The organism is Pseudomonas sp. QS1027 (assembly GCF_002814235.1).
GTDB lineage: Bacteria > Pseudomonadota > Gammaproteobacteria > Pseudomonadales > Pseudomonadaceae > Aquipseudomonas.
The window spans coordinates 1-83,653 of sequence record NZ_PHSU01000002.1; the positions used below are offsets into that span (position 1 = coordinate 1).

Annotated in this window: 73 protein-coding genes, 1 tRNA gene and 1 pseudogene; 37 read left to right on the plus strand and 38 right to left on the minus strand. The window is 61.2% G+C overall.

The window, feature by feature from the left end; genetic code table 11:
• Positions 1-114: 114 nt before the first annotated feature.
• Together folK and folB are read right to left on the minus strand one after the other, a co-directional pair.
• Positions 115-633 (minus strand): 2-amino-4-hydroxy-6-hydroxymethyldihydropteridine diphosphokinase, encoded by a 519-nt coding sequence (gene folK / locus CWE01_RS00185; RefSeq protein ID WP_100938507.1) that lies wholly within the window; start codon positions 631-633, stop codon positions 115-117.
• Positions 624-977 (minus strand): dihydroneopterin aldolase, encoded by a 354-nt coding sequence (gene folB, locus CWE01_RS00190; RefSeq protein WP_100938508.1) that lies wholly within the window; start codon positions 975-977, stop codon positions 624-626. The genes folK and folB overlap by 10 nt, the downstream gene beginning before the upstream one ends.
• Before the next feature lie 74 nt (positions 978-1,051).
• On the opposite strand from folB, the gene plsY reads away from it, so the two are divergent.
• Positions 1,052-1,621, plus strand: coding sequence for a glycerol-3-phosphate 1-O-acyltransferase PlsY (gene plsY / locus CWE01_RS00195; RefSeq protein WP_100938509.1), 570 nt, complete (start codon positions 1,052-1,054; stop codon positions 1,619-1,621).
• 46 nt (positions 1,622-1,667) lie between these two features.
• On the opposite strand, the gene tsaD is transcribed toward plsY, so the two are convergent.
• Entirely contained in the window at positions 1,668-2,693 is a 1,026-nt protein-coding gene (gene tsaD / locus CWE01_RS00200) for a tRNA (adenosine(37)-N6)-threonylcarbamoyltransferase complex transferase subunit TsaD (RefSeq protein WP_100938510.1), read from the minus strand.
• A 198-nt stretch (positions 2,694-2,891) separates the two neighbouring features.
• Between tsaD and rpsU the strand changes: the two genes are divergently transcribed.
• The 5 genes from rpsU to CWE01_RS00225 all read left to right on the plus strand — a co-directional run bounded on the left by rpsU (position 2,892) and on the right by CWE01_RS00225 (position 11,184).
• On the plus strand, positions 2,892-3,107 hold the full coding sequence (rpsU, locus tag CWE01_RS00205) for a 30S ribosomal protein S21 (protein ID WP_002551877.1): 216 nt from the start codon (positions 2,892-2,894) through the stop codon (positions 3,105-3,107).
• Between the two features lie 241 nt (positions 3,108-3,348).
• Positions 3,349-5,313, plus strand: coding sequence for a DNA primase (gene dnaG / locus CWE01_RS00210; RefSeq protein ID WP_100938511.1), 1,965 nt, complete (start codon positions 3,349-3,351; stop codon positions 5,311-5,313).
• 67 nt (positions 5,314-5,380) lie between these two features.
• On the plus strand, positions 5,381-7,231 hold the full coding sequence (gene rpoD / locus CWE01_RS00215) for an RNA polymerase sigma factor RpoD (protein ID WP_100938512.1): 1,851 nt from the start codon (positions 5,381-5,383) through the stop codon (positions 7,229-7,231).
• A gap of 120 nt (positions 7,232-7,351) precedes the next feature.
• Positions 7,352-11,092 (plus strand): EAL domain-containing protein, encoded by a 3,741-nt coding sequence (locus CWE01_RS00220; protein WP_100938513.1) that lies wholly within the window; start codon positions 7,352-7,354, stop codon positions 11,090-11,092.
• A 15-nt stretch (positions 11,093-11,107) separates the two neighbouring features.
• A tRNA-Ile gene (locus CWE01_RS00225) sits at positions 11,108-11,184 on the plus strand.
• 467 nt (positions 11,185-11,651) lie between these two features.
• Here CWE01_RS00225 and CWE01_RS00230 read toward each other — a convergent pair.
• A pseudogene (locus CWE01_RS00230) lies at positions 11,652-12,871 on the minus strand (IS3 family transposase).
• A gap of 213 nt (positions 12,872-13,084) precedes the next feature.
• Between CWE01_RS00230 and CWE01_RS00235 the strand changes: the two are divergent.
• From CWE01_RS00235 to CWE01_RS34100, 4 genes are all read left to right on the plus strand, one after another.
• A complete protein-coding gene (locus CWE01_RS00235; protein WP_100938514.1) occupies positions 13,085-14,371 on the plus strand; it encodes an AAA family ATPase in 1,287 nt (428 codons plus the stop codon).
• Positions 14,364-15,212 (plus strand): DUF4435 domain-containing protein, encoded by an 849-nt coding sequence (locus CWE01_RS00240; RefSeq protein WP_100938515.1) that lies wholly within the window; start codon positions 14,364-14,366, stop codon positions 15,210-15,212. The genes CWE01_RS00235 and CWE01_RS00240 overlap by 8 nt, the downstream gene beginning before the upstream one ends.
• A 233-nt stretch (positions 15,213-15,445) precedes the next feature.
• Entirely contained in the window at positions 15,446-15,733 is a 288-nt protein-coding gene (locus CWE01_RS34095; protein WP_371917125.1) for a HAMP domain-containing protein, read from the plus strand.
• 47 nt (positions 15,734-15,780) lie between these two features.
• Entirely contained in the window at positions 15,781-16,482 is a 702-nt protein-coding gene (locus CWE01_RS34100; RefSeq protein ID WP_371917126.1) for a methyl-accepting chemotaxis protein, read from the plus strand.
• 74 nt (positions 16,483-16,556) lie between these two features.
• Here CWE01_RS34100 and CWE01_RS00250 read toward each other — a convergent pair whose 3' ends face one another.
• The 4 genes from CWE01_RS00250 to CWE01_RS33235 form a co-directional block, all read right to left on the minus strand.
• Positions 16,557-16,844: a type II toxin-antitoxin system RelE/ParE family toxin gene (locus tag CWE01_RS00250; RefSeq protein ID WP_100938516.1), complete on the minus strand. Its 288-nt coding sequence runs from the start codon at positions 16,842-16,844 to the stop codon at positions 16,557-16,559.
• On the minus strand, positions 16,834-17,073 hold the full coding sequence (locus CWE01_RS00255; protein WP_100938517.1) for a type II toxin-antitoxin system RelB/DinJ family antitoxin: 240 nt from the start codon (positions 17,071-17,073) through the stop codon (positions 16,834-16,836). Before CWE01_RS00255 ends, CWE01_RS00250 begins: the two co-directional genes overlap by 11 nt.
• A 119-nt stretch (positions 17,074-17,192) precedes the next feature.
• Positions 17,193-17,636 carry a hypothetical protein gene (locus tag CWE01_RS00260; RefSeq protein WP_256579293.1) on the minus strand — a complete coding sequence of 148 codons (444 nt, stop codon included), beginning with the start codon at positions 17,634-17,636 and terminating at the stop codon, positions 17,193-17,195.
• Between the two features lie 355 nt (positions 17,637-17,991).
• The gene (locus CWE01_RS33235) at positions 17,992-18,168 is read right to left on the minus strand and encodes a hypothetical protein (RefSeq protein WP_157815171.1); all 177 of its coding nucleotides are present in this window, start codon (positions 18,166-18,168) and stop codon (positions 17,992-17,994) included.
• A 249-nt stretch (positions 18,169-18,417) separates the two neighbouring features.
• On the opposite strand from CWE01_RS33235, the gene CWE01_RS00265 reads away from it, so the two are divergent.
• From CWE01_RS00265 to CWE01_RS00285, 5 genes are all read left to right on the plus strand, one after another.
• Positions 18,418-19,569 carry a Fic family protein gene (locus CWE01_RS00265; RefSeq protein ID WP_100938518.1) on the plus strand — a complete coding sequence of 384 codons (1,152 nt, stop codon included), beginning with the start codon at positions 18,418-18,420 and terminating at the stop codon, positions 19,567-19,569.
• A gap of 39 nt (positions 19,570-19,608) precedes the next feature.
• On the plus strand, positions 19,609-20,070 hold the full coding sequence (locus CWE01_RS00270; RefSeq protein WP_100938519.1) for an Lrp/AsnC family transcriptional regulator: 462 nt from the start codon (positions 19,609-19,611) through the stop codon (positions 20,068-20,070).
• Between the two features lie 288 nt (positions 20,071-20,358).
• A complete protein-coding gene (locus CWE01_RS00275; protein WP_100938520.1) occupies positions 20,359-22,041 on the plus strand; it encodes an NAD(P)/FAD-dependent oxidoreductase in 1,683 nt (560 codons plus the stop codon).
• 13 nt (positions 22,042-22,054) lie between these two features.
• Entirely contained in the window at positions 22,055-22,849 is a 795-nt protein-coding gene (locus CWE01_RS00280) for a carbon-nitrogen hydrolase family protein (RefSeq protein WP_100938521.1), read from the plus strand.
• Between the two features lie 48 nt (positions 22,850-22,897).
• The gene (locus CWE01_RS00285) at positions 22,898-23,092 is read left to right on the plus strand and encodes a hypothetical protein (RefSeq protein ID WP_100938522.1); all 195 of its coding nucleotides are present in this window, start codon (positions 22,898-22,900) and stop codon (positions 23,090-23,092) included.
• Here CWE01_RS00285 and CWE01_RS00290 read toward each other — a convergent pair.
• The 3 genes from CWE01_RS00290 to CWE01_RS00300 form a co-directional block, all read right to left on the minus strand.
• The gene (locus CWE01_RS00290; protein WP_100938523.1) at positions 23,089-23,409 is read right to left on the minus strand and encodes a DNA-binding transcriptional regulator; all 321 of its coding nucleotides are present in this window, start codon (positions 23,407-23,409) and stop codon (positions 23,089-23,091) included. The two genes, CWE01_RS00285 and CWE01_RS00290, sit on opposite strands and share 4 nt — an antisense overlap.
• A gap of 280 nt (positions 23,410-23,689) precedes the next feature.
• On the minus strand, positions 23,690-24,967 hold the full coding sequence (locus CWE01_RS00295; RefSeq protein ID WP_100938524.1) for an aspartate aminotransferase family protein: 1,278 nt from the start codon (positions 24,965-24,967) through the stop codon (positions 23,690-23,692).
• The gene (locus CWE01_RS00300) at positions 24,964-25,662 is read right to left on the minus strand and encodes an MOSC domain-containing protein (protein WP_100938525.1); all 699 of its coding nucleotides are present in this window, start codon (positions 25,660-25,662) and stop codon (positions 24,964-24,966) included. The genes CWE01_RS00295 and CWE01_RS00300 overlap by 4 nt, the downstream gene beginning before the upstream one ends.
• Before the next feature lie 101 nt (positions 25,663-25,763).
• Here CWE01_RS00300 and CWE01_RS00305 point away from each other — a divergent pair, with 101 nt between their 5' ends.
• A complete protein-coding gene (locus CWE01_RS00305) occupies positions 25,764-26,693 on the plus strand; it encodes a LysR family transcriptional regulator (RefSeq protein ID WP_100938526.1) in 930 nt (309 codons plus the stop codon).
• 232 nt (positions 26,694-26,925) lie between these two features.
• On the opposite strand, the gene CWE01_RS00310 is transcribed toward CWE01_RS00305, so the two are convergent.
• The 10 genes from CWE01_RS00310 to bioB all read right to left on the minus strand — a co-directional run bounded on the left by CWE01_RS00310 (position 26,926) and on the right by bioB (position 39,547).
• Entirely contained in the window at positions 26,926-28,704 is a 1,779-nt protein-coding gene (locus CWE01_RS00310) for an acyl-CoA dehydrogenase C-terminal domain-containing protein (protein ID WP_100938527.1), read from the minus strand.
• Positions 28,705-28,887: 183 nt separating this feature from the next.
• Positions 28,888-30,684, minus strand: a complete 1,797-nt coding sequence (locus CWE01_RS00315; protein WP_100938528.1) for an acyl-CoA dehydrogenase C-terminal domain-containing protein — start codon at positions 30,682-30,684, stop codon at positions 28,888-28,890.
• Positions 30,685-30,773: 89 nt separating this feature from the next.
• On the minus strand, positions 30,774-32,066 hold the full coding sequence (locus CWE01_RS00320; protein WP_100938529.1) for a GGDEF domain-containing protein: 1,293 nt from the start codon (positions 32,064-32,066) through the stop codon (positions 30,774-30,776).
• 228 nt (positions 32,067-32,294) lie between these two features.
• The gene (locus CWE01_RS00325) at positions 32,295-34,100 is read right to left on the minus strand and encodes a phenylacyl-CoA dehydrogenase (protein ID WP_100938530.1); all 1,806 of its coding nucleotides are present in this window, start codon (positions 34,098-34,100) and stop codon (positions 32,295-32,297) included.
• 390 nt (positions 34,101-34,490) lie between these two features.
• Positions 34,491-34,784 (minus strand): pyrroloquinoline quinone biosynthesis protein PqqE, encoded by a 294-nt coding sequence (locus CWE01_RS00330; protein WP_100938531.1) that lies wholly within the window; start codon positions 34,782-34,784, stop codon positions 34,491-34,493.
• Positions 34,785-34,935: 151 nt separating this feature from the next.
• Positions 34,936-35,616: a dethiobiotin synthase gene (gene bioD, locus CWE01_RS00335; protein WP_100938532.1), complete on the minus strand. Its 681-nt coding sequence runs from the start codon at positions 35,614-35,616 to the stop codon at positions 34,936-34,938.
• A complete protein-coding gene (gene bioC / locus CWE01_RS00340) occupies positions 35,613-36,425 on the minus strand; it encodes a malonyl-ACP O-methyltransferase BioC (protein ID WP_100938533.1) in 813 nt (270 codons plus the stop codon). Before bioC ends, bioD begins: the two co-directional genes overlap by 4 nt.
• Entirely contained in the window at positions 36,418-37,149 is a 732-nt protein-coding gene (locus CWE01_RS00345; protein WP_100938534.1) for an alpha/beta fold hydrolase, read from the minus strand. The genes bioC and CWE01_RS00345 overlap by 8 nt, the downstream gene beginning before the upstream one ends.
• Entirely contained in the window at positions 37,142-38,332 is a 1,191-nt protein-coding gene (gene bioF, locus CWE01_RS00350) for an 8-amino-7-oxononanoate synthase (RefSeq protein WP_100938535.1), read from the minus strand. Before bioF ends, CWE01_RS00345 begins: the two co-directional genes overlap by 8 nt.
• 159 nt (positions 38,333-38,491) lie before the next feature.
• Positions 38,492-39,547 (minus strand): biotin synthase BioB, encoded by a 1,056-nt coding sequence (gene bioB / locus CWE01_RS00355; protein WP_100938536.1) that lies wholly within the window; start codon positions 39,545-39,547, stop codon positions 38,492-38,494.
• Positions 39,548-39,641: 94 nt separating this feature from the next.
• On the opposite strand from bioB, the gene CWE01_RS00360 reads away from it, so the two are divergent.
• The 5 genes from CWE01_RS00360 (at position 39,642) to rarD (ending at position 45,603) form a co-directional block, all read left to right on the plus strand.
• Complete coding sequence (locus CWE01_RS00360; RefSeq protein WP_100938537.1) at positions 39,642-40,379, plus strand: ComF family protein; 738 nt, start codon at positions 39,642-39,644, stop codon at positions 40,377-40,379.
• A gap of 208 nt (positions 40,380-40,587) precedes the next feature.
• Positions 40,588-41,352: a TOBE domain-containing protein gene (locus tag CWE01_RS00365; protein ID WP_100938538.1), complete on the plus strand. Its 765-nt coding sequence runs from the start codon at positions 40,588-40,590 to the stop codon at positions 41,350-41,352.
• A 158-nt stretch (positions 41,353-41,510) separates the two neighbouring features.
• On the plus strand, positions 41,511-43,412 hold the full coding sequence (locus tag CWE01_RS00370; RefSeq protein WP_100938539.1) for a PhoX family phosphatase: 1,902 nt from the start codon (positions 41,511-41,513) through the stop codon (positions 43,410-43,412).
• A 225-nt stretch (positions 43,413-43,637) separates the two neighbouring features.
• Positions 43,638-44,612 carry a serine/threonine protein kinase gene (locus CWE01_RS00375; RefSeq protein WP_100938540.1) on the plus strand — a complete coding sequence of 325 codons (975 nt, stop codon included), beginning with the start codon at positions 43,638-43,640 and terminating at the stop codon, positions 44,610-44,612.
• Positions 44,613-44,715: 103 nt separating this feature from the next.
• A complete protein-coding gene (rarD, locus tag CWE01_RS00380; protein WP_100938541.1) occupies positions 44,716-45,603 on the plus strand; it encodes an EamA family transporter RarD in 888 nt (295 codons plus the stop codon).
• A gap of 216 nt (positions 45,604-45,819) precedes the next feature.
• Here the strand turns inward: rarD and CWE01_RS00385 are convergent, their stop codons facing one another.
• Entirely contained in the window at positions 45,820-46,341 is a 522-nt protein-coding gene (locus CWE01_RS00385) for a glycine cleavage system protein R (protein ID WP_100938542.1), read from the minus strand.
• A 160-nt stretch (positions 46,342-46,501) separates the two neighbouring features.
• A complete protein-coding gene (locus CWE01_RS00390; RefSeq protein WP_100938543.1) occupies positions 46,502-47,341 on the minus strand; it encodes an RICIN domain-containing protein in 840 nt (279 codons plus the stop codon).
• Between the two features lie 1,322 nt (positions 47,342-48,663).
• Between CWE01_RS00390 and CWE01_RS00395 the strand changes: the two genes are divergently transcribed.
• The gene (locus CWE01_RS00395) at positions 48,664-50,841 is read left to right on the plus strand and encodes a malate synthase G (protein ID WP_100938544.1); all 2,178 of its coding nucleotides are present in this window, start codon (positions 48,664-48,666) and stop codon (positions 50,839-50,841) included.
• Between the two features lie 179 nt (positions 50,842-51,020).
• Here CWE01_RS00395 and CWE01_RS00400 read toward each other — a convergent pair whose 3' ends face one another.
• Positions 51,021-51,464: a response regulator gene (locus CWE01_RS00400; RefSeq protein ID WP_100938545.1), complete on the minus strand. Its 444-nt coding sequence runs from the start codon at positions 51,462-51,464 to the stop codon at positions 51,021-51,023.
• 250 nt (positions 51,465-51,714) lie between these two features.
• Here CWE01_RS00400 and CWE01_RS00405 point away from each other — a divergent pair, with 250 nt between their 5' ends.
• From CWE01_RS00405 to CWE01_RS00435, 7 genes are all read left to right on the plus strand, one after another.
• A complete protein-coding gene (locus tag CWE01_RS00405) occupies positions 51,715-53,649 on the plus strand; it encodes a putative nucleotidyltransferase substrate binding domain-containing protein (RefSeq protein WP_305884361.1) in 1,935 nt (644 codons plus the stop codon).
• Complete coding sequence (locus CWE01_RS00410; RefSeq protein ID WP_100938547.1) at positions 53,646-54,353, plus strand: PolC-type DNA polymerase III; 708 nt, start codon at positions 53,646-53,648, stop codon at positions 54,351-54,353. The genes CWE01_RS00405 and CWE01_RS00410 overlap by 4 nt, the downstream gene beginning before the upstream one ends.
• A 374-nt stretch (positions 54,354-54,727) precedes the next feature.
• A complete protein-coding gene (locus CWE01_RS00415) occupies positions 54,728-55,246 on the plus strand; it encodes an RNA polymerase sigma factor (RefSeq protein WP_100938548.1) in 519 nt (172 codons plus the stop codon).
• A complete protein-coding gene (locus CWE01_RS00420) occupies positions 55,243-56,223 on the plus strand; it encodes a FecR family protein (RefSeq protein ID WP_100938549.1) in 981 nt (326 codons plus the stop codon). Before CWE01_RS00415 ends, CWE01_RS00420 begins: the two co-directional genes overlap by 4 nt.
• 339 nt (positions 56,224-56,562) lie before the next feature.
• Positions 56,563-58,977, plus strand: a complete 2,415-nt coding sequence (locus CWE01_RS00425) for a TonB-dependent siderophore receptor (protein ID WP_100938550.1) — start codon at positions 56,563-56,565, stop codon at positions 58,975-58,977.
• Between the two features lie 219 nt (positions 58,978-59,196).
• Positions 59,197-60,315: a PepSY domain-containing protein gene (locus CWE01_RS00430; protein ID WP_100938551.1), complete on the plus strand. Its 1,119-nt coding sequence runs from the start codon at positions 59,197-59,199 to the stop codon at positions 60,313-60,315.
• Entirely contained in the window at positions 60,312-60,497 is a 186-nt protein-coding gene (locus CWE01_RS00435) for a hypothetical protein (RefSeq protein WP_100938552.1), read from the plus strand. The genes CWE01_RS00430 and CWE01_RS00435 overlap by 4 nt, the downstream gene beginning before the upstream one ends.
• A 196-nt stretch (positions 60,498-60,693) precedes the next feature.
• Here CWE01_RS00435 and creD read toward each other — a convergent pair whose 3' ends face one another.
• The 4 genes from creD to CWE01_RS00460 form a co-directional block, all read right to left on the minus strand.
• A complete protein-coding gene (creD, locus tag CWE01_RS00445; protein WP_100938554.1) occupies positions 60,694-62,067 on the minus strand; it encodes a cell envelope integrity protein CreD in 1,374 nt (457 codons plus the stop codon).
• 92 nt (positions 62,068-62,159) lie between these two features.
• The gene (gene creC, locus CWE01_RS00450) at positions 62,160-63,581 is read right to left on the minus strand and encodes a two-component system sensor histidine kinase CreC (RefSeq protein ID WP_100938555.1); all 1,422 of its coding nucleotides are present in this window, start codon (positions 63,579-63,581) and stop codon (positions 62,160-62,162) included.
• A complete protein-coding gene (creB, locus tag CWE01_RS00455) occupies positions 63,581-64,261 on the minus strand; it encodes a two-component system response regulator CreB (RefSeq protein WP_100938575.1) in 681 nt (226 codons plus the stop codon). Before creB ends, creC begins: the two co-directional genes overlap by 1 nt.
• Positions 64,262-64,319: 58 nt before the next feature.
• The gene (locus tag CWE01_RS00460; protein ID WP_100938576.1) at positions 64,320-64,820 is read right to left on the minus strand and encodes an ATP-dependent zinc protease; all 501 of its coding nucleotides are present in this window, start codon (positions 64,818-64,820) and stop codon (positions 64,320-64,322) included.
• Between the two features lie 196 nt (positions 64,821-65,016).
• On the opposite strand from CWE01_RS00460, the gene CWE01_RS00465 reads away from it, so the two are divergent.
• Entirely contained in the window at positions 65,017-65,922 is a 906-nt protein-coding gene (locus CWE01_RS00465) for an acyltransferase (protein WP_100938556.1), read from the plus strand.
• Between the two features lie 71 nt (positions 65,923-65,993).
• Here CWE01_RS00465 and CWE01_RS00470 read toward each other — a convergent pair whose 3' ends face one another.
• Positions 65,994-66,536 (minus strand): DUF2780 domain-containing protein, encoded by a 543-nt coding sequence (locus CWE01_RS00470; RefSeq protein WP_100938557.1) that lies wholly within the window; start codon positions 66,534-66,536, stop codon positions 65,994-65,996.
• Between the two features lie 220 nt (positions 66,537-66,756).
• Between CWE01_RS00470 and CWE01_RS00475 the strand changes: the two genes are divergently transcribed.
• The 5 genes from CWE01_RS00475 to CWE01_RS00495 all read left to right on the plus strand — a co-directional run bounded on the left by CWE01_RS00475 (position 66,757) and on the right by CWE01_RS00495 (position 70,155).
• Positions 66,757-67,344 (plus strand): fasciclin domain-containing protein, encoded by a 588-nt coding sequence (locus CWE01_RS00475; RefSeq protein WP_100938558.1) that lies wholly within the window; start codon positions 66,757-66,759, stop codon positions 67,342-67,344.
• A 27-nt stretch (positions 67,345-67,371) separates the two neighbouring features.
• Positions 67,372-68,016, plus strand: coding sequence for a sigma-70 family RNA polymerase sigma factor (locus CWE01_RS00480; RefSeq protein ID WP_100938559.1), 645 nt, complete (start codon positions 67,372-67,374; stop codon positions 68,014-68,016).
• Positions 68,013-68,687, plus strand: a complete 675-nt coding sequence (locus CWE01_RS00485; RefSeq protein WP_100938560.1) for an anti-sigma factor domain-containing protein — start codon at positions 68,013-68,015, stop codon at positions 68,685-68,687. The genes CWE01_RS00480 and CWE01_RS00485 overlap by 4 nt, the downstream gene beginning before the upstream one ends.
• 325 nt (positions 68,688-69,012) lie before the next feature.
• On the plus strand, positions 69,013-69,273 hold the full coding sequence (locus tag CWE01_RS00490; RefSeq protein ID WP_100938561.1) for a short-chain dehydrogenase: 261 nt from the start codon (positions 69,013-69,015) through the stop codon (positions 69,271-69,273).
• 453 nt (positions 69,274-69,726) lie between these two features.
• Positions 69,727-70,155: a DUF3757 domain-containing protein gene (locus CWE01_RS00495; RefSeq protein WP_100938562.1), complete on the plus strand. Its 429-nt coding sequence runs from the start codon at positions 69,727-69,729 to the stop codon at positions 70,153-70,155.
• Between the two features lie 57 nt (positions 70,156-70,212).
• On the opposite strand, the gene fdhA is transcribed toward CWE01_RS00495, so the two are convergent.
• The 7 genes from fdhA to glyA all read right to left on the minus strand — a co-directional run bounded on the left by fdhA (position 70,213) and on the right by glyA (position 79,506).
• Positions 70,213-71,412 carry a formaldehyde dehydrogenase, glutathione-independent gene (gene fdhA, locus CWE01_RS00500; RefSeq protein ID WP_100938563.1) on the minus strand — a complete coding sequence of 400 codons (1,200 nt, stop codon included), beginning with the start codon at positions 71,410-71,412 and terminating at the stop codon, positions 70,213-70,215.
• 337 nt (positions 71,413-71,749) lie between these two features.
• Positions 71,750-72,607, minus strand: a complete 858-nt coding sequence (purU, locus tag CWE01_RS00505) for a formyltetrahydrofolate deformylase (RefSeq protein WP_100938564.1) — start codon at positions 72,605-72,607, stop codon at positions 71,750-71,752.
• Between the two features lie 218 nt (positions 72,608-72,825).
• Positions 72,826-73,458 carry a sarcosine oxidase subunit gamma gene (locus CWE01_RS00510; RefSeq protein WP_100938565.1) on the minus strand — a complete coding sequence of 211 codons (633 nt, stop codon included), beginning with the start codon at positions 73,456-73,458 and terminating at the stop codon, positions 72,826-72,828.
• Positions 73,459-73,620: 162 nt separating this feature from the next.
• Complete coding sequence (locus CWE01_RS00515) at positions 73,621-76,638, minus strand: sarcosine oxidase subunit alpha (RefSeq protein WP_100938566.1); 3,018 nt, start codon at positions 76,636-76,638, stop codon at positions 73,621-73,623.
• Positions 76,635-76,964 (minus strand): sarcosine oxidase subunit delta, encoded by a 330-nt coding sequence (locus CWE01_RS00520; RefSeq protein WP_100938567.1) that lies wholly within the window; start codon positions 76,962-76,964, stop codon positions 76,635-76,637. The genes CWE01_RS00515 and CWE01_RS00520 overlap by 4 nt, the downstream gene beginning before the upstream one ends.
• Positions 76,965-76,978: 14 nt before the next feature.
• Entirely contained in the window at positions 76,979-78,229 is a 1,251-nt protein-coding gene (locus CWE01_RS00525) for a sarcosine oxidase subunit beta (protein WP_100938568.1), read from the minus strand.
• Between the two features lie 23 nt (positions 78,230-78,252).
• The gene (gene glyA, locus CWE01_RS00530; RefSeq protein WP_100938569.1) at positions 78,253-79,506 is read right to left on the minus strand and encodes a serine hydroxymethyltransferase; all 1,254 of its coding nucleotides are present in this window, start codon (positions 79,504-79,506) and stop codon (positions 78,253-78,255) included.
• A 423-nt stretch (positions 79,507-79,929) separates the two neighbouring features.
• On the opposite strand from glyA, the gene CWE01_RS00535 reads away from it, so the two are divergent.
• Positions 79,930-80,970 carry a low specificity L-threonine aldolase gene (locus CWE01_RS00535; RefSeq protein ID WP_100938570.1) on the plus strand — a complete coding sequence of 347 codons (1,041 nt, stop codon included), beginning with the start codon at positions 79,930-79,932 and terminating at the stop codon, positions 80,968-80,970.
• Between the two features lie 205 nt (positions 80,971-81,175).
• Here CWE01_RS00535 and CWE01_RS00540 read toward each other — a convergent pair whose 3' ends face one another.
• Positions 81,176-81,478, minus strand: a complete 303-nt coding sequence (locus tag CWE01_RS00540) for a cell division protein ZapA (protein WP_100938571.1) — start codon at positions 81,476-81,478, stop codon at positions 81,176-81,178.
• Entirely contained in the window at positions 81,475-81,705 is a 231-nt protein-coding gene (locus CWE01_RS00545; RefSeq protein WP_100938572.1) for a hypothetical protein, read from the minus strand. The genes CWE01_RS00540 and CWE01_RS00545 overlap by 4 nt, the downstream gene beginning before the upstream one ends.
• 281 nt (positions 81,706-81,986) lie before the next feature.
• On the opposite strand from CWE01_RS00545, the gene CWE01_RS00550 reads away from it, so the two are divergent.
• Complete coding sequence (locus tag CWE01_RS00550) at positions 81,987-83,612, plus strand: methyl-accepting chemotaxis protein (RefSeq protein WP_100938573.1); 1,626 nt, start codon at positions 81,987-81,989, stop codon at positions 83,610-83,612.
• Positions 83,613-83,653 lie beyond the last annotated feature (41 nt).

Genomic DNA, 83,653 nt, shown 5'->3' on the forward strand with positions numbered 1-83,653 from the left:
AGCCGGCTTGCTGGCGATGAGGCCAGTGAGCCTTGCATCGCCTGATCGGCCGCCATCGCCAGCCAGCCGGCTCCTACAATGACCACGTTGGCCGTGGTTGCGAGGCACGAGACTCTACAACAGATCCGGAGGCGTCAACTGTGCGCCTCGCCACTCAAACGCCACGGGGGCCAGCACCTGGTCAATCCGCGCTTCTTCCCACAACGTCGCGAAAGACTTCCCCGCCTCGGGATGCAAACGGTCCGGCGCGATCAGCGCCAACGGCCACAACACAAAGGCATTCTTGAGAATTTCCGCCCGAGGCAGGATCAGCCCGTCGAAATTCCCGACCAGCTCACCATACAACAGCACATCGATGTCCAGCGGCAGCCCCTTGCGGTCCGGCGCATAGCGGCCATTGTCAGCCTCGATGAACTTCAAGCGCCGATCCAGCTCCTGCAACGGCAGGTCGGTAAACGCCGACACCACCAGGTTGAAGAACGGCCCACTCTTGATCCCCACCGGCTGGCTTTCGAACACCGCCGAACAGCGGATATCCACCAGGAACGCGGCCAGCGCATCCAATCCGGCACACAAGTGGGTTTCGCGCTCGATATTACTGCCGAGCCCGAGATAAACCTGAGTTAGCGACATCCGCGCTCGATCTCCACGCCCACGCCCCTGGCCGCCGCAACGGCCCCCGGTTTGGTCAGCTTGAGGTGCAACCAGGGAATCTGGAACTCGCTCATCAGCACCTGGGCCAGACGCTCGGCGAAAGTCTCCACCAGTTGGAACTGCGACTGCTCGGCAAACAGCTGGATGCGTGCAGAAACGCTCGCATAATCGAGGGCCAGGCTCAGATCGTCGCCGGCCGCCGCCGGGCGGTTGTCCCAGGCAAAACTGAGATCAAGGCGCAGGCACTGACGGATGCCGCGCTCCCAGTCATAGGCACCGATCACGGTGTCGACTTCCAGGCCCTCGATAAACACTCTGTCCAAGCACTTCTCTCCGCAGCACGACAAGGGCGCAATGCGCCGTTAGAATCAGGGCGTCCCCGCCCGGAATAGTTAGCATGTTTTGGTTACTGGCGATCCTCGCCTACCTGCTCGGCTCTCTGTCCTTCGCCATTTTGCTCAGCCGCCTCACGGGAAATCCCGATCCGCGAATGAGTGGCTCAGGCAATGCCGGCGCGACCAACATGCTGCGCCTGGCCGGCAAGAAGCTGGCCATCCTGACCTTGCTCGGCGACCTCTGCAAAGGCCTGCTGCCGGTGCTGATCGCCGGCTACGCCGGGCTTTCGCTCCAACAGCAAGCCTGGGTCGGGCTCTGCGCCGTCCTCGGCCACCTGTTTCCGTTGTACTTCCGCTTTCGCGGCGGCAAAGGCGTCGCCACGGCCGCCGGCATGCTGCTGGGGCTGTATCCCCCCGCTGCCCTGCTGGCCCTGCTGACCTGGCTGCTGACCTTCTACCTCACCCGCACCAGCTCGCTGGCCGCCCTGATCGCCACGCCACTGACCCTGCCGCTGCTGGCCTGGCAGGAACCGGCCGCATTGCTGCCGATGAGCGTGGTGACCGGGCTGATCGTCTGGCGCCATCGCGGCAATCTACGCGACCTTTTCGCAGGGCGCGAACGACATTTCTGATCCTGATCGTGAAGGTGACTCACGCGCCACCTTGCACCGATCCCGCTCAAATCGCCGACAACTGCTCCATCGGCCAGCGTGCCTGTACGCTGATCGCCAGGCTTTCCTTCTGTCCGGCCTGCAAGCGCTGGCACCCGGCAAACGCAATCATCGCGCCATTATCGGTGCAGAACTCGGGACGGGCATAGAACACGTCGCCCTTCATCTCACCGAGCATCTTTTCCAGGGAAACACGCAGGGCCTTGTTGGCACTGACCCCCCCGGCGATCACCAGACGCTTCATACCCGCCTGCTTCAACGCACGCTTGCACTTGATGGTCAAAGTCTCCACCACCGCCTGCTGGAAGGCCAGAGAGATGTCGCAACGGGTTTGCTCGCCGTCGTCTCCAGTGCTCGCGCACTGCTGCCAGGTATTCAGGGCGAAGGTTTTCAAACCACTGAAACTGAAATCCAGCCCCGGGCGATCGCACATCGGCCGCGGGAAGGCGAAGCGCCCCGCCACACCCTGCTCGGCCAGCCGGGCGATTTCCGGACCGCCCGGATAATTGAGCCCCATCATCTTCGCGGTCTTGTCGAAAGCTTCGCCGGCCGCGTCATCCAGACTTTCCCCCAGCAACGCGTATTGGCCGATGCCATCGACCCGAACCAGCTGCGTGTGCCCGCCGGAGACCAACAAAGCGACGAACGGAAACTCCGGTGGTCGCTCTTCCAGCATCGGCGCCAGTAAATGGCCTTCCATGTGATGCACGCCAAGCGCCGGTATATTCCAGGCAAAGGCCAGGGCCTGGGCACACGAAGCCCCGACCAGCAAGGCCCCGACCAGCCCCGGGCCGGCCGTGTAGGCAATCGCGTCGATCTCGGTCGGCCCACAGTCGGCCTCGGCCAGGACCTGGCGGATCAACGGCAGCATGCGCTTGACGTGATCGCGGGAGGCCAGCTCCGGCACCACGCCACCATAGGCACGATGCAGGTCGATCTGACTGAACAACGCATCGGCGAGAAGCCCGCGTTCACTGTCGTACAGCGCGACGCCGGTTTCGTCGCAGGAGGTTTCTAATCCCAGTACTAGCATGGGTTTGCGCCTTGTAGAGGCTAGATTCGAAGGCGCGCATAATAGTCGTCACTCCAGGCCCCTACCAGCGGTTTTCGATCAGAGGCTTTGCATTCCGCGTCATGAGGGGTTAACATCCGCAACCCTTAAAAACCGACGATCTCCAGTGCGCTTTTGCCTGAGGACGTCGACCCCGGTAATGAATGAAGGTAGCTCTGGATGCCAGCCGTCAAAGTTAAAGAGAACGAACCCTTCGACGTAGCTCTGCGTCGTTTCAAGCGCTCCTGCGAAAAAGCCGGTGTTCTGGCTGAAGTTCGTAGCCGCGAATTTTACGAGAAGCCGACTTCGGAGCGTAAGCGCAAGGCAGCAGCTGCTGTCAAACGTCACGCCAAGAAAGTTCAGCGCGAACAGCGCCGCGCCGTTCGTCTGTACTAATACACAGACGTTCGTTGCAAGCTTCTGCCAAGCCCGGCCCTCAGCCGGGCTAATGGCATTTGCGGATATCGCTTGATGCTTCACCGTCGAAGCCGCCGATGCGACCCAGACGAACCTGCTTGACCCCGTCAGACCTGGCACTTGCCAGCGGTGCGCGTCTTTCTGACGAGCCTTCCAAGGCTACCGACGAGCACACCCTTTCCGTTCCAGCTATCGAGCACTCTGCGATGATGAGAACGCCATGGCCGGGCTAATTCCCCAAAGCTTTATTGACGACCTTCTCAACCGCACCGACATCGTCGACGTGGTGAGTTCGCGTGTGCAACTGAAAAAGGCTGGCAAGAACTACACCGCCTGCTGCCCGTTCCACAAGGAAAAGACACCGTCCTTCAGCGTCAGCCCGGACAAGCAGTTCTACTACTGCTTTGGCTGCGGCGCTGGCGGCAACGCCCTCGGCTTCCTCATGGACCACGACAACCTGGATTTCCCCCAGGCAATCGAGGACCTGGCCAAAGCCGCCGGCATGGAAGTACCCCGCGAGGAAAGCGGACACGCGCGCAAACCGCGCCAGCCGACCGATTCGCCGCTCTACCCACTCCTGACCGCGGCCGCCGACTTCTATCGCCAGGCCCTGAAAAGCCATCCGGCGCGCAAGGCGGCAGTGGATTACCTCAAGGGCCGCGGCCTGACCGGTGAGATCGCCCGGGATTTCGGCCTGGGCTTTGCCCCGCCGGGCTGGGACAACCTGTTCAAGCACCTGTCCAGCGACACCCTGCAGCAGAAAGCCATGATCGATGCCGGCCTGCTGATCGAGAACGCCGAAACCGGCAAGCGCTATGACCGTTTCCGCGACCGCGTGATGTTTCCCATCCGCGACAGCCGCGGCCGGATCATCGCCTTCGGCGGCCGGGTGCTGGGCGACGACAAGCCGAAATACCTGAACTCCCCGGAAACCCCGGTGTTTCACAAGGGCCAGGAACTCTACGGCCTGTTCGAGGCGCGCAAGAACAACCGCAACCTCGAGGAAATCATCGTCGTCGAAGGCTACATGGACGTCATCGCCCTGGCCCAGCAAGGCCTGCGCAACGCCGTCGCGACCCTGGGCACCGCCACCAGCGAAGAACACCTCAAGCGCCTGTTCCGCGTGGTACCCAACGTATTGTTCTGCTTCGACGGCGACCAGGCCGGCCGCAACGCCGCCTGGCGCGCACTGGAAGCGACCCTGAGCAGCCTGCAGGACGGCCGCCGCGCGCGCTTCCTGTTCCTGCCCGAAGGCGAAGACCCGGACACCCTGATTCGCGCCGAAGGTACCGACGCCTTCCGCGCCCGGATCAACCAGCACGCGCAGCCCCTGGCGGATTACTTCTTCCAGCAACTGACCGAGGAGGCCGACCCGCGCTCGCTGGAGGGCAAGGCGCACATGGCCACCCTCGCCGCACCGTTGATCGACAAAGTGCCAGGCGCCAACCTGCGCACCCTGATGCGCCAGCGCCTCACCCAGATCACCGGCCTGACCCACGAAACCGTCAGCCAACTGGTGCACAGTGCACCGAGCGAAGCGCCACCGGCCTACGACCCCGGCATCGACTATGACGCGATGCCCGACTATTCGGACTATCATGCCCCCCAGCAGGAGGCCTACGCGCCCCAGCAGGAGTGGACGCCGAAAAAGCCTGGTGCGGGCGGCAAGAAGTGGGACAAGAAGCCCTGGGACAAGAACGGCAAGCGCGGCGGCGACCGCGACGAGCCTCGCGGCCCGCGCATCCCGGCCGCCGTCGAGCCGCCGACGCTCACCGCCCTGCGCACCCTGGTCCATCACCCGCAACTGGCCGGCAAGGTCGAGACCGCCGGTCACCTCGCGGACGAAGAAAACACCCATGCACAGCTGCTCGTGGCCTTGCTCGAAGCCGTGCAAAAGAATCCTGGGCTAAGCTCATTTCAACTGATTTCGCGCTGGCACGGCACCGACCAGGGTCGATTACTCACCCGTCTGGCGGAAAAGGAGTGGCTGATTGAAGGAGAGAACCTTGAACAACAGTTTTTCGACACCATAACCAGCTTATCGGCCCGTCAAACCGAGCGAAAGCTGGAACAACTCATCAGGAAGTCGCGACAAGGCGATTTGAGCGCTGAAGACAAAATTCAGCTGCTTGAGCTGCTAAAACGCAATCTTCCTGCATCAAACCCGACCTCAACTGGCGCGTGAGGTCATAGCTCGGGTATAATCCTCGGCTTGTTTTTTGCCCGCCAAGACCTTCAGTGGATAGGGTGTTATGTCCGGAAAAGCGCAACAGCAGTCTCGCCTCAAAGAGTTGATCAGCCGTGGTCGTGAGCAGGGTTACCTGACTTACGCCGAGGTCAACGACCACCTGCCGGAGGATATTTCAGATCCGGAACAGGTGGAAGACATCATCCGCATGATCAACGACATGGGGATCAACGTATTCGAGAGTGCTCCGGATGCGGATGCCCTTTTGTTGGCCGAAGCCGATACCGACGAAGCCGCTGCCGAAGAAGCAGCGGCTGCGTTGGCGGCCGTGGAAACCGACATCGGTCGCACTACTGACCCGGTGCGCATGTACATGCGCGAAATGGGTACGGTAGAGCTGCTCACACGTGAAGGCGAAATCGAAATCGCCAAACGTATCGAGGAAGGCATCCGTGAAGTGATGGGCGCAATTGCGCACTTCCCCGGCACGGTTGATCACATCCTCAGCGAATACGATCGTGTTACCAGCGAAGGCGGTCGGCTGTCCGACGTCCTGAGCGGCTACATCGACCCGGACGACGGCATTGCGCCGCCGGCCGCCGAAGTACCGCCGCCTGTCGACGCCAAGGCCGTGAAAGCCGACGACGACACGGACGACGAAGAAGCCGAAGCCAGCACCGACGACGAAGAAGAAGCCGAAAGCGGTCCGGACCCGGTCATTGCCGCACAGCGCTTCGGCGCCGTGGCCGACCAGATGGAGATCACCCGCAAGGCCCTGAAAAAGCACGGTCGCAACAACAAGGCGGCAATTGCCGAACTGTTGGCGCTGGCCGAGCTGTTCATGCCGATCAAACTGGTACCGAAGCAATTCGAAGGCCTGGTCGAGCGTGTTCGTGGTGCCCTGGATCGCCTGCGTCAGCAGGAACGCGCCATCATGCAGCTGTGCGTGCGTGATGCCCGCATGCCGCGTGCCGACTTCCTGCGCCAGTTCCCCGGCAACGAAGTTGACGAAAGCTGGACCGATGCACTGGCCAAAGGCAAAAGCAAATACGCTGAAGCCATTGGTCGCGTACAGGCCGATATCGTTCGTTGCCAGCAGAAGCTGACCGCGCTCGAGACCGAAACCGGCCTGACCATCGCCGAGATCAAGGACATCAACCGTCGCATGTCGATCGGTGAGGCCAAGGCCCGCCGCGCGAAGAAAGAGATGGTTGAAGCGAACTTGCGTCTGGTGATCTCCATCGCCAAGAAGTACACCAACCGCGGTTTGCAGTTCCTCGACCTGATCCAGGAAGGCAACATCGGCCTGATGAAGGCCGTGGACAAGTTCGAATACCGTCGCGGCTACAAATTCTCGACTTATGCCACCTGGTGGATCCGTCAGGCGATCACTCGCTCGATCGCCGACCAGGCCCGCACCATCCGTATTCCGGTGCACATGATCGAGACGATCAACAAGCTCAACCGTATTTCCCGGCAGATGTTGCAGGAAATGGGTCGCGAACCGACCCCGGAAGAGCTGGGCGAACGCATGGAAATGCCTGAGGACAAGATCCGCAAGGTATTGAAGATCGCTAAAGAGCCGATCTCCATGGAAACCCCGATCGGTGATGACGAAGACTCCCACCTGGGTGACTTCATCGAAGACTCGACCATGCAGTCGCCAATCGATGTTGCTACCGTTGAGAGCCTTAAAGAAGCGACACGCGAAGTACTCTCCGGCCTCACTGCCCGTGAAGCCAAGGTTCTGCGCATGCGTTTCGGCATCGACATGAATACCGACCACACCCTTGAGGAAGTCGGTAAGCAGTTCGACGTTACCCGTGAACGGATTCGCCAGATCGAAGCCAAGGCGTTGCGCAAGTTGCGCCACCCGACGCGAAGCGAGCATTTGCGCTCCTTCCTCGACGAGTAACATCAAAACCCCCGGCTAGCCGGGGGTTTTGCTTTCTGCACATTCCCTCCCCTGATGTCCGCCGTCCGCGCGCTGCCCGTCTACACTCGAATCATTCCTCCGAGCCATAACGAGACCGTTATGCCCAGACTGTCGGCCCTGCTTCTGTTTTCGCTGCTTACCTGGACCGCTACGGCTGGTGCGTTGAATCTTACCGATGATGAACGTGACTGGCTGAAAGCCCACCCGCAACTGCGTCTGGGCGTGGATGCCTCGTGGCCGCCTTTCGAGTTCAGGGGCGAAAATGGTGCTTACCAGGGACTGACGACCGATTACGTCAACCTGATCGAAGACCGCCTGGACATCACGCTCAACCCCATCGAGCCGGTGAGCTGGACCGAAGTGCTACAACAGGCGAAAGCCGGCCAGATCGACCTGCTGCCCGGCATCATGTCGACCCCGGAACGGCAAGCCTATCTGTCCTTCACCCGCCCCTACCTGGATTTTCCGATTGTCATCCTGGCCCGTGAAGGTGGCGCCAACCCCCACAACCTGAAAGAACTCTATGGCCTGAAAATCGCCGTGGTGGAGAACTACGCCCCCCACGAGCTGTTGCGCAGCCATCACCCGGACCTCAACCTCGTGCCCATGCCCAGCGTCAGCTCGGCCCTGCAGGCCCTGGCCACCGACGAGGTCGATGCCGTCGTCGGCGATCTCGCTTCCAGTGTCTGGAGCCTGAACCAGCTCAAGCTCCAGGGACTCTACGTCAGCGGCGAAACACCCTATCGCTACCAACTGGCGATGGCCGTGCCCCGGGAGCAGAAAATCCTCGTGGGCATTATCGACAAGGTCATGGCCGAGATGACCGTCACCGAGAAAGAGACGATCCAGAATCGCTGGGTAGGCGACGTCCTGGTCAGTCGCTCCATCTGGGCCGACCTGCTGCTCTACGGCCTGCCTTGCGTCCTGCTGCTGATCGCCATACTGGCCGTGGTCATTCGCATCAACCGCCGCCTGAGTTCGGAAATATCCCAACGCGTGGCCCTCGAGCAGGAACTGCGCAGCAGCGAATACCATTACCGCGGTCTGGTGGAGAGCCTGTCGGCCATCGCCTGGGAAGCGCGCATGGATTTTACCTACACCTATGTCTCGCCCCACGCCGAAGCCTTGCTCGGTTATCCGCTGGCCCATTGGCTGATCCCCGGCTTCTGGCGCAGCATCACCCACCCTGCCGACCTGACCCGTGCCCAGGCCTTCTGCGACAAGGAGATCACCGAAGGTCGCGACCACACGCTCGACTATCGGGTGATCAGCGCCGATGGTCGCACGCTCTGGGTCCGCGACCTGGTCAGCCTGATCGAACACGACAGTGAGCCGATCATCCGCGGCTTGATGATCGACATCAGCGAAACCAAGCGCACCGAAGAAGCGTTGCGCCTGTCGGAACAGAAATTCGCCTCGGTCTTCCAGCAATGCCCGGACATCCTGGTCATCGCTCGCCTGTCCGACGGCTACCTGCTGGAAGTCAACACCGCCTTCGAGGAACAGATCGGCCTGAAAGCCAGGGACGCGATCGGGCATACCGCCACCGATCTCCACATCTGGGGCATCGACGGCGTCGGCTCGGGACTGCTGGAGCGGTTAAGAGGCGGCAGTATCCGTAACCTGGAGATGCCTTTCAGGCGCAGCAATGGCCAAATGTTCACCGGACTGATCTCCGCCGAACCCTTCGAACTCGACACCACGCCAGCCCTGGTGGTGGTCGTCAGGGACATCAGCCAGCTCAAGCAGACCCAACAACAACTGCAGACGTCCGAAGAAAAGTTCGCCAAGGCCTTCCACGCCTCCCCCGACGGCTTGCTGCTGAGCCGGCAAAGCGACGGCCTGCTGATGGAGGTCAACGAAGGCTTCAGCCACCTCACCGGCTACAACAGTGCCACCTCACTGGATCGCTCGACCCTGGAACTGGGCATCTGGGTCAACCTGAACGAACGCAAGCACATGCTCGAAATGATGCGGCGCGATGGTTTCGTCCGCGATTTCAGCTGTCATATCCGCCGCAACGATGGGCAGATCCGCTTGTGCGAAGTCTCCAGCCGGCCGTTGCCGATCGGTGGCGAGGACTGCATGCTGACCATCGCCCGGGACATCACCGAACGCCATGTCATGCAGGAAAAGCTGCAACAGGCCGCCACCGTCTTCGAAAGCACCGCCGAGGGCGTACTGATCACCGATATCCAGCAACACATCAGCGCGGTCAATCGGGCCTTCAGCGAAATCACCGGCTACAGCGAAACCGAGGCCCTGGGCCACACCCCGCGCCTGCTCGCCTCCGGCCAGCATGACAGTGCCTTCTACGCGGCCATGTGGCATCAACTGACCGCCGAAGGTCATTGGCAAGGCGAGATCTGCAACCGGCGCAAGAACGGCGAGCTCTATCCCAGTTGGCTGACCATCAGTGCCGTGCGCAACCGCGAAAACATCATCACCCACTTCGTTGCCGTGTTCGCCGACATCTCCAGCCTCAAGCACGCCCAGGCGCGCCTGGACTACCAGGCCCACCACGACCCGTTGACCGGCCTGCCCAATCGCACCCTGTTCGAAAACCGCCTGCAGGCCGCCCTGAACAACCAGGCCGAAAACGGTGGGCAGGGCGCCGTGCTGTTTCTCGACCTCGACCGTTTCAAACACATCAACGACAGTCTCGGCCATCCGGTGGGCGACCTGTTGCTCAAGGGCATTGCCGCCAGGCTCAAGGAGCAGCTGCGCGACATCGACACCGTGGCCAGATTGGGCGGCGACGAGTTCATCATCCTGCTCCCGGGCCTGCAGCAGGCCAGCGACGCCACGCACCTGGCCAACAAGCTGCTGGGTTGCTTCGGCGCACCGTTCCAGGCGGGTGAGCACGAGTTCTTTATCAGTGCCAGCATCGGCACCAGTCTCTACCCCAAGGACGGCAACGACGTCGCCACCCTGGTCAAGAACGCCGACGCGGCGATGTACCGTTCCAAGGCCAAGGGCCGCAACCGGGTCGAAAGCTATACCCGCGACCTCACCGCCCAGGCCAGCGAACGCGTGGCCCTGGAGCACGAACTGCGCCGGGCCATCGAGCGCCAGGAACTGCACCTGCTCTACCAACCCAAGATCAGTCTCCACGGAGGTCAACTGGTGGGGGCCGAGGCCTTGATTCGCTGGCAGCACCCGACCCTGGGCGAGGTGCCGCCGGAGCATTTCATTCCGTTGGCCGAAGAGAACGGCATGATCCTGCAGATTGGCGACTGGGTGCTGGAGCGCGCCTGCCGGCAGATGCATCGCTGGAACAGGACCCATGGCGACTTCGGCCCGCTCTCGGTCAACCTCGCCGGCGCGCAGTTGCGCCAGCCGAACCTGCTGGCACGGATCGAACAGTTGCTCAGGGATTACCGGCTTGAGCCCGGCTGCCTGCAGTTGGAGATCACCGAAAACTTCATCATGAGCCAGGCCGAGGAGGCCCTGGAGGTCCTGCATCAACTCAAGCACCTGGGGGTGCAATTGGCCATTGATGACTTCGGCACCGGCTATTCGTCACTGAGCTACCTCAAGCGCCTGCCGCTGGATGTGTTGAAAATTGACCAGTCGTTTGTACGTGGTTTACCGGACGATCCCCATGATGCCGCTATTGTGCGCGCCATCATCGCCTTGGGCCGCAGCATGCAGTTCACGGTGATTGCCGAGGGTGTGGAGAACCAGGCACAGCAGGATTTCCTGGCCGTCGAAGGGTGCGAACAGATCCAGGGTTACATCGTCAGCCTGCCGCTACAGGCCGAAGAATTCGCCGCGACCTTCCTTCATATGAGGCTTTCGGAGTTTTCGGATAGCCCCCGCGAGAAACCATCGCTATAATTCGCGGCCTACTGAGGGCCTATAGCTCAGTTGGTTAGAGCAGAGGACTCATAATCCTTTGGTCCACGGTTCAAGTCCGTGTGGGCCCACCACCTTTGAAAGCCGCGCAGTGCGCGGCTTTTGCGTTTCTGGGTGGTTCGCCACAGTGAAGACCAAGACTGTTATCGTTTTAGAGGCGCATCCCGACAGATTTGATGACAGTAAGAGATATCGCTTCCTGGAGCCCATTCTAGGATCAGGCATCAACTGATGCCGCCGCTCGTGACGCGACGACCGCCCTTAGCTCTGACGGCTAGTGCAGCGACTCGTAGTCGCTCAGTCCCTAGTACGAGCCCGTAGGACTCGACGTTTTAAACCAGAGTCTCAGCCTGGCTTGCCATGCTGCCCCCTTCTCACCTCCCCACTCTTCCTACAAAGCGTTCGAGCACGCGCAGCTGCTTGTCGCCCTTACGCTACGTGCTACGTTGAGACGGGACATCCTATAACTATTGCCTCCTCGATGCTTGAGAAGGGGAGTGCGATTGGACTTGCCCCTACCAGACCGGACACCAATTCCCCGTTAAATTGATGCCGCTGCCAAGCGCCTAAATTCTCTCGGCGACCTATATTTCAGCGCGCTGTGCGGATGCTGCTCGTTGTAATGCTCGAAGGCAATCGTCAGATTGCGCAGTGCTGTTTCTCGATCTGGCTTGGGCATGTGCGTCACGTAATCTCGCTTGATCGTCTTCACAAAACTCTCCGCCATACCGTTGCTTTGCGGACTGCGTACCGGTGTGGTCACCGGCTGCAAGCCGATCTGGCGGGCAAACAGGCGGGTCTGCTCGGCGATATAGGCCGAGCCGTTATCGCTCAGCCACTGCACGGGCGTGTTCGGCAGTTGGTCGCCAAAACGCTTCTCCACGCTTTCCAACATCAAGTCTCGGATGTCATCGCCGCTGTAGCCGGTCGGGCTCGCAACCCAGCCGATAGCCTCTCGATCACAACAGTCCAGGGCAAAGGTCACGCTCAGTTTTGCACCATCGTCGCAACGGAACTCAAAGCCGTCCGAACACCAGCGTGTATCACTGGTTTTCACGGCAATACGGCCTTCATGCCGGCGCGGTACGCCAGGCTGTTTAATACGCCGCGCCAACAGCAGGTCGTGATCACGCATGACACGATAAACCCGTTTCACGTTGATCGGTGGCAACGACTGGGTTTCACGCTCGCGGCGTAACAAGCCCCAGACGCGACGGTAGCCATAGCTGGGCAGTTCGCTGACGTGTTGCTTAATCTCGGCGACCAATTCCGTATCGTTCACGAGCCGGCGTCGCCGTGCGACGGGCGATATCGATTGCTTGCTTCGAACCGTTAATTGCGAGCGCGACACACCGAGACATTCGCTGACCAGTTTCACTGGTCGTCCCCCGGCAACAAGGGTGAGTGCGCAATCCATTTTCGCGACCGGGCGATCTCCACGGCCTCTTTGAGGACTTCCGCTTCCATCGTCTTCTTGCCCAACATCCGTTGCAATTCGCGGATCTGTTTGAGTGCATCACTCAGCTCAGACGCCGGCACCACGGCCTCGCCAGCACTAACCGCCGACAGGCTTCCGTCCTGGTACAGCTTGCGCCACAGGAACAGCTGGTTGGCGTTGATGCCGTTGCGCCGGGCAACCACGGACACGCTTTACCCAGGCTCAAGGCTCTCGCGAACCATGGCCAGCTTCTGGTCGGTACTCCAGCGGCGTCGGCGTTCCTGGCCGAGCAGCTCGCCACCCTTATCGTTGCTGTTAGTCATAAACATACCCGTTTGCCTATCCCTTATCTTAAGGGGGGAACGGTGTCCTGTCTTTCATGGGGCTCGTTCAGCGATCAGATCACCTGACACCAACCGACCAATCCTCCAGTCGACCAGGGTGAAAATGGCAATTTGCCAGCTAACTTTAAGCTGGTTATACTCGATGCCATATTTTTTCAAGCCAGAAATATTATCAAGAGACATGGAGAGCCAATGTATAAAATAACTAAAGTGGTTATTGATGGCTTTTGGCAAGAGTACAAAGCCGACTGTTCATTCCTCGAGAGCGTTAACATAATTATCGGCATGAACGGGACTGGCAAGACCACGTTTATGAATATTCTTAACGCAGCGCTTTCAGCAGATCCAATTGGGCTTTACGAAAACGAATTCGAACAAATTACAGTAACATTAGCCTTCGGAAAAAGCACTAGGACAATTAAAGTCGTAAAAAAATCCGGCTTCCCATTTCCCGCGATCACATATCAGATAGCACGTAAATCCTTCAACTTTTCCTTACTTCCGCCTACAGACGAAAGTCGAGGCATGGCCTACTCCCGGCGTCGTATAAGCCAGGATGAAATTGGAAAAATAAGGGCTGAACTTTCCAGCCTTGTATCTCTTGCAGCGCTCTCTGTTTATAGGTTCCGCAACTTAGAAAATGACGTACCTGAGCGCGCACCCTCAAGGCGACAAGGACCTGTGGACGCTCGACTAGACGAGCTAATGCAGGAACTCACAAAATACCAATTAGAACTGTCCATGCAGGCACGAGAGATATCTATATCCCTCCAGAAAGAAGTTTTAATGTCTTTGCTTTACCAGCCTGCAACCGAGCCAAACCAAGTAGGCTACGCAGTTGACTTCAATGCGGAACAAGAGAAACAGAACCTTACCTCAGCTTACCGTCAACTAGGTGTAGCAGGCAGCATCGCAACCAAGAGAATTCAAGAGCATATCAATGCTGTTGACGCCAGCGTCAAGAACATAAAAGAGTACCTTCAAGTAGAAGATACGTCAGAAGACAAGAAAGCTGCTGCTAAAAAACTTGATTTTACCCCCCTCGAGGCAAACCGTCGAGCACACAAAGTTTTTGATATGTCCTTGGACGCAGAGGAAAAGATAAAAACCGTATTCAGTCAGATTAACGTTTTCACTGAAATGCTATCCGAGTTTATCACCAATAAAAAATTCAGCTTCGATTCCGGTAAGTTAGTTGTACAGCATGGATTAAATACGATTGCAGTATCGCGTTTATCATCCGGGGAAAAACAGCTGCTCATTTTATTCATCGAGGCACTGTTGCAGCGGAAAAAACCCTATGTTTTTCTCGCGGATGAGCCAGAGCTGTCTTTGCATATTGAATGGCAGCGTAAAATTTTGCCTGCAATAAAACGGCTCAACCCGAATGCACAAGTGATTGTGGCTACTCATTCGCCTGAAATTGCCGCCGCATTCCCCGAATGCATCATGGACATGGAGGAAATTCTCTATGCCTAAGCTGGATTATTCCCCTGCTGCATATAATGTGCTAGCTCGATTTTATCGCGCCAAATCTATCCTCTATGTTGAAGGAGACGATGACGTACCATTCTGGAATAAAATATTCAAAGAGCTCACGGATATAAAAGTTCAAATAATACCCGTAGGCGGAGCCGATCAGATAGACGAAAAAATAGACATGATTTTCTCAGAGCCAGTGAATTTTTTGGCCGCTAGAGACTCTGACTTTATCAGACTAAGCAAAAACTCTAAAAACCATCCTAGAATCCTTTACACATATGGCTATTCAATTGAAAATACACTTTTAACTAGGAGTGCCATTGCAGAATTAACCGGCATGGCCTGCCGCAGTGATGAGCCCGACACTAGCAAGGTAGATTCGTGGATTGATAAAATTTCCGCAAGCTTGTCTGACCTAATTCGTCACGACATAGCCAATTATATATCAAAGAAGGGCGTAGCAGTTCTATTCGATAATTGCACTCGACTCATGCAAAGTGAGAAATCTTGCTTACCTTGCACAGCTCGAATAAATGCCCATCAGTCGAAAATCGCCACACACTTCAAACCCGACCTGCTAAATATAGTGGACACTCATTTAGCGGAGCACGGAATACCGATCGAATTCCATCTAAGAGGCCATTTCCTTCTAAGCGCGGTGTATAAATATATTGATGGCCACGTCAAATCATCCCGAAAGGGAGAAGTGAGCTACGAGTCAATATATGTAGGCGCCATTCAGTACCTAGGAATTTTTCTAAAAATGGAAAACGAACACGCCTTACATTACCGGGGGCAGGTGCAAAATGCGATAGCATCTCTAACACCAAGTCGCTAATACCGTTGAATTGGATAACTATTTTAACCTCTCAAAAAAAACATTACTTCTAATCCTAGAAAAAGCGACCGTCACCTGCTGACGGTTTACGGATGGTTACCCCAATGTCGATTGAGAAATGTTCGCCTTGCGTATTTTCCAGCTACCTCGATTAAAGCTACCCTAGCCAGAAGCTCATAGACAACCAGAGCAAGACGTGGGATAGCGAGGCAGAAAGTGCCCGCCAATTGCTGATGATCAGCACACTGCTGGCATTAGCCTTGGGCATCCTCGCAGCCTGGCTTATCACCGACCAGATAGTCCATCCGCTGCTGGAAACCCTGAAAGCCGCGAAGCGTATCGCTGGCGGGGATCTCAGCCACGACATCAAGACCGAGCGACGTGACGAGTTGAGCCAATTGCAGCGCAGCATGCAGTACATGACGATGAGCCTGCGGAAGGCATCAGCCTGGGCGTCACCCAGATTGCCAGCGCGGCGGAAGAGTTGTCCGCTGTTACCGAGCAGACCAGCGCGAATGTGAACAGCCAAAGAGTCGAGACGGATTAAGTCGCGACCGCCATGAACGAAATGGCCGCCACCGTACAAGAAGTGGCACGCAATACCGAAGAAGCTTCAAACGCCGCCGCAGCCGCGGATACAGAAGCGCGCGCCGGTGGAAAAGTGGTCGGTGAAGCTATCGATCAAATCGAATTACTGGCCATCGAAGTCGGCAACTCCACCGAAGCGATGAACCTTCTGGAGCTGGAAAGCAAAAAAATCAGCGGCGTGCTCGACGTGATCAAAGCCGTGGCTAAACAAACCAACCTGCTGGCACTCAATGCGGCCATTGAAGCCGCGCGAGCCGGTGAAGCCGGACGCGGTTTCGCGGTAGTGGCCGACGAAGTCCGAAGCCTGGCCCAGCGCACTCAAAAATCCACCGAAGAAATCGAAGGGCTGATCGCCGGCCTGCAGAGCGGTACCCAGAAAGTCTCGGCGGTCATGGAAAGCAGTCGTGTTCTAACGGATAACAGCGTCGAATTGACCCGTCACGCCGTGACATCACTGGAAAGCATCACCCGCACGGTGCCGACAATCCAATCGATGAACCAGCAGATTTCCGCCTCCGCCGAGGAGCAGAGTGCCGTGGCCGAGGAGATCCATCGTAGCTTGCTCAACGCGCGCGACATCTCCGAGCAAACCGCCGCCAGCGAGGAGACGGCTGCCTCCAGTGTCGAACTGACCAGGGTGGGCCACGAGTTGCAGGAAATGGTCAGCCAATTCCGCACTTGAGAACGCGTGAACCAAGCTCTCGTAACCACAGCTCGCCACTCGGCGGGCTCCCACTTACATACGTGACGTACTCGCTAGCTCAGCCGCTCAGCTGCCTTGCGATAAACTTGCTCGCGCTCGCGCTTATCGACGGCCACCACAAACACCATGATCTCTTGGTCGAGCACTTGGTAAACTAGCCGATAGCCGCTGCTACGCAGCTTGATCTTGTAGCAGTCGGGCAAAGCATGCAGGCGATTGGCTTCAATGCGCGGATTGAGCAGGATCGTAGCCAGCTTCTTCTTGAGTTGCTGGCGCACGGTATCCCCCAGTTTGTGCCACTCTTTTAACGCTCGTGCATCGAACTCAAGGCTATAGGTCATCCAGTGAAACCTTCACTCGCTGGGGAGCGGCCAATCGCTCGCGCACCGTGGCGAGCAAGGCTTCATCGTCCTCAGTCATCAGAATCGGCTTAAACGGTAGCTGGCCGCGCTCCGCCACGTACTGCAAGGCTTGGCGCATCAGCTCGGAAGGCGTGACACCCAGTTTTTCCAGCTCATGGTAAGCCCGTGCTTTGAGGTCGTCGTCAATGCGGACGTTAATGGATGCCATGGGATGCACCTCACTGTAATGACATTGGTCATTACAGTGAGGCAAAAAGGCCTTTTTTACAAGCCCGTAATATGTCCGTTTACCCTGCTGATCAGAAACCCAACGCAGCATGCGCCACGTCAATCAAATGGTTGGTTGTCTAATGCGAGTGATGCGCGATGAGCTGAAGACGATCCCTCAAGCAGGGCATCCACGACAGCCCGTGCCATTTCTACCGAGTGAAGCATGCCCCAGAACAGAGATCGCTCCACCGGATTCGTGTGCAAGCTGATTTCATCACCATTCAGTTCGGCGGCTTCAAGCAATTTCGACACGTAGATCAACGCGTCCTGAGCATTGACGCCTGGTTGGATGGCAAAAATCGAGGGTTTGAGAGGATCAGAGTGGTTGATGGTTTTGGATACGGTTAAAGAGAGAGTACCAAGCAAGCGGGCCGTATCAGACCGGATCGACTTTACAGAGCCGTTGGCGCCATCAACAACGCCACGAACGAGAGCACTACCCTCATCTGACTTGAAGTCTTTGGAAACGGGAGGTGGGTCGGGAGTGATTTTCTTGGTCACAGGTAAAACTCCTACGTAAGAAATACCTCAAGGAGTTCGTACATTTTCGTGTCCAGCGAAAAGGTGACGAACTGTACGCAGGTGGACAACCGGGTAACGTAGGACCCGGCACACCCCTCAAGGATGTCCCGCGCACAGTCCGCCATAAAGCGAACACAAGAATACCGCAAGCGCGGAATTGTGCGACTACGTTTGAAAGCCACGGGTGTCCAGCCCGATCGCTGATTTTGCAGCGACAGTCAAAAGGTAGTTGTCGTACTTGGCTGGTGCAACTTGAAAAGCGTGTGCAAATGTATGCATCTCAAGGAGTACACACCCGATGCTGAAATCACCTGCTGATGGCGACTCTTCCAGGTCACTCCTTTTTCGACAGGATGTGCAACGTCTTGGCCAAGGCATCCTGATTTAGGGGGTGCTCCTGGCTAAGCTCATGCAGGGGCGTTTCAGCCCGTAATTGTTGATATATGGCATAGACGCGCCCGCGTGATTCAGGCGAGCGCCGTGCCACCAAATCGGCGAATTTTTTAGTCATTGTCATCACCCTCTTTTCTCAAGGTATCCAGGGAAATTTTCCATGCTTTAAGAGCAACGACAATAGAAGCAAACAATGAGAAACAATAAGACCAGAGTAAATCCCTATCTTGACGTCCCCGCCCCGCTGCTTTCGACGCAGGGTATGCCAGAGGTCCAGCTAGACGATGAGCCGAATAAATCGCACAATCGGCTCACAAAATGAGCCGAATAAGCCTTTTATTCAGCTCACGCTCATGCGGAGTCCTCTATGAACGATCTGCCTCACTGGATCTGGCAACAGCCCGACTGGCCTCATTTCACCTGGCAGGAAAAGGCCCTGACGCCGCTGCTGCTGGAATGCGGACACGCCCAGGGACGCTTGCTCGGCATGGCCGCAGCCATCGGCGAGGACAGCATCGCGCAGAACGAACTGGATGCCTTGCTGCAAAACATCATCACATCATCGGCCATCGAAGGAGAGCCGTTGAATGTCGGCTCTGTCAGGTCCTCACTGGCAAGACGCCTGGGGCTGAGCGCCGACCAATCCGCCAGCCCACGTAGCGAGGGCCTGGCGGAACTGCTGTTGGACGCAACGCAACACCACCAATCGCCGTTGAGCCTTGAGCGCCTACTGTATTGGCAAACACTGCTTTTCCAGCCCGACGAAAGCCCTCTGGCACCGAAAATCCGTATCGGCATGCTGCGCGGTAACGAGCCGATGCAGGTGGTCTCCGGACGTCTGGATCGACCTGTCGTGCATTTCGAGGCACCACCGCAAGCCAGGCTCGACGAAGAACTGGCGGCATTTATCCACTGGTTCAACGCCAGTCAGGCAGATACGGCACTCGACCCACTATTGCGTGCCGGAGTCGCGCATTTCTGGTTCGTGACCTTGCATCCATTCGATGATGGCAATGGTCGCCTGACCCGTACCCTCACTGATCTGGCACTGGCCCAGGGCGAACAACAGGCGATTCGGTTCTATGCGATGTCCGCGAGCATTCTCGAAGACCGGAAGGGCTATTACGAAATACTCGAGTCCTGCCAGAAAGACTCGCTGGATATCACCCCCTGGCTGCAATGGTTCCTGAAAACCCTTTTGCGCAGCCTGGAACAGGCTCAGGCCAATATCGACCGGGTGCTGGTCAAGGCACGGTATTGGCAGCAGCACCGCCATCTTCAACTCTCGCCGGAACAACTCAAAGTTATCAACAGGCTGCTCGATGGCAGTGAGGGAGGTTTCGAGGATGGTATCAATGCTGCGCAATACCAGGCAGTCACCAAAGTCAGTAAGGCGACCGCGACCCGCCATCTGGCGGATCTCCTGAAAAAAGGCTGCCTCTATCGCCTTCCCGGAGGCGGACGCAGTACCCGCTATCAGATTCCCGGCCTAAGGCCGGCGGATCCTTCAAGCCTGTAACATGGCACCACTCTCAACACCCGCCACCGGAGCCCGACCTTGTCCGACACCCGCCCTCCCGCGCTCGATGAAATCGACCGTCAGTTGATTTCCGCCCTGCAGATCAATGCCCGTGAAAGCGTGGCGATGCTGGCGCGGCAGTTGGGGATCGCGCGCACCACGGTCACTTCGCGGCTGGCACGTCTGGAAAAAGCCAAGGTCATTACCGGTTATGGCGTGCGACTGGGTCAGCGGGTGGTCGATGGCGGTTTGCAGGCCTATGTCGGGATCACGGTCCAACCGCGTTCGGGCAAGGATGTGGTGCGGCGCCTCAGTGCCATGGCGCAGATCCAGCAGCTCTGCGCTGTAAGCGGCGAGTTTGACTATGTGGCCTGGCTGCGCAGCGATTCACCGGAACAACTGGACCAGTTGCTCGACCAGATCGGCAGCGTTGAAGGGGTGGAGAAAACCACTACCTCGATCATTCTCAGTAGCAAGGTGGATCGGGGGCAGCCGGTTTAACCCCGCAAGTTTGCTGGCTGGACGCGTACCTGTAGGAGCGGCCGGTCGACGCTCGATTGCCCGCGGAGCTTTTAGCGCCCTCAAGGTCCTCTTCGCGGGCAAGCCCTGCTCCTACAGGTACGCGTCGTTTCGAACAGACAGTTCGTCACAAAGCATCATGCAAGATCAAAACGACGACACTTTGCGTCTTATTAACGCACTCCCCGCTCCCTACAATGGCCTCAGTCTTTTCCTATCTATACTCCAGCCGGACACACCGCCCGGCCCGAGTCGCCAGCAAGGTCAGCCATGAACAAGAACAATCGCCATCCTGCCGACGGTAAAAAACCCATCACCATCTTCGGCCCGGACTTTCCGTTCGCCTTCGATGACTGGATCGAGCACCCCGCCGGCCTGGGCAGCATCCCGGCGGAAAATCACGGGGCGGAAGTGGCGATTGTCGGTGCCGGGATCGCCGGGCTGGTGGCCGCTTACGAACTGATGAAGCTGGGCCTCAAACCGGTCGTCTACGAAGCCTCGAAAATGGGTGGCCGTCTGCGCTCCCAGGCCTTTGAAGGCGCCGAAGGCATCATCGCCGAGCTCGGTGGCATGCGTTTCCCGGTCTCGTCCACCGCGTTCTACCACTACGTCGACAAGCTCGGCCTTGAGACCCAACCCTTCCCCAACCCGCTGACCCCGGCTTCCGGCAGCACGGTGATCGATCTCGAAGGCGAAACCTACTACGCCGAGAAACTCGCCGACCTGCCCGCCCTGTTCCAGGAAGTCGCCGACGCCTGGGCCGACGCCCTGGAAGACGGCGCGCGCTTCGGCGATATCCAGCAGGCCATTCGCGACCGCGACGTGCCGCGCCTGAAAGAGCTGTGGAACACCTTGGTGCCACTGTGGGACGACCGCACCTTCTACGACTTCGTCGCCACCTCCAAAGCCTTCGCCAAGCTGTCGTTCCAACACCGCGAAGTGTTCGGCCAGGTCGGTTTCGGCACCGGCGGCTGGGATTCGGACTTCCCCAACTCGATGCTGGAAATCTTCCGCGTGGTCATGACCAACTGCGACGACCACCAGCACCTGGTGGTCGGCGGCGTGGAACGGGTTCCCCTGGGAATCTGGCGCCATGTGCCGCAACGCTGCGCCCACTGGCCGGCCGGCACCAGCCTGAGCAGCCTGCATCACGGAGCCCCGCGCACCGGCGTCAAGCGCATTGCCCGTGCCGCCGATGGTCAGTTCGCGGTGACCGACAACTGGGGTGATACCCGTCACTACGCCGCCGTCCTGACCACCTGCCAGAGCTGGCTGCTGACCACCCAGATCGAATGCGAGGAGTCGCTGTTCTCCCAGAAAATGTGGATGGCCCTGGACCGCACACGCTACATGCAGTCCTCGAAGACCTTTGTCATGGTCGACCGGCCGTTCTGGAAGGACAAGGACCCGGAAACCGGTCGCGACCTGATGAGCATGACCCTCACCGATCGCCTGACCCGCGGCACCTACCTGTTCGACAACGGCGACGACAAACCGGGCGTGATCTGCCTGTCGTACTCGTGGATGAGCGATGCCCTGAAAATGCTCCCGCAGCCCATCGACAAACGGGTGAAGCTGGCCCTGGACGCGCTGAAGAAGATCTACCCGAAAGTGGATATCGCCGCGCGCATCATCGGCGACCCGATCACCGTGTCCTGGGAAGCCGACCCGCACTTCCTCGGCGCCTTCAAAGGCGCCCTGCCCGGCCACTACCGCTACAACCAGCGGATGTACGCGCACTTCATGCAGGCCGATATGCCCGCCGAACAACGCGGCATCTTCATTGCCGGTGACGATGTGTCCTGGACACCGGCCTGGGTCGAAGGCGCGGTACAGACTTCGCTCAATGCGGTATGGGGCATCATGAACCACTTCGGGGGACGCACCCACGCCGAGAACCCGGGACCGGGCGATGTCTTCAAGGACATCGGTCCGATTGCCCTGGCCGACTGAAAGGAACGCGCCTGTGCAGATCGCTCTCTATCAATGCCCGCCGCAACCGCTGGATGTCGCGGGTAACCTGCAACGCTTGCAGCGCCTGACCGTCGAGGCCCGTGGCGTGGACGTGCTGGTGCTCCCGGAAATGTTCCTGACCGGCTACAACATCGGCGCCGAAGCGGTCGGTGCCCTGGCCGAAGCCCACGATGGCGCCAGCGCGCAGCGTATTGCCGCCCTCGCCCGGGCGGCGAACATGGCCATCGTGTACGGCTACCCGGAGCGCGCCGAGGATGGCCAGATCTATAACGCGGTGCAGTTGATCGACGCCCAGGGCAAGAGCCTGTGCAACTACCGCAAGACCCACCTCTACGGCGACCTGGATCATTCGATGTTCAGCGCTGGCCCCGACCACTTTCCAGTGGTGGAACTGGGCGGTTGGAAACTCGGACTGTTGATCTGCTACGACGTCGAGTTCCCGGAAAACACCCGGCGCCTGGCCTTGAGCGGAGCCGAGGTGATTCTGGTGCCCACCGCCAATATGGTGCCGTTCGACTTCGTCGCCGATGTCACCATTCGTGCCCGGGCCTTCGAGAACCAGTGTTTTGTCGCGTATGCCAACTACTGCGGGAATGAGGGCGATATCCAGTACTGCGGCCAGAGCAGCATCGCCGCACCGGACGGCAGCCGCCTGGCCCGCGCCGGCCTCGATGAAACCCTGATCGTCGCCACCCTGGACCGTTCGCTGATGCAGGCCTCACGAGCCAGCAACCGCTACCTGCTGGACCGCCGTCCGGCGCTCTATACGGACCTGAGCCAGGACTGAGCGAGCGTTATCCGCTAAAATGGGCGTTCCTCTTCCAAGGAAACGCCCATGTCCCTGCCAACCTCTTCCGACTCCGAAGGTCCGGTGTCCTCGAACGAATCCGGGGAGCCAGCGCAAACGCCGCCGTCCGTAACGCCCCCAGAACCTGCCGACCGCGCCGGTCTGATCCGCGGACAAACCAGCGCCCACCGCGGGCTACGCACTTTTGCCCAGGACCGCTCACGCAATCGCCGCGAACGCTAGGCCAATATCTGCAAGCCGTATTTCTGCACGATGCTCAACAATTTGAGTGCCATGCCGCTGGGTTGCTTGTCCCCCGCCTCCCACTGCTTCACGGTCGAGGCACTGGTGTTCAGGTAACGGGCAAAAACCGGCTGACTGACGTGGTTACGCTCACGCAGTTGCTTGATCTGCTCCGGCGCGATTTCATCCGGGACCTGCGCCAGGCCGGATTCATCGAACTCACGCATGGTCGCCTTGCTGATCGCCCCAATCGCCTGCAACGCGCTGGCCGATTCATGAACCGACTCCAGCGCCTCGCTTTTAAATGTCTTGGTCATGACCTATCTCCACAAACTCTTTCATTTCCAGTAGCTGTTGGTACCGCTGGGCGCCTCATAGGCACTGGCCTATGGCACGAAAATCACTTGCCGAAAAACAAACCACCCAGTGGTATATAAAATCAAATTCGTCACAGCTTGCTGTTCGAGCTCCCGAGGGGCCTCCCCTTGAAACGCCGCCCACAAAAAAACACCCCGTGCCAAAAGAGTCAGGCACAGGGCGACGCGTTATACCGCGAGACGGTTCGGGAATTCGCTGGGGAAAAGGCGTCGGTCAATGTCAGACGGCAATGCCCTTGCGGCACTGGACCTGGGCGGTCCGCACTCGGGAAAAAGCCCGGGCCAGGCGCAACAGCATCTCGTCAATGTCGCCCTTGCTGACATTCAGTGCCGGTGAAAAACGCAGGCAGTCGGCTTTCGGCGCATCCAGCAGCAGCCCTTCCTGCAACGCCGCCTTGACCAGCGCATCCGCCGACTCGTCGCCCAGGCTCAAGCCCCAGAGCAGGCCGGTCCCGCGCAACTCTCCCTCGGCGTAACGTTGGGCCAGACGCGTCAGCCCATCACGCAGGTACTGTCCGGTTTCACGGACCTGGGCAAGGAAATCACCCGCGAGCAGCGTCTCCAGCACCGCCAGCCCGGCACTGCACATCATGGCATTGCCGTGGTGACTGCCACCGACTTCGCCGGGCGCAAAACAGCAAGCCTTGCCCCGCGCCAGCAGGGCGGCCAGCGGCACGCCGCCGCCCAGGCCTTTGCCCAGGGTGATGATGTCCGCCTTCACGCCATACTGCTGTTCGACCAGCAAGGTGCCGCAGCGCCCCATGCCGGTCTGCACTTCATCCAGGATCAGCAGGATGCCCAACTCACGGCATAACCGCTCGACGCCCTTGAGGTAGTGCCCGGTCGCCGGAATCACCCCCGCGGCACTCTGGATCGGTTCCAGCATGATCGCGACGGTCTTGGCATCCACCGCCGCATGCAAGGCCGACAAGTCATTGAATGGCACCTGGCTGAAGCCCGGCAGTTGCGGCTCGAATCGATTGTCAAAAGCGTCCGAGGCGGCCATGGCGCCGAAACCACTGCCGTGACAGGCGTTGCTCACCGAGATGATCCGAGACGCGCCAGCGCGATGCAGCTGCCCCCACTTGCGCGCCAGCTTGATCGCAGCGTCGCAGGCTTCGGAGCCGCTGTTGAAAAAATGCACCTGGTCGCAACCGGTGCTTTCGCACAGTCGCTGGGCCAGATTCAATTGACCCTGGTTATGAAATCCAGGCCCCGCATTGATCAAACCATAGGCCTGGTCGGACAAGGCCCGGGCCAGAACACCGGGGCTGTGGCCTAGGCTGTTGCTGCCACCACCCTGGCTGAAATCCAGATAAGCCTGGCCCTGCGTATCCCACACCGAAGAGCCCTGACCGCGCACGAACACCGGAGCAAGACGCGCGGCAGCCGGCATCAGGTATTCATGGCTGACACTGTCTTGTCGGGTGGCTTGCCGGTACTCGGCCGTCAGGTCATCGAGGCTCGGCGGCGTGCGACGCAAGCTGAACAGATTCATGCGCGCAGACCTTCCAGAGGCAGACCGAGCAACCGCGCCGACCAGTCTTCCACGCGTCCGCTGCGCAGGCGCTTGATCGCCGTATCGCGCCAGCGCGAAGACAACGCAGGACAATCCACCAGCTTCTTCAGGCCCGCCTGTTCCAGGGGTTCCTGAAAGAAGGCATGCAGCGCCCAGGCCACGGTCAGCCCGGGATAACTGCGCTGAATCAGCTCGAACGGTTGATCGGCGCTGACAAAGCCCGACTTCAGCACCCGGTAGAACCAACCACAACGCCCTGTGTCCTGGGCCTCTTGCGGCAGGTCCGGCAATGTTCCGAGACGGCTCAGGCGATAACAGGCCGAGCGCGGCTGGCTGACCTGCAACAACGCACCGCCCCAGCGAAACAGATCGCCCAGGCAGACCTGCTCTTCGGTCAGGCCCCGCGTCGACAAGTTCTCGCCAAAAGCCGGGGCCGCCCAATCAAGCTGTGGATAACGTTGGCGCCAGTAAGCGTAATGCTCGGCGGGATAGTGATGCAGCGCCCGCTCGGGGCCGGTATGGAAGCGCGGATCGCCATGCTCATCGCTACCCAGGCCCTGCGGCCACAACCAGAGCCGGTTGGCAACCCGGTGTTTATCCGTATCCCCCACCAGACCCTGACCCAGATTTTTTGCCTTGCCTATGTAAACACCGTCCACGTAAACAGTATTCATCGCGCTCTATGGCCCTGTAAGCCTTGTGATTAGGGTTAGACTAGGCTTCCCCGGCACCTGCGGCCATTTCGTTTTTCGAGCATTTTCGATAAGTACAGCTTATGGATTTCAAGCAACTGCGTTATTTCGTCGCGGTGTATGAAGAAGGCCATGTCGGCCGGGCCGCCGAGCGCCTGTCGATCTCGCAACCGGCTCTCTCGCAGCAGATCCGCCAGCTCGAACACAACCTCGATGTCGGCCTGTTCGAACGCAGCAGCAAGCGCCTGCTGCCGACCCTCGCCGCCCATACCCTCTACAACCACGCACTGCCGCTGCTCGATGGCCTGCAACGGGCCCGAGACGACCTGCGCAACTTCCAGGGCCAGGCCCTGCGTACCCTGGCCATCGGTGTGCTGCAGACCGTGCACACCAGCCTGGTGCCGCAGATGCTGGAACGGGTGCGCAAGGCCCAGCCGCACCTGGTGGTGCAGATCTACGAATTGACCGGCATGGAGATCGAGCGACGCCTGCTCAATGGCTCGCTGGATATCGGCATCAGCTACCTGCCAACGCGGCAACCTGGCTTGCATGGGGTGCTGTTGTACGAAGATGAGCTGCAACTGGTGATTCCGAGCGATCATCCACTGCGCGAATTCAAGAAGGTCTCCTTGAGCCAGGCCGCCGAACTGCCGATGCTGCTGCTCGGCGAGGAGTTCCAGATCCGTCAGATCTGGCAGGGACAATTGGCCAATCTGGGACGACGCCCTCAGGTCCAGGCCGAGCTGAACAATATGGCCGGTATCCTCGACAGCCTGCCGCATACGCGACTGGCGACGGTGCTACCGGGCCGCTCGCGTCATGAGCACGACGACGACCTGCTGCTGTGGAAACCGCTGACCGAACCGCGGGTTGCCTTGAAAGTCGGGCTGGTGTGTCGCGATGTGCAACGCCAACAGGCGACGCTGGAGTTGTTGCGCAACCTGCTCGAAGACGTGATGTTGACGAACCGCCCGGGCGGGGCCCCGCCGGTAGTACGAGAAGGGCTGAACTGACCGCCACTTTTTCGCGGGCAAAAGAAAACCCCGCCGAGGCGGGGTTTTGCAGACTGTTTCCCTGACATCCCTTTCACTCCGCCGTCCTGGCAGAATCCTACGTGTCCCTGTTGTTGCTTTTGAGCTTCCTGCTCGACGTCCTTGGTGCAAAGATTATCGCTGGATCCAATTTGGCGATAGGGGCAAAAAGCAGCGCGTTATGTAAGTAAATGCTTACATGGCATACGAAGAATCAAAATTGCTCGGCATCCAGTAGGAACAGCGACTCGCTCCCGGCTTTTACCGAGGCCGTCAACGAATGAATACGCGGCAACAGACGTGCGAAATAGAACCGCGCGGTGCCCATTTTGCTCGCGTAGAACGTCTCCTGACTCTCCTTGCCCAACGCTGCCTTGGCCATCAGTGCCCACATGTAGGCATAGGTGGTGTAACCGAAGGCTTGCAGGTATTCGACAGATGCCGCACCGATCTCGTCCGGATTGGTCCTGGCGCGTTCCAGGACCCAGGCCGTGAGGTCATCGAGGTTATCCAGCGCGGCGCCCAGTGGCTGGGTGAACTCGGCCAGCCCGGCGTCGGCGGTCTTGATGAAGTGGCGAATCTCTTCGGCGAACAGCTTGTAATAGGCGCCGCCGTTGCCGACGATCTTGCGCCCCACCAGGTCCAGGGCCTGGATACCGTTGGTGCCCTCGTAGATCTGGGTGATGCGCACATCACGCACCAGTTGCTCCTGTCCCCACTCGCGGATATAGCCATGACCGCCGAACACCTGCTGGCCGTGCACGGTGGTTTCCAGGCCGAGGTCGGTGAGGAACGCCTTGGCCACCGGGGTCAACAAGGCCACCAGGCCATCCGCGCGTTCGCGGGTGGTGGCGTCCTCACTGAACTTGGCGGTGTCCAACTGCATCGCCACGTAGGTGGAAAACGCCCGGCCGCCTTCGTTCGAGGCTTTCATGGTCAACAGCATGCGCCGCACATCGGGATGCACGATGATCGGGTCGGCGACCTTGTCCTTGGCCTTCGGCCCGGTCGGCGAACGGCTTTGCAGGCGATCGCGGGCGTACTCGACCGCGTTCTGGTACGAACGCTCACCCGACGCCAGGCCCTGGATACCCACCCCCAGACGCTCGTAGTTCATCATGGTGAACATCGCCGCCAGGCCCTTGTTCGGCTCACCGATCAGGTAACCCACGGCTTCGTCGAAGTTCATCACGCAGGTCGCGGAGGCCTGGATGCCCATCTTGTGCTCGATGGAACCACAGCTCACCGGGTTGCGCGCGCCGAGACTGCCGTCGGCGTTGACCATGAACTTCGGCACCAGGAACAGCGAGATGCCCTTGGGACCGGCCGGGGCGTCCGGCAGCTTGGCCAGCACCAGGTGAATGATGTTCTCGGTCAGGTCGTGCTCACCGCCGGTGATAAAGATCTTGGTGCCAGTCACCTTGTAGGAACCGTCCACCTGGGGCTCGGCCTTGGTACGGATAATCCCCAGGTCGGTGCCGGCATGGGGTTCGGTCAGGCACATGGAGCCGGCCCAGACACCCGAATACATGTTCGGCAGGTAAGTGGCTTTCAGTTCTTCGCTGGCGTGGGTGTTGATCGAGACACAGGCACCGGCCGTCAGCATCGGGTAGAGGCCGAACGCGAGGCTGGAGGAGTTGATCATTTCTTCGACCTGGGCCGACACCGCCTTGGGCATGCCCATGCCACCGAAGGCCGGATCACCGCCGACACCGACCCAGCCGCCTTCGGCGTAGGTCTGGTAGGCCTGCGGGAAACCGGCCGGGGTGAACACCGCGCCGTTGTCCCAGCGGCAGCCTTCTTCATCACCACCACGGCTCAGGGGCGCGATGCTCTTGGCGGTGACCTTGCCGGCCTCTTCGAGAATCGCTTCGACGGTTTCGGCGTCGACGGTCTCGGCCAGGGCAGGCAGTTGGGCCCAGAGTTTCGCGACCTCGAACACTTCATTGAGGACGAAGCGCATATCGCGCAGGGGCGCTTTGTAGTCAGCCATGGCAAACCTCGCAGGATCTAAACGACAGGCCCCGGATGGGGCCGATTTTCTATGGCTTGAGTTTACCCTAACAACTTTTACGACACATAGGGTCTATGTGTGACTTTTTAGTTATTTTTAGTCACACGCATATCCGAGGCATGAGGTGTCTGTTCTAACGCCCTCAGGCTCACTCGAAAACAGCTACAACGCAAACACCTCCGCCGGCAGACGCATCAGGCACTCACTCCCCGCCTCCACCGCCGCCCGATGGGCAGTCGTGCGCGGCAACAGCCGCTTGAAGTAGAACTCGCAGGTCGCCAGCTTGCCCTGGCAATACTCGGCGTCACCACTCCCTGCCTCCAACCGGGCCTGGGCCACCAGCGCCATGCGCAGCCAGAGGTAGGCAAGAATGATGTAGCCGCTGTACATCAGATAATCCAACGCCGCCGCACCCACTTCATCCGGGTTCTTCATCGCCGCCATCCCGACCTGGGTGGTCAGTTCACCCCACTGCTGGTTCAAGCCGCCCAGTTGCGCCACATAACCCTTGAGCTGCGGATGCCCGGCATTCGCCAGGCAGAACCGGTGCACGATCTTGGTAAAGCCACGCAGCAACTTGCCCTGGCTGCCGAGCACTTTACGTCCCAGCAGATCCAGCGCCTGAATCCCGTTGGTGCCCTCATAGATTGGCGCGATCCGGCAATCGCGGACCAACTGCTCCATCCCCCATTCACGAATGAAGCCATGGCCACCGAACACCTGCATCCCGTGGTTGGTCACCTCAAGACCGGTTTCGGTCATGAAGGCCTTGCAGATCGGCGTCAGGAAGGCCAACAGGTCCTCGGCGTCCTGGCGCTGGCTCGCATCGCTAGCCAGATGAGCGACATCCAGCCACTGCGCGGTGAAGTAGGTCAGTGCCCGGTTGCCTTCGTTGAAGGCCTTCATGGTCAGCAGCATGCGCCGCACATCAGGATGCACGATGATCGGGTCAGCCACCTTGTCCGGCGCCTTGGGGCCGGTGAGCGCGCGCATCTGCAGGCGGTCGTTGGCGTACCGGACCGCCCCCTGGAAACTCGTCTCGCCCAGACACAGGCCCTGCATCCCGGTACCGAGCCGGGCATGGTTCATCATGGTGAACATGCAGTTCAGGCCCTTGTTGGCCTCGCCGATCAGATAGCCCTTGGCGTCATCGAAGTTCAGCACGCAGGTCGCGGAAGCCTTGATCCCCATCTTGTGCTCGATGGAGCCGCACTGCACACCGTTGCGCTCGCCCGCGTCACCGGCGGCATTGACCAGGAACTTGGGCACGATGAACAGCGAAATGCCCTTGGTCCCCGCTGGCGCGTCCGGCAGCTTGGCCAGCACCAGATGCACGATGTTCTCGCTCATGTCGTGCTCGCCGGCGGAGATGAAAATCTTGCTGCCGCTGATTGCATAGCTGCCGTCGGCCTGGGGCACGGCGCGGGTCTTGATGATCCCCAGGTCGGTGCCGCAATGGGCCTCGGTCAGGCACATGGTGCCGGTCCAGCGACCCTCGGTCAGTTTGCTCAGGTAGGTGTTTTTCTGCTCCTCGGTGCCGTGGGCATGGATCGCCGACATGGCGCCGTGGGTCAGGCCCGGGTACATGCCCCAGGAGGTGTTGCTGGAGCCGATCATCTCGCTGATCACCAGCCCCAGGGACAACGGCAGGCCTTGCCCGCCATAGGCCGGGTCCGCCGCCAGGCCATGCCAGCCGCCTTCGACATACTGGGCAAAGGCCTGCTTGAAACCCTTGGGCGTGGTCACCACGCCATTGTCGAAATGGCAGCCTTCTTCATCGCCGGAGCGGTTCAGCGGCGACAACACCTGCTCGCAGAATTTCGCGCCCTCTTCGAGGATCGCGCCGACCATGTCGGGGCTGGCATCGTTGGCGCCGAGGGCGAGGTAGTGGGCGTGGAAATCGAAAACATGGTCGATCAGAAAGCGCATGTCGCGTAGCGGGGCTTTGTACTCAGGCATGGTCGTTTCTCCGGCAGCAGATAACTCAACCTACTGCCCTGCCCGACCCCGGACAATCACCGTCCAACCGCTGAATGCTCCACCATCACTCAGCCAACAGCTTCGCCCGTGCGAATCGCCCCACGTCGGCTCTGCCCCGCCGCGACCACGCAGTTACGCCCCGCGCCCTTGGCGGCATAGAGCGCCTGGTCGGCGGACTTGAGCACTTCTTCCGGAGTGCGCTGCTCCGGCTGACGCTCGGCGACACCGATACTCACGGTCACCGAGACGCTCGAAACACCGCTGCCAGCCCGGCGCTGACGACCTTGCTGGTCGTCCTGGGGGCGATTGTCCTGGTTGCGCAACTGGATATGGTAGTTGGCGATCACTTCGCGAATGACCTCCAGGTGCGGCATGCACTCTTCCAGCGTCTTGCCGGCGAACACCACCGCGAACTCTTCACCACCGTAGCGATAGGCACGACCGCCGCCGCTGACCTTCGCCAGCTTGCTCGCCACCAGGCGCAACACCTGGTCGCCGACGTCGTGACCATGGGTGTCGTTGAATTTCTTGAAGTGGTCGACGTCGGTCATCGCCAGCACATAGTTGCGCCCCAGGCGCTGCATGCGTTCGTTCAGCGCGCGGCGTCCCGGCAGGCCGGTGAGCTCGTCGCGGAAAGCCATCTGATAAGCCTCGTGGGCCACCGCCGCGGCAATCATCAACATCACCTGGCTGCACATGATGTTCAGGGTGAACGGCAGGATGAAGGTCTTGGGCAACATCCAGAACAACCCGAGCAACCCGGTCAATTGCGCCGCGTGCAGCGGTCGCGGATTGCGCCAGTACTGCACTGTGAGCAACACGAAGGAGGCGAAGAACACCGGGTAGGACAACTGGATCAGGCTCATCCAGTCCCCGTGCAGCGCCGGCCAGCGGATTTCCGCCAGCCAGTCGAGCAAGGTCTGCGGATAACTCTGCTCCAGGCCCAGTGCCACGCTGCCCACCGCCAGCAGCACGGCGAACCGCGCGACCATGTCCTGGAACAGGTGCGTGCGCTCCTCCCAGGCGGCGTAAACGCCAAACAGCAGGGGCAGCAACAGGCAACAGAGGTGGAAGACCACCGCGGCGTCCTCGCGGACCTTGCCGTGATCCCGGTAGTAATCGGTCTGGGTGGAGAGCAGGAAATAGGCGATATACACCGTCACCATCAGGAACAGTTCGCGCTGACGTCGGTACACCGCGCAGTAGGACCCGCCCAGCAGCAAAACCAGGGTCGGCAGCACATTGAACAGCGAGGTGAAGAAGACGTTGAGTTCCTTGACGTAGGCAGCCGCGAGCCCCGCAAGCAACAACAGGAGAGAGGGTAAAAAATGACCAGCATGGACAGTGGAAGAACGCGGCAAGGGTAAAGCTCCGACCGGCAACGCAATAAATGGCATTGTGCCTGTATTGTAAGACCTAAAGTACGGCAATGTGACATCAGTCACAAATGCCATCTCTTTAACGGCAGCGCGGCGATTCTTCTTAGCGATTTAGTCAGGAATTTTTTCGCCGCCCGTCGCCATGGGCCGCACGCAAAAAAGCCGCTTCCCCCGAAGGCGAAGCGGCTTTTACAGAGGACTCAGTGTGGCTTAGTAGCCCAGGCTGAAGTTCTCTTCTTTCATGTCCATCAGGTTGTTCGCGCCAGACAGCATGGTGACCACGTGAGTGCGGGTACGCGGCAGGATGCGCTGGAAGTAGAAACGCGCGGTCTGCAGCTTGGCGGTGTAGAAACCTTCCTCGCTGGTACCGGCAGCCAGTTTCTCGGCGGCCAGGCGCGCCATGTCGGCCCAGAAGTAAGCCAGGCAGGCATAACCGGAGTACATCAGGTAGTCCACCGAAGCGGCACCGACTTCTTCACGGTCCTTCATCGCGGCCATGCCGACTTTCATCGTCAGCTCGCCCCATTCCTTGTTGATGGCCGCCAGCGGTGCGACGAACTCGCTGACCGCTTCGTTGCCTTCGTTGGCCTGGCAGAACTTGTGGACGATCTTGGTGAAGCCCTTCAGCGCTTCGCCCTGGGTCATCAATACCTTGCGACCCAGCAGGTCCAGCGCCTGGATACCAGTGGTGCCTTCGTACAGCATCGAAATGCGGCTGTCGCGAACGTTCTGCTCCATGCCCCACTCGGCGATAAAGCCGTGGCCGCCGTAGATTTGCACGCCATGGTTGGCGGCTTCGAAGCCGACTTCGGTCATGAACGCCTTGGCAATCGGAGTCATGAAGGCCAGCAGTGCGTCGGCTTTCTTCTTCTCTTCTTCATCCTGGCCGTACTTGACGATGTCGACCTGCTTGGCGGTGAAGTAGACCATTGCCCGGTTGCCTTCGGCGAAGGCCTTCATGGTCAGCAGCATGCGACGCACGTCAGGGTGCACGATGATCGGGTCGGCGGCCTTGTCCGGCGCTTTCGGGCCCGTCAGGGAACGCATCTGCAGACGCTCGCGCGCATATTTCAGGCCACCCTGGAAACCGATCTCGGCGTGGGCCAGGCCTTGCAGCGCGGTCCCCAGGCGAGCGGTGTTCATGAAGGTGAACATGCAGTTCAGGCCCTTGTTCGGCGGGCCGATCAGGAAACCGGTGGCCGCGTCGAAGTTCATCACGCAGGTGGCGTTGCCGTGGATGCCCATCTTGTGTTCGAGGGAACCGCAGGAAACGGCATTGCGCTCACCCGCGCTACCGTCGGCGTTCGGCAGGAACTTGGGCACGATGAACAGCGAAATACCCTTGGTGCCGGCCGGTGCATCCGGCAGGCGGGCCAGGACGATATGGACGATGTTGTCGGCCATGTCGTGTTCACCGGCCGAAATGAAGATCTTGGTGCCGCTGACCTTGTAGGAACCGTCGGCCTGAGGCTCAGCCTTGGTCCGCAGCATGCCCAGGTCGGTACCGCAGTGCGGTTCGGTCAGGCACATGGTGCCGGTCCACTCGCCGGAAACCAGCTTGGTCAGGTAGGCCTCTTGCTGCTCAGGAGTACCGTGCTCGGAAATGGTGTTCATCGCACCATGGGACAGGCCCGGATACATGCCCCACGACCAGTTGGCTTCGCCGACCATTTCGCTGACCGCCAGGCCCAGGGACTCTGGCAGGCCCTGGCCGCCGTGTTCGACGTCGTGGGCCAGGCTTGGCCAGCCGCCTTCGACGAACTGCTTGTAGGCTTCCTTGAAACCGGTGGGCGTCTTAACGCCGGATTCGCTCCAGGTGCAACCTTCGGTGTCGCCGACCCGGTTCAACGGGGCCAGTACCTGCTCACAAAACTTGGCGCCTTCCTCGAGGATGGCGTCAACCATGTCCGGGGTAGCGTCCTGGCATGCCGGCAGGCTCTGATAGTGCGCTTCGTAACCGAGCAGCTCGTCACGGACGAAGCGAATATCACGCAAGGGGGCCTTGTAGTCAGGCATAGCGATAAACCTCTGCTGATGAATCCTGGAATGAGCGACCGCGTCGATTTGCCACGCCGGTCAAACGGTTGTTTGAAACATACGTTTGCGCTCATTCCTTGTCAAGTGTCGTTCATGGTCCATTCGTCATACATGGATGAAAGATGCGCAGGAAAAGGCCGGCAGCCTTGAAAGGCAGCCAGGGGCACGTAATGGAAAGAATAGTCGAGGGTGAGAGCGGGTTATGCGAGGGAGGAACTAAAAGTCGAAGACTTGAAAACGCAGCAAATCCTGTAGGAGCCGGCTTGCTGGCGATGAGGCCCGTCAGTCTTGCATCGACTTATCGGCCGCCATCGCCAGCAAGCCGGCTCCTACAAGGGATCGCGTTTCAATTCTGATGGAGAGGAGCTATCAGGCGTAGGTATCGATCAACGTACCAAGTGCCTGATCCGAAGCCTTGGCCACCTTGGCACCCGCTTCGACCTGAAGCTTGCCCTGGGTCATGTCCACCATGGTGCTCGACAGATCTTGCTGGCTGCGGTCCACCGACAACAGTCGATTGACCTGGGTATCGGACGATTGGCTCTTCAGCGAGCGCCCGACAATGGTATCGGCGGTTTGACTGGCCGATTGGTCGACACGATTCTGCCCGGACCGAATAGTGCTCAGACCGGCATAAACAGCGGTATTTCCTGAGATTTCCATGGGCAAACTCGACTGAAGACGGGATCGACAGTCTGCATTTAAGCAGACCTGTCAAAGAAACACCCGTCAAAAACAATAATGGCAGATTGCCTGTTGATAGGCAGAATCTTAGGGAAGCCTCAACCAACCCGCAGACACCGCAGCCCCGCGCCTAGTCCAGCAAATCCAACTGCAGGTACTGCGCGACGGTTTCGGCGCTCGCCGCCTTGAGCCTCGGCACCCGCCCCAGGCAAGGGGCCGGCAGGCGTTCGGCCAGGGTTGCGAGGTTCTCTTCCAGGCGTGAAGTCTTCGGCTCGATGATATTGGCGACCCAGCCGGCCAGTTGCAGTCCATCTCGCTCGATGGCTTCGGCGGTCAGCAGGGCATGGCTGATGCACCCCAGGCGTACCCCCACCACCAGGATCACCGGCAAGGCCAGCGCCTGGGCCAGATCCGACAGGCTCGCCTGGTCCGCCAACGGCACTCGCCAGCCGCCGGCGCCTTCTATCAAGGTGAAGTCGGCCCGCTTGGCCAATACTTGCCGCATCGGTCCCAGCAAGGACTGTACGGTCAACTTCATCCCCGCCTCGCGCGCCGCCAGATGCGGGGCAATCGCCGGCTCGAAAGCTATCGGATTGACCTCGGCATAGCTCAGCGGCAGCGAACATTCGGCCAGCAACGCCAGGGCATCGGCGTTGCGCAAACCCTGCGGCGTCACCTCACAGCCAGACGCCACCGGCTTGCCCGCCGCGGTGCTCAGGCCGGCCTGACGGGCCGCGTGCAGCAAGCCGGCGGCAATCGTGGTCTTGCCCACGTCGGTATCGGTGCCGGTAATGAAATAGGCAGCGCTCATAGCGGTTTCTCCAGAATGGCGTAGACCACCTGATAGGTCGCCGGCAAACCCTCGGCCTGGCGAAACTGTTCATAGGCCTGCATCAACCCGAGAATCCGCGCCCGCCCGGTCAAACCACCCGGCCGACCAGGGTTGAGGTTATGCGCGCCCAATGCCTTGAGTTCATGGGTCAGGCTGCGCACATCCGGGTAGTGCAGCACCTGCGGCCGGCTTTCCAGGCTGACCACACGCAGACCGCTGTCCCGGCACAGTTGCTGATAGTCGCTGAACAACCGGAAGCGGTTGACGTGCACCAGGCCATCCACCGCCCGCCAGCTTTCCCGCAACTCGTGCAGGGTGCCGACACACAGGCTGGCAAAAGCCATCACCCCGCCCGGCCGCAATACCCGCTGAGCCTCACCGAGTACCGCGGCGAAATCGGCGCACCACTGTACCGCCAGGCTGGAGAACACCAGATCGCAGCTAGCGGCTTGCAACGGCAGACGCTCGGCGTCCCCGGCGACAAAGTGTCGGGCGCCGCCCAGCGGACGCGCATGCTCCAGCATGCCCTGGGCAATATCCAGCGCCACGCCTTCGCCCTGCGCGAAACGAACGCCCAGGGCTCGGCTGAAGTAGCCGGTGCCACAGCCCATATCAAGCCAACGGGACGGACTCGACTCGGCCGGCAGGCGCCCGAGCAATTCATGACCGACATCGCGCTGCAATTGGGCGACGCTGTCATAGCTGGCCGCCGCGCGGGAAAACGAGGCAGCAACCTGACGCTTGTCGGGCAAGCCGCCCGGCAAGACGGGGTGGGAAAGATCAGTCATCACCGGACTCATGCAAAAAGGCCTGGATCGCCCCGGCCACTCCATGGGGGTCGTCCAGTAGAAAAGCGTGGCCGGCCTGTTCGATCAGGCCGATTTCGACATCCGGCAACAACGCCAGCAGATCACTGGCGGCCTCAGCCGGCACCAGGCCATCCTGGCCAGCGAACAGGTGCAGTTGCGGACCGCGATAGGCTTGCAGGGCCTGACGGGTATCCAGTTGCGCCAGCACCTCCAGCCCGTTCAACAGGGTCTCGGGAGCCGTGTGCGGCGCACCGGCCAGGAGCAGTCGCGCCTGTCTGCGCGGGTCAGCCGAACCCTGGGCACAGAGCAGGCTGAAACGCTTGAGGGTCGTTTGCGGATCGGCGCGGCAGCCGGCCAGGAACAGGTCGAAGGTATCGTTCTCCATAGCCCCGGACCAGCCATCACTCACCACGAAACACGGGTTGCTCGCCAGGGTCAGCAGACCGCAGCAGCGTTCGCCGCGCCGCGCCGCCAGCGCCGAAGCGAGCATGCCACCCAGGGACCAGCCGCCCAGCCAGGCGTCGTCCGGCAGGGTCGCATCGAGTTCGTCGAGCCACTCTTCGGGATCGCCGCTGGCCAGTTCCGGCAAGGGTTCGATTTCCACCCGCAAGTGCTCATCCAGCCCGCGCAAGGCAGCAGCCAGGGGTTCCAGCGGCGAGATGCCGAGGCCCCAACCGGGCAACAGGATCAGACGATCACGCATGGTTTGGCTCCACTGGATCAAAGGGGCCCAACAGGCTGAAACACTCGGCCAGTCCCTCTAACAATAGCTGCACCTGCGCCTCGCTGTGGGCCGCGGACAAGGTCACCCGCAGCCGGGCACTGCCCGCCGGAACGGTCGGCGGACGAATCGCCGTGACCATCAGCCCGCGCTCACGCAGCAACTGCGAGAAGCGCAACGCCCGACCGCTGTCGCCGATCAGGATCGGCTGGATCGGCGTGAAGCTGTCCATCAGGGTCAGGCCGATCTGTTCGGCGCCTTGGCGGAACTGGCGAATCAGCGCGTTCAGGTGCTCGCGCCGCCAGTGCTCGGTGCGCAGCAACTCCAGGCTTTTCAAGGTCGCGCAGGCCAGGGCCGGCGGTTGGCTGGTGGTATAGATGTAGGGGCGGGCGAACTGGATCAGGCTTTCGATCAGTTCTTCACTGCCGGCGACAAACGCGCCCGCCGTGCCGAAGGCCTTGCCCAGGGTGCCGACCAGTACCGGCACGTCCTCCTGGCTCAGACCGAAATGCTCGACAATACCGCCACCGCTGGCCCCCAGCGGACCAAAACCGTGGGCATCGTCGACCATCAACCAGGCGCCCTTGGCCCGGGCTTCACGGGCCAGGGCCGGCAAGTCGGCCAGGTCGCCGTCCATGCTGAAGACCCCGTCGGTGACCACCAGGGTATTGCCGGTGGCTTTTTCCAGGCGCTTGGCGAGGCTGGCGGCGTCGTTGTGCAGATAACGATTGAAACGCGCACCCGAGAGCAACCCGGCATCCAGCAGCGACGCATGGTTGAGACGGTCTTCCAGCACCGTGTCGCCCTGCCCCACCAAGGCGGTGACCGCACCGAGGTTGGCCATGTAGCCGGTGGTGAACAACAGCGCACGCGGGCGCCCGGTGAAATCGGCCAGGGCCTCTTCCAGCGCGTGATGCGGCCCGCTATGACCGATCACCAGGTGCGAGGCACCGCCGCCGACACCCCAGCGCGCCGCGCCGGCCTGCCAGGCTTCGATGACCTGCGGATGATTGGCCAGGCCCAGGTAGTCGTTGTTGCAGAAGGCCAGCAGGGGCTGGCCATCGACCACCACCTGCGGGCCTTGCGGACTCTCCAGCAACGGGCGCTGGCGATAGAGGTTTTCGGCACGGCGGGCGGACAGCCGGGCGGCGAGATCGAAGGACATTGGAGCCTCGCAAATGCGATCCGAAGAACACGGCATGACCTTGTAGGAGCAGGGCTTGTCGGGACGCCGCACCGCCGCGAAGCTTTTAGACACCTTCACGGCGTCCCGGCAAGCCCGGTTCCTGCAAAACCCGTGTTCCCGCAGGAAGGACGGTATGGATCAAACAGCGGCGTTATAGAACTGCTCGCTGCTCTTTTGCTCCACCAGCGCCTGCTCGATGGCCGCCTGGTGCACTTCGTCGGCGTGCTCTTCACGGGCTTCCGGCAGGATGCCCAGGCGCGAGAACAACTGCATGTCCTTGTCGGCTTGCGGGTTGGCGGTGGTCAGCAATTTATCGCCGTAGAAGATCGAGTTCGCGCCGGCAAAGAACGCCAGGGCCTGCATCTGATCGTTCATCGCCTCACGGCCCGCCGACAGGCGAACGTGGGATTGCGGCATGAGGATCCGCGCCACCGCGAGCATGCGGATGAAATCGAACGGATCGACGTCATCGGCGTTTTCCAGCGGCGTACCGGCGACCTTCACCAGCATGTTGATCGGCACCGACTCCGGGTGTTCCGGCAGGTTCGCCAGCTGGATCAGCAGCCCGGCGCGGTCGTCGAGGGACTCACCCATGCCGAGGATACCGCCAGAGCAGATCTTCATCCCGGCATCGCGCACATAGGCCAGGGTCTGCAGGCGCTCGCCGTAGGTGCGAGTGGTGATGATGCTGCCGTAGAACTCCGGCGAGGTGTCGAGGTTGTGGTTGTAGTAGTCGAGGCCGGCGTCGGCCAGGGCGGCGGTCTGGTCCTGGTCGAGCTTGCCCAGGGTCATGCAGGTTTCCAGGCCCATGGCCTTGACCCCTTTGACCATCTGCAGCACGTAGGGCATGTCCTTGGCCGACGGGTGTTTCCACGCCGCGCCCATGCAGAAACGGGTCGAACCGATGGCCTTGGCCCGCGCGGCCTCCTCCAGTACCTTCTGCACTTCCATCAGTTTTTCTTTTTCCAGCCCGGTGTTGTAGTGGCCGGACTGCGGGCAGTACTTGCAGTCTTCCGGACAGGCGCCGGTCTTGATCGACAGCAGGGTCGACACTTGCACGCGATTGGCGTCGAAGTGCGCGCGGTGCACGGTCTGGGCCTGGAACAGCAGGTCGTTGAACGGCTGGACGAACAGGGCCTTGACCTCGGCCAAAGACCAATCGTGACGCAAAGTGGCGGTGATGCTGGCGCTCATCGGCGGAGTTCCTTGTTTTATGCTGGGCAAGCGGCTGGGGCAAAGGAATACCCACAGACGCGACACGGATGCTCGGCATATTTAAGGAAGACTCATGCGCTGTCAACCACGATACGAAGGACCGGTTTACATCTGGTTAAAAAACAAACAAACCTGTTTATTGTGCGATGAAACCACCGATACCCCCCACCCGATCTGTACGCCCTGCGAGAGCGATTTGCCCTGGCTGATGGACGCGTGCCAGGTCTGCGCCCTGCCCTTGTCGGCGGCGGGGCTGACCTGCGGGCAATGCCTCAAGCAGCCGCCGGCCTTCGAGCAGGTGATTGTGCCCTGGACCTACCGTTTCCCGCTGGACAGCCTGATTACCCGTTTCAAGCACCAGAGCCAATGGCCGTTGGGGAGACTGCTGGGGGAGTTGCTGGCCCAGGCGTTGCGCGAGCGCTTCGACGATGGTTTACCGCGACCGGACCTGTTGCTGCCGGTGCCCATGGCGACCCGACGCCTGCGTCAGCGGGGTTATAACCAGGCGGCGATGTTGGCGAACTGGCTGAGCCAGAGCCTGGAGATCCCCGCAGATGAACACCGTTTGCTGCGTGTTCAGGACACCATCGCGCAACAGGAACTGGACGCCAGGGCTCGCCGACGCAACCTGCTGAACGCCTTTGCCCTGGCGCCCGGGGCGAAAGTCGAAGGCCTGCACCTGGCGCTGGTGGACGATGTACTGACCACCGGAGCTACCGCCGAAAGCCTGGCCCGGTTGCTGATGAAGGCGGGAGCGCGGCGGGTCGATGTCTATTGCCTGGCGCGTACACCGAGCCCGGAAAGTCGTTAGCCGTCTCAGAGACACCACGGAACCTGTAGGAGCCTGGCTTGCCAGCGAATAGGCCCTTGAGCCTTGCGGCGATCTTGCGAACGCCATCGCCAGTAAGCTGGCTCCTGCAGAAACCGCGTTCGGCTTGAGTCAACCCGTATCGGCGGCTTGACGTCGAAAGCACCGAGAGGCACCTTGCCCAGTACCCCCGCTGCCCGAAGTCCGCCCCATGTCCCTGCCCGTCCTGCTGACCCAACACATCGTCCGCCGCCCGCAGCGTATCGCCCTGCTGCAACATATCGCCGAACAGGGCTCCATCACCCGCGCCGCGAAAAGTGCGGGCCTGAGTTACAAGGCGGCCTGGGACGCCATCGACGAGTTGAACAACCTGGCGCAAAAACCCTTGGTGGAGCGCAGCGTTGGCGGCAAGGGCGGCGGTGGCGCCAAGCTGTCGGCTGAAGGCGAACGGGTGCTGCGTCTTTATCAACGCCTGCAAACCCTCCAGGCCCAGGTCCTCGAAGCCGCCGAAGACAGCGGCGACCTCGACCTGCTCGGCCGCCTGATGCTGCGCACCAGCGCCCGCAACCAGCTTCACGGCACAGTGCAGGACATCACCCGCCACGGGCGCAACGACCTCGTGCGTCTGGCCCTCGCCGGTGGGCTCACGCTGCAGGCACAGATCACCCATGACAGCACCCTGCGCCTGGAGCTGGAGAGCGGCACCGAAGTCGTCGCCCTGATCAAGGCCGGTTGGCTGGAATTAAGTGCAATCGGGCATCCCGCAAAATCCGGACACAATTCTCTAGGCGGTCAAATCGAGGACATTTCCGAGGATGAAGACGGCCCTTCGGAGGTCAGAATCGCGCTGCCGAACGGGCAAATCCTCTGTGCGCTGGCGCAACCGGAGCAGATAAAAAACCTCAGGCTGAGCGTGGGAAGCCCGGTGCAGACGGTGTTTGCGCCGTCCCTGGTGATTTTGGGTACACCGTTATGACGCCATCGCCAGCAAGCCGGCTCCTACAGAAGAACATATCCCACCTGTAGGAGCCGGCTTGCCGGCGATCGATCACGCAGCGATCCCGCGCTTTTTCTGCAACAAATCCGTCACAGCGCATTACTAAGGTGACCCCCTGACCCGCAGGGAGCCTGATCATGAACCTCTTAGAAGAAAACCAACCCACCGACCTGGAACAGATGGTCGGCCTCAGCCGTCGTGGCTTTATCAGTGCCGGCGCCTTGTGCGGCGCGGCAATGTTCCTCGGCGGCAACCTGCTGAGCCGCAGCGTGATGGCTGCCAGCGTCAGCGCCGCCTCCGGCCAACTGCTGGGTTTCGACAGCGTCGCCGCCGCCACCCGCGACACCCTGACCTTGCCGCCCGGCTATACCTCGTCAGTGCTGATCAGTTGGGGCCAACCCCTGGCCAAGAACGGCCCGGCCTTCGACCCGAGCGGCAACGGCACCGCCAAGGCCCAGGAAGTCCAGTTCGGCGACAACAACGACGGCATGAGCCTGTTCCCCTTCCCCGGCGACGACAACCGCGCGCTGATGGCGATCAACAACGAATACACCAACTACCGCTACCTCTACCCCCACGGCGGCCAGCCGCAATCCCTCGAAGACGTGCGCAAGGCCCAGGCCAGCGAAGGCGTGTCGGTGATCGAAATACAGCGCAAGGACGATCAATGGCACTTCGTCCAGGGCTCGTCCTATAACCGGCGGATCCACGGCAACACACCGATCAAATTCGGCGGCCCGGCAGCCGGCCACCCCTGGCTGCAGACCCAGGCCGACAAGCAGGGTCGCAAAGTCCTCGGTACCTTCCAGAACTGCGCCAACGGCAAGACGCCGTGGGGCACCTACCTGACCTGCGAAGAGAACTTCACCGACTGCTTCGGCAGCAGCCATACCGAACAGAAATTCGATGCCGCGCAAAAGCGCTATGGGGTCGTGGCCACCAGCAAAGAGATCAACTGGCACGCCCACGATCCACGCTTCGACATGGCCCTGAACCCCAACGAACTGAATCGTCACGGTTGGGTGGTGGAAATCGATCCGTTCGACCCGCAGTCCACCCCGGTCAAGCGCACCGCCCTGGGCCGTTTCAAGCACGAGAACGCCGCCCTGGCCGAAACCCGTGACGGCCGCGCCGTGGTCTATATGGGCGACGATGAGCGCGGTGAGTTCATCTACAAGTTCATCAGCCGCGACAAGATCGACCACAAGCACCCCAAGGCCAACCGTGACCTGCTGGATCACGGCACCTTGTACGTTGCGCGGTTCGACAACGGCGACGGCAACCCGGACCGTCCGAAAGGTTCGGGTGAATGGGTCGAATTGACCTTCGGTAAAAACGGCATCGATGCCGGCAACGGTTTCACCAGCCAGGCCGAAGTGCTGATCCACGCCCGGCTGGCCGCCAGCGTGGTCAAGGCGACACGCATGGACCGTCCGGAATGGATCGTCGTCAGCCCCATCGACGGCCAGGTCTATTGCACCCTGACCAACAATTCCAAACGCGGTGAAGAAGGCATGCCGGCCGGCGGCCCTAATCCCCGGGAGAAGAATGTCTACGGGCAGATCCTGCGCTGGCAGGCCGCAGGCAATGATCATGGCGCCCACACCTTTGGTTGGGACCTGTTCGTGGTGGCGGGCAACCCGGCGGCGCATCCCGGCACGGCCAAGGCCGGCTCGTCCAATATCACTGCGCAGAACATGTTCAACAGCCCGGACGGCCTGGGTTTCGACAAGGCCGGCCGTCTGTGGATCCTCAGCGACGGCGACTATAGCAACGCCGGGGATTTTGCCGGCATGGGCAATAACCAGATGCTTTGCGCCGACCCGGCCAGCGGGGAAATCCGTCGATTCATGGTCGGCCCGGTAGGCTGCGAAGTGACCGGCATCAGCTTCTCGCCGGACCAGAAAACCTTGTTCGTCGGCATCCAGCATCCTGGCGAGGCCGGCAACTCGACCTTCCCCGAGCATTTGCCGAACGGCAAGCCACGCTCGTCGGTGATGGCGATCCGGCGGGATGATGGCGGGATTATCGGCGCCTGATCAACCGAACCGAAAACACCGCCCCCTGTAGGAACCGGCTTGCTGGCGATAGCGGCCGATCAGTCGATGCAAGACTCACTGGCCTCATCGCCAGCAAGCCGGCTCCTACACAGGCCGTACCCGACATGGGGCCGATCACAAACCCCAACAGCCGCCACACCTGCCACCCCGTCTGCGCTAACATGCTTGGCCGGACGCGGCCGCCTGCCGCCCGCAGGAGTCAGCATGTCCCACCCGTTTGAAACACTCACCCCTGACCTGGTGCTCGACGCCGTGGAAAGCATCGGCTTTCTCAGTGACGCCCGGGTCCTGGCGCTCAACAGCTACGAAAACCGTGTCTATCAGGTGGGCATCGAAGACGGCGAACCCCTGATCGCCAAGTTCTACCGCCCCCAGCGCTGGACCAACGAGGCCATCCTCGAAGAACACCGCTTCACCTTCGAACTGGCCGACTGCGACGTGCCGGTCGTCGCGCCGATGATCCACAACGGCGAAAGCCTGTTCGAGCACGCCGGCTTCCGCTTCACCCTGTTCCCCCGCCGTGGCGGCCGCGCCCCGGAGCCGGGCAATCTCGACCAGCTCTATCGCCTCGGGCAACTGCTCGGCCGCCTGCACGCCGTAGGCGCCACCCGGCCGTTCGAACACCGCGAAGCCCTCGGCGTGAAGAACTTCGGCGAGGACTCGCTGACCACCCTGCTGGAAGGCAACTTCATTCCCCGCAGCCTGCTGCCGGCCTATGAGTCCGTGGCCCGCGACCTGCTCAAGCGGGTGAAACAGGTCTACGCCGAGACCCCGCACCAGAACATCCGCATGCACGGCGACTGCCACCCCGGCAACATGATGTGCCGCGACGAGATGTTCCATATCGTCGACCTCGACGACTGCCGCATGGGGCCGGCCGTCCAGGACCTGTGGATGATGCTCGCCGGCGATCGCCAGGAATGCCTCGGCCAACTGTCGGAACTGATGGACGGCTACAGCGAGTTCCACGACTTCAATCCCCGCGAACTGGCGCTGATCGAACCCCTGCGCGCCTTGCGCCTGATGCACTACAGCGCCTGGCTGGCCCGCCGCTGGGACGACCCGGCGTTCCCCCACAGCTTCCCGTGGTTCGGCAGCGAGCGTTACTGGGGCGACCAGGTCCTGGCGTTGCGCGAACAACTTTCCGCACTGAATGAAGAACCGCTGAAATTATTCTGACGGTTGTGGCAGGATTTACTGACGCCTGAAAAGGCGTCATCCCTCATTCAATAAAATAAAACTCTTATAAGAAATTAGTCAGCAGCCTAAGAAAGGACTCTGCATGCAAGCCGCCAACCCGCGTCGCGGGTACATCCTTGGCCTCAGCGCCTACGTCATCTGGGGCCTGTTCCCGATGTACTTCAAAGCCATCGCCGCCGTACCGGCCGTCGAGATCATCGTCCACCGCGTGCTCTGGTCCGCCCTGTTCGGCTCCCTGTTGCTGATGGTCTGGAAGCACCCCGGCTGGTGGCGCGAGCTGCGGGACAACCCGCGCCGCCTGGCGATCCTGGCCCTGAGCGGCACCCTGATCGCCGCCAACTGGCTGACCTACGTCTGGTCGGTGAATAACGGGCGCATGCTCGAGGCCAGCCTGGGCTACTACATCAATCCGCTGGTCAACGTACTGCTGGGCATGCTGCTGTTGGGCGAACGCCTGCGCCGCCTGCAATGGATCGCCGTTGGCCTCGCCGCCGTGGGCGTGGCGCAGCAGGTCTGGCAGGTCGGCAGCCTGCCCTGGATCTCGCTGGTGCTGGCGCTGACCTTCGGTTTCTACGGGCTGATCCGCAAACAGGCACCGGTCAAGGCCCTGCCGGGCTTGGTGGTGGAAACCTGGATGCTGGTGCCCATCGCCATCGGCTGGCTGTTGCTGCACCCGCTCGCCACCAGCGCCCAGGCCGAATTCTGGACCACCTCGCAAGCCTGGTGGTTGATCGCCGCCGGCCCGGTCACGCTGATCCCGCTGGTAAGCTTCAACGCGGCGGCACGTCACCTGCCCTACACCACCCTGGGTTTCCTGCAATACATCGCGCCAACCCTGGTGTTGCTGTTGGCCGTGCTGCTGTACGACGAACACCTGACCGCCAGCAATCTGGTGGCCTTCGTGTTTATCTGGACGGGATTGGCGGTGTACAGCGTCGATGCCTGGCTCAGCCTGCGCAAGCGCAGCTGATCAAAAAACACACAAAAGCCTGCAAACCTTGCTCCACCTGGGCTGCAGGCTTCTACCCCAAGGTTATCCACAAGCCGGTCCACGCCGTTTGTGCACAAGCCCTTGAAACTGCTCGTTTTTTGCTCATACCCTGGAAAGCCCCGGCCGGCCTGGTCGGGCGTAGGCTCTCCCCAGGTTATCCACAGGCCCATCCCCGTTAAAACTGGATAACCCGCCTCACGCTTCGTCGCTGCGCAACATCAACTCCACCATCAATTCGTCGGCCAGGGTTTCCAGGCCCGACTGCAGGGCTTCCAGCGGCAGGTCAAACGGCACCGCCAGGATCGCCTCGGCATGGAACAGCGGGTCGCCACTCATGGGCGCGGGGCTCACGTCGGTCACCAGTTGCTCCAGGTTGATGCCTTGCTCAGTCAGCAAGCGGGTGATGTCCCGCACAATGCCCGGGCGATCATTGCCCACCAGTTCCATCGCGATGGGTTTCCAGCGGCCGGGCGCTTCGCCACCGCCGGGAATCACCTGAATCCGAATCCCCTGGCTGGCGAGCGCTTGCAGTGCCTTGATCAAGGCGTCATGGGCCTCGGCGGGCGCCTCGACCCGGACAATCCCGACAAACTGCCCGGCCAGGCCCGACATGCGGCTTTCCAGCCAGTTACCGCCATGCTCGGCGATGCACAGGGCAATCTGTTCGACCTGGCCGGCCTTGTCGGGTGCGAATACAGTCAGTACGAGATGGTCCACGGGATAGCCCTCTTGTCGTTGGTCGCTCCAGTATAGGCAAGGGGTGCTACCTCACGACGACGGGCTTGGAAAAACAAGCCCCTGCTCTGGCAGGGGCTCGCTCAAAAACTTCTCATATGGATTTGCGGGGCTGGCATGACCCGTTCTTTCGAACCGGCCCTCAGTAATGGCGATAGACATCGAAACGCACTTCACCCTGGCTGAAGTATCGAGGATCGGCAGCGTATAATCCCCTGACGCCTGTCGACGTTACAGAAGGGACATTCAAATAAGTTCCGCGACCTGACTCCATAATGACCCACCCCGCGCCAGAATCGGTGCCACCACCCGATATATCCCTTTTGATGAAAATACTCCCGGAGGCGCCTTGAAGAGGAACGAAATACAGGTGGGCCGTATACTTGGCAGCGTATCCTTCCAGGAAATCAGGTCCACTCCTAGCTGACTGGCCAGGCAAAGGAGCATTTTTGCTGTATGACTCTTCCAGGAAAATAGCTTCAGGAGAAACGCCTGGAGGATTGGCCCCTATTCGGAACTTCTGATTGCTCGACCCGCCCTTTGGATAAAGAATAACTTTGGTACCATCCGCCGTGCCGGATCCGGAGACGTCCAGAACCCGACCGTTGCCCTGGTTTTCGATATAGACAAAACGACTGCCTGCATCCGTGATCAGCCAGAATTGATTACTGGCCCCAGTATTGTTCGTCGTAATGGCATCCCCATTGCTGGCTGCCGTCAGGTATCCATCAGTAATTGGAAACACTTGAATCTGGTAAGCCTTTTTTTGTTCGTTATATTTGAAAACCCAGGTTGAAAACACCAAGTTCTCACTACTGTAAAGTCTTACAACATTATCAGAACCCATCTTTATAAAGCTTTTCCCGTTTAAAGCAGTGAATATTTTTTTGGGACTCGTTGGAACGGTTACTGCACGACCTGAGCCGGTCCCGATTATCTGCTCGAGGATTGCGGGATCAAGGGTTTTGCTGCGCGGTTTCATTACAGTTCTCCTTTGTTTGCTGGTGAGGCAACCACTATGGAGACAGCGATGGCGAAGTATTGACAGCGCTTGCCAACGACCGGCTGACACATAACACCCAAACGCCCAGCTTAGCCTGATTATAAAAGGCAGTGAGAGGGCTTTTTCGACCCCCTCTTTTGCAGAGACGGCTCACTCCGGCGGGGTTAAGTTCCTAGCCTGAATTTCTGATGGGTCGTCTCATGATCGTAATCAAGGTAAACGGGACTACCCTCTGCTCCGCTGCTCCCGAGAGTAAAAACCCTATTGGGGTATCCGTATTTAGATATAGATACAAGACCACCTCCTGCCTCAGCAATATACCAAACTTGAAGGTGGGTGCTCGCCCCAACACGGGCTTCCGCGACGAGATCATCCCTGTCCGTTGCAGTAATATACAAGGAACTCTGATAAGATTTAATATAGTAATCTACATGAGTGTATCTTTCGAACGTCCACAACGAGTTGGGTGGAGGGCTACTTGCACGAGTAATCCTAAGTTCGTTATCACGCCCATCACGAAAATAGAGATAGCTTGTTCCGTCTGTAGCTGAGAATATTTTTACGGGACCCGTTGGGATGGTTATCGCCCGGCTAGAGCCGGATTCAGGTGCCTGATCTGACATTGTAGGGTCGGGGGTATGAGCGCTCTTTTTCATTACAGTTCTCCTTTGCTTACGGGTGAGGTAACAGCAATGGATACAGCAATGGCGAAGAGTAGAGCGTTTGCCAACAACTGGCTGACACATAATACCCGAGCGCTCAGTATAGCTCAGTGATGAAAGGCGCAAGCTTGCCCATCTGACGAACGATGGCCTAGATAGGGCCCGGGTGCCTGGTCTTGCTGGAGCAGGGTTCGGCGATATACCGCGTTATCGTTCTTCGCGGGCAAGCACCGCTCCCACACCCCCACCCACCGCACACGTAGTCATCGCGAGCCTCCGGGACAGAGGTCCGCCGCAAAACAAATCGTGTACTATTTTCAGATTTATCTGGAACAATTAACACTTTTCTTGAGAACATCAGCGGCTTCTGCGTGACCAGACAGAACCCACTGGTCGCGAAACGACGTATTTAGTCTGATTTTCACAACCGCAATGCATCATGTAGTATGCGTCGGCACGCACTACATAACGTTGGATCGACGTCTGCCCGAGTGTCTGTGAGATCACGGAAAGCCCCGCCGGCTCAGGTCGGCCGGGTGAGCCCAGCCGTCCGCGAGGGCATGTTCTGGTACTGTGTTCAGAGAAGCACGCAAGGCTTTAAATAGAAGAGCTGAATAGCTGAGCAGAGTGAGGCAAGCAATGACTGAACACGTTCAAGTCGGTGGCCTTCAGGTCGCCAAAGTCCTGTTCGACTTCGTGAACCACGAAGCCATTCCCGGTACCGGTCTGACCGCCGACCAGTTCTGGGCCGGCGCCGACAAGGTCATCCACGACCTGGCGCCGAAGAACCAGGCCCTACTCGCCAAACGCGATGATTTCCAGGCCCGGATCGACGCCTGGCACCAGTCCCGGGCCGGCCAGGCCCACGACGCCGTGGCTTACAAAGCCTTCCTGCAAGACATTGGCTACCTGCTGCCAGAAGCGGCGGATTTCCAGGCCACTACCCAGAATGTCGACGACGAGATCGCCCGCATGGCCGGCCCGCAGCTGGTGGTGCCGGTGATGAACGCGCGTTTCGCCCTCAACGCCTCGAACGCCCGCTGGGGTTCGCTGTATGACGCGCTCTATGGCACCGATGCCATCAGCGAGGCCGACGGCGCGGAAAAAGGCAAAGGCTACAACAAGGTCCGCGGCGACAAGGTCATCGCCTTCGCCCGCGCCTTCCTCGATGAAGCCACGCCCCTGGCCGCCGGCTCCCATGTCGACTCCGTGGGCTACAAGATCGTCGACGGCAAACTCGTGGTCAGCCTCAAGGGCGGCAGCAACAGCGGCCTGCGCGACGATGCCCAGTTGATCGGCTTCCAGGGCGATGCCTCGGCACCCACCGCGATCCTGCTGAAAAACCACGGCCTGCACTTCGAAATCCAGATCGACGCCAGCAGCCCCGTCGGCCAGACCGACGCCGCTGGCGTGAAGGACCTGCTGATGGAAGCGGCCCTGACCACCATCATGGACTGCGAAGACTCGGTCGCCGCCGTCGATGCCGATGACAAGGTGGTGATCTACCGCAACTGGCTCGGCCTGATGAAGGGCGACCTGGCGGAGCAGGTCGCCAAGGGCGGCACCACCTTCACCCGGACCATGAACGCCGACCGCCGCTACACCGCCGTCGACGGCAGTGAATTGAGCCTGCACGGTCGCTCGCTGCTGTTCGTGCGCAACGTCGGTCACCTGATGACCATCGACGCGATCCTCGACAGCCACGGCAACGAAGTGCCCGAAGGGATCCTCGACGGCCTGATCACCAGCCTCGCGGCGATCCACAGCCTCAACGGCAACAGCGTGCGCAAAAATAGCCGCACCGGCTCGGTCTATATCGTCAAGCCGAAGATGCACGGTCCGGAAGAAGCGGCGTTCACCAACGAGCTGTTCGGCCGCATCGAAGAGGTCCTGAACCTGCCGCGCAATACCCTGAAAGTCGGGATCATGGACGAAGAGCGGCGCACCACCGTCAACCTGAAAGCCTGCATCAAGGCCGCCAGCGAGCGTGTGGTGTTTATCAACACCGGCTTCCTCGACCGCACCGGCGACGAGATCCACACCTCCATGGAAGCCGGCGCGATGGTGCGCAAGGCGGCCATGAAGACGGAAAAATGGATCGGCGCCTACGAGAACTGGAACGTCGATATCGGTTTGAGCACCGGCCTGCAAGGTCGCGCCCAGATCGGTAAAGGCATGTGGGCCATGCCCGACCTGATGGCGGCGATGCTCGAACAGAAAATCGCCCACCCACTGGCCGGCGCCAACACCGCCTGGGTCCCGTCGCCCACCGCGGCCGCGTTGCATGCGCTGCATTACCACAAGGTCGACGTGTTCGCCCGCCAGGCCGAACTGGCCAAGCGCGCGCGGGCTTCGCTCGACGATATCCTGACCATCCCGTTGGCGAGCAACACCGACTGGTCGGCCGAGGAGATCCGCAGCGAACTGGACAACAACGCCCAGGGCATCCTCGGCTACGTGGTGCGCTGGATCGACCAGGGTGTCGGTTGCTCGAAGGTGCCGGACATCCATGACATCGGGCTGATGGAAGACCGCGCCACCCTGCGCATTTCCAGCCAGCACATCGCCAACTGGCTGCGCCATGGCGTGGTCACCCAGGACCAGGTCATGGAAAGTCTCAAGCGCATGGCCCCGGTGGTCGATCGGCAGAATGCCGGTGATGCGCTGTACCGCCCGCTGGCCCCGGACTTCGACAGCAACATCGCCTTCCAGGCGGCGGTCGAACTGGTGATCGAAGGGACCAAACAGCCCAACGGCTATACCGAGCCTGTACTGCACCGTCGGCGTCGTGAGTTCAAGGCCCGCAACGGCCTGTAAGACCGCGCTACGGACGAAAAAAAGCCCTGATCGGCAACGATCGGGGCTTTTTCATTCCGGACACCGTACCTGTGGGAGCCGGCTTGCTGGCGATGCGGGCAACGCGGTGTTTCAGACAGACCGCGTTATCGTTCATCGTCAGCAAGCCGGCTCCCACACAACAGCCATAGCAACAGGCCTTAGGCCACCATCCCCAACTCACGCTTGACCAGCTTCAGCAACTGCGTGGTGTCGATGGGCTTGAGCAAGAAATCCACCACGCTCAAATGCATCGCATCAATGGCATCACGCACATCGGCGTTACCGGAGACGATAATGATCGGCAGCGCCGCCCGCTCCGAGTCGCGCACCTTGCGGATCAGGTCCAGCCCGTCGTCGGCCATGCGCAAATCAGTGATCAGCAAGCCAATGCCGCGGTTGGACTCCAGCAACGCAAAGGCCGCCGCGCCACTGGCGGCGGTCACACAGTGGATATCGTGCAGGGCGAGAATTTCCGACAGCAACTCCCGGGCATCCTGATCGTCATCGACGATCAGGACCCGCTGATACGACAATTGCGGTGCCTGCATCACCTGCAGAATGGCCTCGCGCTCGGCATCGCTCAAAATATCGTGGTCGGACATACGGCTCTCTGGTATCCCTTAGCAATCCAATCCCCTAGCACAGTGCTCAGACATCGCTAAACGGATGCTCAATGTGCACTTCGTCGGAAAGTTTTCCAAGTCGATATTTGTTAAGAATTCCCTTATTCAACTGTAGGCCATTTCACAAACCTAGACTTACGTCCAATGGGCACTCGGGAAGCGGGGGCCGAACATGGGTAAAACAGCGATTCTTCGCGCCCATAACAACGGACAAAAAGCGGTAGCGGTCATGAGCAAAGCGGATGCCTTCAGCCAGGCCGGGAAGACCGCGGTGTTGCAAAACATCCACGGCACCTTGCAGTTCCTCCAGCGATTCCCGCCTTTCAACCAGATGGAGAACGCCCATCTGGCTTATCTGGTCGAGCAGTGCCAGCTGCGGTTCTACAGCACCGGCGAGAGCATCATCAAGCCCGCCGACGGGCCGGTGGAACACTTTTATATCGTCAAGCAGGGACGCGTGGTCGGCGAACGCCCGCACACGGCCAAGGGCGGCAGCGAAACGGTCTTCGAAATCACCACTGGCGAGTGCTTCCCCCTCGCCGCGCTGCTCGGCGAGCGGGCGACCCGCACCGAACACCTGGCCGGCGAGGACACCTTCTGTCTGCAACTGAACAAACCGGCGTTCATCAAGCTGTTCTCGTCCTCCGAGACTTTCCGCAACTTTGCCCTGCGGTGCGTCAGCAGTCTGCTGGACCAGGTCAACCAGCAAGTCCAGCGCAAGGCCGTGGAAACCCTCGGCACCCAGTATTCGCTCAACAGCCGCCTCGGCGAGCTGGCAATGCGTCACCCGGTGACCTGCAGCCCGAGCACCCCGCTGCGCGAAGCAGTGACCCTGATGCACGAGCAACAGGTCGGCAGCATCGTGGTGGTGAACGAGGCCAAGGCCCCGCTCGGCATCTTCACCCTGCGCGACCTGCGCCAGGTGGTGGCCGACGGCGTCCATGATTTCAGCCAGCCCATCGACCGGCACATGACCCAGGCGCCCTTTGCCCTGACCCCGGACCACAGCGCCTTCGACGCCGCGATTGCCATGACCGAACGGCACATCGCCCACGTCTGCCTGGTGAAAGACCAGCGCCTGTGCGGCGTGGTCTCCGAACGCGACCTGTTTTCCCTGCAACGGGTCGACCTGGTGCACCTGGCGCGGACCATCCGCAGCGCGGCGCGCCTGGACAACCTGATCGCCATTCGCGGCGAGATCGGCCAGTTGGTGGAGCGCATGCTGGCCCATGGTGCGTCATCGACCCAGATCACCCAGATCATCACCCTGCTCAACGACCATAGCGTCTGCCGGGTCATCGAGCTGACCCTGGCCGACAAGGGCGACCCGGGCGTGCCGTTCAGCTGGCTGTGCTTCGGCAGCGAAGGCCGCCGCGAACAGACGCTGTACACCGACCAGGACAACGGCATCCTCTTCGAGGCCCGCGACGCCGCCCATGCCGCCGAGATTCGCGGCAAGCTGCTGCCCCTGGCGCAGCAGATCAACCAGAGCCTGGCGCTGTGCGGCTTCAGCCTGTGCAAGGGCAATATCATGGCCGGCACCCCCGAACTGTGCCTGTCGCGGGCCGAATGGGCGCGGCGCTTCTCCGCCTTTATTCGCGAGGCGACGCCGGAGAACCTGCTGGCCTCGAGCATCTATTTCGACCTGCGGGTGGTCTGGGGCGAGGAACAGGCCTGCCAGCAACTGCGCCAGGGCATCCTTGCCCAGGTCGCCGACAACCGGCTGTTCCAGCGCATGATGGCCGACAACGCCTTGCGCCAGCGTCCGCCGGTGGGGCGTTTGCGCGAGTTCGTACTGAGCCGCAATGGTGGCGACAAGGCCACTCTCGATCTGAAGGTCCAGGGCCTGACCCCTTTCGTCGACGGTGCCCGCCTGCTGGCGCTGGCCAATGGCATCGAGGCCAGCAACACCCTCGAACGCCTGCGCCAACTGGTGGCCAAGGAAGTGATCGAACGTCTCGACGGCGCGGCCTATGAAGAGGCCTACCACTTCATCCAGCAGACCCGCTTGCAGCAGCATCAACTGCAGACCCGGCAGAATCTGCCGTATTCCAATCGGGTCGATCCGGACAGCCTCAACCAGCTGGACCGGCGCATCCTGCGTGAAGCCCTGCGCCAGGCCCAGCGCCTGCAAAGCAGCCTGACCCTGCGGTATCAGCTATGAAGCTGTTTTCCTGGTTGAGAAGCCGTGAACCGACACTGGACACCGCGACCCAGGCACGACTCGGGCAACTGCCCGCCGCCAAGCCCCTGGACGAGTGCTCGCTGCGGGAACAGCGCTGGATTGTCGTCGACCTGGAAACCAGCGGCCTGAACCTGAACCGCGACCAGGTGCTGTCCATCGGCGCGGTGGTGATCGAAGACGGCGCCATCGACCTGGGGCAGTGCTTTGAACGGACCTTGTTGCGCCCCGGACAGAGCGTCAACCCCAGCGTGCTGATCCACGGCCTGGGACCGAGTGCCCTGGCCGCCGGCAGCGATCCGGCGCAGGCGTTGCTGGACTTCATGGAGTTCGTCGGCGACAGCCCGCTGCTGGCGTTCCATGCGCCCTTCGACCAGCACATGCTCACGCGTGCGCTGAAAGACAGCCTTGGTTATCGCCTGCAACATCCGTTTTTTGATGTCGCCGATATCGCGCCGCTGTTATGCCCGCAGGCGACCTTGCGCGAAGCCGGGCTGGACGATTGGATCGGCCATTTCAAGTTGCAGGTGGAGGAGCGGCATAACGCCAGCGCCGACGCCCTGGCCACCGCCGAACTGGTGCTGATCCTCTTCAGCCGGGCGCGGCAGCAGCAGATCGATAGCCCGTTGAAGCTGCAACAACGCCTGGGGCAGTGGAAACGTCGTCAGCAGAGTCCCTCTTTCTAAAGCCTGCCGCATCCCCTTGTAGGAGCCCGGCTTGCCGGCGATGGCGTCCGCATGGGCGGTGCAAGGCTCTCAGGCCTCTTCGCGGCGGTGCGGCGATCCGACAAGCTTCGCTCCCACATTGGTTTTATGCCGTATACAAAATCTGTGAACGACAGAAGACTGTGTGTGGGAGCCGAGCTTGCCCGCGAAAGCGTCAGTCCTGGCGCCACAATCCCCAAGGGGCCTACCACAAGCAAGCCCACCTCCCACAGCCCAATATCCATCCAGACAAATGGCACACAACCAACCGACCAGCAGCCATTGCGCCTTTTCCTACGCCCTGACACAATCGCGAATAATTCTCGTTAGTTTAAACTTCTCGTCGGTGATGTCCGTTGTCGTCAGTCCGAAGCCCCCACCATGCCCTTGTCGGCGCGTTGTATCGCGACCATCGCAGCTGGCTGTTGGCTTGGCTGCGCCGCAACATCGCCTGCCCGCAGCGGGCCGAAGACCTGAGCCAGGACACCTTCGTCCGCCTGCTGGGCCGCGACGAACTGAATACCCCGCACCAGCCCCGGGCTTTCCTGGTGGCCATCGCCAAGGGCCTGTTGTTCGATCATTTCCGCCGCGCCGCGCTGGAACAGGCCTACCTCAGTGAATTGATGCTGATCCCGGAAGGCGAACAACCGTCCCCGGAAGAACAGCACCTGATTCTCGAAGACCTGCGGGCCATCGACCACCTGCTCGGCAAGCTCTCGAGCAAGGCCCGCGCCGCGTTCCTCTACAGTCGCCTGGACGGCCTCGCCCATGCCGAGATCGCCGAAAAGCTCGGCGTTTCCGTGCCCCGGGTGCGCCAGTACCTGGCCCAGGGCATTCGCCAGTGCTATGTCGCGCTGTACGGCGAGCCGACATGAATCAGTTCAGCGCCAAACCGGTTTCCGCCCGCGTCCTCGACGCCGCCATTGCCTGGCAGTTGTGCCTGGACTCAGGCGGTCGCAACACGGTGGAACAGGCCGAGTTCGAGAAATGGCACGCCGCCCATGAAGAACACGCCCGCGCCTGGTCGCAGCTGGGCATGCTCGACCAGCGCTTCAGCGGCACCAGCGGCCCGGCGCGGGGCGCCCTGCTGAAATCCCGCGACGGCGTCCGCCAGCGGGTACGCAAGCTCGGCAGCGGCCTGGCCAGTGTGATGCTGGCCTGCGGCCTGGCGCTGTTCCTCGGCAATCGCTACCTGCCCATCGATTACTGGCTGGCCGACCAGCGCACCGCCACCGGCGAGCAACGCACCCTGCACCTGACCGACGGCACCGTGATCCAGCTCAACACCCACAGTGCCCTGGATGTGCGCTTCGATGAGAAGACCCGGCGCATCGTCCTGCGTGATGGCGAAATCCTGATCGAGACCGGCCATGGCGATGCCCGGCCGTTTATCGTCGAAACCGATGAAGGACGCATGCGCGCGCTGGGCACGCGCTTCCTGGTCAAGCGTGAAGATGACGGCACGCTATTGAGCGTCCTGCAATCGGCGGTGGCTGCCCGTCCACAGAGCAGTGCCGACGAACAGATCCTCCATGAAGGCCAGCAGGTGCTGATGCGTCGTGACAGCCTCGGTCCGTTGCAGGCCCTCGACCCCGGCGCCGACGCCTGGACCCGGGGCATGCTGGTGGTGGACAACGTGCGCTTGGCCGACATGCTCGAAGAGTTGGGCCGCTATCGGCGTGGCCATCTGGGTGTCGATCCGCACGTTGCCGACCTGAGGATCACCGGCAGCTTCCCGCTGCACGACACCGACCTGGCACTGACCGCCTTGCTGCCGACCTTGCCGGTACAGATCGAGCGGCATACCCAGTGGTGGGTGACGGTGCAGGCCAAGGCCGAAACCAAGCCTTGAGTCGTAATGGGTGCAAATCTCCTGGCAAGGATGTTTGCACCACTCTCCGTCGGTTCAGAAACCTTGAAGCGGAGCGCGCTCTTGTGGCGAGCGGGCTTGCCCGCGCTGGGGGGCGAAGCCCCCCTAAAACCGAAAAACGCGCTCTATCAGGCAGACCGCGATTGCCGGTTTACGACTGCTGCGCAGCCGAACGCGGGCAAGCCCGCTCGCCACAAGGGACATCTCCGTTCATCCACACTGTCGATGTGAATCTAAATTATTTTCAATCAGCCCTATCACTTTCTGAAGTTCGTTCGGCCCATAGGCATTGAGAAACATTTCCATTCAGGAACCTGTCCTATGTCGCGCTCGCTCGAAACCTTGCTCCGCCCCAGTCTCCTCGCCGTCGCCATCGCCCTTGGCACCCCATTGCTCAGCCCGACGCTGATGGCGGCCGAACAGGCTTCCAGCGTTCACGCCTACAACCTGCCGGCCGGGCCGTTGGGTTCGACCCTGAGCCAGATCGCCAGCCAGGCGGGCCTGGCCCTGAGCCTCGACCCGGCGCTGGCCTCGGGCAAAACCTCGGCCCCGGTCAAAGGCCAGTTCGACGCGATCACCGCCCTGCACACCGCCCTCGGCGGTACCGGTCTGCAATTGATCCAAAGCAGCGCCGGGACCTACACCCTGATCGCGATCCCGAGCGGCGTCGTGGCCTTGCCGGAAACCAATATCACTGGCCAGGGCATCGCTGAAAGCGCCTGGGGGCCGGTCGAAGGCTATACCGCCACGCGCACCGCCGCCGGCACCAAGACCGATACGCCGATTGTCGAAGTCCCACGTTCCCTGTCGGTGATCACACGCCAGCAGATGGACGACCGCACTGTGCTCAACCTCAACGACGCGCTGCGCTATGCCGCCGGCGTCACCAGCAGCGGTTATGGTTCCGACTCCCGTGCCGACTGGCTGCGGATTCGAGGCTTCGACCCCACGCAGTTCCTCGATGGTCTGCCCCTGCCCAAAGGCTCCTACGCCAACCCGAAAGTCGAGCCGTGGGACCTGGAGCGAATCACCGTACTGCGCGGCCCATCCTCCTCGGTCTACGGCCAGACGCCTCCCGGTGGCATGCTAGACATGGTCAGCCGCCGCCCACAGGCTGAAAGCGCACATGAGATCGAACTGCAGGCCGGCAACAACGACCACAAACAGATCAACTTCGACAGCACTGGAAAAATCGATGACGATGGCCGGTTTCTCTACCGTGTCAGCGGCGTGGTACGCGACAGCGGCTCGGCCACCGACCATATCCCGGACGAGCGCTACAACATTGCACCGAGCCTGACATGGAATATCGACGACGATACGCATCTGACCTTGATTTCCCAGTACACCCACGACAACACCGGCATCACAGGGCAGTTCCTGCCCCTGCAAGGTACGAAAATCGACTCGCCCTTTGGCCCGATCTCCCATAGCAAAGACCTGGGTGACCCGAGCTGGGAGTTCTACCACCGCACCTATTACGCACTCGGCTATGCCTTCGATCATCGCCTGAACGATGTCTGGCAGTTCAAACAGAACCTGCGTTACACCAAGAGCGAACTGAACTTCCAGGGCCTGACCGTGGCCAACGGTGCCAACGCGGTCGACTCCGACGGCAACATCGGCCGCTCCACCGGCATCGTCAACGAAGATATCGCCCAGATCGCCGTGGACAACAACTTCCAGGCTGACTTCCAAACCGGTTCGTTGACCCATACTCTCCTGCTGGGCCTGGATCACCAACGTTCGAACACCGACTACCGCTGGCTCTACGGCTATGCCAACGTGCCGGGCACCAACGTCAATAACCCGATCTATGGTCAGGATTTTTCCAAAGTTCAATACTCGGCCCTGTACAACTACAACCAGATCACCGATCAAACCGGTCTCTACGCCCAAGATCAGATCAGCCTGGATAAATGGCGCCTGACTCTGGGCGGACGGGAAGATTGGGTCCACACCGGCACCACCTTCTACAACAACAACGGTATCACCAGTACCCAGCGCGACAGTGCCTTCAGCGGCAATGCAGGCCTGAGCTACGTCTTCGACAACGGCATCACGCCCTACGTCTCCTATACCGAGTCCTTCCAGCCGGCCGCCGGCGCCAACGTCAGCGCCACCAGCTCGCTCAAGCCAACCCAGGGCCGCCAATACGAGACCGGGATCAAGTACCAACCTCCCGGTAGCAAGACCCTGCTAACCGCCGCCGTGTACGACCTGCGCCAGAAGAACGTCTCAATCACCGAGAACAGCATCACCAGCCAGATTGGCGAGATCAAGGCCCAGGGGCTGGAACTGGAAGCCACAGCCGACGTCACTGACAACCTGAAGCTGGTGAGCTCCTATAGCTACACCGAGACCAAAATCCTCAACGGTGACGACAAGGGCAACCGCGTACCCCAGATCCCTCGTAACCAGGCCACCTTTCGTGGCGACTACACCTGGCATGACGGTGTGCTGGACGGCTTTGGTGTCGGTGCCGGGATGCGCTACGTCGGCGACACCTACGGCAACCAGGCCAACACCTATCTCGGCCATGTCGGTTCCTACACCATCTATGACGCCTCGGTGCACTACGACCTCGGTCGCCTGAACCAAAGCCTGAAGGGAGCCTCGTTGGCCGTGGACGCCAAGAACCTGTTCAACAAGGACTACCTCGCCACCTGCGACGGCTACTGGTGCTACTACGGCGACGAACGCAGCGTGGTCGCCAGCGTGAACTACAAGTGGTAACCACACCTATGACGCGGACGACCTGAACCACCACGGACCTGTAGGAGCCGGCTTGCTGGCGATGAGGCCCTTGAGCCTTGCAGCGCCCATTCGGACGCCATCGCCAGCAAGCCGGCTCCTACAGGTTTTCGGCATTTTCCGGGACTCATTGGCTTAGCTGAACAACCTCGAGGTAAGCCCCATTCCTACAGGGGCCCCCCATCCAGACTGTGGCAATCCATGAAAAGCCAAACCATCCGCCGCTGGTCCTTTGTCCACACCTGGGCCAGCCTGATCTGCACGCTGTTCCTGCTGATGCTGGCGCTGACCGGCCTGCCGTTGATCTTCCACCACGAGATCGACCACCTGCTGGGCGACTCCGCCGCACTGCCAACACTGCCCGCCGACACCCCGCGCCTGGATCTGCAGCAACTGGTCCGCGCCGCCGAGGCTCATCGTCCGGGCGAGGTCATGCAGTATTTCGGCTGGGACGAGGACGAGCCCAATGGCGTGACCACCATCATGGCGAAAACCGCCGGCACCGAACCCAACTCGTCCCACACCTTCATGCTCGACGCCCGCAACGGCCAGGCCGTGGAACTGCCCTCGGCCAACGGCGGGCTGATGATGGTCATGCTGCGCCTGCATGTGGATATGTTCGCCGGGCTCCCCGGCAAGCTGCTGCTGGCCTTTATGGGCGTGCTGTTCGTGCTGGCGATCATCTCCGGCGTGGTGCTCTACCTGCCGTTCATGCGCCGGCTGAAGTTCGCCAGCGTGCGCCGCGATAAATCCACCCGCCTGCGCTGGCTCGACCTGCACAACCTGATCGGCATCGTCACCCTGACCTGGTGCCTGGTGGTGGGGATCACCGGGGTGATCAGTGCCTGCGCCGACCTGCTGATCGCCGCCTGGCGTACCGACGCCCTCGGCGCCATGATCGCGCCGTACCGCGACGCCCCGCCGCTGACCGAACTCGCCCCGGCCACGCGCCTGCTGGAGATCGCCGCCGAGGCCGCCCCCGGCATGCGTCCGGATTTCATCGCCTTTCCCGGCACGCGCTTTTCCAGCGAACACCACTACGCGGTATTCATGAAAGGCAGCACCCACCTCACCTCGCACCTGCTGACCCCGGTGCTGATCGACGCCGCCACCCTGCAGGTCACCGCCGTGGGCCAACGCCCCTGGTACATGGACGCCATGGGCATGTCGCAACCCCTGCATTTCGGCGACTACGGCGGCATGCCGATGAAGGTGCTCTGGGCGGTGCTGGATGGCTTGACCATCATCGTGCTCGGCAGCGGCGTGTACCTGTGGTGGGTACGCCGCCGGGCCAGCCTGAAAACCGAGGATGCCCGATGAAACCGCGCTCATCGAATTTCTGGACGGTCTTCGGCATTCCCGTGTTGATCGCCCTGCTCAGCGCCGCCGGCCTGTTCGCCGCGCTGTTGGGCGATGGCGCCTGGGATGCGCTGAGCTGGGTGGGGCTGGGGATTCCGGCGGCCCTCTCCTTGCGCGGGTTGCTCGGCCGGCGCCACGGATAACCGCCAGTGAGGCCTTCAAGACAAAGCGCCACGTAATCTGAAACGGGGTGTACCTGCGAAGCGTTCAGTGATCTCGCGGGCCTCTTCGCGAGCAAGCTCTGCTCCTACAAGGATCGTGTTCGGCCTTGGCTGACTGGCCTTGAGCAGACGGGCCAGCTCCGCGCCCCATTGCTGATCCTCTCGTAACCCCAGCGACCTACTCATGGGCAGCTCCCCTATCAAAGTTCAGCGCCTCGGCAGGCTTGCCCTGGCCAATCCCGTACCAGTCGAGTTTGCGGGTCAGCACCATAAACACTCCGAGCAGGCAGAACAGCAGCAGCGAGCCCATCAGCAAGGCATAGTCCTCGGCGCTGAGCAGCCCGTAGAGCAAGCCATACAAGGCGGCCAGGCCGATACCGAAGCCCAGGCCGTGAGCCAGGCTGCGCAACACATGGCAGACATAGAAGCCGATCAACCCGACACAGGCACCGGCCGACAACAGATACGCCAGGCCAAACCCCAGGTGCTCGGACAGCGACAGCAACAGCAGGTAGAAGAAGGCCAATGCGACCCCGACCAGAGCGTACTGGACCGGGTGCACCGCCAGGCGCTTGAGCACTTCGAAGAGGAAGAAGCCGGCAAAGGTCAGGGCGATAAACAGCAAGGCATATTTGATCGCCCGGTCGGACTTGAGGTACTGGTCCACCGGCTCGATAAAACTCACGCCAAAGCTGCGGGCCTTGAAGCCGTCGCAGTCGCTGGTCGCCAGGCAGTTGTTCAAGGCTTCACGCAGATTGGTGGAGAAGAACGAGGTCTGCCACTGGGCGCTGAAACCCTGGTCGGTGACTTCCCGTTTGACCGGCAGGTAATTGCCGATAAAGCTCGGGTGCGGCCAATCGGCACTCAGATGAATGCTGCTGGTCTTGCCCACCGGCAGCACCTGCAACTGGCCGGTGCCTTGCAGCGCCAGGTCGAAGGCAAAGTCGAGACGTTGTTCTTCGCGGCCATCGACGCGCGGCAAGTTCACATGCACACCGTCACCCAGCCAACTGACCTGGGTCCCGGGCCGGAACTCCAGGTTCTGGCTGCCCACCTGCAAGGTCAGGGCGTTTTCGATACCGCGGATATCGCTGATGCCCACCGCCAGGTACGGTTCGTCGAAGCGGTAATCGGCAAAGTCCTCGGTGATGCCCAATTGCAACGGCAACACGAAGTTGCCGCTGATCTGGTTATTGGCGTGAAACAGCCGCGCTTCATAGATACCCCGCGAGCGAAGCTCGGTCTGGACCTTGCCATCGAGCTCGAAACGCTCCGGCAAAAAGTACAGCCGCCCGCTGACTTCGCTGCTTTGCTGGTAGCGTTCGCCCTTGGCATCGGTCTTCCATTCGCGAACGGTCTGGCGATACGGCACCACCAGCAGCGGACCATTCAATTGCTGGCTGTAGCTGGAACTGCGGGCGATATCTTCCAGGACCCCGTCACGCAAGCGCTGGCGCTCGGTGATCACCCCATCGATCATCATCAACGGAACCAGCAACAACAGCATCAGTAGGGCAATCGCCCCGAGTTTTATAGCCAGACCGCGGTTCATCGGTTCTCTCCCTGTTGGTGTGGGGGAGAGTCTGTGCCGCCTGTGTGGGGGCTTGATGGGGCGAATGTGGAGACTGTGTGGAGATGCGGTGTTTATCCGGGAAAGCTCAGGCGGACCTCGACGCCACCGGGTACATTGCCGATGTGCAGTTCGCCGCCGTGCAGCTTCATCACTTCCTCGACAAAGTTCAGTCCCAGCCCGGTGCTCTTGCGACCGCTGCCCGGGCGCGGCAGGGAGTAAAAGCGCTCGCTCAACCTCGGCAGCGCATACTCGGGAATCGCCTCGGCCTGGTTGAACAGCGCCAAGCACAGCTCCCGGCCCTGGCGTTCGGCCTTGAAGCGCACAATCCCTTCCGGCGGCGTGAAATCCAGGGCATTGTCCAGCAGATTGCCGATGGCCTGGCGCAGCAGAAAGGGTTCGCCAAACAGCGTCAGGTCCGGCGCAATCGACTGCTCCACTTGCAAGCGCCCGCGTTCGATTCGCGCCGCCTGGGCCTGCAACACCTCATCCACCAGTTTGGCCAGCGGGACCTCGACCTGCTCCTCCAGCACCTGACGCTGCTCCACCAGTGCCAGGTTCAACAACCGTTCGATCAACTGCTGCATCCGTGCGCTTTCGCTGTCGATATTGCCGACAAAACGCTCGCGCTGGGCCTCCGGCATCTCGCCCTGCAACAACTCCGCCGCCCCGCGAATCGCCGCCAGCGGGCTTTTCAGTTCGTGGGTCAGGGTGTGCACGTAGCGCTCGACATAGGCCTTGCCCTCCAGTTGCGTGCGCATGTGCTCCACGGCATTGGCCAACTGCGCCATCTCGCCGCCGCGATAACGTGGCAGCTCGGCCTTCTGACCTTCGCTGACCGCCTGGGCGTAAGCGGTCAGGCGCCGCAACGCCGCGCTCAGCCACCAGGACAGCAGCGCGCCGAACAACAGGCCCAGGCCGATCAGCCCGGCGCCGTACACCAGCAGACGGTGCTCGGTGCGATCCACGTAAGGCTGCAACGAACTGTTGGGCTTGGCCACCGTGACCACGCCAATGATCTGACCGTTGTCGGTGATCGGCGCGCCAACGTGCATCACCGAAGAGTTCGGGTCGCCATCCACCGTACGGGTCGAGCGGGCGCCGTACTCGCCGCGCAGGGTCAGGTAGACATCGTTCCAGTTCGAATAGTCCTGCCCCACCGCCTGTTCGGCGGAATCGAGCAACACGATGCCGTGGGCGTCGGTCACGTAGATCCGGTGGTTGACCTGATTCTTCTCAAGGCCCCAGATGGTCGCCGCCGGCTTGCGCTGACCGTAGGCCTTGAGTGCCTCGGGCAGGCGACTCTGGCTGAGGGTGCCGTTCTTCACATCGTCGTGTAGGATTTCCGCCAGCAGGTTGGCGGTGTCCACCAGGGTTTCTTCGGTGGACTGACGCACGCCGGGGCGGATTTCCTTCATCACCGTGTTCAGTACGAAGTAGCCGGTCAAGCCGACGAAAAGGAAATACACCAGGAAAATCCGGATTCCCAACGGCATCAGCTGTTCCCCGGACTGTAGCTGTAGCCCAGGCCGCGATGGGTCTGGATCGGTTCGGCATCGCTGGCCACCGCCCGCAGCTTGGCCCGCAGGCTCTTGATGTGGCTGTCGATATTGCGCTCGTAGCCGGCGTCCGCCGCCACGCCCAACGCATCGAGCAATTGTTCTCGGCTGAAGACCCGTTCGGGTTGTTCCAGAAGACTGGCGAGCAGGCGGAATTCGTGACGGGTCAGGTTCAAGGGCTGGCCGCGATAGCTGATCTGTACCCGTTCGTGATCGACCTGGAAACGTTCAGTGGAAACGCTAGACAGCACCTGGGGCACCACGCGCTTGAGGATCGCCCGTACCCGCGCCGCGACTTCCCGTGGGCTGAAGGGTTTGACCACATAATCGTCGGCACCGATTTCCAGGCCCACCACGCGATCGATCTCGCCATCGCGGGCGCTGAGAAACATCACCGGTACTTCGGTAAAGCGCCGCAGTTGCTTGCACACCTCGAAACCGCTGATATCCGGCAGGCCGATATCGAGAATCAGCAGGTCGGCGGGCATCGTGCGCTGGTGCTCGACCGCCGCACCGCCGAGGTTCAGCCAGGTGGTGGTGAACCCTTCACCCTGCAGGGCGTAGATCAGGGTATCGGCAATCGCCGCTTCGTCTTCGACAATCAGGATATGGGGCATGGCGTCCGAGCACAGTTGTTGATCGCGCAACGGTGCCGGACGCATGCCGCCCCGTCAATCAGCAGTGGGGTTGGTCGGCGGTATAACGCCGTGCCGGATTCACCGCCGCGCCGAATTCACGCAGCGCCTTGGCGCCGATCAGCAGCGGGTAGTTGAAGCTGCTGCGGTTGGTCAGGTTGACCTCCACGCTGCGCTTGACGTTACCCAGGCACATCTCCAGCTCCACCACCGGGCGCTTGCTCGCGTCGCTGGTTTCGCCGTCTTCATCTTCCTCGGAGCGGGTCTTGATCTTGCTGATGCGCGCGACCTTGTGCTCATAGACCTTGCCATCGGCATCGGCCGTGCCCAGGCGGAAACGTACCCAGTCCTCGCCGTCGCGCTTGAACAGCTCGATGTCCTTGGCCGACAGCGAGGCGGTCAGGGCACCGGTGTCCATCTTGGCCTTGAAGGTCTGGCCGATTTCCGGCAACTGGATATATTCGTAGCGCCCGTAGAGGGTCGGTTCGGCCGCCATGACCGGCAGGGCCAGGAGGGACAACAGGGCAAGAATGGATTTCACTTCGGCTGTACCTTTGAGTGGACGCACAAGGGGCGCCATTTTAGACCGCTGTTCGCGCGTTGGTTCATGAACAAATCTGACAGGCCGACACTAACCTATCCGACACCCCGTGAAACATTTGTCCCTCGGGCGATTTGGCGTCTGCCCGCGGCCGCCTTTATCATGGCGCGCCCTCACGTTTTGAAAGAGTCCCTGTATGCGCCGCCTGCTCACCGGCAGTTTCGTCACACTCCTGCTTTTGCTCAACACGCTGGTACTGTTCGGCCCGCTGATGCTCTTCGCCCTGCTCAAGCTGCTGTTGCCCGGTCGTTTTCGCGACCACGCCAGCGCGGCGGTGATGTGGATCGCCGAAACCTGGGCCGAGATCGACAAGCTGATCTTCGCCCTGTGCATCCCCACCCGCTGGGATATTCGCGGTGCCGAAGGCCTGCGCCGCGACACCTCGTACCTGGTGGTCTGCAACCATCAGTCCTGGGTCGATATCCCGGCGCTGATCCAGACGCTCAACCGGCACACGCCGTTCTTCAAGTTCTTCCTCAAGAAGGAACTGATCTGGGTACCGTTCCTGGGCCTGGCCTGGTGGGCGCTGGACTATCCGTTCATGAAGCGCTATTCCAAGGCCTTTCTCGACAAGCACCCGGAACTCAAGGGCCATGACCTGGAAATCACCCAGGCCGCCTGCGAGCTGTTCAAGCGCCAGCCGGTGACCGTGGTCAACTACCTGGAAGGCACCCGCTTCAGCCCGGCCAAACACCAGGAGCAGGACTCGCCCTTTACCCATCTGCTCAAGCCCAAGGCCGGCGGCGTGGCCTTCGTGCTGGCGGCCATGGGCGAACAGCTGGACGCGATCCTCGATGTCACCGTGGTTTATCCACAAGAGCGGATTCCGGGGTTCTGGGATTTGATCAGCGGCAACCTGCCCAAGGTCATCATCGACTTCCAGACCCGCGAGCTGACCGCGGACCTGTGGCAAGGCGACTACGAGAACGACCCGGTGTTTCGCCAGCAGATCCAGGACTGGGTCAACCAGCTCTGGAGCGAGAAGGACCAGCGCATTGCGGCGTTGCGCAACGTGAGCGAGCCGACAGACCGGCCCGTTTGATCACCCCCAATAAAAAACGCATCGAACAGCCTGACCCGTTCGATGCGTTTTTATTCGGGCCCGATGCCTGATCAGCTACCGGCACCCCAGATACCACCCAGGCTCTTGAGCAGCGGACCACCGACGCCCTGTTGCCCGAGGTATTGCAGGATCACCGGGGCAAACTGGCCGACCATGCCGCTGTCCATGCCCAGGGCACCGAAGGCCTTGTTCAGGTCACTGGTGTTCTGCACATTGCCCAGTGCGCTGCCCACCGACGCCGAGTTACCCGACTGGCCGAGCAAACCGCCCAGGCCGGACAGGGCACCGCCGCCCGAGAGCTGGTCGAGTCCCGGCACACTCTTGCTCAACTGCGAATAGTCATTGCCGCTGAGTTTGTTCTTGGCCAGACCGAGCATCGCACCGGTGCCCCCCACCGCCTGTTCCGGGGTGACGTGCAACTGCGACCCCAGGGTACTGAGCAGTCCACTGGCCGGTGCCGCCGCATTGCCATTTTGCCCGCCTTGCATGGACGAGACCGCATTGGCCGCATCGTTCAGGCTGAACGCCGCAAACACCGGGGTAGCGGCGAATGCCAGGAGCGAAGCCAGTACAACACCGCGTGAAATCTTCATTGCAACACCTCGAAAGTCATCATGACCACCCGCCAGCAGGGACGGGCGCCGAACACTTGCCGTTGGAGTCAAAAAAGCCGGACTTGTTCCGCACTCGATGAATCCTCCTACCAGGCCCATAAAAAAGTCGGCGGCCCTGCATCCGATCCGCGTCTCCTTGCGTATATCAAGCACGGACAGAACTTCCTGGCCGACTTCATACCGACAAGGATTCCTCATCATGAAATGCATCTCGATCAAAGCGCCCCTGATTGCCAGCCTGCTGACCCTCGCATTGTCCGGCGGCCTGGCCCAGGCGGCGAGCATGAGCATGGACCACGACAGTGTGATGGTCGGCGGACAAAGCATGCTGCCGAGCAAGGACATCGTCGATAACGCGGTCAACTCTGCCGACCACACCACCCTGGTCGCCGCCGTGAAGGCCGCCGGACTGGTGCCGACCCTCAAGGGCCAGGGCCCGTTCACCGTCTTCGCACCGGTCAACTCCGCCTTCGCCGCCCTGCCCGCCGGCACCGTCGACACCCTGCTCAAGCCGGAAAACAAAGGCACCCTGACCCACATCCTCACCTACCACGTGGTGGCCGGGAAACTGGACATGGCCGAACTGAGCAAGCGCATCAAGGCCGGCGGCGGCAAGACCGAACTGACCACCGTGTCCGGTGGCAAGTTGTGGGCGATGATGAACGGCCCGCACAACATCGTGATCAAGGATGAGAAAGGCACCACGGCCGACATCACCACCTACGACGTGATGCAATCCAACGGCGTGATCCAGGTGATCGACAAGGTGCTGCTGCCTAAAAGCTGAGGCCGTATCACCCCTGAGGAAACATCCATGAATGGAACAACCGCGTGCCGTGAACTACCCTCAGCCGGCAACCAGCGCGACACGCGGCCCATTCATCGTTTTGTGATTGTCTGGAGAACACCCATTTCCACCGCCGACGCCGATCAACTCAGGCAGCTGTTGGCCCAGTGCTCACTGGGCAACCGCCGCGCGTTCGAGACGCTGTATCGTAGCGTCGCCCCACGCCTGCACGGTGTAGCCCTGCGTTGCCTGGGCCGCGCCGACCTGGCCGAGGAAATCCTCCAGGAAAGTTTCGTACGCATCTGGAACAACGCTTCGCGTTACGAGGCGCACCTTTCGGCGCCGATGACCTGGATGGTCAATATCACCCGTAACCTGGCCATCGATCAGTTGCGCAGGTTCCGCGAGGTGCCCCTGGTCGATGGGCAGGAAGACAGCCTGGCCGACGACAGCCCCTCGGCCCATGAACTGCTCGACAGCGCCCGCGAGGCCAGCGCGCTGAACCACTGCCTGGAGACCCTGGAAGGCCTGCAACGCCAGTCGATCACCCTGGCCTACTTCCACGGCTTGTCCTACGCGGAACTGGCCGAACAACTGCCGGCGCCGCTGGGCTCGGTCAAATCCTGGATACGTCGTGGCATGGAGCGCCTGCGCAGGTGCCTTGAATCATGAACTACCAGAACCCCCGCCTGCGCCGCGCCCTGGCCGCCGACTACGCCATCGGCGTGATGTCCAAGGCCGCCCGCCGACGCTTCGAAGCGCTGATGCGCGATGACGCCAAACTGCGCGCCCAGGTCGCCGAGTGGCAGGAAAACCTGATGGTTTTGACCGAGTCGGTGGCCGATCAGCCGGTGCCGGATCGGGTGTGGCAAGGTGTTGTCGCAAGAATCGATCCGCAACGACTGCACCTGCCTGAGAAACGGCCGTTCTGGAGCGGATTGCGCGTCTTCGCGGCGGCCTGTTCGCTGGTGCTGGTGGTGGCCCTGGGCGTGTTCTACAACCATGATCCGGTGAGCGCCAGCGCAACCCTGCTCAGCGGCACGCAAGCCCCGGCGTTGCGGGTCAAGGCCCATGCCGACTACCTGCAAGTCGAGCCGTTGAGCCTGGCGGCGGTGCAAGCCGACCGCAGCCTGGAACTGTGGGCGATTCCGGTGGATGGCAAGCCGGTGTCCCTGGGCCTGGTGCCGAAAGAAGGCAAAGGGCGCGTCGAGTTGAGCGAAGCGCATAGGGCCTTGCTCGGCACCTCGGTGGTGCTGGCGGTCAGCCTTGAGCCGGCGGGCGGTTCGCCGACCGGGCAACCGACAGGGCCGGTGTTGTATCAAGGGCCGCTCGCGGCGCTTTGATCTCCAGGCTCACTGCTCGGATCACCCGCTAGTCATCAGTAACAATTCCCCGCCTTGCTTCCTCGGAAGCCTGCGGCTTATAGTCCGCCGGTCGCCCTGATTGGCGATACGGGTTTGGCGACTCGTTAAACTCCCATGCGAAAGCCCTGTGCTTGTTTGCAGGTGCCTTCGCACCCGCAAAGCCGCTTTATGGCGGCTGTGCGCGGGAGACCTTCGGGTCTGCCGGCTTGGGATGTTTCCGGTTCGCCAACCTGCGTACAGCTGCCACCTTTCGTTTGGCGACGGATGTGTGGTGGCCTCGTCCTAAACTCCCGAGGTTTTACCCATGACGAAATACATACCCCTCACCGCCATCGACTGCCTGATCCCCAGCTTGTTGATCGACGCCGAAAGCCCGACCGACGTGCTCCACGCCAACGCCGCCGCCCGCTTCCTCGCGGCGACGCAAATGCTCGAAGCCCTGTCTCACATCGAGCTGCACAACGCCAATGACATCGACTTCCAACATATCCTCCAGGTCCCCGCGATGGTCATGCGCGATGGCTGCGACCTGATGGATGTACTGGGTTGGCGACTGCGAGTCTGACCGCTGAAACCGGGCAGTGAAACAAAATTGAATTTCGCCCATTAAAAACGGCGACCGATGCCTAATGCCTTTCAATTAACGAAATTTTCAGCCGAGCGCGGTCTTGTGGCGAGCGGGCTTGCCCGCGCTCGACTGCGCAGCAGTCGTAAAACCGGCAGCCTCGGTCTACCTGATAGACCTCATTCGCCGGTTTTAGGGGCGCTTCGCACCCCAGCGCGGGCAAGCCCGCTCGCCACCAATATCGACCAAGCTGAAGAACGTTCTTAGCTGACAGGTATTGGGCCGATGTCGCCCTTTTGCCAACAGCCCCAACCCTCGATTAGTAGCGTTCCTTATAAGCCCCTGCCCCGGCTATTTCGAAACAGCCTCAACCACTGTCAGTTCTGACAGTAGGCACTCAAATCCTTACGACTCAACATTGAGACCCAACACAACGTAAGGGAGTACAGCGTCATGCAAAATACATGCGCGGCCTTCTTGGCCATTCTGACGTTGACCCTGGTGGGCCATGCCTACGCGGCAGACCCGGTCACCATCGCAACCTGCCCGGCAAAGGACAAGATTGAGCAACTGCCGATGACAGGCGGAGGCTATAGCTACAAGGCTGAAGGACCGGCAGGTGGATTTTGGACGGGCGAGAATGAGACCGCCACGGAGGACTACTGGCAAGCAGTCACCTTCACCGGTGCCACCTACAAGGACAGTACCAAGGCCGTGATCTGTGACTACGAGGGCCCCGGTTACGCCGGTATTCGCCTGGCGCTCAAAGCCTTCCAGGATTGGCAAGCCGCCCAAGGCACCGACTGGAACGGCAGTAGCTGCGAAAACAGTATCCTGAACCAGTGCGCCTTCGCGTACAGCACCCTGGTACCGACGCAATAATCGATGCGAAATTAAAAAGGGCGACCGAAGTCGCCCTTTCCCCGTCTTGCCCTTTACTTACGCCGCACTGAACAACTTGTGCGGGTCAATCACAAACTTCTTCGGTACGCCCGCATCGAACTCGCCGTAACCGCGCGGCGCATCGTCCAGGCTGATCACTTCCACACCGACGATATCGGCGATCTTGATCCGATCCCACATGATCGCCTGCATCAGCTGGCGGTTGTACTTCATCACCGGGGTCTGGCCGGTGTGGAAGCTGTGGGACTTGGCCCAGCCGAGGCCGAAGCGGATGCTCAGGCTGCCGATTTTCGCAGCGGCATCCACTGCTCCCGGATCCTCGGTCACGTAGAGGCCCGGAATACCGATCTTGCCCGCAACGCGGACCACGCCCATCAGCGAGTTGAGCACGGTGGCCGGAGCCTCGTGCTTCACGCCTTCATGGCCGTGACCACGGGCTTCGAAGCCCACGGCATCGACGGCGCAATCCACTTCAGGTTCGCCCAACAACGCGGCGATCTGTTCGTGCAGCGGGGTGTCCTTGGACAGGTCGGCGATTTCGAAACCCTGGGCCTTGGCGTGGGCCAGGCGGATCGGGTTGACGTCACCGATGATCACCACCGCCGCGCCCAGCAGACGGGCCGAAGCCGCCGCCGCAAGGCCGACCGGACCGGCACCGGCGATGTACACGCTGCTGCCCGGGCCAACGCCCGCGGTGACCGCGCCGTGGTAGCCGGTAGGGAGGATGTCGGAGAGGCAGGTCAGGTCGCGGATTTTCTCCATGGCCTTGTCGCGGTCCGGCAGTTTGAGCAGGTTGAAGTCGGCGTACGGCACCAGCACGTATTCGGCCTGGCCACCGGTCCAGTCGCCCATGTCGACATAACCGTAGGCACCGCCGGCGCGAGCCGGGTTGACGGTCAGGCAGACGCCGGTGTGTTGCTCCTTGCAGGAACGGCAGCGCCCGCAAGCCACGTTGAAGGGTACCGAGACCAGGTCGCCGAGTTTCAGGTTCTCGACATCGCGGCCCTTCTCGATCACTTCGCCGGTGATTTCATGACCCAGGACCAGGCCGGTCTGGGCGGTGGTACGGCCACGGACCATGTGTTGGTCCGAACCACAGATGTTGGTGGAGACGACGCGCAAGATAACACCGTGTTCGATCTTCTTGCCACGCGGGTCCTGCATTTTCGGATAGTCGATTTTTTGCACCTCGACCTTGCCATTGCCGAGATACACCACACCACGATTGCCAGACATGCTTTCACCTCGCTGTTGTTTTTATGTAGCAACACGTTGCCAGGGGGCAGCGCGTAGATTGCTCGGGTTATTGCCTGTGGTTGTTGCGTTGTTCTTGCGGACCTCATCGCCAGCAAGCCGGCTCCTACAGGGGAACTGCGTCACGGCAGGCACCGCGCCCACTGTGGGAGATTGCTCGGGGTACTGCTTGTGGTTGTTGCGTTGTTCTGACGGGCCTCTTCGCGGGCAAGCTCCGCTCCCACAGTGGACCGCGTTGCCTGGGCGTTACCCGGTCAATTGTGGGAGCGGTGCTTGTCGGATCGCCGCACCGCCGCGAAGGTCGTAAAACGACCGTTCTTCAGAGCACCACCGTCCTGTTGGCGTTCAGAAAGACCCGCCGCTCAATGTGATACCCCACCGCCCGCGCCAACGTCAGCCCTTCGATATCGCGGCCCTTGGCGATCAGGTCCTCGGGGTAGTGACTGTGGTCCACCACCTCCACGCCCTGGGCGATGATCGGACCTTCATCCAGGTCGTTGTTGATGTAATGCGCGGTGGCACCCACCAGCTTCACGCCCTTGTTGTAGGCCTGGTGATAGGGCTTGGCGCCCTTGAAGCCGGGCAGCAACGAGTGGTGGATATTGATGGCCTTGCCGTCGAGCTTGCGGCACAGCTCGGGCGAGAGCACCTGCATGTAGCGGGCAAGGATCACCAGCTCCGCGCCGGACTCCTCGATCACCTGCCAGACCTGACGCTCCTGGCCTGGCTTGTCGTTCGGGTCCAGCGGGAAATGGTAGTAGGGAATCTGGTGCCAATCGGCCAGCGGCTTGAGGTCCGGGTGGTTGGAGACCACGGCGGCCACGTCCATGGACAATTGGCCGATGCGCTGGCGGTAGAGCAGGTCGTTGAGGCAGTGATCGGCCTTGGAGACCATGATCACCACTTTTGGCCGATAGTTCGGCGCGGTCAGTTCGAACAGCATGCCGAAGGACTCGCCGCGCAGGGCGAGGCCGGCGCGGAAGGCCAGTTCGTCGAAACCGTCGGGCTGGCGAAACTCCACGCGAATGAAGAAACGCCCCGAGAGGCGGTCATCGAACGAGTGGTGCTCGGTGACGTAGCAGCCCTGCTCGAACAGATAGCGGGTCACCGCATCCACCGTGCCGAGCACGCTGGGGCAGTCGGCGGTCAAAATCCATGTATCGGGGGCGCGGCTCATTGCTTGACTCCTGTTCGTGAGGGGCAACCGCCAAGCGGTTGATCGCGAGCGCTCTTGATAGAGGGCTCCAGGCAATCCTTACCCTTGTATACGACACCAAATCCTGTAGGAGCCAGCTTGCTGGCGATGGAGGCCAACGATAACGCGGGGCGCCTGAAACACTGCGGCGCCCGTGAGTCCATCGCCAGCAAGCCGGCTCCTACAGGTCAAACAAAACCTCAGGCCTGGACGCTAAGGCCGTACTCGGCCGCCGCATCCTGCAACCACAACCACCAGTAATCCGAGAAGCTGCGACGGATCACCAGCTCCCAGGTGTCTTCGGCGGTATGGCGGATCATCAGTTGCGACTTGGCAAACACCGTCCCGACGGCTTTACCCACCGGGAAACTGTTCGGGTGCACGTCATAGCTGGTGGACTTCATCAGCACCTGGCGCACGTTCGGGCCGCTCAGTTCCAGCAGTTGTTGACCGCCGCTGACATTGACGATGGCGATATGCAGGTCGCCCAGGGCTTCGCGCAGCGCCTTCTCGGCGGCGAACTCTTCGCCGCTCGGGACGATCAGCAGCCACTCGTCAGGGCCGAGCCATTGCAGGCTGGTGTCGCCCTTGGCAACCACGGTCAGCGCTACAGGCAGCTCAAGGCCGAGGGCCTTGTGCACGCCAGCGGCGAAGGCCGCGTCATGGCCATCGCCACGAATGGTCAGGTGACCGAGCAATTTCTTTTCACGCACGGTCACACCGGCGTTCTTGCGGCCTTTACCCACCAGGCTGGCGAGGTCGGCATGGTGCAACGACGACTCGGCCTTGGCCCCGGAAGTCGGGCGTTGTTGGTAAACGTTGGCTGTGGTCATGTGAAACACCTGTGTTGAATGCTGTCTTTGCGGTGGGTCAATACCTGACCCCACCTCATGAACAACCGTAGCCCTGTGTGGGAGCGGAGCTTGCCCGCGAAGAGGCCCTTGAAGCCGCCAAAAGCTTCGCGGGCAAACTCCGCTCCCACAGGGACTACAGCGTCAGATGTTCTGGCGGTCCCCTTTAGGATCGAAGAACACCGAAGAAACGATTTCCGCCTCGATCACGCTGCCATCGGCCAGCGGTGCGAACACCCGCTCGCCCATGCGCTTCAGGCCGCCCTTGACCACCGCCATGGCAAACGAATAGCCAAGGGAGTTGTGGGCATAGCTGGAAGTCACGTGACCGACCATCTTCATCGGGATCGTCTGCTTGGTGTCGAACACCAGCTGCGCACCTTCCGGCAGCCACTTGGTCGGATCGATCGGCTTGAGCCCGACCAGCTGCTTGCGCTCATCACGCACGCAGTCTTCGCGGTTCATGCCGCGCCAGCCGATCCAGGAGAACGGCTTGGTCCGGCCCACACACCAACCCATGTTCAGGTCGTCCGGTGTCATCGAGCCGTCAGTGTCCTGGCCGACGATGATGAAGCCCTTCTCGGCCCGCAGCACGTGCATGGTCTCGGTGCCGTACGGGGTCAGGTTGTACTGCTTGCCCGCCTCGACGATCTTCTCCAGCACACCCATGGCGTAGTCGGCCTGGACGTTGACCTCGTAGGACAGCTCACCGGTAAAGGAGATCCGGAACACCCGCGCCGGCACGCCGCCGACCAGGCCTTCTTTCCAGGTCATGAACGGGAACGCATCCTTGTCCAGGTCGATGTCGGTGACTGCGCTGAGCAGCTTGCGGCTGTTCGGCCCGGACAGGGTCATGGTCGCCCAGTGGTCGGTCACGGAGGTGAAGTACACCTTCATGTTCGGCCATTCGGTCTGGTGGTACAGCTCCAGCCACTGCAGGACGCGAGCCGCGCCGCCGGTGGTGGTGGTCATCAGGAAGTGGTTGTCGGCCAGACAGGCGGTGACGCCGTCGTCGAAGACCATGCCGTCTTCCTTGCACATCAGGCCGTAGCGGGCCTTGCCCACATCGAGCTTGGTCCAGGCGTTGGTGTAGATGCGGTTGAGGAATTCACGGGCGTCCGGGCCCTGGATATCGATCTTGCCCAGGGTCGAGGCGTCGAGCAGGCCGACGCTGTCGCGTACGGCCTTGCACTCACGCTTGACCGCCGCGTGCAGGTCTTCACCGTTGCGCGGGAAGTACCATGGACGTTTCCACTGGCCGACGTCCTCGAACTTGGCACCCTGCTTCACATGCCAGGCCTGCAAGGCGGTGTAGCGCACCGGCTCGAAGATATGCCCGCAGTGACGACCGGCGACCGCGCCGAAAGTCACCGGCGTGTAGTTCGGACGGAACATGGTGGTGCCCATCTGCGGGATGGTCACGTTCAGCGAACGGGCGGCAATGGCCAAACCGTTGACGTTGCCCAGCTTGCCCTGGTCGGTGCCGAAGCCCAATGCGGTATAGCGCTTGACGTGTTCAACCGACTCGAAGCCCTCGCGGGTCGCCAGTTCGATGGCGGCAGCGGTGACGTCGTTCTGCAGGTCGACGAATTGCTTCGGCGCCCGTGCGGTAGCTTTTTCATGGGGCACCTGGAACAGCGCCAGGGTTGGCTCTTCCAGACGCGACAGGGCTTTGGGCAGCACGCCTTCCACAGCCTTGAAGCCGGCTTCGCTGGCTGCGCGAACGCCGCCTTCAAAACCGTCGGCCAGGGCATCGGCCAGACCGTAGACGCCATTGATACCGCCGACGCACACGCGCTTCTGCGGTGCTTCGCCCGGCACAAAACCGAGGATATCTTCGCGCCAGGTCGGCTTGCCGCCCAGGTGCGAGGCCAGGTGGACCACAGGGCTGTAACCCCCGGAGCTGGCAACCAGGTCGCACTCCAGCCATTCGCCAGGGCTGGTGACTTTATGGGCCTTGACGTCGATGGCGGCGATACGCGCCGCAGTCACGTGCTTGCTGCCACGGGCTTCGATCACGGCGCTGCCGGTGAGGATGCGAATCCCCTTGGCCCGCGCTTCTTCCACCAGCGCACCCCGTGGGTTGCTGCGGGCATCGGCGATGGCGACCACTTGCAGGCTGGCATCGAGCCAGTCCAAAGCGACACGGTAGGCGTGATCGTTGTTGGTGCTCAGCACCAGCTTCTTGCCCGGTGCCACACCGTAACGGCGGACGTAGGTCGAAACGGCACCGGCGAGCATGTTGCCCGGCACGTCGTTGTTGCCGTAGACCAGCGGACGCTCATGGGTACCGGTAGCCAGGACCACACGCTTGGCGCGGACCCGGTGGATACGCTGGCGCACCTGGCCGATCGGCGCACGGTCACCGAGGTGATCGGTGAGGCGCTCGTGAATGGTCAGGAAGTTGTGGTCGTGGTAGCCGTTGACGGTGGCGCGCGGCAACAGCAGGACGTCCGGCAGGCCTTTCAATTCGGCGATAACGCTGGCGACCCACTCGGCCGCCGGCTTGCCGTCGAGGCTTTCACGGGAGTCGAGCAGGCTGCCGCCAAACTCTTCCTGCTCATCGGCGAGGATCACCCGGGCACCGCTGCGCGCGGCAGCCAGTGCGGCGGCCAGACCGGCAGGGCCGGCACCGACGATCAGCACGTCGCAGTGCTGGTTCATGTAGTCGTAGGTGTCCGGATCGGTCTCGGTCGGCGAACGACCAAGACCGGCAGCCTTGCGGATGTACTTCTCGTAGGTCATCCAGAACGACTGCGGGTACATGAAGGTCTTGTAGTAGAAGCCCGGTGGCATCAGCTTGCCGCCGACCTTGCCGAGAATCCCCATCATGTCGTTGTTGACGCTCGGCCAGCCGTTGGTGCTGGTGGCGACCAGGCCCTGATACAGCGCTTGCTGGGTAGCCCGCACGTTGGGGATCTGGGTCGCTTCGGTGGCGCCGAGTTGCAGGACCGCGTTCGGCTCTTCGGCACCGGCGGCAAAGATGCCCCGGGGACGGGAATACTTGAAGCTGCGACCGACGATATCGACACCGTTGGCCAGCAACGCGGCGGCCAGGGTGTCGCCTTCAAAGCCTTTGTAGACCTGGCCGTTGAAGGTGAAGCTCAAGACTTTGTTGCGGTCGATCCGACCACCGTTGGACAGGCGATTGACCTGGCTCATACCTTCTCTCCCACAGCCGCGCCGGGCACTTTCGAACTGTCTGCTTTAGCGGTGAATTGCGGCTTCTCGCCAATCTTGTAGCTTTCGAGAATCTCGTAGGTGACGGTGTCGCGGGTCACGTTGAAATACTGGCGGCAACCGGCAACGTGGTCCCACAGCTCGTGGTGCAGGCCGCGGGGGTTGTCACGGAAAAACATGTAGTCGCCCCACTGCTCGTCGGTGCAGGTGCCCGGGTCCAATGGACGCGGGATATGCGCCTGGCCGGAAGCGTGGAATTCCTCTTCGGAGCGCAGCTCGCCGCAATGAGGACAGAAGATATGCAACATAGGGATTTCTCCTGTTAGTGGGCGACCGCAGCAGCACCGTGTTCGTCGATCAACGCACCGTTGTGGAAACGGTCGATGGAGAAAGGAGCGGCCAACGGGTGCATTTCACCCTTGGCCAGGCTCGCGGCAAACACGTTGCCCGAGCCAGGTGTGGCCTTGAAGCCGCCGGTGCCCCAACCGCAGTTGAAGAACATGTTCGGTACCGGGGTTTTCGAAATGATCGGGCAGGCGTCCGGGGTGGTGTCGACGATGCCGCCCCACTGGCGGTTCATGCGCACGCGGGACAACACCGGGAACATCTCGACGATGGCCTGGATGGTGTGCTCGATCACCGGGTACGAACCACGCTGGCCGTAGCCGTTGTAGCCGTCGATACCGGCACCGATCACCAGGTCGCCCTTGTCGGACTGGCTGATGTAACCGTGCACGGCGTTGGACATGATCACGCTGTCGATGATCGGCTTGATCGGTTCGGACACCAGCGCTTGCAGCGGGTGCGACTCGATCGGCAGGCGGAAACCGGCGAGCTTGGCCATATGCCCGGAGTTACCGGCGGTGACCACACCGACGCGCTTGGCGCCGATAAAGCCCTTGTTGGTTTCGACACCGATGCACACGCCGTTTTCCTTGCGGAAGCCGATCACTTCGGTCTGCTGGATCAGGTCGACGCCGAGGGCGTCGGCCGCACGGGCGAAGCCCCAGGCCACCGCATCGTGACGGGCCACGCCGCCGCGACGCTGGACGGTGGCGCCCATCACCGGGTAACGGGCATTCTTCGAGCAGTCCAGGTACGGAATCTCGTCCGCCACCTGTTGAGCGTTGAGCAGTTCGCCGTCGACGCCATTGAGGCGGTTGGCGCTGACCCGACGCTCCGAGTCACGGATGTCCTGCAGGGTGTGGCAGAGGTTGTAGACGCCACGCTGGGAGAACATCACGTTGTAGTTCAGGTCCTGGGACAGGCCTTCCCACAATTTCATCGCGTGTTCGTACAGGTGCGCCGACTCGTCCCACAGGTAGTTGGAACGCACGATGGTGGTGTTACGGGCGGTGTTGCCGCCGCCCAACCAGCCCTTCTCGACCACGGCCACGTTGGTGATGCCGTGTTCCTTGGCCAGGTAGTAGGCGGTCGCCAGACCATGCCCGCCACCGCCGACGATGACCACGTCATAGACCTTTTTCGGGGTCGGCGTGCGCCACATCTTCTGCCAGTTTTCGTGATGGCTGAGAGAGTGCTTGAAGAGGCCGAAGCCCGAATAGCGTTGCATAGTCATTTACTCCAAAACCGCTCTCAGCGATAAACCGGGAAATCCGCGCACAGGGCTGTCACGTGCTTGGCAACGTTCGCTTCGACATCGGCGTCGCCGAGGTTGTCGAGGATGTCGCAGATCCAGCCGGCCAGTTCGACGCACTGGGTCACCTTGAACCCACGGCTGGTGACGGCCGGGGTGCCGATGCGCAGACCGGAAGTGACGAACGGCGACTGTGGATCGTTCGGCACGGCGTTCTTGTTCACGGTGATATGGGCACGGCCCAGTGCGGCATCGGCCTCTTTGCCGGTCAGGCCCTGACGGATCAGGCTGACCAGGAACAGGTGGTTGTCGGTGCCGCCGGACACTACATCGTAGCCACGTTTGATAAAGATGCTCGCCATCGCCTGGGCGTTATCGATCACTTGCTGCTGATAGACCTTGAAGCTCGGCTCCAGGGCTTCCTTGAAGCTCACGGCCTTGGCGGCGATCACGTGCATCAGCGGGCCGCCCTGGCCACCGGGGAAGACCGCGGCGTTGAATTTCTTTTCCAGCTCCTCGTTGGCCTTGGCCAGGATCAGGCCGCCACGGGGACCGCGCAGGGTCTTGTGGGTGGTGGTGGTGACCACGTCGGCGTAAGGCAGCGGGTTCGGGTACAGGCCAGCGGCGACCAGACCGGCCACGTGGGCCATGTCGACGAAGAAGTAGGCACCGACCTTGTCGGCGATTTCACGGAAGCGTGGGAAATCGAGGGTTTTCGAGTAGGCCGAGAAACCGGCGATGATCATTTTCGGCTTGTGCTCGACGGCCAGGCGCTCGACTTCGTCGTAGTCGATCAGGCCGGTGGTGGTGTCGATGCCGTACTGCACGGCGTTGTAGAGTTTGCCGGAGAAGCTGACCTTGGCGCCGTGGGTCAGGTGACCGCCGTGGGCCAGGCTCATGCCCAGCACGGTGTCGCCGGCGTTGAGCAGGGCCAGGTAGACCGCGGCGTTGGCCTGGGAACCGGAGTGCGGCTGGACGTTGACGTAATCGGCGCCGAACAGTTGCTTGGCGCGCTCGATGGCCAGAGCCTCGACCTTGTCGACGTGTTCGCAGCCGCCGTAGTAGCGCTTGCCCGGATAACCTTCGGCGTACTTGTTGGTCAGGCCGCTGCCCTGGGCCTGCATGACGCGCTTGCTGGTGTAGTTTTCCGACGCGATCAGCTCGATGTGATCTTCCTGGCGCTGCTCCTCGGCATTCATGGCCGCCATCAGTGCATCGTCATAACCCTGGATCTGGTCTTGCTTGCTGAACATCGCATCTCTCCCAGCGGCGGCGGTGCGCCATTCTTATCGGTGGGGCCGTTGCCTGACGGCAGTGCCCTTTGAATGCGATGGTAGGGCCGACGCAGACCGATCAAATGCCTATGGACGCCACGCAAAGGTGCGTTTACGACATGGCTTGGCGCGCTGAGATAGTCGAGGGCCGAACAGCGTCTGGAACAGGGATCTTGAAAACGCCACAACCCTTGTAGGAGCAGGGCTTGCCCGCGAAGAGGCCGGTGCGGGCGATCCAGAGATCAGGTTGACAATACTGACGCCTTCGCGGGCAAGCCCTGCTCCTACAAGGACAGCGTCAACCTTTCGATCTATAGAGGCTTTTCCTACGGAAACTGTGCCTGTGCGATAACGCCAATTCTGGTTACAGTGCGCACCATAATCGTTCACAAGGACCGGGCCATGACCGACAAGAGCCAACAATTCGCCAGCGACAACTACTCCGGTATCTGCCCCGAGGCCTGGGCGGCCATGGAACAGGCCAACCACGGCCACCAGCGCGCCTACGGCGACGACGAATGGACCCAGCGCGCCGCCGACGGCTTCCGCCAGCTGTTCGAAACCGACAGTGAAGTGTTCTTCGCCTTCAACGGCACCGCGGCCAACTCCCTGGCCCTGTCGTCGCTGTGCCAGAGCTACCACAGCGTGATCTGCTCGGAGACCGCCCACGTCGAGACCGACGAATGCGGCGCCCCGGAGTTTTTCTCCAACGGTTCCAAGCTGCTCACCGCGCGCACCGAAAACGGCAAGCTGACCCCGGACTCGATCCGCGAAATCGCCCTCAAGCGCCAGGACATCCACTACCCCAAACCGCGCGTCGTGACCCTGACCCAGGCCACCGAAGTCGGCAGCGTCTACACCCCGGATGAAATCCGCGCCATCAGCGCCACCTGCAAGGAACTCGGCCTGCACCTGCACATGGACGGCGCACGCTTCTCCAATGCCTGCGCCTACCTCGGCTGCACCCCGGCGGAGCTGACCTGGAAGGCCGGCGTCGACGTACTGTGCTTCGGCGGCACGAAAAACGGCATGGCGGTGGGTGAAGCGATCCTGTTCTTCAACCACGACCTGGCGGTGGATTTCGACTATCGCTGCAAGCAGGCCGGGCAGTTGGCCTCGAAAATGCGCTTTCTCTCGGCGCCCTGGGTCGGCCTGCTGGAAAACGACGCCTGGCTCAAGCACGCCCGCCACGCCAACCACTGCGCGCAGTTGCTCAGCAGCCTGGTCAAGGACATCCCCGGTGTGGAACTGATGTTCCCGGTGGAAGCCAACGGCGTGTTCCTGCACCTCTCGGAACCGGCCATCGCCGCGCTGACCGCCAAGGGCTGGCGTTTCTACACCTTCATCGGCAAGGGCGGCGCGCGCTTCATGTGCTCGTGGGACACCGAGGAAGCGCGGGTACGGGAACTGGCGGCGGATATCCGCGAGGTCATGGCCGCCTGACCACAGACGCTACGGGCCTTCGCGGCGCCTAAAGAGGACCGTGCACGACGATAGATTGCGTTGAACACAGACCTGTAGGAGCCGGCTTGCTGGCGATGGTGTCCGGACAGGCACCACAAGGCTCGCGAGCCTCATCGCTGGCAATCGAGCGGCGACCGGCGCTCCTACAGAGACCGTGTACAGGTCCCGAACCCGGGTGACACCCTCAGTGCTGCCCGATGGTTTTCGAAATCACTTCGACCGTGGCGCTGACCTGCTCTTGATAACGGTCCAGTTCCTCGCGGTGACGCTGCTGTGCTTCGATCTGCTGCGAACACAGGTTCAACGCCGCCAATACCAGCAGTTTGTCGCCAATCAGCGTCGGAAACTTCTTCTTGGTGTCGGCCAACGCCGCCCGGAGCATCACCGTCGCGTCCTGCAAGGTCCGCTCCTGGCCGGCGGGGGCCTTGATCGAATACTCCTCGCCGAGGATCGAGATGACGGTCACCCCATCGGTGCTGGTTCTCATGCGCTCACGGGACCTGCGCTGACACGCTCGACCAGCGCCTGGATACGGGCGGCGGTAGCGCCGTGCTTTTCTTCCTGTTCCATCAGGCTCAGTTGCAGGCTTTCGTTTTCATCCTTGGCCTGGGCCAGCTCGGTGCTCAGCGCGGTATTGGCGGCCAGCAGCTCCTGTTTTTGCTGAACCAGCTCACTGACCAGTTGTTCCAATTGACTCAGGGAAGCTTCCAACATTTTCTTGATCTCTCGGGCAGTTTCAAAGGGCGCGTACGATAAAGAAAAGCCCCCTTGTTTGCCAGGGGAAAACTGTCGCAAAGCCTTGATTTTCCTGGCGGGATACTTTTCTTCGAACCTTAGGGACTGCGATTGCCAGGACATGTTCCCCGCCCCCTGTCGGAAACCTTCGCCTGCGACAAATACGCGCAGGGGCTTAAGACTTTAGTCGAATGACCGATAGGTCATTCAGATACGCCTTAAAAGCCGCACGGAATGCGCCCTCCTCTCAGGTAGCCACCATGTCCCTACGCAACATGAACATCGCCCCGCGCGCATTCCTCAGCTTCGCCCTGATCGGCGCGCTGATGCTGATCCTGGGGATATTTGCCCTGAACCAGATGAGCAAGATCCGCGGCGCCGCCGAAGAGCTCAGCACCAACAGCGTGCCGAGCATCAAGAGCCTCGACGACCTCACCCAGCTGACCCTGCGCCTGCGGGTGCTGTCCTATCGCCTGGTCACCAACCGCGCCCCCGACGAACAACAGAAAATCCTCGACCTGTTCAGCCAGCGCAACCAGCAGATCGGCAAGGCCCAGGCCATCTACGAAAAACTGATCAGCAGCCCTGAAGAGCGCGTGGCCTACGACCGCTATGTGCAGGTGCTCGGCCAGTACCGCCAGCTTGAAGATCGGATGAAAAGCCTGTCGCGCAACAATCAGGTCACTGAACTGGCAGCCCTGATCAACAGCGACTTGCTGGCCAACTCCGAACAGGTCAACACCGTGCTCGACAAGCTGGTGGAGATCAATACCCAGCAGACCGACGACACCCACCAACAGGCCGCCGACCAGTATGGCCTGGCGTTCAATATGGTGGTGGGCTTGCTGCTGGCCGCCACCGGCCTGACCCTCCTGCTCGCCTGGTTGCTGACCAACAGCATCACCCGCCCCATCGCCGACGCCCTGACCGCCGCCGAGCAGATCGCCGAAGGCGACCTGACCCGGCCGATCAAGGTCGACGGCAACGACGAAGCCGGACGCCTGTTGCAGGCCATGGTCAAGATGCAGCAGAAACTGCGCGATACCCTGCAGCGTATTTCCGGTTCCGCAACCCAGCTGGCTTCGGCGGCGGAAGAACTGAACGCCGTCACCGACGAAAGCGCCAAGGGCCTGGTGCGGCAGAACAACGAGATCGAGCAGGCCGCCACCGCCGTCAATGAAATGACCAGCGCCGTGGAAGAAGTCGCGCGCAATGCCGTGAGTACGTCTGAAGCTTCGAAGAATGCCACCGCCTCGGCCGGCGACGGTCGCGACCTGGTCCAGGAAACCGTCGGCGCCATCGAGCGCATGAGCAGCGATGTACAGAGCACCTCGACGCTGATCGGCAACCTGGCCAAGGAATCCCAGGATATCGGCAAGGTGCTCGATGTGATTCGCGGGCTGGCCGACCAGACCAACCTCCTGGCTTTGAACGCGGCGATTGAAGCGGCACGGGCCGGGGAAGCCGGTCGTGGCTTTGCCGTGGTGGCGGATGAGGTTCGGGCCCTGGCGCACCGCACCCAGCAGTCCACCAGCGAAATCGAACGGATGATCGGCAGTATCCAGGGTGGGACCGAGCAGGCGGTGGATTCGATGCGCAACAGCACCGAGCGGGCGGAGTCGACCTTGAATATCGCCAAGGGCGCAGGGATGGCGCTGGACACCATCAATACGGCCATTGTCGAGATCAACGAGCGTAACCTGGTGATCGCCAGTGCGGCGGAAGAACAGGCTCAGGTGGCCCGCGAGGTGGATCGCAACCTGGTGAATATCCGCGATCTGTCGGTGCAATCGGCGACCGGGGCGAACCAGACCAGCGCCGCGAGCAATGAGCTGTCGCGCCTGGCGGTGGATTTGAACAGCATGGTGGCGCGCTTTAGTCTGTAAACCTCAAGACCGGGTCGGCCCATTCGCGGGCAAGCTCCGCT

Coding starts and splice junctions, on each gene's coding strand:
- CWE01_RS00315 (WP_100938528.1), bottom strand. CDS start 30,684: ATGCCTGAGTACAAAGCCCCGCTACGCGACATGCGCTTTCTGATCGAC.
- CWE01_RS00325 (WP_100938530.1), bottom strand. CDS start 34,100: ATGCCTGACTACAAGGCCCCCTTGCGTGATATTCGCTTCGTCCGTGAC.
- creC (WP_100938555.1), bottom strand. CDS start 63,581: ATGCCGTTGGGAATCCGGATTTTCCTGGTGTATTTCCTTTTCGTCGGC.
- folK (WP_100938507.1), bottom strand. CDS start 633: ATGTCGCTAACTCAGGTTTATCTCGGGCTCGGCAGTAATATCGAGCGC.
- CWE01_RS00395 (WP_100938544.1), top strand. CDS start 48,664: ATGACTGAACACGTTCAAGTCGGTGGCCTTCAGGTCGCCAAAGTCCTG.
- CWE01_RS00255 (WP_100938517.1), bottom strand. CDS start 17,073: ATGGCATCCATTAACGTCCGCATTGACGACGACCTCAAAGCACGGGCT.
- bioF (WP_100938535.1), bottom strand. CDS start 38,332: ATGTCCTTCGATCTCGCCGCCCGGCTGTCCGCCCGCCGTGCCGAAAAC.
- CWE01_RS00535 (WP_100938570.1), top strand. CDS start 79,930: ATGACCGACAAGAGCCAACAATTCGCCAGCGACAACTACTCCGGTATC.
- CWE01_RS00375 (WP_100938540.1), top strand. CDS start 43,638: ATGTCCCACCCGTTTGAAACACTCACCCCTGACCTGGTGCTCGACGCC.
- CWE01_RS00295 (WP_100938524.1), bottom strand. CDS start 24,967: ATGAATCTGTTCAGCTTGCGTCGCACGCCGCCGAGCCTCGATGACCTG.
- CWE01_RS00300 (WP_100938525.1), bottom strand. CDS start 25,662: ATGAATACTGTTTACGTGGACGGTGTTTACATAGGCAAGGCAAAAAAT.
- rpoD (WP_100938512.1), top strand. CDS start 5,381: ATGTCCGGAAAAGCGCAACAGCAGTCTCGCCTCAAAGAGTTGATCAGC.
- CWE01_RS00510 (WP_100938565.1), bottom strand. CDS start 73,458: ATGACCACAGCCAACGTTTACCAACAACGCCCGACTTCCGGGGCCAAG.
- CWE01_RS00365 (WP_100938538.1), top strand. CDS start 40,588: ATGTCCCTGCCCGTCCTGCTGACCCAACACATCGTCCGCCGCCCGCAG.
- CWE01_RS00400 (WP_100938545.1), bottom strand. CDS start 51,464: ATGTCCGACCACGATATTTTGAGCGATGCCGAGCGCGAGGCCATTCTG.
- glyA (WP_100938569.1), bottom strand. CDS start 79,506: ATGTTCAGCAAGCAAGACCAGATCCAGGGTTATGACGATGCACTGATG.
- CWE01_RS00485 (WP_100938560.1), top strand. CDS start 68,013: ATGAACTACCAGAACCCCCGCCTGCGCCGCGCCCTGGCCGCCGACTAC.
- CWE01_RS00480 (WP_100938559.1), top strand. CDS start 67,372: ATGAATGGAACAACCGCGTGCCGTGAACTACCCTCAGCCGGCAACCAG.
- CWE01_RS00475 (WP_100938558.1), top strand. CDS start 66,757: ATGAAATGCATCTCGATCAAAGCGCCCCTGATTGCCAGCCTGCTGACC.
- tsaD (WP_100938510.1), bottom strand. CDS start 2,693: ATGCTAGTACTGGGATTAGAAACCTCCTGCGACGAAACCGGCGTCGCG.
- CWE01_RS00310 (WP_100938527.1), bottom strand. CDS start 28,704: ATGGCTGACTACAAAGCGCCCCTGCGCGATATGCGCTTCGTCCTCAAT.
- CWE01_RS00240 (WP_100938515.1), top strand. CDS start 14,364: ATGCCTAAGCTGGATTATTCCCCTGCTGCATATAATGTGCTAGCTCGA.
- CWE01_RS00540 (WP_100938571.1), bottom strand. CDS start 81,478: ATGAGAACCAGCACCGATGGGGTGACCGTCATCTCGATCCTCGGCGAG.
- CWE01_RS00520 (WP_100938567.1), bottom strand. CDS start 76,964: ATGTTGCATATCTTCTGTCCTCATTGCGGCGAGCTGCGCTCCGAAGAG.
- rpsU (WP_002551877.1), top strand. CDS start 2,892: ATGCCAGCCGTCAAAGTTAAAGAGAACGAACCCTTCGACGTAGCTCTG.
- bioC (WP_100938533.1), bottom strand. CDS start 36,425: ATGACTGATCTTTCCCACCCCGTCTTGCCGGGCGGCTTGCCCGACAAG.
- CWE01_RS00420 (WP_100938549.1), top strand. CDS start 55,243: ATGAATCAGTTCAGCGCCAAACCGGTTTCCGCCCGCGTCCTCGACGCC.
- CWE01_RS00305 (WP_100938526.1), top strand. CDS start 25,764: ATGGATTTCAAGCAACTGCGTTATTTCGTCGCGGTGTATGAAGAAGGC.
- CWE01_RS00265 (WP_100938518.1), top strand. CDS start 18,418: ATGAACGATCTGCCTCACTGGATCTGGCAACAGCCCGACTGGCCTCAT.
- CWE01_RS00495 (WP_100938562.1), top strand. CDS start 69,727: ATGCAAAATACATGCGCGGCCTTCTTGGCCATTCTGACGTTGACCCTG.
- dnaG (WP_100938511.1), top strand. CDS start 3,349: ATGGCCGGGCTAATTCCCCAAAGCTTTATTGACGACCTTCTCAACCGC.
- CWE01_RS00220 (WP_100938513.1), top strand. CDS start 7,352: ATGCCCAGACTGTCGGCCCTGCTTCTGTTTTCGCTGCTTACCTGGACC.
- bioD (WP_100938532.1), bottom strand. CDS start 35,616: ATGAGCGCTGCCTATTTCATTACCGGCACCGATACCGACGTGGGCAAG.
- CWE01_RS00435 (WP_100938552.1), top strand. CDS start 60,312: ATGAAACCGCGCTCATCGAATTTCTGGACGGTCTTCGGCATTCCCGTG.
- CWE01_RS00465 (WP_100938556.1), top strand. CDS start 65,017: ATGCGCCGCCTGCTCACCGGCAGTTTCGTCACACTCCTGCTTTTGCTC.
- CWE01_RS00250 (WP_100938516.1), bottom strand. CDS start 16,844: ATGACCTATAGCCTTGAGTTCGATGCACGAGCGTTAAAAGAGTGGCAC.
- CWE01_RS00235 (WP_100938514.1), top strand. CDS start 13,085: ATGTATAAAATAACTAAAGTGGTTATTGATGGCTTTTGGCAAGAGTAC.
- CWE01_RS34095 (WP_371917125.1), top strand. CDS start 15,446: ATGATCAGCACACTGCTGGCATTAGCCTTGGGCATCCTCGCAGCCTGG.
- CWE01_RS00345 (WP_100938534.1), bottom strand. CDS start 37,149: ATGCGTGATCGTCTGATCCTGTTGCCCGGTTGGGGCCTCGGCATCTCG.
- CWE01_RS00330 (WP_100938531.1), bottom strand. CDS start 34,784: ATGGAAATCTCAGGAAATACCGCTGTTTATGCCGGTCTGAGCACTATT.
- creB (WP_100938575.1), bottom strand. CDS start 64,261: ATGCCCCATATCCTGATTGTCGAAGACGAAGCGGCGATTGCCGATACC.
- rarD (WP_100938541.1), top strand. CDS start 44,716: ATGCAAGCCGCCAACCCGCGTCGCGGGTACATCCTTGGCCTCAGCGCC.
- CWE01_RS00275 (WP_100938520.1), top strand. CDS start 20,359: ATGAACAAGAACAATCGCCATCCTGCCGACGGTAAAAAACCCATCACC.
- CWE01_RS33235 (WP_157815171.1), bottom strand. CDS start 18,168: ATGACTAAAAAATTCGCCGATTTGGTGGCACGGCGCTCGCCTGAATCA.
- CWE01_RS00360 (WP_100938537.1), top strand. CDS start 39,642: ATGCGCTGTCAACCACGATACGAAGGACCGGTTTACATCTGGTTAAAA.
- CWE01_RS34100 (WP_371917126.1), top strand. CDS start 15,781: ATGGCCGCCACCGTACAAGAAGTGGCACGCAATACCGAAGAAGCTTCA.
- CWE01_RS00285 (WP_100938522.1), top strand. CDS start 22,898: ATGTCCCTGCCAACCTCTTCCGACTCCGAAGGTCCGGTGTCCTCGAAC.
- CWE01_RS00390 (WP_100938543.1), bottom strand. CDS start 47,341: ATGAAACCGCGCAGCAAAACCCTTGATCCCGCAATCCTCGAGCAGATA.
- fdhA (WP_100938563.1), bottom strand. CDS start 71,412: ATGTCTGGCAATCGTGGTGTGGTGTATCTCGGCAATGGCAAGGTCGAG.
- CWE01_RS00490 (WP_100938561.1), top strand. CDS start 69,013: ATGACGAAATACATACCCCTCACCGCCATCGACTGCCTGATCCCCAGC.
- CWE01_RS00425 (WP_100938550.1), top strand. CDS start 56,563: ATGTCGCGCTCGCTCGAAACCTTGCTCCGCCCCAGTCTCCTCGCCGTC.
- CWE01_RS00370 (WP_100938539.1), top strand. CDS start 41,511: ATGAACCTCTTAGAAGAAAACCAACCCACCGACCTGGAACAGATGGTC.
- CWE01_RS00430 (WP_100938551.1), top strand. CDS start 59,197: ATGAAAAGCCAAACCATCCGCCGCTGGTCCTTTGTCCACACCTGGGCC.
- purU (WP_100938564.1), bottom strand. CDS start 72,607: ATGAGCCGCGCCCCCGATACATGGATTTTGACCGCCGACTGCCCCAGC.
- CWE01_RS00470 (WP_100938557.1), bottom strand. CDS start 66,536: ATGAAGATTTCACGCGGTGTTGTACTGGCTTCGCTCCTGGCATTCGCC.
- CWE01_RS00405 (WP_305884361.1), top strand. CDS start 51,715: ATGAGCAAAGCGGATGCCTTCAGCCAGGCCGGGAAGACCGCGGTGTTG.
- CWE01_RS00545 (WP_100938572.1), bottom strand. CDS start 81,705: ATGTTGGAAGCTTCCCTGAGTCAATTGGAACAACTGGTCAGTGAGCTG.
- plsY (WP_100938509.1), top strand. CDS start 1,052: ATGTTTTGGTTACTGGCGATCCTCGCCTACCTGCTCGGCTCTCTGTCC.
- bioB (WP_100938536.1), bottom strand. CDS start 39,547: ATGAGCGCCAGCATCACCGCCACTTTGCGTCACGATTGGTCTTTGGCC.
- CWE01_RS00525 (WP_100938568.1), bottom strand. CDS start 78,229: ATGCAACGCTATTCGGGCTTCGGCCTCTTCAAGCACTCTCTCAGCCAT.
- CWE01_RS00515 (WP_100938566.1), bottom strand. CDS start 76,638: ATGAGCCAGGTCAATCGCCTGTCCAACGGTGGTCGGATCGACCGCAAC.
- CWE01_RS00550 (WP_100938573.1), top strand. CDS start 81,987: ATGTCCCTACGCAACATGAACATCGCCCCGCGCGCATTCCTCAGCTTC.
- CWE01_RS00290 (WP_100938523.1), bottom strand. CDS start 23,409: ATGACCAAGACATTTAAAAGCGAGGCGCTGGAGTCGGTTCATGAATCG.
- creD (WP_100938554.1), bottom strand. CDS start 62,067: ATGAACCGCGGTCTGGCTATAAAACTCGGGGCGATTGCCCTACTGATG.
- CWE01_RS00410 (WP_100938547.1), top strand. CDS start 53,646: ATGAAGCTGTTTTCCTGGTTGAGAAGCCGTGAACCGACACTGGACACC.